At 60.0% G+C, this 111695-nt stretch carries 117 protein-coding genes and 1 tRNA gene (2 of these 118 running past the window's edge); 71 read left to right on the top strand and 47 right to left on the bottom strand.

Annotated elements, in window-relative coordinates:
- A protein-coding gene (locus tag AC2FD8_RS04380) for a DEAD/DEAH box helicase (RefSeq protein WP_496854214.1) crosses the window boundary here: on the bottom strand, positions 1-225 show its start. The gene continues 1032 nt to the left of window position 1, outside the view; 225 of the gene's 1257 nt are visible here — the first part of the coding sequence; its start codon is at positions 223-225; the stop codon falls past the left edge of the window.
- Positions 226-553: 328 nt separating this feature from the next.
- On the opposite strand from AC2FD8_RS04380, the gene AC2FD8_RS04375 reads away from it, so the two are divergent.
- From AC2FD8_RS04375 to cysE, 22 genes are all read left to right on the top strand, one after another.
- A complete protein-coding gene (locus AC2FD8_RS04375) occupies positions 554-1441 on the top strand; it encodes a DMT family transporter (protein ID WP_496854213.1) in 888 nt (295 codons plus the stop codon).
- Positions 1442-1622: 181 nt separating this feature from the next.
- Positions 1623-1967, top strand: a complete 345-nt coding sequence (locus AC2FD8_RS04370; RefSeq protein ID WP_496854212.1) for a hypothetical protein — start codon at positions 1623-1625, stop codon at positions 1965-1967.
- A complete protein-coding gene (locus AC2FD8_RS04365) occupies positions 1876-3246 on the top strand; it encodes a DNA-packaging protein (RefSeq protein WP_496854211.1) in 1371 nt (456 codons plus the stop codon). The genes AC2FD8_RS04370 and AC2FD8_RS04365 overlap by 92 nt, the downstream gene beginning before the upstream one ends.
- Before the next feature lie 84 nt (positions 3247-3330).
- On the top strand, positions 3331-3621 hold the full coding sequence (locus tag AC2FD8_RS04360; protein WP_496854210.1) for a DUF7684 family protein: 291 nt from the start codon (positions 3331-3333) through the stop codon (positions 3619-3621).
- Between the two features lie 39 nt (positions 3622-3660).
- A complete protein-coding gene (locus AC2FD8_RS04355; RefSeq protein ID WP_496854209.1) occupies positions 3661-3969 on the top strand; it encodes a hypothetical protein in 309 nt (102 codons plus the stop codon).
- Between the two features lie 154 nt (positions 3970-4123).
- Positions 4124-5284 (top strand): phage portal protein, encoded by a 1161-nt coding sequence (locus AC2FD8_RS04350; RefSeq protein WP_496854208.1) that lies wholly within the window; start codon positions 4124-4126, stop codon positions 5282-5284.
- A complete protein-coding gene (locus tag AC2FD8_RS04345; RefSeq protein WP_170489631.1) occupies positions 5277-5495 on the top strand; it encodes a GTA head formation protein, RCAP_rcc01685 family in 219 nt (72 codons plus the stop codon). Before AC2FD8_RS04350 ends, AC2FD8_RS04345 begins: the two co-directional genes overlap by 8 nt.
- Positions 5496-5509: 14 nt before the next feature.
- The gene (locus tag AC2FD8_RS04340; protein WP_496854412.1) at positions 5510-6067 is read left to right on the top strand and encodes an HK97 family phage prohead protease; all 558 of its coding nucleotides are present in this window, start codon (positions 5510-5512) and stop codon (positions 6065-6067) included.
- 36 nt (positions 6068-6103) lie between these two features.
- Positions 6104-7282: a phage major capsid protein gene (locus tag AC2FD8_RS04335; protein ID WP_496854207.1), complete on the top strand. Its 1179-nt coding sequence runs from the start codon at positions 6104-6106 to the stop codon at positions 7280-7282.
- A 171-nt stretch (positions 7283-7453) separates the two neighbouring features.
- Positions 7454-8053, top strand: coding sequence for a head-tail connector protein (locus tag AC2FD8_RS04330; protein WP_496854206.1), 600 nt, complete (start codon positions 7454-7456; stop codon positions 8051-8053).
- Positions 8050-8388 (top strand): phage head closure protein, encoded by a 339-nt coding sequence (locus tag AC2FD8_RS04325; RefSeq protein WP_496854205.1) that lies wholly within the window; start codon positions 8050-8052, stop codon positions 8386-8388. Before AC2FD8_RS04330 ends, AC2FD8_RS04325 begins: the two co-directional genes overlap by 4 nt.
- On the top strand, positions 8385-8798 hold the full coding sequence (locus AC2FD8_RS04320) for a DUF3168 domain-containing protein (RefSeq protein ID WP_496854204.1): 414 nt from the start codon (positions 8385-8387) through the stop codon (positions 8796-8798). The genes AC2FD8_RS04325 and AC2FD8_RS04320 overlap by 4 nt, the downstream gene beginning before the upstream one ends.
- A 20-nt stretch (positions 8799-8818) precedes the next feature.
- Positions 8819-9232 (top strand): phage major tail protein, TP901-1 family, encoded by a 414-nt coding sequence (locus tag AC2FD8_RS04315; RefSeq protein ID WP_496854203.1) that lies wholly within the window; start codon positions 8819-8821, stop codon positions 9230-9232.
- The gene (locus AC2FD8_RS04310; RefSeq protein ID WP_170553115.1) at positions 9232-9549 is read left to right on the top strand and encodes a gene transfer agent family protein; all 318 of its coding nucleotides are present in this window, start codon (positions 9232-9234) and stop codon (positions 9547-9549) included. The genes AC2FD8_RS04315 and AC2FD8_RS04310 overlap by 1 nt, the downstream gene beginning before the upstream one ends.
- Complete coding sequence (locus tag AC2FD8_RS04305) at positions 9546-9755, top strand: rcc01693 family protein (protein ID WP_170458818.1); 210 nt, start codon at positions 9546-9548, stop codon at positions 9753-9755. The genes AC2FD8_RS04310 and AC2FD8_RS04305 overlap by 4 nt, the downstream gene beginning before the upstream one ends.
- Positions 9742-10404 carry an RcGTA-type gene transfer agent tail tape measure protein gene (locus tag AC2FD8_RS04300; RefSeq protein ID WP_496854202.1) on the top strand — a complete coding sequence of 221 codons (663 nt, stop codon included), beginning with the start codon at positions 9742-9744 and terminating at the stop codon, positions 10402-10404. Before AC2FD8_RS04305 ends, AC2FD8_RS04300 begins: the two co-directional genes overlap by 14 nt.
- 12 nt (positions 10405-10416) lie before the next feature.
- Positions 10417-11049 carry a phage distal tail protein, Rcc01695 family gene (locus AC2FD8_RS04295; RefSeq protein WP_496854201.1) on the top strand — a complete coding sequence of 211 codons (633 nt, stop codon included), beginning with the start codon at positions 10417-10419 and terminating at the stop codon, positions 11047-11049.
- Positions 11049-11936, top strand: coding sequence for a phage/gene transfer agent baseplate hub protein (locus tag AC2FD8_RS04290; RefSeq protein ID WP_496854200.1), 888 nt, complete (start codon positions 11049-11051; stop codon positions 11934-11936). Before AC2FD8_RS04295 ends, AC2FD8_RS04290 begins: the two co-directional genes overlap by 1 nt.
- Complete coding sequence (locus AC2FD8_RS04285) at positions 11933-12379, top strand: NlpC/P60 family protein (protein ID WP_496854199.1); 447 nt, start codon at positions 11933-11935, stop codon at positions 12377-12379. Before AC2FD8_RS04290 ends, AC2FD8_RS04285 begins: the two co-directional genes overlap by 4 nt.
- On the top strand, positions 12379-16320 hold the full coding sequence (locus AC2FD8_RS04280; RefSeq protein ID WP_496854198.1) for a baseplate multidomain protein megatron: 3942 nt from the start codon (positions 12379-12381) through the stop codon (positions 16318-16320). The genes AC2FD8_RS04285 and AC2FD8_RS04280 overlap by 1 nt, the downstream gene beginning before the upstream one ends.
- Before the next feature lie 4 nt (positions 16321-16324).
- Entirely contained in the window at positions 16325-16621 is a 297-nt protein-coding gene (locus AC2FD8_RS04275) for a DUF7742 family protein (RefSeq protein WP_496854197.1), read from the top strand.
- Positions 16622-16753: 132 nt separating this feature from the next.
- On the top strand, positions 16754-17563 hold the full coding sequence (gene cysE, locus AC2FD8_RS04270) for a serine O-acetyltransferase (RefSeq protein WP_496854196.1): 810 nt from the start codon (positions 16754-16756) through the stop codon (positions 17561-17563).
- 3 nt (positions 17564-17566) lie between these two features.
- On the opposite strand, the gene AC2FD8_RS04265 is transcribed toward cysE, so the two are convergent.
- The 6 genes from AC2FD8_RS04265 to AC2FD8_RS04240 form a co-directional block, all read right to left on the bottom strand.
- Positions 17567-17806, bottom strand: a complete 240-nt coding sequence (locus AC2FD8_RS04265) for a hypothetical protein (RefSeq protein ID WP_496854195.1) — start codon at positions 17804-17806, stop codon at positions 17567-17569.
- A 148-nt stretch (positions 17807-17954) separates the two neighbouring features.
- On the bottom strand, positions 17955-19259 hold the full coding sequence (locus AC2FD8_RS04260; protein WP_496854194.1) for a pyruvate dehydrogenase complex dihydrolipoamide acetyltransferase: 1305 nt from the start codon (positions 19257-19259) through the stop codon (positions 17955-17957).
- A gap of 12 nt (positions 19260-19271) precedes the next feature.
- Positions 19272-20645: a pyruvate dehydrogenase complex E1 component subunit beta gene (locus tag AC2FD8_RS04255; protein WP_496854193.1), complete on the bottom strand. Its 1374-nt coding sequence runs from the start codon at positions 20643-20645 to the stop codon at positions 19272-19274.
- A gap of 15 nt (positions 20646-20660) precedes the next feature.
- Entirely contained in the window at positions 20661-21650 is a 990-nt protein-coding gene (gene pdhA, locus AC2FD8_RS04250; protein ID WP_496854192.1) for a pyruvate dehydrogenase (acetyl-transferring) E1 component subunit alpha, read from the bottom strand.
- A 130-nt stretch (positions 21651-21780) separates the two neighbouring features.
- Positions 21781-22080 carry an FtsB family cell division protein gene (locus tag AC2FD8_RS04245; protein ID WP_170374006.1) on the bottom strand — a complete coding sequence of 100 codons (300 nt, stop codon included), beginning with the start codon at positions 22078-22080 and terminating at the stop codon, positions 21781-21783.
- Between the two features lie 161 nt (positions 22081-22241).
- Positions 22242-23432 (bottom strand): phosphoglycerate kinase, encoded by a 1191-nt coding sequence (locus AC2FD8_RS04240; protein ID WP_496854191.1) that lies wholly within the window; start codon positions 23430-23432, stop codon positions 22242-22244.
- Positions 23433-23564: 132 nt separating this feature from the next.
- Here AC2FD8_RS04240 and AC2FD8_RS04235 point away from each other — a divergent pair, with 132 nt between their 5' ends.
- Positions 23565-24071, top strand: coding sequence for a peptidylprolyl isomerase (locus AC2FD8_RS04235; RefSeq protein WP_170374004.1), 507 nt, complete (start codon positions 23565-23567; stop codon positions 24069-24071).
- Positions 24064-24618 carry a peptidylprolyl isomerase gene (locus AC2FD8_RS04230; RefSeq protein ID WP_496854190.1) on the top strand — a complete coding sequence of 185 codons (555 nt, stop codon included), beginning with the start codon at positions 24064-24066 and terminating at the stop codon, positions 24616-24618. Before AC2FD8_RS04235 ends, AC2FD8_RS04230 begins: the two co-directional genes overlap by 8 nt.
- Before the next feature lie 57 nt (positions 24619-24675).
- Here the strand turns inward: AC2FD8_RS04230 and aqpZ are convergent, their stop codons facing one another.
- The 6 genes from aqpZ to AC2FD8_RS04200 form a co-directional block, all read right to left on the bottom strand.
- Positions 24676-25362 carry an aquaporin Z gene (gene aqpZ, locus AC2FD8_RS04225; protein WP_496854189.1) on the bottom strand — a complete coding sequence of 229 codons (687 nt, stop codon included), beginning with the start codon at positions 25360-25362 and terminating at the stop codon, positions 24676-24678.
- A 92-nt stretch (positions 25363-25454) separates the two neighbouring features.
- On the bottom strand, positions 25455-26270 hold the full coding sequence (locus AC2FD8_RS04220; protein WP_496854188.1) for a M90 family metallopeptidase: 816 nt from the start codon (positions 26268-26270) through the stop codon (positions 25455-25457).
- A 125-nt stretch (positions 26271-26395) separates the two neighbouring features.
- Complete coding sequence (locus tag AC2FD8_RS04215; protein ID WP_170676405.1) at positions 26396-26896, bottom strand: bactofilin family protein; 501 nt, start codon at positions 26894-26896, stop codon at positions 26396-26398.
- Complete coding sequence (locus AC2FD8_RS04210) at positions 26886-28217, bottom strand: DUF5930 domain-containing protein (protein WP_496854187.1); 1332 nt, start codon at positions 28215-28217, stop codon at positions 26886-26888. The genes AC2FD8_RS04215 and AC2FD8_RS04210 overlap by 11 nt, the downstream gene beginning before the upstream one ends.
- A gap of 174 nt (positions 28218-28391) precedes the next feature.
- Positions 28392-29210, bottom strand: coding sequence for a ferritin-like domain-containing protein (locus AC2FD8_RS04205; protein WP_496854411.1), 819 nt, complete (start codon positions 29208-29210; stop codon positions 28392-28394).
- An 87-nt stretch (positions 29211-29297) separates the two neighbouring features.
- Positions 29298-29759 (bottom strand): peroxiredoxin family protein, encoded by a 462-nt coding sequence (locus AC2FD8_RS04200; protein WP_170488993.1) that lies wholly within the window; start codon positions 29757-29759, stop codon positions 29298-29300.
- A 68-nt stretch (positions 29760-29827) separates the two neighbouring features.
- Here AC2FD8_RS04200 and AC2FD8_RS04195 point away from each other — a divergent pair, with 68 nt between their 5' ends.
- The 4 genes from AC2FD8_RS04195 (at position 29828) to AC2FD8_RS04180 (ending at position 36475) form a co-directional block, all read left to right on the top strand.
- Positions 29828-33211 (top strand): YhdP family protein, encoded by a 3384-nt coding sequence (locus AC2FD8_RS04195; RefSeq protein WP_496854186.1) that lies wholly within the window; start codon positions 29828-29830, stop codon positions 33209-33211.
- 145 nt (positions 33212-33356) lie between these two features.
- Positions 33357-34403, top strand: coding sequence for a tRNA preQ1(34) S-adenosylmethionine ribosyltransferase-isomerase QueA (queA, locus tag AC2FD8_RS04190; protein ID WP_496854410.1), 1047 nt, complete (start codon positions 33357-33359; stop codon positions 34401-34403).
- A 112-nt stretch (positions 34404-34515) separates the two neighbouring features.
- Positions 34516-35796: an MFS transporter gene (locus AC2FD8_RS04185; protein WP_496854185.1), complete on the top strand. Its 1281-nt coding sequence runs from the start codon at positions 34516-34518 to the stop codon at positions 35794-35796.
- Positions 35797-35896: 100 nt separating this feature from the next.
- The gene (locus tag AC2FD8_RS04180) at positions 35897-36475 is read left to right on the top strand and encodes a DUF924 family protein (RefSeq protein WP_496854184.1); all 579 of its coding nucleotides are present in this window, start codon (positions 35897-35899) and stop codon (positions 36473-36475) included.
- Here AC2FD8_RS04180 and AC2FD8_RS04175 read toward each other — a convergent pair.
- Entirely contained in the window at positions 36472-36906 is a 435-nt protein-coding gene (locus tag AC2FD8_RS04175; RefSeq protein WP_496854183.1) for a hypothetical protein, read from the bottom strand. The genes AC2FD8_RS04180 and AC2FD8_RS04175 overlap by 4 nt on opposite strands.
- A gap of 217 nt (positions 36907-37123) precedes the next feature.
- Between AC2FD8_RS04175 and lpdA the strand changes: the two genes are divergently transcribed.
- Complete coding sequence (gene lpdA, locus AC2FD8_RS04170) at positions 37124-38518, top strand: dihydrolipoyl dehydrogenase (RefSeq protein WP_496854182.1); 1395 nt, start codon at positions 37124-37126, stop codon at positions 38516-38518.
- Positions 38519-38654: 136 nt separating this feature from the next.
- Here lpdA and AC2FD8_RS04165 read toward each other — a convergent pair whose 3' ends face one another.
- Positions 38655-40040, bottom strand: coding sequence for a dipeptidase (locus tag AC2FD8_RS04165; RefSeq protein WP_496854181.1), 1386 nt, complete (start codon positions 40038-40040; stop codon positions 38655-38657).
- Between the two features lie 327 nt (positions 40041-40367).
- On the opposite strand from AC2FD8_RS04165, the gene hemA reads away from it, so the two are divergent.
- The 4 genes from hemA (at position 40368) to AC2FD8_RS04145 (ending at position 44770) form a co-directional block, all read left to right on the top strand.
- The gene (hemA, locus tag AC2FD8_RS04160; RefSeq protein ID WP_496854180.1) at positions 40368-41591 is read left to right on the top strand and encodes a 5-aminolevulinate synthase; all 1224 of its coding nucleotides are present in this window, start codon (positions 40368-40370) and stop codon (positions 41589-41591) included.
- A 130-nt stretch (positions 41592-41721) separates the two neighbouring features.
- The gene (locus tag AC2FD8_RS04155; protein WP_496854179.1) at positions 41722-42918 is read left to right on the top strand and encodes a helix-turn-helix domain-containing protein; all 1197 of its coding nucleotides are present in this window, start codon (positions 41722-41724) and stop codon (positions 42916-42918) included.
- A 70-nt stretch (positions 42919-42988) separates the two neighbouring features.
- On the top strand, positions 42989-44110 hold the full coding sequence (ispG, locus tag AC2FD8_RS04150; protein WP_496854178.1) for a flavodoxin-dependent (E)-4-hydroxy-3-methylbut-2-enyl-diphosphate synthase: 1122 nt from the start codon (positions 42989-42991) through the stop codon (positions 44108-44110).
- A gap of 90 nt (positions 44111-44200) precedes the next feature.
- Entirely contained in the window at positions 44201-44770 is a 570-nt protein-coding gene (locus AC2FD8_RS04145) for a hypothetical protein (RefSeq protein WP_496854177.1), read from the top strand.
- Between the two features lie 36 nt (positions 44771-44806).
- On the opposite strand, the gene AC2FD8_RS04140 is transcribed toward AC2FD8_RS04145, so the two are convergent.
- Together AC2FD8_RS04140 and AC2FD8_RS04135 are read right to left on the bottom strand one after the other, a co-directional pair.
- The gene (locus tag AC2FD8_RS04140) at positions 44807-45565 is read right to left on the bottom strand and encodes a DsbA family protein (protein ID WP_496854176.1); all 759 of its coding nucleotides are present in this window, start codon (positions 45563-45565) and stop codon (positions 44807-44809) included.
- Complete coding sequence (locus AC2FD8_RS04135; RefSeq protein WP_496854175.1) at positions 45562-46944, bottom strand: M48 family metalloprotease; 1383 nt, start codon at positions 46942-46944, stop codon at positions 45562-45564. Before AC2FD8_RS04135 ends, AC2FD8_RS04140 begins: the two co-directional genes overlap by 4 nt.
- Between AC2FD8_RS04135 and AC2FD8_RS04130 the strand changes: the two genes are divergently transcribed.
- The 6 genes from AC2FD8_RS04130 (at position 46943) to AC2FD8_RS04105 (ending at position 55599) form a co-directional block, all read left to right on the top strand.
- A complete protein-coding gene (locus tag AC2FD8_RS04130) occupies positions 46943-48103 on the top strand; it encodes a pyridoxal phosphate-dependent aminotransferase (protein ID WP_496854174.1) in 1161 nt (386 codons plus the stop codon). The genes AC2FD8_RS04135 and AC2FD8_RS04130 overlap by 2 nt on opposite strands.
- Positions 48104-48169: 66 nt before the next feature.
- Positions 48170-49390, top strand: coding sequence for an N-acetylmuramoyl-L-alanine amidase (locus AC2FD8_RS04125; protein ID WP_496854173.1), 1221 nt, complete (start codon positions 48170-48172; stop codon positions 49388-49390).
- A gap of 94 nt (positions 49391-49484) precedes the next feature.
- Positions 49485-51974, top strand: a complete 2490-nt coding sequence (locus tag AC2FD8_RS04120; RefSeq protein WP_496854172.1) for a penicillin-binding protein 1A — start codon at positions 49485-49487, stop codon at positions 51972-51974.
- Between the two features lie 112 nt (positions 51975-52086).
- Positions 52087-53211, top strand: a complete 1125-nt coding sequence (prfB, locus tag AC2FD8_RS04115) for a peptide chain release factor 2 (RefSeq protein ID WP_496854171.1) — start codon at positions 52087-52089, stop codon at positions 53209-53211.
- A 190-nt stretch (positions 53212-53401) separates the two neighbouring features.
- Positions 53402-54802, top strand: coding sequence for an amidase (locus tag AC2FD8_RS04110; RefSeq protein WP_496854170.1), 1401 nt, complete (start codon positions 53402-53404; stop codon positions 54800-54802).
- Positions 54803-54825: 23 nt separating this feature from the next.
- Positions 54826-55599 (top strand): DUF2189 domain-containing protein, encoded by a 774-nt coding sequence (locus tag AC2FD8_RS04105; RefSeq protein ID WP_496854169.1) that lies wholly within the window; start codon positions 54826-54828, stop codon positions 55597-55599.
- On the opposite strand, the gene AC2FD8_RS04100 is transcribed toward AC2FD8_RS04105, so the two are convergent.
- The 3 genes from AC2FD8_RS04100 to AC2FD8_RS04090 form a co-directional block, all read right to left on the bottom strand.
- Complete coding sequence (locus AC2FD8_RS04100; RefSeq protein ID WP_496854168.1) at positions 55596-56297, bottom strand: helix-turn-helix domain-containing protein; 702 nt, start codon at positions 56295-56297, stop codon at positions 55596-55598. The genes AC2FD8_RS04105 and AC2FD8_RS04100 overlap by 4 nt on opposite strands.
- 292 nt (positions 56298-56589) lie before the next feature.
- Positions 56590-57150 (bottom strand): acetolactate synthase small subunit, encoded by a 561-nt coding sequence (gene ilvN / locus AC2FD8_RS04095; RefSeq protein ID WP_496854167.1) that lies wholly within the window; start codon positions 57148-57150, stop codon positions 56590-56592.
- Positions 57151-57216: 66 nt separating this feature from the next.
- On the bottom strand, positions 57217-58968 hold the full coding sequence (locus AC2FD8_RS04090) for an acetolactate synthase 3 large subunit (protein WP_496854166.1): 1752 nt from the start codon (positions 58966-58968) through the stop codon (positions 57217-57219).
- A gap of 425 nt (positions 58969-59393) precedes the next feature.
- Here AC2FD8_RS04090 and AC2FD8_RS04085 point away from each other — a divergent pair, with 425 nt between their 5' ends.
- Together AC2FD8_RS04085 and AC2FD8_RS04080 are read left to right on the top strand one after the other, a co-directional pair.
- A complete protein-coding gene (locus AC2FD8_RS04085; RefSeq protein WP_496854165.1) occupies positions 59394-60239 on the top strand; it encodes a HalD/BesD family halogenase in 846 nt (281 codons plus the stop codon).
- A 285-nt stretch (positions 60240-60524) separates the two neighbouring features.
- Positions 60525-60773 (top strand): VOC family protein, encoded by a 249-nt coding sequence (locus tag AC2FD8_RS04080; RefSeq protein WP_496854164.1) that lies wholly within the window; start codon positions 60525-60527, stop codon positions 60771-60773.
- Between the two features lie 79 nt (positions 60774-60852).
- Here AC2FD8_RS04080 and AC2FD8_RS04075 read toward each other — a convergent pair whose 3' ends face one another.
- Together AC2FD8_RS04075 and AC2FD8_RS04070 are read right to left on the bottom strand one after the other, a co-directional pair.
- Positions 60853-61491, bottom strand: a complete 639-nt coding sequence (locus tag AC2FD8_RS04075; protein WP_496854163.1) for a response regulator transcription factor — start codon at positions 61489-61491, stop codon at positions 60853-60855.
- On the bottom strand, positions 61488-62921 hold the full coding sequence (locus AC2FD8_RS04070; protein ID WP_496854162.1) for a cache domain-containing protein: 1434 nt from the start codon (positions 62919-62921) through the stop codon (positions 61488-61490). The genes AC2FD8_RS04075 and AC2FD8_RS04070 overlap by 4 nt, the downstream gene beginning before the upstream one ends.
- Before the next feature lie 248 nt (positions 62922-63169).
- On the opposite strand from AC2FD8_RS04070, the gene AC2FD8_RS04065 reads away from it, so the two are divergent.
- The 3 genes from AC2FD8_RS04065 to AC2FD8_RS04055 all read left to right on the top strand — a co-directional run bounded on the left by AC2FD8_RS04065 (position 63170) and on the right by AC2FD8_RS04055 (position 67671).
- Complete coding sequence (locus AC2FD8_RS04065) at positions 63170-64252, top strand: TRAP transporter substrate-binding protein (protein ID WP_496854161.1); 1083 nt, start codon at positions 63170-63172, stop codon at positions 64250-64252.
- A gap of 120 nt (positions 64253-64372) precedes the next feature.
- Positions 64373-65299, top strand: coding sequence for a TRAP transporter small permease subunit (locus AC2FD8_RS04060; RefSeq protein WP_496854160.1), 927 nt, complete (start codon positions 64373-64375; stop codon positions 65297-65299).
- Positions 65300-65316: 17 nt separating this feature from the next.
- Positions 65317-67671 (top strand): TRAP transporter large permease, encoded by a 2355-nt coding sequence (locus tag AC2FD8_RS04055; protein ID WP_496854159.1) that lies wholly within the window; start codon positions 65317-65319, stop codon positions 67669-67671.
- 237 nt (positions 67672-67908) lie between these two features.
- On the opposite strand, the gene AC2FD8_RS04050 is transcribed toward AC2FD8_RS04055, so the two are convergent.
- The 3 genes from AC2FD8_RS04050 to AC2FD8_RS04040 form a co-directional block, all read right to left on the bottom strand.
- On the bottom strand, positions 67909-68733 hold the full coding sequence (locus tag AC2FD8_RS04050; protein ID WP_496854158.1) for an arginyltransferase: 825 nt from the start codon (positions 68731-68733) through the stop codon (positions 67909-67911).
- A 75-nt stretch (positions 68734-68808) separates the two neighbouring features.
- Complete coding sequence (locus tag AC2FD8_RS04045; RefSeq protein ID WP_496854157.1) at positions 68809-69240, bottom strand: RDD family protein; 432 nt, start codon at positions 69238-69240, stop codon at positions 68809-68811.
- A 66-nt stretch (positions 69241-69306) separates the two neighbouring features.
- Positions 69307-69729 carry a DUF2852 domain-containing protein gene (locus AC2FD8_RS04040; RefSeq protein ID WP_496854156.1) on the bottom strand — a complete coding sequence of 141 codons (423 nt, stop codon included), beginning with the start codon at positions 69727-69729 and terminating at the stop codon, positions 69307-69309.
- Positions 69730-69875: 146 nt separating this feature from the next.
- Here AC2FD8_RS04040 and AC2FD8_RS04035 point away from each other — a divergent pair, with 146 nt between their 5' ends.
- The 5 genes from AC2FD8_RS04035 to AC2FD8_RS04015 are packed head-to-tail and all read left to right on the top strand — an operon-like array spanning position 69876 to position 75141.
- Entirely contained in the window at positions 69876-70259 is a 384-nt protein-coding gene (locus AC2FD8_RS04035; protein ID WP_496854155.1) for a DUF4440 domain-containing protein, read from the top strand.
- A gap of 49 nt (positions 70260-70308) precedes the next feature.
- The gene (glnE, locus tag AC2FD8_RS04030) at positions 70309-73104 is read left to right on the top strand and encodes a bifunctional [glutamate--ammonia ligase]-adenylyl-L-tyrosine phosphorylase/[glutamate--ammonia-ligase] adenylyltransferase (protein WP_496854154.1); all 2796 of its coding nucleotides are present in this window, start codon (positions 70309-70311) and stop codon (positions 73102-73104) included.
- Positions 73088-73360: a hypothetical protein gene (locus AC2FD8_RS04025; protein WP_496854153.1), complete on the top strand. Its 273-nt coding sequence runs from the start codon at positions 73088-73090 to the stop codon at positions 73358-73360. The genes glnE and AC2FD8_RS04025 overlap by 17 nt, the downstream gene beginning before the upstream one ends.
- 39 nt (positions 73361-73399) lie before the next feature.
- Positions 73400-74602: an RSP_2647 family RNA methyltransferase gene (locus AC2FD8_RS04020; RefSeq protein ID WP_496854152.1), complete on the top strand. Its 1203-nt coding sequence runs from the start codon at positions 73400-73402 to the stop codon at positions 74600-74602.
- Positions 74599-75141, top strand: a complete 543-nt coding sequence (locus AC2FD8_RS04015; protein WP_496854151.1) for an RSP_2648 family PIN domain-containing protein — start codon at positions 74599-74601, stop codon at positions 75139-75141. The genes AC2FD8_RS04020 and AC2FD8_RS04015 overlap by 4 nt, the downstream gene beginning before the upstream one ends.
- Positions 75142-75211: 70 nt before the next feature.
- On the opposite strand, the gene AC2FD8_RS04010 is transcribed toward AC2FD8_RS04015, so the two are convergent.
- Positions 75212-75898, bottom strand: coding sequence for a M48 family metallopeptidase (locus AC2FD8_RS04010; protein WP_496854409.1), 687 nt, complete (start codon positions 75896-75898; stop codon positions 75212-75214).
- Between the two features lie 130 nt (positions 75899-76028).
- Between AC2FD8_RS04010 and AC2FD8_RS04005 the strand changes: the two genes are divergently transcribed.
- Positions 76029-76832, top strand: coding sequence for a methyltransferase domain-containing protein (locus tag AC2FD8_RS04005; protein WP_496854150.1), 804 nt, complete (start codon positions 76029-76031; stop codon positions 76830-76832).
- A gap of 13 nt (positions 76833-76845) precedes the next feature.
- Here the strand turns inward: AC2FD8_RS04005 and AC2FD8_RS04000 are convergent, their stop codons facing one another.
- The 5 genes from AC2FD8_RS04000 to AC2FD8_RS03980 form a co-directional block, all read right to left on the bottom strand.
- The gene (locus AC2FD8_RS04000; RefSeq protein ID WP_496854149.1) at positions 76846-78030 is read right to left on the bottom strand and encodes a vWA domain-containing protein; all 1185 of its coding nucleotides are present in this window, start codon (positions 78028-78030) and stop codon (positions 76846-76848) included.
- Positions 78031-78033: 3 nt separating this feature from the next.
- Positions 78034-78204 carry a hypothetical protein gene (locus tag AC2FD8_RS03995; RefSeq protein ID WP_496854148.1) on the bottom strand — a complete coding sequence of 57 codons (171 nt, stop codon included), beginning with the start codon at positions 78202-78204 and terminating at the stop codon, positions 78034-78036.
- Positions 78205-78211: 7 nt separating this feature from the next.
- A complete protein-coding gene (locus AC2FD8_RS03990) occupies positions 78212-79576 on the bottom strand; it encodes a DUF2927 domain-containing protein (RefSeq protein WP_496854147.1) in 1365 nt (454 codons plus the stop codon).
- The gene (locus tag AC2FD8_RS03985; protein WP_496854146.1) at positions 79573-80022 is read right to left on the bottom strand and encodes a GNAT family N-acetyltransferase; all 450 of its coding nucleotides are present in this window, start codon (positions 80020-80022) and stop codon (positions 79573-79575) included. The genes AC2FD8_RS03990 and AC2FD8_RS03985 overlap by 4 nt, the downstream gene beginning before the upstream one ends.
- 78 nt (positions 80023-80100) lie before the next feature.
- A complete protein-coding gene (locus AC2FD8_RS03980; RefSeq protein ID WP_496854145.1) occupies positions 80101-80946 on the bottom strand; it encodes an AAA family ATPase in 846 nt (281 codons plus the stop codon).
- Between the two features lie 371 nt (positions 80947-81317).
- Between AC2FD8_RS03980 and dksA the strand changes: the two genes are divergently transcribed.
- Together dksA and AC2FD8_RS03970 are read left to right on the top strand one after the other, a co-directional pair.
- Positions 81318-81740 carry an RNA polymerase-binding protein DksA gene (gene dksA, locus AC2FD8_RS03975; RefSeq protein ID WP_170374347.1) on the top strand — a complete coding sequence of 141 codons (423 nt, stop codon included), beginning with the start codon at positions 81318-81320 and terminating at the stop codon, positions 81738-81740.
- Between the two features lie 71 nt (positions 81741-81811).
- Entirely contained in the window at positions 81812-82963 is a 1152-nt protein-coding gene (locus tag AC2FD8_RS03970; protein ID WP_496854144.1) for an FAD-dependent oxidoreductase, read from the top strand.
- A 2-nt stretch (positions 82964-82965) separates the two neighbouring features.
- On the opposite strand, the gene xth is transcribed toward AC2FD8_RS03970, so the two are convergent.
- Positions 82966-83745, bottom strand: a complete 780-nt coding sequence (gene xth, locus AC2FD8_RS03965) for an exodeoxyribonuclease III (protein ID WP_496854143.1) — start codon at positions 83743-83745, stop codon at positions 82966-82968.
- 281 nt (positions 83746-84026) lie between these two features.
- The gene (locus AC2FD8_RS03960) at positions 84027-84350 is read right to left on the bottom strand and encodes a HesB/IscA family protein (protein ID WP_496854142.1); all 324 of its coding nucleotides are present in this window, start codon (positions 84348-84350) and stop codon (positions 84027-84029) included.
- Positions 84351-84426: 76 nt separating this feature from the next.
- Here AC2FD8_RS03960 and AC2FD8_RS03955 point away from each other — a divergent pair, with 76 nt between their 5' ends.
- Positions 84427-85569 carry a deoxyguanosinetriphosphate triphosphohydrolase gene (locus AC2FD8_RS03955; protein ID WP_496854141.1) on the top strand — a complete coding sequence of 381 codons (1143 nt, stop codon included), beginning with the start codon at positions 84427-84429 and terminating at the stop codon, positions 85567-85569.
- Here the strand turns inward: AC2FD8_RS03955 and AC2FD8_RS03950 are convergent, their stop codons facing one another.
- Positions 85570-86115 carry a putative pterin-binding protein gene (locus tag AC2FD8_RS03950; protein WP_496854140.1) on the bottom strand — a complete coding sequence of 182 codons (546 nt, stop codon included), beginning with the start codon at positions 86113-86115 and terminating at the stop codon, positions 85570-85572.
- A 131-nt stretch (positions 86116-86246) separates the two neighbouring features.
- Between AC2FD8_RS03950 and argS the strand changes: the two genes are divergently transcribed.
- The 6 genes from argS to AC2FD8_RS03920 all read left to right on the top strand — a co-directional run bounded on the left by argS (position 86247) and on the right by AC2FD8_RS03920 (position 91807).
- Positions 86247-87992 (top strand): arginine--tRNA ligase, encoded by a 1746-nt coding sequence (gene argS, locus AC2FD8_RS03945; protein WP_496854139.1) that lies wholly within the window; start codon positions 86247-86249, stop codon positions 87990-87992.
- Between the two features lie 87 nt (positions 87993-88079).
- Positions 88080-89135, top strand: a complete 1056-nt coding sequence (locus AC2FD8_RS03940; protein ID WP_496854138.1) for an SPOR domain-containing protein — start codon at positions 88080-88082, stop codon at positions 89133-89135.
- Entirely contained in the window at positions 89132-90139 is a 1008-nt protein-coding gene (gene nagZ, locus AC2FD8_RS03935) for a beta-N-acetylhexosaminidase (RefSeq protein ID WP_496854137.1), read from the top strand. Before AC2FD8_RS03940 ends, nagZ begins: the two co-directional genes overlap by 4 nt.
- A complete protein-coding gene (locus tag AC2FD8_RS03930) occupies positions 90129-90923 on the top strand; it encodes a segregation and condensation protein A (RefSeq protein WP_496854136.1) in 795 nt (264 codons plus the stop codon). Before nagZ ends, AC2FD8_RS03930 begins: the two co-directional genes overlap by 11 nt.
- Entirely contained in the window at positions 90916-91566 is a 651-nt protein-coding gene (gene scpB / locus AC2FD8_RS03925) for an SMC-Scp complex subunit ScpB (RefSeq protein ID WP_496854135.1), read from the top strand. Before AC2FD8_RS03930 ends, scpB begins: the two co-directional genes overlap by 8 nt.
- A gap of 64 nt (positions 91567-91630) precedes the next feature.
- On the top strand, positions 91631-91807 hold the full coding sequence (locus tag AC2FD8_RS03920; RefSeq protein ID WP_496854134.1) for a hypothetical protein: 177 nt from the start codon (positions 91631-91633) through the stop codon (positions 91805-91807).
- Between the two features lie 30 nt (positions 91808-91837).
- Here AC2FD8_RS03920 and AC2FD8_RS03915 read toward each other — a convergent pair whose 3' ends face one another.
- The 8 genes from AC2FD8_RS03915 to AC2FD8_RS03880 form a co-directional block, all read right to left on the bottom strand.
- Positions 91838-92917: a 2'-deoxycytidine 5'-triphosphate deaminase gene (locus tag AC2FD8_RS03915; protein WP_496854133.1), complete on the bottom strand. Its 1080-nt coding sequence runs from the start codon at positions 92915-92917 to the stop codon at positions 91838-91840.
- Positions 92918-92978: 61 nt separating this feature from the next.
- Positions 92979-93055 (bottom strand) — tRNA-Pro (locus AC2FD8_RS03910).
- A 60-nt stretch (positions 93056-93115) separates the two neighbouring features.
- Positions 93116-93676, bottom strand: coding sequence for a MerR family transcriptional regulator (locus tag AC2FD8_RS03905; RefSeq protein ID WP_496854132.1), 561 nt, complete (start codon positions 93674-93676; stop codon positions 93116-93118).
- Positions 93677-93694: 18 nt separating this feature from the next.
- Entirely contained in the window at positions 93695-93997 is a 303-nt protein-coding gene (ihfA, locus tag AC2FD8_RS03900; protein WP_037316145.1) for an integration host factor subunit alpha, read from the bottom strand.
- 96 nt (positions 93998-94093) lie between these two features.
- Complete coding sequence (locus tag AC2FD8_RS03895; protein ID WP_496854131.1) at positions 94094-95065, bottom strand: beta-ketoacyl-ACP synthase III; 972 nt, start codon at positions 95063-95065, stop codon at positions 94094-94096.
- A gap of 22 nt (positions 95066-95087) precedes the next feature.
- Positions 95088-96176, bottom strand: a complete 1089-nt coding sequence (gene plsX, locus AC2FD8_RS03890; RefSeq protein ID WP_496854130.1) for a phosphate acyltransferase PlsX — start codon at positions 96174-96176, stop codon at positions 95088-95090.
- Positions 96177-96200: 24 nt separating this feature from the next.
- On the bottom strand, positions 96201-96407 hold the full coding sequence (rpmF, locus tag AC2FD8_RS03885; RefSeq protein WP_008756996.1) for a 50S ribosomal protein L32: 207 nt from the start codon (positions 96405-96407) through the stop codon (positions 96201-96203).
- Between the two features lie 204 nt (positions 96408-96611).
- Entirely contained in the window at positions 96612-97148 is a 537-nt protein-coding gene (locus AC2FD8_RS03880) for a YceD family protein (RefSeq protein ID WP_496854129.1), read from the bottom strand.
- 84 nt (positions 97149-97232) lie between these two features.
- Here AC2FD8_RS03880 and AC2FD8_RS03875 point away from each other — a divergent pair, with 84 nt between their 5' ends.
- The 3 genes from AC2FD8_RS03875 to AC2FD8_RS03865 all read left to right on the top strand — a co-directional run bounded on the left by AC2FD8_RS03875 (position 97233) and on the right by AC2FD8_RS03865 (position 100421).
- Positions 97233-97709: an outer membrane protein assembly factor BamE gene (locus AC2FD8_RS03875; protein WP_496854128.1), complete on the top strand. Its 477-nt coding sequence runs from the start codon at positions 97233-97235 to the stop codon at positions 97707-97709.
- Positions 97710-97809: 100 nt separating this feature from the next.
- A complete protein-coding gene (locus tag AC2FD8_RS03870; RefSeq protein ID WP_496854127.1) occupies positions 97810-98544 on the top strand; it encodes a GNAT family N-acetyltransferase in 735 nt (244 codons plus the stop codon).
- Positions 98545-98612: 68 nt separating this feature from the next.
- Positions 98613-100421, top strand: coding sequence for an ABC-F family ATP-binding cassette domain-containing protein (locus tag AC2FD8_RS03865; protein ID WP_496854126.1), 1809 nt, complete (start codon positions 98613-98615; stop codon positions 100419-100421).
- A gap of 42 nt (positions 100422-100463) precedes the next feature.
- On the opposite strand, the gene AC2FD8_RS03860 is transcribed toward AC2FD8_RS03865, so the two are convergent.
- Positions 100464-100751, bottom strand: coding sequence for a putative quinol monooxygenase (locus AC2FD8_RS03860; protein WP_496854125.1), 288 nt, complete (start codon positions 100749-100751; stop codon positions 100464-100466).
- A 125-nt stretch (positions 100752-100876) separates the two neighbouring features.
- On the opposite strand from AC2FD8_RS03860, the gene AC2FD8_RS03855 reads away from it, so the two are divergent.
- Positions 100877-101203: a winged helix-turn-helix transcriptional regulator gene (locus tag AC2FD8_RS03855; protein WP_496874285.1), complete on the top strand. Its 327-nt coding sequence runs from the start codon at positions 100877-100879 to the stop codon at positions 101201-101203.
- On the opposite strand, the gene AC2FD8_RS03850 is transcribed toward AC2FD8_RS03855, so the two are convergent.
- Positions 101204-101959: a 3-hydroxyacyl-CoA dehydrogenase gene (locus AC2FD8_RS03850; RefSeq protein WP_496854123.1), complete on the bottom strand. Its 756-nt coding sequence runs from the start codon at positions 101957-101959 to the stop codon at positions 101204-101206.
- Positions 101960-102158: 199 nt separating this feature from the next.
- Here AC2FD8_RS03850 and AC2FD8_RS03845 point away from each other — a divergent pair, with 199 nt between their 5' ends.
- Positions 102159-102932 (top strand): hypothetical protein, encoded by a 774-nt coding sequence (locus AC2FD8_RS03845; protein ID WP_496854122.1) that lies wholly within the window; start codon positions 102159-102161, stop codon positions 102930-102932.
- A gap of 146 nt (positions 102933-103078) precedes the next feature.
- Here AC2FD8_RS03845 and tyrS read toward each other — a convergent pair whose 3' ends face one another.
- Entirely contained in the window at positions 103079-104329 is a 1251-nt protein-coding gene (gene tyrS, locus AC2FD8_RS03840; RefSeq protein ID WP_496854121.1) for a tyrosine--tRNA ligase, read from the bottom strand.
- A 293-nt stretch (positions 104330-104622) separates the two neighbouring features.
- On the opposite strand from tyrS, the gene AC2FD8_RS03835 reads away from it, so the two are divergent.
- The 3 genes from AC2FD8_RS03835 to AC2FD8_RS03825 all read left to right on the top strand — a co-directional run bounded on the left by AC2FD8_RS03835 (position 104623) and on the right by AC2FD8_RS03825 (position 106534).
- Positions 104623-105696, top strand: coding sequence for an anhydro-N-acetylmuramic acid kinase (locus AC2FD8_RS03835; RefSeq protein WP_496854408.1), 1074 nt, complete (start codon positions 104623-104625; stop codon positions 105694-105696).
- A gap of 84 nt (positions 105697-105780) precedes the next feature.
- The gene (locus tag AC2FD8_RS03830) at positions 105781-106062 is read left to right on the top strand and encodes a hypothetical protein (protein WP_496854120.1); all 282 of its coding nucleotides are present in this window, start codon (positions 105781-105783) and stop codon (positions 106060-106062) included.
- A gap of 10 nt (positions 106063-106072) precedes the next feature.
- On the top strand, positions 106073-106534 hold the full coding sequence (locus tag AC2FD8_RS03825) for a hypothetical protein (protein ID WP_496854119.1): 462 nt from the start codon (positions 106073-106075) through the stop codon (positions 106532-106534).
- A gap of 89 nt (positions 106535-106623) precedes the next feature.
- On the opposite strand, the gene AC2FD8_RS03820 is transcribed toward AC2FD8_RS03825, so the two are convergent.
- Complete coding sequence (locus AC2FD8_RS03820) at positions 106624-107046, bottom strand: cupin domain-containing protein (RefSeq protein ID WP_496854118.1); 423 nt, start codon at positions 107044-107046, stop codon at positions 106624-106626.
- A gap of 86 nt (positions 107047-107132) precedes the next feature.
- Here AC2FD8_RS03820 and AC2FD8_RS03815 point away from each other — a divergent pair, with 86 nt between their 5' ends.
- Complete coding sequence (locus tag AC2FD8_RS03815; RefSeq protein WP_496854117.1) at positions 107133-108551, top strand: protein adenylyltransferase SelO; 1419 nt, start codon at positions 107133-107135, stop codon at positions 108549-108551.
- Here AC2FD8_RS03815 and AC2FD8_RS03810 read toward each other — a convergent pair.
- Positions 108527-109444 carry an adenylate/guanylate cyclase domain-containing protein gene (locus AC2FD8_RS03810; protein ID WP_496854116.1) on the bottom strand — a complete coding sequence of 306 codons (918 nt, stop codon included), beginning with the start codon at positions 109442-109444 and terminating at the stop codon, positions 108527-108529. The genes AC2FD8_RS03815 and AC2FD8_RS03810 overlap by 25 nt on opposite strands.
- Positions 109445-109602: 158 nt before the next feature.
- Between AC2FD8_RS03810 and AC2FD8_RS03805 the strand changes: the two genes are divergently transcribed.
- From AC2FD8_RS03805 to AC2FD8_RS03795, 3 genes are all read left to right on the top strand, one after another.
- Positions 109603-110307 (top strand): endonuclease/exonuclease/phosphatase family protein, encoded by a 705-nt coding sequence (locus AC2FD8_RS03805; protein ID WP_496854115.1) that lies wholly within the window; start codon positions 109603-109605, stop codon positions 110305-110307.
- An 83-nt stretch (positions 110308-110390) separates the two neighbouring features.
- Entirely contained in the window at positions 110391-110804 is a 414-nt protein-coding gene (locus AC2FD8_RS03800; RefSeq protein WP_496854114.1) for a Fur family transcriptional regulator, read from the top strand.
- 135 nt (positions 110805-110939) lie between these two features.
- Positions 110940-111695, top strand: the 5' portion of a protein-coding gene (locus AC2FD8_RS03795) for a DMT family transporter (RefSeq protein ID WP_496854113.1). 123 nt of this gene lie beyond the right edge of the window; only the first 756 of its 879 coding nucleotides appear in the window; the start codon lies at positions 110940-110942; its stop codon lies beyond the right edge, outside the window.

The following is a 111695-nucleotide window of genomic DNA, read 5'->3' as shown; positions in this document are numbered from 1 at the left end:
TGTTTTGGGCGCAGGCTTGCCGGGCTGGTTCAGCAGGTGATCAATCAACGGCAGGCCAAAGGCCAGCGTTTTGCCGGTACCGGTCTGCGCCAGCCCAAGAATGTCGTGCCCGTCCAGAGCCAGCGGGATCGCCTGGTTCTGGATCGGAGTGGGCTGAGAGAAATTCGCACTTTTGAGTGCATCGTTGAGCGCTGGTGCGAGGCCCAGCATATCGAAGTCGAACAAATAACTATCCTTTGTCGCCCGCGGCATCGGCCAACGGACAAGTCATGATGGGCCGCATCCGCGACCTACAGGGGTTGTGCGAGACCTCGGGACACACAGGCGGTTCCTGCGGTGTCCGGTCGTCGCGTCAAGAACCCTGCGTGATGGGGAACTATGGGTGAATCGGGCGCTGTGGAGGGCGGAGAATGCCCACTAGTGCTCACGCGTCAGCGCTGTTTGAGGGGCACATGCGCCTTGTGGGCGCGATTGTCAAGCGCCGCGTCGGCGACAAGCTTGCAGATGACGCGCGTTTGCCAGATATGGTTTGGAAGGTTTTACAGGATAGGTCATGACGTTCAAAGCACGACAGGGGTCGGACCTAAGGACAGCCAGCATTGCCCTTGTCATCGGCGGGATGATGTGGGGGCTGTACTGGATTCCGGTTCGGTATTTCGTCGATCAGGGGCTGGATGGCCCATGGCCGGGGATCGTTATGTACACCTCGGCGCTGGTCGTGCTGACGCCTTTCCTGCTGCGCGAGCGGCAGGCGCTGTTGAAAGACTGGCGCGGTCTGATTTTCAGCGGCATGTTCACCGGCGCGGCCTTCAGCCTGTTTACCATCAGTCTGGTTTACACGGATGTCGTCCGATCAATCCTGCTGTTCTATCTGACGCCGGTTTGGGGAACGATCCTTGGCATGGTGTTTCTGGGCGAGCGTCTTGGTCCGGCGCGGGTGCTGGGGCTGATCTGCGGTCTGGGCGGCATGTTTATCGTGCTGGGCGGAGAGCAGGGGTTTCCCTGGCCGCGCAACACGGGGGATTGGCTGGCGCTGATCTCAGGTGTCACATGGGCGTTGGGGTCGCTGGGTCTTTATCGCGCGCGCGGCATTTCGGTTTCGGGGCAGGTTTTTGCCTTTGTTACAGGGGCCTTGATGCTGTCTTTACTGAGCCTGCCGTTTGGCGGCGGTCTGGTGTCGTCTGAGATGATCGGAGATATGGTCATGCGCATCGGTCCGATCGCGGTCTTGTCGGTGCTGTACACATTGCCGATGTTCTTTCTGACCATTTGGCCCGCGACCAAGCTGACCCCCGCACGCGTGGGCCTGTTGTTGATGAGCGAGGTTGTGGTGGGGCTGATATCGGCTGCGGCATTCTCGGGTGAGCCGTTCGGGATGCGCGAGTTTATTGGTGCAACGCTGATCGTCAGTGCGGCGTTTTTAGAGGTGATGCGGGGCTGATCGTTAACGAACCGCACGGTTCGTGTTGCATCCGCGTTGCGTAAATCATTGACTTTGCGTACTTTTATTGGTACGAACTATGTCATGCTAGAAGAAGTGGGCAACGGCCCCGGGGCGACCCGGTGGCCGTTTTTCGGTTCTCTCGTGCGGAGAAAACTCACGCATGAGGTCACAGGCAAACATGACTTTGATTACCCCGGAAGAGCGGATTTCTCAGACGGCTGATTTGTTGCAGTCGCTTGAGCGGTCCATTCGCGATCTGCGCCAAGCAGCGGAAGAACTGCGCCGGCAGATCGGTGCCGGGGAGGATGCAGACCTTGCCGGAACAGGCAAGCAACTCGGCCAGCTAGAGGGGCTGATCCGCAGTTGCCAGAAAGTGGAGACAAGCTTTGTCGAACAACATCACAGACAAGCCGGAATTGCCCAAGGGGGCTATGCGCTCGACCTTGACCGAGCTCGGTTTGAGGTCGGGTGCAGGCTGGCTCGCCTCCGCGCCTGTTGCGGTGCAGGACAGATTTCTGAGTGAGATCGGGGAGGGGGGGCTGTGTGCCCTCCCTTTCCTGTTCGAATTCTGGGCGCTGCCGCATCAATTGCCGCCCGAGGGGGACTGGCGGTCGTGGGTGATCATGGGCGGCCGGGGCGCAGGCAAGACGCGGGCCGGGGCCGAGTGGGTTCGGTCTGTGGTTGAGGGGTCTTTGCCGTTGGATCGTGGGGAGGCGTGTCGGGTGGCTCTGGTTGGTGAGACATTTGATCAGGTGCGCGATGTGATGATCTTTGGCGATAGCGGGATTTTGCAATGTTCGCCACCGGATCGTCGGCCCGTGTGGAAAGCCTCCGAGCGCAAGTTGATCTGGCCCAACGGCGCCGAGGCGCAGGCGTTTTCGGCGCATGATCCTGAGGGGCTGCGGGGACCGCAGTTTGATGCGGCCTGGGTGGATGAGCTGGCCAAATGGAAGAAGGCAGGCGAGACCTGGGATATGTTGCAATTTGCCTTGCGGCTGGGGGAGCGGCCCCGGGTCTGTGTGACCACGACGCCGCGCAATGTGAAGGTTCTGAAGGACTTGCTGGCGTCGCCGTCAACCGTGCAGACCCATGCGCCGACCGAGGCGAACCGGGCCAATCTGGCGGGTTCGTTTCTGGAAGAGGTGCGCGCGCGCTATGCGGGCACGCGGCTGGGGCGGCAGGAATTGGACGGGGTGCTGCTGTCGGATGCCGAGGGCGCGCTGTGGACGGGCTCGATGCTGGAGGCGGCGCGCTGTGCGCAAGTGCCGGAGTTGGATCGGATCGTGGTGGCGTTGGACCCGGCGGTGACGGCAGGGGCGGATGCGGACGCTTGCGGGATCGTCGTGGCGGGCGCGCAGCTACAGGGGCCGCCCGAGGAGTGGCGCGCCTATGTGCTGGCTGACCGGACGGTGCAGGGCGTCGGCCCGGCGGGCTGGGCGCAGGCGGCGATTGATGCGATGGATGAGTTCGGGGCCGAACGGCTGGTGGCCGAGGTCAATCAGGGCGGGCAACTGGTGGAAGAGGTCGTGCGGCAGGTGGACCCTCTGGTGCCGTATCGCGCGGTGCGGGCGTCTCGCGGTAAGGTGGCGCGGGCCGAGCCTGTGGCGGCGCTCTACGAGCAGGGGCGGGTGCGCCATGTAGCCGGGCTGGACGCGCTGGAGGAGCAGATGTGCCAGATGACCGCGCGCGGGTTCGAGGGGCAGGGCTCGCCCGACCGGGTCGACGCGCTGGTCTGGGCGCTGCATGAGTTGGTTGTGGGGCCTGCGGGGGTGTATCGAAGGCCAAGGGTGCGGAGTTTGTGAGGAACAGCCAAAGCAAGTAACTTAACTGCCGAGGTTCAACGCTATTGTATTGTTCATAAAAAAGAATTCAGTGTGATTTGAGGTATGGAAGGTCGTCCTAAATACATACTTCATAGCCCGGTTTCGGATAATTTTCGGCTTGAGCAATTTGTTGAGCGCTGTCTGAAGGAAAAAGCTTCTTTGATGGCAATCGTAGGCCCGGGTTGTTCAGAACTTGAAGATGCGGTTTACGAGATTGTCTTGGGAGGCGGTGGTGATGATGATCGCTTCTTGTGCACTACTTCCTATCCCGCTAAGTCATTTGAAGACGTATTCTCCTTCGTTCAGACATGGGAGCACGACGACGCAGGTGAGATACATCAAGTTCGTATTTGACTAAGGGAGTATGACTTTGTTGGAAATGAAAACGCTGAAATGAGTTTTTGGGACACCAAGCTGATCGGGCAGGCAGTCACTCGTGTTGTTTTTGTCCATGATTATCTGCAGATTTTCTTTGCTGGCGAAAGCAAAGTCCTCAACGTAAATAACGATTATGAGTTCTCCGGAGGCAAACTAACTGAGCTTTTGGGTGCTTACGTTGTCCGTACGATTGCCACAGAAAATGCGTTCCGCATCCGCTTTTCCGGTGATATGGAATTGAGCATAGGTTTGAGAGATCAAGATTACGCTTCACCTGAAGCAATTGTTTTTCAAGATGGTGACAGTACATTTGTTTGGCAATAGTAGGCGGTACAGTCTCTTGCCGTTACTATCTTAGATCCAGCTAGTTTCGCGCCCGTTGCCCATCCCCCGTACGCCCCATTCCCAAGGCTTAAACTTCTTTCCGTCATAACTCCTTTCAACAAGCCGGGCAGAGCGGCGGCAGAAAGGAGCACAGATGGTATTCGATTTCTTGCGTCGTGGATCGGCAGGCGAGGCGCCCGAGGCGAAGGCGAGCGCGGCGGGGCCTGTGGTGGCGTGGCAGACAGGCGGGCGCGTGGCGTGGAGCCCTCGGGATGCGGTGTCGCTGACGCGGACGGGGTTTTCGGGGAACCCGGTGGGGTTCCGTTCGGTCAAGCTGATTGCCGAGGCGGCGGCGGCTTTGCCTTTGGTGTTGCAGGATCAGACGCAGCGGTTTGATACCCACCCGATCCTGACGCTGATGCGCCGTCCAAATGCGGCGCAGGGGCGGGCGGAGTTGATGGAGGCTTTGTTCGGGCAGTTGCTGCTGTCGGGCAATGCCTATGTCGAGGCGGTTCAGGCCGAAGAAAGCCTGCCGGTTGAGCTGCATGTTTTGCGCTCGGACCGGATGAGCGTGGTGCCGGGCGCGGATGGATGGCCCAAGGCGTATGATTACGCGGTGGGTGGTAAGAAGCATCGGTTTGCGGCGGAAAACATCTGTCATATCAAGTCGTTCCACCCGCAGGATGACCATTACGGGTTCTCGCCGATGCAGGCGGCGGCGATGGCGATTGATGTGCATAACAGCGCGTCTCGGTGGTCGAAATCGTTGTTGGATAATGCGGCGCGGCCTTCCGGCGCTTTGGTTTGGAAAGGCGATGGCCATGGGGTGATGGCCGAGGATCAGTTCCGGCGTCTGTCCGATGAGATCGAGCAGAACTATCGCGGGGCGCGCAATGCGGGGCGACCGATGGTTCTGGAAGGGGGGCTGGATTGGAAGCCGATGGGTTTCTCGCCCTCGGACATGGAGTTTCAAAAGACCAAGGAAGCCGCCGCCCGCGAGATCGCGCTGGCCTTTGGGGTCCCGCCGATGCTGCTGGGGATCCAGGGCGACGCGACCTATTCGAACTATCAGGAGGCCAACCGGGCGTTTTATCGCTTGACCGTGCTGCCCCTGGTGACGCGGGTGGCGGCGGCGGTGTCGGAGTGGCTGGCGGGGTTCTCAGGTGAGGATTTGGTGCTGAAGCCTGATCTGGACCAGGTGCCGGCGCTGTCTGCGGAACGCGATGCGCAATGGGCGCGGGTCAATGGGGCGGATTTCCTGAGCGATGCCGAGAAACGCGCGCTGCTGGGGCTGCCGGAGCGTGCGGATGTCTGACGGGTATCCTCCGTTCGAATGCGCGCCGGGCCTGCGTCTGGCCGCGCATGAGCGGGTGGCCGAGATCCAGCATGCGCATCTGTGCAGGCGGCTGGATCAGATCGAAGAGATGATGGAGCGGCTGGAGAAGCGGTTGTGGCTGACGGTCTATGGCGTGGTGGCGGTGATCCTGGCGCAGGCGTTTCAATCCATCTTGGTGGTAACGCCATGAGTTCAGTGACTTACATGGAGAAGTTCATGGATTTGGAACATAAATTCGCACGGTTCGGCGATGGGTTGTCGGTGACCGATGACGCGGTGATCGAAGGTTATGCCAGCCTGTTCGGTCAGGTCGATCAGGGCAGTGATGTGGTGCAACGCGGAGCCTATCGCGGCTCGCTTGAGGGGCTCAGGGCCGCTGGGCAGCGGGTCAAGATGCTATGGCAGCATGATCCGGCGCAGCCTATCGGCGTGTGGGATGAGGTGCGCGAGGACGACCGGGGCCTGTGGGTCAAGGGGCGTCTGCTGGAGAGCACGCAAAAGGGTCGCGAGGCGGCGGAACTGATCCGGGCGGGCGCGATGGATGGCCTGTCGATTGGCTATCGCACCAAACGGGCTGTGAAGAATGACAAGGGCCAGCGGGTCCTGACCGAACTGGAGCTGTGGGAGGTGTCTTTGGTGACTTTCCCGATGCTGCCCAGTGCGCGGGTGGCGGCGAAAGGTTTTGAGCCTGACGTTGAAAACACCTGGCGCAGTATTGCTGAGGTGTTTAACGACGCCCGGCAGGAGCTGGCGCGGACGTAGCGCGCCTCAAACCCCACCGAAAAACAGGACATGCTGATGAGCAAGACCGAGAGCCCGGCCTTGACCGGAGAAGGTGCGCCCCTGGTTCAGGAGGTGAAGCAGGCGATGGCTGGCTTCGTGAATGAATTCAAGGGCCTCAAAGCCGAAGTTAAAACCAAACTGCAACAGACAGAAGAGCGACTGACCATGCTGGATCGTAAATCAACCATCGCGGCGCGCCCGCATCTTGCAGCCTCGATCGAGGACGGCGCACCGCATCAGAAAGCATTCGACGCCTATGTTCGTTCGGGCGAGGATGACGGGCTGCGCGGTCTGGAGATCGAAGCCAAATCGCTGTCGACTGCGGTCAACAGCGATGGCGGCTATCTGATCGACCCTCAGACCGCTGAAACGATCAAGTCGGTGCTTAATTCGACTGCCTCGATCCGGTCAATTGCGTCGGTGGTGAATGTCGAGGCGAATTCGTTTGATGTGCTGATCGACCATACCGATGTGGGCGCAGGCTGGGCGGATGAAAACGCGGCGACGGCGGAAACTGGCACTCCTTCGATTGATCGGATTTCGATTGCGTTGCACGAGCTGAGCGCATTGCCCAAAGCCTCGCAACGTCTGCTTGACGACAGCGCGTTTGATGTCGAGGGCTGGCTGGCCGGTCGTATCGCCGACAAGTTCGCGCGGGCCGAGGCCGCGGCGTTTATCGGCGGCGATGGGGTGGACAAGCCCAAGGGCATTCTGGACCATCCGGCCGTCGACAATGATGTCTGGGCCTGGGGCAATCTGGGTTATGTGCCGACCGGTACGGCGGGTAGTGTCGATGCGGACGCGATCGTGGATGTGGTCTATGCGCTGGGCGCGCAGTACCGGGTCAATGGCACCTTTGTGATGAACTCGAAAACCGCCGGTCTGATCCGCAAGCTGAAGGACAGCGATGGCCGCTTCCTGTGGTCGGATGGTCTGGCCGCTGGTGAGCCCGCGCGTCTGATGGGTTATCCGGTGCTGATCGCCGAGGACATGCCCGATGCGGCGACCGACAGTTTCTCGATTGCCTTTGGCGATTTCCAGTCGGGCTACACCATTGCCGAACGTCCCGATCTGCGCGTGCTGCGTGATCCGTTCAGCGCCAAGCCGCATGTTCTGTTCTACGCGACCAAGCGCGTGGGTGGCGACGTAAGCGACTTTGCTGCGATCAAGTTGGTGAAATTCGGCACCGCCTAACGCGGGCTGAATCCGAGGGGCCTATTGGCCCTTCGGGCGGCGGGCGCGGGCCGGGGTGAGATCCCCCGCGTTGTCTAGCTGCTCCCCTCCGTCCGAGCAACGTGGGGCGGCGCGTGCCCGTCATTTTCCTGAGAGAGGCCCCGGAGGGGTCCGAGATTGCGGAGTGAATGGATGATGTTGATCGAAGAAACCGCCATCGCGGATGCGGCGCTGCCGGTGGATCAGTTCAAGGCGCATCTGCGGCTGGGCACGGGCTTTGCCGAAGGTGCCGTGCAGGACGAGGTGCTGAAAAGCTTTCTGCGCGCGGCCCTCGCGGCGATTGAGGCGCGCACGGGCAAGGTGCTGATCGAACGGGATTTCTCGTGGAATTTAAGTGGTTGGCGAGACACGGCGGGCGAGGTGCTGCCGGTGGCCCCGGTTGGGGCGATTGGCGCGGTGACACTGACGGATGCAGCAGGTTCCGAGACCGTGGTGGACGCAGCGACGTACCGTTTGGAAGGCGACATGCAGCGCCCCCGGTTGCGCCCGGCGGGGTCGTGTTTGCCGACGGTGCAAACCGGCGGGTCGGTGAAGATTGCCTTCACGGCTGGGATGGCTGCGGATTGGGGCGCGCTGCCTGCTGATCTGGGGCAGGCGGTGCTGCTGCTGGCGGCTCATTACTATGAATACCGGGATGAGACGGCGCTGGGTGCGGGTTGCATGCCTTTTGGTGTGACCAGCCTGATCCAGCGCTATCGCACGGTGCGTTTCGGCGCAGGGGTGATGCAATGAACGCGCCGCGATTGAACCGCAAGCTGGTGCTGGAGGCTCCGGTCCGCAGCGCTGATGGCGCAGGGGGCTATACCGAGACTTGGGCCGCCCTGGGGTCGTTGTGGGCCGAGGTGAAGGCCCGCAACGGATCGGAACGTGCGGTGGGCGGGGCCTCGGTATCGCGGGTTGGCTATCGCATCGTGGTGCGCGGTGCGCCCGAAGGGTCGAGCATGCGCCCAGCGCCGGACCAGCGGTTCCGTGAAGGTGCCCGCCGGTTCGTGATCCGGGCGGTGGCCGAGCGGGACCCGCGTGGCCAGTACCTGACCTGTTTTGCAGATGAAGAGGTGGCGGCATGAGCTATGGCGTTTCAGCCGCTTTGCAGGCGGCGGTGTTTCAACAGCTGTTAGGCGACGCGCAGGTCAGCACGCTGTCGGGTGGTGCGATCTACGACGCGGTCCCAGCCGGGACCATGCCTCAGACCTACGTGACTTTGGGCCCGGAAGAGGTGCGAGAGGCCTCGGACCGCGCGAATGCGGGGGCTGTGCATCGGTTCACAGTTTCGGTGGTGTCCGAGGCGGCAGGCTTTGGCGCGGCGAAGACGCTGGCTGGTGCGGTTTGTGATGCGCTGGAAGGTGCGACGCTGAGTTTGGACCGGGGCCATCTGGTCGGCTTGTGGTTCGAACGCGCCAGCGCCCGACGCACGGGAACCGGCGGTGCGATCCGCCAGATCGACCTGAGATTCCGCGCCCGCGTGGAAGACGAATAAGCAATCAACGGAGAGAGCATATGGCTGCCCAGAACGGAAAAGACCTGTTGGTCAAAGTGGATATGAACGGCACGGGCCTGTTCGAGACCATCGCGGGCCTGCGCGCTACGCGGGTCAGTTTCAACGCGGAGAGCGTGGATGTCACCAGCCTTGAAAGTCAGGGTGGCTGGCGTGAGCTGCTGTCGGGGGCGGGAGTTAAGTCAGCCTCGATCTCGGGGTCCGGTGTGTTCAAGGACGAAGGTACGGATGAGCGGGCGCGTCAGCTGTTCTTTGATGGCGAGACGCCGGGGTTTCAGGTGATCATTCCCGATTTCGGTATTGTCGAAGGCCCGTTTCAGGTCAGCAGCATCGAATATGCGGGCTCGCATAACGGCGAGGCGACCTATGAGATGAGCATGGCAAGTGCCGGTGCGCTGAGCTTTACGGCGCTCTGATGGCCAATCCGTGGACGGGCGAGGTGGCGTTGACCATCGATGGGGAGCAGCGGGTGCTCAAGCTGACATTGGGTGCCTTGGCGGAATTGGAGCAAGAGTTGGGGGCCGGATCTCTGGTCGAATTGGTGCAGCGGTTTGAGGGCGGCGGGTATTCCAGCGGTGATGTGCTGGCGCTGTTGGTCGCTGGTTTGCGTGGTGGTGGCGCGCCGGTCACGCGAGATGATCTGCTGCATGCCGAAATCGCAGGTGGTCCGATGGCCGGGGCCAAAGCGGCGGCCGAATTGCTGGCCCGCGCCTTCATGGTGCCGGAGCAGTGAGCGGGTTCGACTGGCCCGCTCTGATGCGGGCCGGGATCCTCGGCCTGCGGCTGACGCCGGATCAGTTCTGGCGTCTGACCCCAGCTGAGTTGCGGCTGATGCTGGGACAGGGCGCGGGGATGCCTGCGATGAACCGGAAGGGTCTCGATGCTTTGCTGGCGGCCTATCCGGACAAGGAACAAGGAGAGCGTGATGACGGATCGTGAAGGTTTTGACGACCTGCAGGAACGGGGTGAGTCGCTGGGTGATGCTTTGGGCGACGCGGCGAGCATGGCGGCGGCGTTTGATGGTCACTTGCAGCGGATCAGGGCCGCCTTTGAAGAGACCGGAAAGGATGTTGCTACTCTGGAACGGGGCCTGTCCGGCGGTTTGCGTAAGGCGTTTGACGGCGTGGTGTTGGACGGAATGAACCTGTCGGATGCGCTGGATGTGCTGAAGAACTCGATGATCCGGACGGCCTATTCGGCGGCGATCAAGCCGGTGACGGATCATTTCGGCGGCATGCTGGCCAGTGGAGTTGGCAGTCTGGTGCAGGGCATTCTGCCTTTTGCGGATGGCGGCAGCTTCAGTCAGGGACGGGTGATGCCTTTTGCCAATGGCGGTGTGGTTAGCGGCCCGACGATGTTTCCGATGCGTGGGGGCACTGGCCTAATGGGCGAGGCTGGGCCTGAGGCGATTATGCCTCTGGCGCGCGGTGCCGACGGCAAGCTGGGTGTGCGCACGCAGGGCGGTGGGCGCGCTGTGAATGTGGTGATGAATATCTCCACGCCCGATGTGCAGGGGTTCCGCCGGTCGCAAGGCCAGATCGCCGCGCAGATGAGCCGTGCCTTGGGTCGCAGCAATCGCAACAGATAAGGGGAGCAGGTGATGAATTTCCACGAGGTGAGATTTCCCGCCAGCCTGAGCTTCGGCTCGGTCGGTGGACCGGAACGGCGTACGGATATCGTGACGCTGGCGAACGGGTTTGAGGAACGTAATACACCCTGGGCGCATTCGCGCAGGCGTTATGATGCCGGGCTGGGGATGCGGTCGCTGGACGATATCGAAACGATGATCTCATTTTTTGAGGCGCGTCAGGGCCAGATGTACGGGTTCCGCTGGAAAGATTGGTCGGACTACAAATCCGGCTCGGCCACCGCCGAGGTCGATCATGGCGATCAGGTCATCGCGCGCGGCGATGGAGAGCGTACCGAATTTCAACTGGTGAAAACCTACAGCTCGGGTGGGGTCAGCTATGTACGGCCGATCACCAAACCTGTCCTTGGTTCGGTGCGTCTGGGGCTGGATCAGGATGCCATGCGCGAAGGCGTCGACTATGAGGTTGATCTGACCCGTGGGGTGGTCTCATTCGTGGCCCCTCCGCCCGAACAGGTCGAGGTCACGGCGGGGTTCGAATTTGACGTGCCGGTGCGATTTGACACCGACAAGATCCAGACCAGCGTAGCCAGTTTTCAGGCCGGGGATGTGCCGAATGTCCCCGTGGTCGAGGTGCGCGTCTGATGGGGGGGGATACTCAGGCACTGCAGGCCCATTTGCAAAGCGGTCTGACCACTGTGTGCCGCTGCTGGGCGATCACCCGCAAGGATGGTCAGGTCTTTGGCTTCACCGACCACGATATGGAGCTGCGGTTTGACGAGCTGACCTTTCGGGCCAGCACAGGCCTGACCGCTGCCGCCATCGAGCAGGCCACCGGGCTGTCGATCGATAATTCCGAGGCGATGGGTGCGCTGTCCGATGCCTCGGTCCGAGAGGATGATATTGAGGCCGGTCGTTTCGACGGGGCCGAGGTGCGCGCCTGGCTGGTCAATTGGGCCATGCCAGGGCAGCGCGTACTGCAGTTTCGCGGCTCAATTGGTGAACTGCGCCGGGCAGGCGGAGCTTTTCATGCAGAACTGCGCGGACTGACTGACCTGCTGAACCGCCCGCTGGGGCGGATCTACCAAAAGCCCTGCACGGCCGTGCTTGGGGATTCCGCGTGCCGATTTGCCGTAAGCCAGCCCGGTTATCAGGTCGAGGCTGAGGTCTCCGGTTTTGACGGAGGCACGTCGCTTCGGCTGCTCGGCGGGACCTCCTCCGACGAAGCCTGGTTCGAACGGGGACGTTTGGATGTGATCTCGGGCACGGCGAATGGGCTGTGGGGGTCGATCAAGCAGGACCGCCGGACGGAAAACGGGCGCGAGATTACCCTTTGGGCCAGCATCGGTGGCGGATTGGCTGTTGGGGACCACGTGCGCCTGACCGCTGGCTGCGACAAGCGGATGGAGACCTGCCGGTTGAAATTCAACAATTTCCTCAACTTTCAGGGCTTTCCGGATCTTCCGGGCGAGGACTGGGTGATGGCGGTGCCCAAGAAGGGCAATGCGAATACAGGCGGTAGCAGACGATGACGAAACGCAAGCAAGATATCGTGGATACCGCACGCGCGTGGCTGGGCACGCCTTATGTGCATCAGGCTTCGGTTCGCGGGGCGGGGGCGGATTGTCTGGGTCTTCTTCGCGGCGTGTGGCGCGAGGTGATCGGGCACGAACCCGAGGCGGTTCCCGTCTACAGCATGGACTGGTCCGAGCCGCAGGGTGAAGAACGCATGTGGGCTGCTGCGCGCAGGCACCTGAGCGAAAAGCCCCCAACTGAAATGGTCGCCGGAGATGTGCTGCTGTTCCGGATGCGTGACAGCGGCGTTGCCAAACATCTGGGTATCGTCAGTAGCATCGGAGAGGTGCCGCGCTTCATCCACGCCTATTCCGGACATGGCGTAGTCGAAAACGCCCTGAGCGACCCTTGGCGCCGCCGGGTGGTCGCCTGTTTTGAATTCCCCTTGGAGGGTCGCTGATGGCTACTATTCTTCTTTCCGCAGCAGGGGCCGCGCTGGGCGGCTCGATCGGCGGCACGGTGGCCGGTCTGTCCACGGCTATTGTCGGCCGGGCGGTCGGAGCCACGCTGGGCCGCGTCATCGACCAGCGCATGATGAGCCAATCGGTCATGGGCAGCGGCAGCGAAGTGGTCGAGACCGGCCGCATGGACCGTTTCCGCCTGACCGAAACAGCCGAGGGTGCCCCCGTGGCCACCGTCTTTGGCCGTATGCGTGTGGGCGGTCAGGTTATCTGGGCCTCGGACTTTCTGGAGACCCGGACTACGAGTACGCAATCCTCGGGCGGGGGCGGCAAGGGTTCGCCGAAACCGCCCAAAGTGACGACGACCACCTACAGCTACTCGATCTCTTTGGCGATTGCGGTTGGCGCGGGTGAGATCGCCGATGTCACGCGCGTCTGGGCCGATGGTGAGGAGCAAGAGCGCGCGAGCCTGAACATCCGTGTCTATCACGGGACGCAGGATCAACTCCCCGATCCCCTGATCGAGGCCGTCGAGGGCACCGGCAATGTCCCGGCCTATCGCGGCACGGCTTATGTGGTGATCGAGGACTTCCAGCTGGCGTCCTTTGGCAACCGGGTGCCTCAGTTCTCGTTCGAAGTGGTGCGTCCTGCGCAGCCCGAGATGCCGGATCACGCGTCCGCGCTGGGCCAGATCGTCAAGGGCGTGGCGCTGATGCCCGGTACTGGCGAATATGCACTAGCCAGCACTCAGGTGAACTATTCCCAAGGGCGTGGGCGCAGTTGGGCGGCCAATGTCAATTCTGCCTCGGGCGAGCCGGATCTGATCACCTCGACCAAAGCGCTTGCACGAGAGCTGCCGGGCTGCGAGGCGGCGTCCCTGATCGTGTCGTGGTTCGGGAACGACCTGCGATGCGGTGAGTGTCAGATCATGCCCAAGGTGGTGCGCGATGATATAGATGGCGTGAACATGCCGTGGGTTGTGTCGGGCTTGCGCCGCAATACGGCCGAGGTGGTCCAGCATCAGGATGATCGACCGGTTTACGGTGGCACTCCGGCGGATGGCGCGGTTGTGCAGGCGATCCAGCATCTGAAGGACAGCGGCAAGGATGTGATGTTCTACCCGTTCATCCTGATGGATCAGTTGCAGCAGAACGGTTTGCCCGACCCATGGTCGGATGGAGAACAGCCGCATCTGCCGTGGCGCGGTCGGATCACGCTGGATGTGGCTCCGGGGCGCGACGGGTCGCCGGACCAGACAGCCGCCGCCGACGTACAGGTGGCCGCGTTTTTCGGGGCGGCTCAGGTCAGCGATTTTGGCATCAGCGCGGGGCAGGTGACCTATTCCGGCCCGCAGGAATGGGGGCTGCGGCGCTTTATTTTGCACTATGCCACCCTCTGCCAGATTGCAGGCGGCGTAAGTTCTTTCTGCATCAGTTCGGAAATGCGGGGCCTGACGCAAATTCGCGGAGAAAACGGCTTTCCTGCGGTCGAGCAGCTGCGCCAACTGGCAGCGGATGTGAGGCAGATTCTCGGGCCGGATACCAAGATCGGCTATGCAGCGGATTGGAGCGAATATTTTGGCTATCAACCCTCGGGGACTGGTGACCGTTTCTTTCACCTCGATCCCCTTTGGGCGGATGACAATATCGACTTTGTTGGGATCGACAACTACATGCCTCTGTCCGATTGGCGCGATGGTGAAGATCATCAGGATGCCGATGCCGGCTCGATCTACAATCTGGATTACCTGCGCGCCAATGTCGAAGGCGGCGAAGGTTATGACTGGTACTATGCCTCGCCAGAAGAAGCCGAGGCACAGATTCGCACTCCGATCGAAGACAGCACCCATGATGAGCCGTGGATCTGGCGCTACAAGGACCTGCGGAACTGGTGGTCGAACTGGCATCATGAACGGATTGGTGGCGTGCGGCAGAATGATCCGACCGATTGGGTTCCGGGGTCCAAGCCGATCTGGTTCACGGAACTGGGCTGTGCTGCCGTGGACAAAGGCACCAACCAGCCGAACAAGTTTCTCGATCCCAAATCCTCGGAATCGAGCCTGCCGCCGCATTCCAACGGCCTCAGGGACGACTTCATTCAGGTGCAGTATCTGACGGCAACGCTGGGCTACTGGTCCGAGCCGCAGAACAACCCGGTGTCGACGATCTATGGTGGCCCGATGCTGGACCTCTCCAATGCCTATGTCTGGGCCTGGGATGCGCGGCCCTATCCCACCTTTCCGAACCTGCGAAGCCAATGGGACGACGGCGAAAACTACGCCCGGGGGCATTGGCTGAACGGTCGATCCGGTGCGCGCACGCTGGCCTCGGTGGTGACCGAAATCTGCCACGGGGCAGGGGTCACGGATATCGATGTCTCGCAGCTTTATGGTGTGGTCCGGGGCTATGCGGTCGAGGATGTCTCGGACGCGCGTTCGGCTTTGCAGCCACTGATGCTGCGCTATGGGTTTGACGCGATTGAACGGGATGGTGTCTTGCGGTTCCAGACACGTGACGGCTTTGGCGCTGTGACACTGGACCCGGATCATCTGGCTGTCAGTTCCGATCTCGACGGAACCGTCGAATACCGTCGCGAGGCTGAGGCCGAGATGACCGGACGTGTCCGCCTGCGCTTTGTTCAATCGGATGCCGATCACGATCTGGTCGCGGAAGAGGCCGTGCTGCCCGACGCGCAGACCCATGCGGTTGCGGTCAATGAAATGCCTTTGTCCATGACCCGTGCTGAGGGTCGCCAGACCGCCGAGCGCTGGCTCAGCGAGGCCCGCGTTTCCCGTGACACCGCCCGGTTTGCCCTGCCTCCCTCCCTTTTGCATCTGGGGGCCGGAGACGTGGTGCGCCTATCTGAACAGGACGGAAGCGCGCTCTACCGTATCGACCGGTTGGAGAAAGCCGACCTGCAACTGGCCGAGGCGGTGCGGATCGAACGTGGCGTCTACACGGCCAACGGATTGCAGGATGACCCGGTCGCAATCCGGCCTTTCGTCGCCCCTGTGCCCGTCGTACCCGTGTTCATGGACTTGCCGCTTTTGACGGGGACAGAGGCCCCGCACGCGCCGTATCTGGCCGTCTCGGCTGATCCCTGGCCCGGCAGCGTCGCCGTCCATGCCTCAGCCAGGGATGAGGACTATGCACTGCGTGATGTTATTTCGGATCAGGCGGTGATGGGCTTCACCGAAACACCGCTGCATCGCGCCTCAGCCGGGATCTGGGATGAGGGTGCGCCGCTACGGGTCAGGCTGATTGACGGCATTCTGGAATCCCGTCCGCGCACATCCTTGTTGAACGGGGCCAATCTGGCGGCCATCGGCGACGGAACACCTGGCAATTGGGAGGTCTTCCAGTTCTCTGACGCCCGCCTGCAAGAACAGGGTGTCTACGCCTTGTCTGGTCGTCTGCGCGGCCAGTTGGGAACAGACGCCCTGATGCCCGAGGTTTGGCCCGAAGGGTCAACCTTTGTCTTGCTGGACGAGCGCGTGGCCCAGACCAGCCTGTTGCCAAGCGAACGACGCGTCGCCCGGCACTTTCGGATCGGTCCGGCCTCGCGCGGTTATGACGACCCGTCTTACGAGTATCTGGTCGAGACGTTCGACGGGAACGGCCTTCGCCCCTATGCGCCGGTGCATGTGACTGTGCAGGCGTTGATGGATGCAGACGAGTTCAGCTGGATCAGGCGTACGCGGATCGAAGGGGATGATTGGGCGGGACTGGATGTTCCGCTGGGCGAAGAAAGCGAATCCTACCTCATTCGAGTCCGGGCCAATGGCGCCTTGGTCCGCGAAGAGATCGTGCTTGAGCCGCGCTGGGCCTATACCGCATCCATGAAATCCGCCGATGGTCTGACAGGTGGATATGCGGTCGAGATCGCGCAGATTTCGGCCATATACGGTGCCGGTCCGGCGGCGCGCATTCAGGTCGCGTAGGGCCGTGCGCCCCGTCCTCCACGGAGATGTCAGCGCTGCGGCACGCGCCCTGTTGGCCGTGCCGCAGCGCAGCCGCCGAACGCTCTGCTTCAAGATGATGGTCGAGGCTGAACTGGCCGACCGCCATGTCCGGCGCACAGGGCGGCTGCATCCGCTCTATGGTAACGGATCCCTGATGACAGCCGCGCGCACGCGGGAACTGGCGGATGAACCGGGCTTTGACGATCCGGACTATTGCCAGTGTTTTGAGATGGTTTTGCGCCTGCTGATACGACGTCAGACCCGACAGATGCAGGGTTGACTTCTCGCTGGACCGAGAGGTGCCAGCACCCTCTTGGGACACATTCATTTTGGCTATGTTGCAGATCACGGGTTTGCGTTTGGCGTTTTTGTCACTAAATGGCATGCTAGGCGCAGCAAAGGATCAAAAGCCATGTTTGAAAAGCGCAGCCACGTGACCCCCGTTGACCCGGTCTGGAACCGGATCACGACCGAGGCCCATACCGCCGTTGAGCAAGAGCCCCTGATGGGCGGGTTGGTGCATGCCTGTATTCTGCATCACCGCAGTCTCGAACGGGCATTGTCGTACCGCGTGGCGGCCAAGCTGTGTTCGAACGAGATGTCGATGATGGTCCTGCGTGAGATCGTGGATGAGGCTTATGCCGATGACCCAAGCTTGTTGGAGGCCGCCCGCGCGGACCTGATGGCCGTCTATGAACGCGACCCAGCTTGCCATCGCCTGCTACAGCCGATCCTTTATTTCAAGGGCTATCAGGCGATGCAGGCCTATCGCGTGGCTCACTGGTTGTGGCGCACGGGACGGCATGATCTGGCCTATTTCTTCCAGATGCGCTCGTCCGAGATTTTCGGCATCGACATTCACCCCGCCGCCAAGATGGGCAAGGGGATCATGATCGACCACGCCCATTCCATCGTTATCGGTGAAACTGCGGTGGTCGGCGACAATGTCTCGATGTTGCATTCCGTGACACTGGGCGGGACGGGCAAAGAAGAAGAACAGCGCCATCCCACCATCGGTGATGGAGTTCTGATTGGTGCGGGCGCTAAAGTGCTTGGCAATATCCAGGTCGGTCACTGCAGCCGGATCGCCGCCGGATCGGTAGTGTTGCAAGAGGTTCCAGCCTGCACGACAGTTGCTGGCATTCCTGCAAAGATCGTGGGTGAGGCGGGCTGCGATCAGCCGTCGGTCTCGATGGACCACATGCTGGGCAAGGACCAGTAAACCTCAGTTCGAGCGGTTGTTCTTTCGGTTCAGCCGCTCTTGCCGTCTGCGCTCTCGTCGTTCCTTACGCTTTTCAATGCGCTTCTGGCGCTCGGCTTTTTGCTGGGCAATCACTTCTGGATCGCTGGATTTGAACCTGGAGTTCTCGCCCGGATAACTGTTGGGTTTTGCAACTGCCGTGTCAGCCGCAATCGCGGTCGCGGCAATGACGAGCAGGATCTTGGTCAGATCAGAAAAGCGCATAGGCCACCTTTGGGGTTCAAAACCATCAGTTTCAAAGGTGGGAAAGTGCGGTTGCGCGGGCAACCCTCAGGGCGATCACGCTTGCTCACATCGTGACTGTGATCGCGAGAGCACCCGCCGAGGTCGGCCCCCGGCGGGCAGAGTTTGATCAGGCCAGCATGACCATCGGGTTTTCCAGATTTTCGACGATGGCTTGCAGCAACTGTGCCCCAAGCGCACCGTCGATGACCCGGTGATCCACCGACATCGTGACGGACATCACGGTGGCGACCGTCAGCTCTCCGTCTTCGCCTACGACCGGCTTCTTTGCTCCGGTGCCAACAGCCAGAATACCGGCATGTGGCGGGTTCACGATGGCGTCGAAATTATCGATGCCGAACATGCCGAGGTTCGAAACCGCGAAGGTGCCGCCCTGGTACTCATGCGGGGCCAGCTTTCGTTCGCGGGCGCGACCGGCAAGGTCCTTCATCTCGGTCGACAGGGCAGACAGCGACTTGGTGTCGGCATCCTGCAGGACCGGGGTGAACAGACCGCCTTCGATCGCAACGGCAACGGCCACATCGGACGGTTTCAGTTGCAGAACCCGGTCGCCCGCCCATACGGCGTTGCATTCTGGAACTTGCTGCAGCGCGTTGGCGACGGCTTTGATGATGAAGTCATTGACGCTCAGCTTCACGCCACGACCTTCCAGCTGCTTGTTCAACTGGCTACGGAACGTGAGGAGCGCGTCCAGTTTGATATCGCGGCGCAGATAGAAATGCGGGATGGTCTGTTTGGCCTCGGACAGGCGCGCGGCGATGGTCTTGCGCATGCCGTCGAGCTTGATTTCCTCGTAGTCGCGAGTTTCGTACATCTTGGCCACAGCATCTGCTGATGGGCCAGCCGGTGCCGCCGCTGCGGGCGCGGCTGCTGCGGCAGGCGCCGGTGCGGCGGCTGCTGGTGCTGCGGTTGCACCTTCGACATCCGCCTTGACGATGCGACCATGCGGGCCTGAGCCAGTGATCTGTGCCAGATCGAGGCCCTTTTGTGCCGCGATGCGACGGGCCAGCGGTGAGGCGAAGATACGGCCACCATCGGCCTTTGCGGGTGCTGCCGGAGCAGGGGCAGGCGCCTCAGATGCCGCTGGCGCGGCGACCTCGTTGCCCGCGGTGGCTGCAGGTGCAGCCGCGGGCGCTGCGGCAGGCGTGGTGCCAATATCATCGGCGCTTTCGCCATCTTCCAGCAGAACCGCGATGGCGGTGTTGACCTTGACCCCCTCAGAACCTTCCGGGATCAGGATTTTGCCGATGGTACCCTCGTCAACGGCCTCGAACTCCATCGTGGCTTTGTCGGTTTCGATCTCGGCCAGAAGGTCGCCAGAGGAAACGGTATCACCCTCTTTGACCAGCCATTTGGCAAGGGTGCCTTCCTCCATCGTCGGTGAAAGGGCGGGCATCAGAATTTCTGTTGGCATCTGTCTCGCTCCTTACCGGTAGGTCACTTGTTTCACGGCGGCGATCACCTCATCCGTGGTGATCAGGGCCAGCTTTTCGAGGTTCGCGGCATAGGGCATCGGAACATCCTTGCCGGTGCAGTTGATGACCGGCGCGTCGAGATAGTCGAACGCTTCCTGCATCACGACCGAGCTGATGTAGCTGCCGACCGAACCTTGCGGCCAGCCTTCTTCGACCGTCACCAGGCGGTTGGTCTTCATCACCGAGTTGATGATCGCGCCTGTGTCCATCGGACGGATGGTGCGCAGGTCGATGACCTCGGCGCTGATGCCCTCTTCGGCCAGTTTGTCGGCGGCTTCTAGTGCATATTGCATGCCGATGCCGAAGCTGACGATGGTCACATCCGAGCCTTCGCGCCAGATGCGGGCCTTGCCCAGAGGAATGGCCAGGTCATCCACTTGTGGCACGTCGAAAGTGCGTCCGTAGAGGATTTCGTTTTCCAGGAAGATAACCGGGTTGGGGTCGCGGATCGCTGACTTCAGCAGGCCCTTGGCGTCGGCTGCCGAGTAGGGCATGACGACCTTCAGGCCGGGGATCTGCATGTACCATGCGGCGTAATCCTGAGAGTGCTGCGCGGCCACGCGGGCTGCGGCACCGTTGGGACCACGGAACACGATGGGGCAACCCATCTGACCGCCGGACATGTAGAGTGTCTTGGCGGCCGAGTTGATGATCTGGTCAATCGCCTGCATGGCGAAGTTGAAGGTCATGAACTCGACGATGGGTTTCAGGCCACCGAAGGCGGAACCGACCGCGATGCCGGCAAACCCATGCTCGGTAATCGGGGTATCGATCACGCGTTTGGGGCCGAACTCATCCAGCAGGCCCTGGCTGATTTTATACGCGCCCTGATACTCGGCGACTTCTTCGCCCATCAGGTAAACGTCTTCGTCTCCGCGCATTTCTTCGGCCATCGCGTCGCGCAGCGCTTCGCGGACGGTCTCGGTTTTCATTTCCGCGTCGGCTGGCCAATCGGGCGACAGGTCCACAACCGGAGCGGCCGGGGCGGCAGCTGCCGGAGCAGGGGCAGGGGCCGCCGCAGGGGCGGCCTCGGTCACCGCTGCGGCTGCGGGGGCAGCCGCGGGCAGGGCGGAGGCGTCTTCGCCTTCTTCTACAAGGATCGCGATGGGGGTATTGACCTTGACCCCCTCGGTGCCCTCGCTGATCAGGATTTTGCCGACGATACCTTCGTCAACGGCCTCGAACTCCATAGTGGCTTTGTCGGTTTCGATCTCGGCCATGATGTCGCCGGAAGATACGGTGTCGCCTTCCTTGACCAGCCACTTGGCCAGCGTGCCCTCTTCCATTGTGGGCGAAAGGGCGGGCATGAGAATTTCGGTTGCCATGTCTTATTCGTCCTCTCAGGCGTAAATATCTGTCCAGAGCTCGTCCAGCGACGGCTCGGGGCTTTCTTTCGAGAATTCGGCGGCCTGGTTGACGACCTCTTTGATCTCTTTGTCGATCGCTTTCAGGTCATCCTCGGTCGCGTGTTTGCCGGTCAGCAGCAGCTCACGCACATGTTCGATGGGGTCGCTTTGTTCGCGGACCTTCTGAACCTCTTCGCGGGTGCGGTACTTGGCCGGGTCGGACATCGAATGGCCACGATAGCGGTAGGTCTTTACCTCAAGGATGTAGGGGCCTTTGCCTGCGCGGCAGTGTGCGACGGCTTTCTCGCCTGCGGCTTTGACCGCGAGAACATCCATGCCGTTGACCATTTCTCCGGGAATCCCGAACGCCTGACCGCGGTGGTAGATATCTGCCGAGGAAGTCGAGCGTGCTTGCGCGGTGCCCATCGCATATTGGTTGTTTTCGATCACGAAGATGACCGGCAGGTCCCAAAGAGCGGCCATGTTGAATGTCTCGTAGACCTGACCCTGGTTGGCTGCACCATCGCCAAAATAGGTGAAGGTCACGCCGCCGTTTTCTTTATACTTATCGGCGAAGGCCAGACCCGCGCCCAGCGGGACCTGAGCACCAACGATACCGTGGCCGCCGTAGAAATGCTTCTCTTTCGAGAACATGTGCATCGAGCCGCCTTTGCCCTTGGACAGACCGCCCTCGCGCCCGGTCAGTTCGGCCATCACGCCGCCCGGATCCATGCCACAGGCCAGCATATGGCCGTGATCGCGATACGAAGTGATGCGTTTGTCGCCTTCTTTTGCTGCAGCCTCAAGGCCGACAACAACCGCCTCCTGTCCGATGTAGAGGTGGCAGAAACCACCAATCAGACCCATACCGTAAAGTTGCCCCGCCTTTTCTTCGAATCGACGGATCAACAGCATTTCGCGGTAGTAGGTTTTCAGCTCTTCCGCAGAAACGTTTGGTTTCTTTGTGGTTTTTCGCGCAGCCATTGTGGCGATCTCCCCCTTTCGGACAGATAGTTTAGCGTTAAACTATCTTTTAAAGCATTTCTTGCGATCTGGCGAGCGTAAATATGACGCAGCGTAGCTTCGCGCAATTGATGCAGAGAGGGAAAGGGGGTTAGCGGATGACGATTTCATCCGCGCGGATCATGCCCAGAACGGATCGGGCCTGTTGATCCAGCAGGTCGAGATCAAGGTAATTGTCCGAGAGGCGACGGGTGAGGTTTTCCATCTCGGAAATCTCAGCTTTGAGCGCCGCAAGGTCGCGTGACAGGGCGTCCCGTTCCGCCGAAATCTCGACCCGTCGGAACAGGCCATAGTCTCCTTGCACGGCGGCGAAGGTGAAATATACACCCAGCATAAAAGCCACCGAAAAGAAAAAAACTGCGCCCAAACCGGGCCGATGGGAACGGGACACTCTGTTGACCGCCGTATGAAGTCTGCCTCAATAACGGGCCCTTTGTGGGCCTCTGAATGCACTATGTCACAGGTGATTCGGGATGTGAATCCCCTGATTCGCAAAAATTGCGTGGATGAGTCAGATTGTCTTACGGCACGGGTTGAAGCGTGCCGTGATGATCACTGCTCCAGCGCTGCGACGCCGGGCAGGGTCTTGCCCTCCATCCATTCCAGGAAGGCTCCGCCAGCGGTCGAGATATACGAGAAATCCTTGGCCGCGCCCGATGCGTTCAGGGCGGCAACCGTATCCCCGCCACCCGCGACCGAGATCAACTGACCCGCGCGCGTCAGCGCAGCGGCTTTCAGGGCGGCGGCGTTGGTGGCGGCGTCAAACGGCTCCAACTCGAACGCGCCGAGCGGGCCATTCCAGATCAGGGTCTGGCTTTTGCCGAAGATCTCGGTGATTGCGGCGATGCTTTCGGGGCCTGCGTCCAGGATCATGCTGTCCGCGGGGCACTGATCGGCGGGCAGGACCTGATGCGGCGCGTTTGCCTCGAATTTCTCAGCGACCACTACATCAATGGGCAGCACGATGGTGCAGCCGGATGTTTCGGCCTTGGCCAGAATCTCTGCGGCGGTGTCCTTCATCGCGGTTTCGGCCAGCGATTTTCCGACATCAACGCCCTTGGCGACAAGGAACGTGTTCGCCATGCCGCCGCCGATGACCAGATAGTCGACCTTGTCGATCAGGTTGCCCAACAGCTCCAGCTTGGTTGAGACTTTCGCGCCGCCCACAACGGCGGTCACAGGGCGTTTAGGCGCGCCCAGAGCGCCCTCCAGTGCCTCAAGCTCGGCCTGCATCAGGCGACCGGCGCAGGCGGGCAGCAAACGGGCCAGCGCCTCGGTCGAGCTGTGGGCGCGGTGCGCGGCCGAGAACGCGTCGTTGCAGTAGACATCGCCCAGACGCGCCATGCCAGCGGCCAGATCGGGATCGTTCTTGGTCTCAGCCGCGTGGAAACGGGTGTTTTCCAGCAGCAGAACCTGACCGGGCTGCAAGGCGTCGGCAGCCAGGGCAGCCTCAGTGCCCACGCAATCGGCTGCAAACAGGACTTTCGCGCCGAAAGCAGACTCCAGAGTTGGGACAAGTTGGTTCAGCGACAGGTTTTCGCGACGTTCACCGCCGGGACGACCGAAATGGGCCAGCAGGATGGGTTTACCACCGGATGCCAGAATGTGCTGCACCGTGGGAACAATGCGCTGAATACGGGTGGCGTCGGTCACAACGCCGTCAACAACCGGCACGTTGATATCCACGCGCACCAGCACGCGTTTGCCGTTCAGGTCCATATCGTCCAGTGTTTTCCAGCCCATCGCGCAATCCTCGTGTTTTGATACCCTTTGGGCGGTTCTTTTCCTGCATTTTGCCCTCAGGTCAATGCGTCACTTGGCATTCAGGCGCTTGGCGCATAGGTATTTGCGCAAGACAAACGACAGGAGGGCCAGATGGCCGAGATCAAGGATCCCGAAAACACAATCATCATTGAGCTAAAAGACGGCAATGTCGTCATCGAGCTGTTGCCTGACGTGGCACCTCTGCACAGCGCTCGGATGAAGGAGCTGGCCCGTGGAGGCGAGTATGACAACGTGGCCTTCCACCGTGTGATTGACGGCTTCATGGCTCAGACCGGCGACGTCCAGCACGGCGACATGGAAGACGGGTTCAACATCCGCATGGCAGGCACCGGCGGGTCGTCGCTGCCCAACGTTCCGGCGGAATTCTCGAAACTGCCGCATGACCGTGGAACGCTGGGCGCGGCGCGCTCGCAGAACCCGGACTCGGCCAACTCGCAGTTCTTCATCAACTTCAAGGACAACCACTTCCTGAACGGTCAGTACACTGTCTATGGCCGCGTGATCGACGGGATGGAGCATGTGGACGCTATTGTACGGGGCGAGCCGCCTGCGAGCCCGGACCGCATGATCAGCGTCAAGGTTGCGGCAGATGCATAAGCTCGCCGCCGCTTTTGTCCTTTTGGCCAGCCCCGCGCTGGCCACTGGGCTGCAGATCGAGGTTGAGGGAGAGGCCAATGGCACCATCACCGTCGACTTGTTCGAAGACGTCGCGCCCAAGCACGTGGAACAGATCACCGCGCTCGCCAACGCGGGTGAATATGACGGGGTCGTCTTCCACCGCGTGATCGAAGGGTTCATGGCCCAGACCGGAGACGTTCAGTTCGGCAACCAGACCAAGGACAGCTTCAACGCTGCCAATGCGGGTCGTGGTGGCTCGGACCGTCCTGACCTGCCGGCCGAGTTCTCGGACATCACCTTTGATCGCGGTGTGGTCGGCATGGCGCGGTCTCAGAACCCCAACAGCGCGAACTCGCAATTCTTCATCATGTTCGAGCCGGGACCATTTTTGGATGGCCAGTACACCGTTGTCGGTCAGGTCACGGACGGAATGGACGTTGTTGATGCCATCAAACGCGGTGCGGGCCAGAACGGTGCCGTTGTCGGCCAGCCTGACGCGATGAAAAAGGTCACGGTGACCGAGTAACGAAAAACCCCGGCGCGGTGCATGCGCCGGGGTTTTCCAAGGGGATTGAGACTGGGGTCAGTCGTCGCCCATTGCTTTCCAGATCAATGCACCGATTGCACCCCCGATCAGCGGGGCGACCCAGAACAGCCACAGTTGTGCAAGGGCAGGGCCATCCGCAAACAGGGCCACGCCCGTGGACCGCGCCGGGTTGACCGACGTGTTTGTGACCGGGATTGAGATCAGGTGGATCAGGGTCAGGGCCAGACCGATCGCGATCGGTGCAAAGCCTGCAGGCGCTCCGCTAGAGGTCGCGCCCAGAATGATGACGATGAAGAACGCGGTCAGTACGATCTCGATCACCAGCGCGGACATCATGGAATACCCTTCGGGCGACGCCTCGCCATACCCGTTCGAGGCAAATCCACCGACACCTTCAAAACCGGGCGCACCGCTGACGATCACATACAGCACTACCGCCGCTACAATTGCGCCCAGCACCTGAGCGACCCAATAAGGTAGCAGGTCTTTGGCGGGGAAGCGCCCTCCGATCATCAGGCCGAGGCTGACCGCGGGGTTGAAATGCCCGCCCGAGATATGGCCAACCGTGTAGGCCATGGTCAAAACGGTCAGGCCGAAGGCGAAGGAGACACCAAGCCATCCGATGCCGACATCAGCGACCCCTGCTGCCAGAACCGCGCTACCGCAGCCGCCCAGAACCAGCCAGAACGTGCCGAAGAATTCGGCCATGAGTTTTGATGACATGAATAGTCCTCCGTTAATCAATGAGGACCAGAGTAATTCAAAAACTGTGATTTGTGAAACCTGCGTTTGGGGGAATTTTCACGGCCTGCGCATCAGTTAGGCCTTTCACCCCATGTCGCGGGATCGAGATTGAACAGCGCGGACAGCTGTTCGTAGACCTGCGGCACTGCCTTTTGCAGCGCGTGAGGGCGCTCAAAAAACACCTCGACCGAGACGGCAAAAAACTCCTCATGGCCCTCAGTGCCGTAAGGGTCGATGACAGTGCGATGTCCGGCCTCTACCGCCGCGACATGGTCGGAATAGGCTGTCAGAAAAACCTGTTCCCACTCAGCATAGCTTTGCCCCTTCGCTAGGACCGGAACCCCGTTGGTGCCGCCTGACAGGTCGTCGATCTGGTGCGCGAACTCATGGAACACCACGTTGTGCCCGTCATGGTCATTCATCGCGCCCTGCTTGCTATGTGCCCATGACAGGATCACCGGCCCACGGTCCCAGCTTTCACCGGTTCGGATGATCTCTTTCTCGGTCACGACATAGCCGCTGCGCCTCTGCTGCCGAGACTTGAAGGCGCTAGGGTAGATCAGAACGGTCGTCAGATTGTCGTACCAGGTGTTGGTGTTCACCACGAGCAGACAGGCTTGCGCGGCGATAGAGAGTTGCATCTCATCGGTGACTTCCAGCCCGTCGCAGCCATAAAAGCTCACCTGTTCCAGAAACAGGTTGATCTTGCCGTCCAGTTTCTCACGCAGGTCGGCGGGAACACGTTGGAGGATGGGGACCTGCACCGCGATGATGCGCCGGTCATCTTCGCTGAGCGGCTCGGCCAACAGCGCTGCGCGTGCCTTTTTCCGGGACCACGACCAATACAGAAACGCGCCTGCGACGGCTGCGACAAGAGCAAAAAACATCCACATGGGTGGAGTTTAGCCGCATCAGTTCAGGCTTGGAACTGGATTCAGAGCAAGGTCTGCCGTTGAATCGAAAACGCCGCAGGATGGCCTGCGGCGTTTCAAAAATCCGGGTTGGATTTGTTTTACTGTTTGACTTCCGCGGCCGGGTTGGCACCCGGTTTTGCGCCGCGGCCAGGGTTCAGGGGATCGTCCTGACGCTGAACCGAACCTTCGAAATGCGCGCCGCTTTCGATGGCGATTGTCTTGTGGATGATGTCGCCTTCGACACGTGCGGTCGAGGTCAGGCGGACCTTCAGGCCACGCACGCGGCCCACGATGCGGCCGTTGACCACAACGTCGTCTGCGGTGACTTCGCCCTTGATCGTCGCGGTTTCGCCAATGGTCAGCAGATGCGCGCGGATGTCGCCTTCGACAGTGCCCTCAACCTGAATGTCACCGGTTGTCTTGATATTGCCGGTGATATGCAGGTCCGAAGACAGGACCGATGCGGGCGGCTTGGGCTTGGGCGCAGTGCTTGCCTTGGGCTCAGAAGGGGCAGGGGCCGCCGGAGTCGCCGGAGCGGCAGGTTTCGCCGCCTCAGATTCCTTGGATGCGGGCTCGTTGATTTTGCTCTTAGAAAACATTTCTCGCAGCCTTGATGTAAGTCATTGGGTTTACAGGTTTTCCGTTCACGCGCACCTCATAGTGCAAATGCGTGCCGGTGGACCGTCCGGTGCTACCCATATCAGCAATATGATCCCCGCGCGAGACCCTTTGGCCGACCTTGACGTTGATCTTGGTGTTATGAGCGTAAAGTGTCTCAATCCCGAAGGCGTGTTTGATCTTTACAAGGCGTCCAAAGCCGGATTGCCAACCGGCATGGGTGACCACGCCATCTGCGGTTGCAAAGATATCGGTGCCTTGAGGACCCGCGAAATCAACGCCGTTATGCATCCGGCGTCCGCCCGTTTTGGGGTCGCGGCGAGTGCCGTAGCCGCTGGTAAACCGCACAGCGGAATGAACCGGATTCGCAAAGGGCGCTTTTTCGGCCGCCAGACGATACAGGTTCAGTTGATCCATTTGTTGCAAAAGCTGGTTTGCGCGCACCTCGTCGGCAGAGATGTCACTCTCCTCGCCGCGGGTGCTCAGGGATAAAGGGGTCAGCGGACCGCCCATACCGCTATATCCGCGCCGCACCTCTTCGATGATGCGATCGGTGGGCATGCCCGCCTGACGGAACATCTTGTCCAGAGGTTCGACCGAGATCACCATCGCCTCTTCCAGCTGGCGGAAAATCTCGTCGCTGCGTTCCTGCATCAGCCGGATTTCCAGCTCCAGATTGTCGCGCTGGTCCAGAGCATCACGCGCGTCGGCTGCGATCTGATCACGTTCTTCCGCGGTGCGGGTCAGCGCGTCGGTCATAAACTCCATCTGCGCCGGGGCCGAGGCGGCTACGACATAGGTGTCGGTTGTATCCGCATCCTGCTGGACTTTGGCTAATTCGCCACGGGCCTCTTCGCGTTGCTTCATCGTGGCGCGCAGGGTGGTCTGGATCACCTCGATCCCGGTCTCCAACTCGCGCCGACGGTTTTCCGAGGCCAAAAGCTCGGACTGCATCGCGGACACTTGTGCCAGAGCCGCGTTGAACCTGTCCTGCGCCGCCAAGGCTTCTTGCGCGCGGGCGTCGCGTTCGGCGGACAGGATGTTGAGGCGTTCTTGATAGGTGGCCTGATCGCGTTTGGCTTGCTCGCGGAAGTTGCCAGATCCGATGCTATCCATAAGAAGAATCGCAGTGGCGACGGCGGTCCAGCCAACCATGACCGCAACACCGGCCACCGCAGCGATCTGCGTTTCCGAGCTGAGCCGGATGTACCGTGTGTCTTTGTCAGACTTCAGAAAAACCCGGCGTTCCGGGAAATGCCGTTCGAGCAGCGAGTGAAATTTAATTGCCAGACGTGTTCTCACGCGTCTTACCTCTCATCCCCAAGATCGGGACCGGTCGTGGTGCAATAGCCGTCCCTTGGACGGGATGCTTAATGGGGTCTCAGCTTTCGGGCAAGTTTGTTGACCAATTTGTCGTCGAAGGTGCAGTTTTCCCCCTACGGATCGGCGAAAACCTGCCGAAATTAACCTTTAACCTCAGTCTGAGACCTGACCCGGCGCGGGCATATCCTCGGTTAGCGGCCAGTAGAAGTCCGGCGGCAATCCTGCCTCGGCGCGTTTCTCTTCGTTAAAGGGCGGTTTTAGGGCACCGTGGAAATAGCGCCGAACCAATTTGTGGAAGACGTCCTTGGGGTCAGCGTTTTCGCGTCCGCACAAAAAATGGAACCATTTGGAACCATAGGCGACGTGGCCGACCTCTTCCGCATAGATCACTTCAAGCGCGGCGATTGCCTGTTCGGCCTTTGCCTTGCGAAAGATGTCGATCATGCCGGGGGTGACGTCCAACCCGCGAGCCTCTAGCACCATGGGAACCACGGCTAGGCGGCCCATCAGATCCTCGGCAGTGTCTTCGGCGGCGCGCCACATGCCTGCATGGGCGGGCAGCGCGCCGTAGAAGCTGCCCATCTGTTCAAGACAGTCGCAGACCATCTCGAAGTGGCGCGATTCCTCTTCGGCGCATTTGACCCAGTCATCATAAAAACCGATCGGCATGGGCACGTGACCGAAGCGGGCGATGATGTCCCAATGCAAATCCACCGCGTTCAGTTCGATATGCGCAACGGCGTGCAAAAGCGCGATGCGTCCGGCCTCGGACCCCGGTTTGCGCTTTGGCACTTCGCGCGGTGAGAGCAGCTCGGGCTTTTCAGGGCGTGCAGGGTTCAAAGGCGGGGTGGCGGTGCCGATTTCTATCGCGTCATCCTCGCCCTTGCGCGATGCGAGCCACGCGGCGGCATGGCGTTTGGACAGGGCGGTTTTCTCCCGCCCGTCCGCTGTTGTCAGAACCTCGGTTGCCATCTGGGTCAGTGTTTTTGGCACTGGTACGCTCCGCCTTGTCGTGTCTGGGCCGGGGATAGACCGGATGGCGCGCGGGGTCGAGGGGGGCTACATTGCCTTAACGGCTTCAAGCACTGCATCCACGTGGCCCGGCACTTTGACCTTGCGCCAGACCTGCGCGATGCGGCCCTCGGCGTCGATCAGGAAGGTCGAGCGTTCGATGCCCATGGATTTGCGCCCATACATGTTCTTTTCGACCCAGACGCCGTAATCCTCACAGACGGTCGAGTTTTCATCCGACAGCAACGGTGTGGTCAGATCGTGCTTGGCGACAAACTTGTCATGCTTGGCCACGCTATCGCGCGAGATGCCGAAGACCTGAGCGCCCGCATCAGCAAAGGCCTGAAGCTGTTCCGAAAAACCAATGGATTCCTTGGTGCAGCCCGGCGTATCATCACGAGGATAAAAGAATAAAACGACGGCATTGCCGCGCAGATCCGCGAGGGACACCTCACCGCCGCCATCTCGGGGCAGGGTGAAATCAGGGGCCATGTCTGAAATTTCGGGCATTGGAAACTCCGCTAAAGGTTTTTAAACGCTGCCCGATATCATAGGGCAACGCGGACGGGTTGAAAGGCGTGGAACGCAAATTGGTGCAGCAGGATCAGGACAATAGCGAAGCGGTCAGCAAGCCGAAACCTCGCCGCTCGCGCCGTCGGACGGCGGGCATCTGGACGTTGCGGGGCGTTGTTTTGCTGGTCGTTCTGGCTGCGGTCACGGGCTTCATGGTGCTGGGCCAACGCATGCACGCCCCGGCCTGGCTGCGCAATCACGTTGAGGCGCGGTTGGAGGAGAATCTGGGCGGCCTCCAGATCCGCTTTGGCGATGTCAGTTTTATCATTCACGAAGGCTGGCGGCCCCGTTTGCGTTTAACGGATGTGTCCATCAGTGATCAGGCCGGACAACAGATCGCCCAAGTTTCGGATATGCGGGCCAGCCTGGCGATGCGGCCCTTGCTGCGCGGTCATGTGCGGCCCAAGCGGATCATACTCAGCGGGGCGCAGATCGCCCTGACCCGGGGTGAGGACGGCGCGCTGACCCTGACAGTGGGCACCGGCAGCGCGCCGGTGCAAAGCGCATCGAACCTGGCCGAATTGATCGAGGCGGGGGATGAGGTGTTTCTGTCTCCCGCCCTGTCGGCGCTGACCTCGGTGCAGTTGGATGCGATCACGCTGGATTACCGCGATCTGCGGCTGGGACGGTCCTGGATTTTGGACGGGGGCCATATTCAGCTGACCCGCAATGACGATGACATGCGGCTGGCGACCGGGTTCTCGGTTCTGTCCGGGCGTGACTATGTCAGCCAGATCGAGGCCAACTACACCAGCATTCTTGGCACGCCCGAAGCGCGTTTTGGCGTAACGATCACCGACCTCCCGGCCGAAGATATCTACGGCCAAAGCCCGGCGCTGGCGTGGTTGCAGGTTCTGAAAACGCCGATCTCGGGCGCGGTGCGGGGCAGTGTGGATGGTTCAGGCGCTTTCGGCCCTGTTTTTGCGACGCTCAATCTGGGGGCCGGGGCGGTGCAGCCGAATCCCGAGACACGCGCCATCCCGTTCGACTCTGCACGCACTTACTTCACCTATGATCCCATCCAGCAAGAGCTGGACTTCAACGAGGTCTCGATTGATTCTGCCTGGGGATCGGTTCAGGCAGTGGGCAAAGCCTATCTGCAAGGGGTCGAGAACGGCACGCTCGACAGTCTGGATGCGCAGCTGCGCCTGTCGGGGATCAACGTGAACCCAGCCAACCTGTTCCCCGAGCCGTTGAACCTGACACGGGCCGATCTGGACGTTCAGATGAAATTCGCCCCGTTCCGGCTGCGCGTTGGTCAGATGACGATCGAGGATGGAGGCCATCGCGTGCGGGCCTCGGGCCTGTTGGTCGGGTTGGCCGACGGTTGGTCAGCTGATCTGGATGCACATCTGAATCACATGAACTCGGAAGAGGTTCTGAACTACTGGCCACAGCGTCTGGCGCCGAAACCGAGGGAATGGGTGACCAAGAATCTCTCCAAAGGGGCCTTGTCGGACATGGATTTCGCGCTGCGTTTGCGCCCCGGCAATAAACCCGACATCTATCTGGATTTCGGGTTCGAGGATGCCACCGTCCGTTTTGCCAAGACACTGCCACCGGTTGAGGGCGCGCAGGGGCAGGCCAGCCTGATCGAGGATCGCTTTACCGCAACCGCGCAGCAGGGGGTGGTGATGGCCGATCAGGGCGGTGCGGTGGATGCCTCGGGGACGTCCTTCATCATTCCCGATACGGAAATCAAAAAGTCGGCTCCGGGGATTGCGCGGATCAGTGCAAAGGGCAGTGTCACCGCCGCGTTGTCTCTGTTGGATCGTGCGCCGCTCAGCCTGCTCAGCAAAGCAGGTTTGCCGGTCGATTTGGCCGACGGAACTGTGGCATTGACGGGTACGCTGTCCTTGCCGCTGATCAAGGGGCTCAAGTTTCAGGACACGCAGTTTCACTTTGCGGGCACGCTCGGGGATCTGAGCAGCGAACGTCTGGTGCCAGGATTTTCCGTCAGCGCGCCGATGCTGGAGTTGACCGGAGATCAGACCGGCGTGCAGGTCGAAGGGCAGGGTCTGTTCGGCGATGTGCCGTTGCAGGCCAAATGGCAGCAGCCCATAGATGGCAAGACCGCACAGCGCAGCACCGTGACGGGTAAGATCGAGTTGTCTCAGAGACTGATGGCCGAATTGAAGGCCGGGCTGCCGCAAAGCTTCCTCAGCGGGTCCGGTACGGCTGATTTTACGCTGGGCATCGGCGCAGGCGCGCCGCCTCAATTGTCGGCCTCATCCGATCTGGTGGGTGTCACGCTGGCCATCCCCGAGCTTGGATGGCGCAAACCGGCGTCAACCAGCGGTACGCTGACCGCTGATGCAACACTGGGTGACGGGCTGAAGGTCGACGCCCTGAACCTGCAGGCAGACGGGTTGCGGACCGCGGCGTCAATCACCTTCCGAGAGGGGGAGTTTGACCGCGTAACCTTCAGCTCGTTCGATCTGGGCGATTGGCTGGCAGTTCCGGCCGAGCTGATCGGGCGGGGCAACGCCGCGCCCGACATTCGCGTTCTGGGCGGGGTGCTGAACCTGGGCCGCGCCACATTCGGCGGGTCCGAGGGTGGCGGCAGCGGGGAAGGTGCCGGTCCGAAACTGGATGTGACGCTCGACCGCCTGCAAGTCACCGAGAGCGTGGCCCTGACCGGCTTCAAAGGCGAATTTCAAACGACCGGAGGGGTCAACGGCGCGTTCAATGCCCGCGTCAACGGTGGGGCTGACGTGCAGGGCCAGCTCAGCCCGCGGGGCGCGCGCAGTGCGGTTTCGCTGACCTCGAATGATGCGGGGGCCGTCCTGCGCTCGGCGGGTTTGTTGACGCAGGCACGGGGCGGAACGCTGGACGTGCAGCTAGAGCCGGTCGCCGCCGCTGGTAGCTATGACGTGATCCTGCGCATCGTCAGCACCCGCATTCAGGACGCGCCCGCGATGGCCGCGCTGCTGAATGGGATCAGCCTGGTCGGGCTGCTGGATGAGATGGCGGGGCAGGGCATCTTTTTCTCGTCCATCGACAGCCGGATGCGGATCACTCCGACCGAGGTCAAGATCCTCAGCGGCAGTGCGGTTGGCCCGTCGATGGGCCTGTCTTTTGACGGCACAGTGGACACGGTGGCCGGAATGCTGAACCTGCGAGGCGCGATATCGCCGATCTACCTGCTGAATGCCGTGGGCAGCGTCTTTACCAAGAAGGGCGAGGGGATCATCGGGTTCAACTATACCCTTACAGGGCCGTTGACGGATCCGAAGGTCTCGGTCAACCCGCTGTCGGGCCTCGCGCCACTGTTCCTGCGCAACCTTCTGCGTCCTGCGGCCCCGACGGTTTCTGACGGGCCCAATGCCCAACCGCGCAAACCGGATGAGCCCAAACGAACCTATGGCGCACCCAAAAGCGACCGTTAGATCGCTTCGGATTAAACCCGAGGCATGAATACCCAGCCATGCTTTCTGCGTTCTCGGGGCATTCGTGTCACCCAGTGATTCAGGCAAAACCCGAAACGCTTTAGGGGATATGGCCGAATCTCTTGCGGGCTTGTATGGCGCGGCCATGAAACTCAGCGATTTTGATTTCCACCTGCCCGAAGACCTGATTGCCACCCGGCCCGCCAACCCGCGCTCGTCCGCGCGTTTGCTGGTGGCCGAGGGTAAGGTGATCTCGGACAGCCATGTTTTTGATCTGCCCAACTGGCTGCGCCCCGGCGACCGGCTTGTGTTGAACGATACGCGCGTGATTCCTGCAAGGCTCAGCGGGCGAAGGCATCGCGACAGCGCGCAGGGGCCGGTTTCGGCAGCAATCGAGGCGACATTGCTGGAGCCTCAGGCAGACGGCTCCTGGACCGCGCTGATCAAGCCGCTGAAAAAGGTCAAACCGGGCGAGACGATCGTGTTCTCGGATGATCTCAGCGCGACGCTGGACCGGGTTGAAGATGGGCAGGCCTATCTGCAGTTCAACCTTAGTGGTGAGGATTTTGACATCGCATTGGAACAGGCCGGTGCGATGCCCTTGCCGCCCTATATCGCCGCCAAACGCCCGGCGGATGAGCAGGACAAGACGGATTACCAAACCATCTGGGCGCGCAACTCGGGCGCTGTGGCCGCGCCGACCGCGTCGCTGCATTTCGATGATGCGTTGATGGCGGCACTGGCCGGGCGCGGAGTGGATTTCAGCCACGTGACCCTGCATGTGGGCGCGGGAACCTTTCTGCCGGTCAAGGTCGAGGATGTGACGACCCACAAGATGCATGCAGAATGGGGCCGGGTCAGCCAGCAGGCTGCGGATGAGATCCGCGCCACCAAAGCGGCAGGGGGCCGGGTGATCCCCGTTGGCACGACAGCGCTGCGCCTGATCGAAAGCGCCGCGCGCGGTGGGCAGATTGCGCCTTGGGAAGGTGAAACCGACATCTTCATCTATCCGGGCTTCCAGTTCCACGTGACAGACGCGCTGATGACCAACTTCCATCTACCCAAATCGACCCTGCTGATGCTGGTTTCGGCCCTGATGGGGCAAGAGCGTATGCGTTCGGTCTATGCCCATGCAATTGAACACAAATATCGGTTCTTCTCATATGGGGATTCATCCCTGTTGATCCCCTGAAGTGCGCAGCGACGACATTGTTGGTAGTGGAATGTCGTAGACAGGCGCGATCCGTACTGGTTTTGATCACATAACGACTCGCAACTCAGCTAGGCACACCCCGGAGGCCCAAATGATTCAGGTTCTGTCCACCGCTTGGGCGCTTCTTCTCGGCATGGGCTTGCTGATGGTCGGCAACGGCCTGCAAGGCACCATTCTGGGTGTTCGCGGTGAGATCGAAGGCTTCTCGACCCTTGAGATGTCCTTTGTGATGTCGGCCTATTTCATGGGGTTTCTGGGCGGGTCGCGCCTTGCGCCCGAGATGATCCGCAGGGTCGGCCATGTGCGCGTGTTTGCGGCGCTGGCCTCGTTCATTTCCGCCGTCATGATCATGTACCCGATGCTGACCGAACCGGTCGCATGGTTCCTGGGGCGCATCGTGATCGGCTTCTGCTTCTCGGGCGTGTATGTGACCGCTGAAAGCTGGCTCAACAACGCGGCCAGTAACGAGAACCGGGGGCAGGCCCTGTCTCTCTATATGATTGTGCAGATGCTGGGGATCATCTCGGCACAGGGTTTGGTTCTGCTGGGTGACCCTGCCGGGTATGAGACATTCGTGATCGCGTCGGTGGTGGTTTCCGTTTCATTCGCGCCGATCCTTTTGTCAATTTCTCCGACACCGGCGTTTGACACCACCAAACCCATGACCCTGCGCGAGTTGATGGGCAAATCCCCTTTGGGCTGCGTGGGTATGTTCCTGCTGGGTGGCGTGTTCTCGGCGCAGTTCGGCATGGCCGCGGTTTATGGCGCGCGCGCCGGGCTGAGCCTGATCGAGATTTCGACCTTCGTGGCCGCGTTCTACATCGGCGCTATCGTGCTGCAATACCCGCTGGGATGGTTCTCGGACCGGATGGATCGGCGTTTCCTGATCCTGCTGGCGGCAGCCATAGGTGGTGCCAGTGCCATAGCTGGGATGGTGCTCGGGGCGAGTTTCCCGATCCTTCTGGTCACCGCTTTCTTTATTGGTGGTATGTCAAACCCTCTCTATTCCCTGCTGATCGCTCATACGAACGATTTTCTGGACCGCGAGGACATGGCCGCTGCATCTGGTGGTTTGCTTTTCATCAACGGTTTGGGCGCGATTGCAGGCCCGCTGACTACAGGTTGGTTGATGGGGGACGAGATCTTTGGACCTCCGGGCTTTTTTCTGCTCATCGCGGCGTTGCTGCTGATGTTGGCAGGCTACTCAATGTATCGCATGACCCAGCGCGCAGCGATCCCTGTCGACGAAACCGGCACCATGTCGCCCCTGTACCCGTCCGCATCCCCTGTTGCGCTTGAGCTAGCCCAGGAAGTGGCCATCGAAGCCGCCGAGGCCGAAGAAGAGGCACAAGATGTTTCCGCTAACGCATAAATATGTCCGAAATGTAGTAATATTTTACTGTTACAATTCTGTAAAACAGCCTTAAATAACTTTAGGTCCCTGGGGAGGGCAAAACACGGAGTTAAGGGCAATGGTTGGTCCTGAAGACGTACTGAGTTTTTGGTTGGATGAGGTCGGCCCCAAGGGGTGGTACATACAGGATGACGCGCTGGATCAGCAGATCCGCGACAGGTTCCTGACCGCTTGGGAAGCCGCGACAGAGGGCAAGTTTTCGCTCTGGCTTACTTATCCCAGCGGGGCGCTGGCATACATCATTCTCACAGATCAGTTCCCGCGCAACATGTTCCGGGGTAAAGCACGGGCCTTTGCGTCGGATCGGGCAGCTCTCGCCGCTGCGAAATGCGCGGTGGACAAGGGCTGGGATCTGAAAATCGACGAACCCGCACGGCAGTTCTTTTATCTGCCGATGATGCACTCCGAGAACCTGTGTGATCAGGAACGCTGTGTGCGTCTGATTTGCCAGAACCTCAGCAGCGAAGATTCCAGCAACCTGTTGCACGCCCGCGCGCATCGTGAGGTGATCCGGAAATTCGGCCGCTTTCCATATCGGAATGAGGCGCTGTCACGCACCCCTACCGTGCATGAGGCTGCCTATGTCAACATGGGCGGCTATGGCGCCACTGTGCGTGAGTTGCAATCAGCCGGTTAACTTTCGGACCCACATCCACGGATTGCAATGACCCGGTCGGCTACCACGTCGGCCGAGGTCTCAATTGCATGATCAATCAGCTGGTCGGGCGATTCAGCTAGTTGGGTAAAACCTGCCTGAAGGGTTTGCAGCTTGGTTTCCATCGCATCCAGCTTGTCCAGCGCTGCCGACAGGCGCAGGGCAGCTGCACTGCCGCCGCCCTGATTATCCTCTTGAATGCGGGCCAAATCACTGCGCAGCCCGGACAGTTGCTCGCGGATACCCTGCGCCTCATCCCGCAACGGGGTAACAACTTGCATCTTTTCCGACAGGCCCGAGGTGACATCCTCTACGGTCGAGGCCAGTTTCCACCCCAAAAACAGACAAAGTGCGACAAGGATCAGCGTTGCATTCAGAAGTGCAAGGAGAAGGTCTTTGAAGGTCTTGGCCATGATTAAGTCTTTCGAATGCTTTGTGAATATAAGGCGGGCGAAAACCCTGGGTGTTCTTTTCTAGCCTTTGAAAAAGCTTGGGTATAGGCTGAAAACTGCACGTATCGACAATAACATACCGGCGTCGCTTTTGTCGCGGTATGACTATATTGATGCGTCATGAGAAATAGTTTAATGCTAAACTAAATTTCCAACCGACCTGGGCCGAGAGGGACACATGGCTGAAAAATCTTTTGATCTGATCGTAATCGGTGCTGGTCCGGGCGGCTATGTGGCCGCAATCCGCGCGGCGCAGTTGGGCCTCAAGACCGTCGTGGTCGAGCGAGAGCATCTGGGCGGCATCTGCCTGAACTGGGGCTGCATTCCGACAAAGGCAATGTTGCGATCCTCGGAAGTCTTCCACCTGATGGAGCGCGCGAAAGACTTCGGCCTGACGGCGGACAAGATCGGCTACGATCTGGACGCAGTGGTCAAACGCTCACGCGGGGTTGCGGGCCAATTGTCAGGCGGGATCGGCCACCTGCTGAAGAAGAACAAAGTCAGCGTTGTTATGGGCGCGGCGACGATTGCCGCAAAAGGCAAAGTTTCGGTCAAAACCGAAAAGGGCACCGAAGAGCTGACCGCCAAGAACATCGTGCTTGCCACTGGCGCACGTGCGCGTGAGCTGCCGGGGCTCGAGGCGGATGGCGACCTGGTCTGGACCTATAAACACGCACTGCAGCCGCCGCGGATGCCGAAGAAACTGCTCGTCATTGGCTCGGGCGCGATCGGGATCGAATTCGCCAGCTTCTACAACACGCTGGGCGCGGATACGACCGTGGTTGAAGTGATGGACCGGGTGCTTCCGGTGGAAGACGCCGAGATCAGCGCATTTGCGAAGAAAGCCTTCACCAAGCAGGGCATGACCATCATGGAAAAAGCCATGGTCAAGCAACTTGACCGCGGCAAAGGCAAAGTCACGGCGCATATCGAGGTCAAAGGGAAGGTCGAGAAGCACGAGTTCGACACCGTGATCTCGGCTGTTGGCATCGTCGGCAATGTCGAGAATCTGGGCCTTGAGGCACTGGGCGTGAAAATCGACCGCACGCATGTTGTGACTGATGAGTACTGCCGCACCGGTGTGGATGGCCTCTATGCGATTGGCGACATCGCCGGCGCGCCTTGGTTGGCGCACAAGGCGAGCCACGAAGGCGTCATGGTGGCCGACCTGATTGCAGGCAAACACGCGCATCCGGTCAAACCCGAAAGCATTGCAGGCTGCACCTATTGTCACCCGCAAGTGGCCTCGGTCGGCTATTCTGAAGCCAAAGCCAAAGAGCTGGGCCACGACATCAAGGTCGGCCGTTTCCCCTTCATCGGGAACGGTAAGGCGATTGCGCTAGGAGAGCCTGAGGGCATGATCAAGACGATCTTTGACGCAAAAACCGGTGAGTTGCTGGGCGCGCATATGATCGGCGCGGAAGTGACCGAGATGATTCAGGGCTACGTTGTAGGTCGTCAGTTGGAGACGACGGAAGAAGACCTGATGAACACTGTCTTCCCGCACCCGACGCTGTCAGAAATGATGCATGAGAGCGTTCTGGATGCGTATGATCGCGTAATCCATATGTAAGGGGTTAGGGGGCGCTGCCCCCGCCGCGGCAAGCCGCGACTCCCCCGAGGTATTTATAGCCAGATGAAGCATGGGATCCGTCCTTCATCTGGCCGAAAATACCTCGGAGCGCGAGGCAGAGCCTCGCAAAAGACTTCTACGAATTCAAAGCATCGAGAATGCGGACCCAAGAGCGGATGCCCTTGTGGAAGCTTTTGACATCGTATTTCTCATTCGGCGAGTGGATGGCATCGTCGTCATTGGCATAGCCGACCAGCATCGAATCCAGTCCCAGAACAGTGTCGAAATAACCAACGACCGGGATTGAGCCGCCCATTCCGGTGAATACGGCCTCGCGGCCCCATTCGTCAGACAGTGCTGCGCGGGCGGCTTCGAATTCAGGGCGGTCCAGATTCATGACCGATGCTGGAGACCCTTCCAGGTCATTGTCCCAGACAACTTTGGCGTCCGGGGACAGGCGCTCTTGCACATGGTTGCGGATTTTTTCGCGCAGGGCATCGGGGTCCATGTCGCCGACTAGACGGCAGGTGATTTTGCAATGGGCTTCCGACGGGATCACCGTTTTTGATCCGGCGCCGTTGTAGCCGCCCCACAGACCATTGACCTCAAGCGTGGGGCGGGCCCATTGCTGTTCCAGCGTGGAATAGCCTTTCTCACCGTGCGGTTCGCTGTAGCCCACCGAGTTCAGGTATTCGGCTTCGTCGAAGCCGCAGTTTTCCCACTGGCGCAACTGATCTGCCGGGACCTCGTGAACGCCCTCGTAGAAACCTTCGACAGCGACGCGTCCGGTTTCATGGTCATAGAACGAGGCCACGATCCGGGACAATTCGCGCAGAGGGTTCAGGCCGGGGCCGCCGTAGTGGCCGGAATGCAGGTCGATGCGGGGGCCGACGATGGTGAACTCATCCTTCAGCATTCCGCGCAATTGCGAAGCAATCGAGGGCACTCCGCGGGACACCATCGAGGTGTCGCAAACCAGGGCCAGATCGGCCTGCAATTCGTCTTTGTTCGCTTCAAGGAATGGCACCAGCGAGGGCGAGCCTGATTCCTCTTCACCTTCGAAGAAAAAGGTGATGCGGCAGGGCAGGGTGCCGTGGACAGCTTTCCAGGCGCGGCAGGCCTCGACAAAGGTCATCAACTGGCCCTTGTCATCGGACGAACCACGGCCGCGAATGACGGGTCCGTTCTCGGTCTCTTCTATCGCAGGGTCGAACGGATCGCGGTTCCACAGGTTCAGCGGGTCGACGGGTTGCACGTCATAGTGCCCATAGAACAACACATGCGGACCTTCACGGCCTTCGCCTACATGCCCCACGACCATCGGATGGCCAGGTGTTTCACGTTTTTCTGCTGCGATCCCAATGCTCTGCAGGTCCGATACCAACCAATCTGCGGCTTTGTCGACCTCTGCTTTGTAGGCGGGATCCGTTGAGATGGACTGGATGCGCAACAGCTCCATCAGGCGGTCGATCGAGGTTTGCAGATCAGAATCGATCCGGCTCAGCACGGCGTCTAGCGACATAACAGGGCTCCTGCATGGGAATGGATTTGTGCGAACCCTACCAGTGTTGGCGCTGCCGTCCAGAGAAGAGTGTACAGCCGTGCCCCCTTGTAACTGACCGGAATATAGCTTTGTACCTGCGTCGTTTCCCCGCGTCTATTAGACGTAAGTTTACTTGCTGCGTGGCTATGAAACTTATATTTGATACAAATCAAAGTTGGGTTCAGACGTATGGCTATAGAAAGGTCCGACGTGGGAACGCAAAGTCGCTTGAAAGCTACGGCTCTGAGGGTGGCAGAATACAAGCTTCGGGTAAGGGGTTTGCCCGAGGCGATCAAGGAGGGTCCGTTGGACTATACTGCTCAGCTCGATTCAGCGATTGCCAGGCTGCATGACGAAGGACGTTACCGGACCTTTATCGACATCGAACGCCGCAACGGGCACTTCCCGCATGCCGTTCGGACCCGTCCCGATGGAACGCGACAAAACATTACCGTGTGGTGCGGCAATGACTATCTGGGCATGGGCCAGCACCCGGTTGTCCTGGACGCAATGCACGAGGCCGTCGATGCGGCTGGTGCAGGGTCGGGCGGGACGCGCAACATCTCGGGTACGACTGTATATCACAAGCGTCTTGAGACTGAGCTGGCCGATCTGCATGGCAAAGAGTCCGCTCTGCTGTTCACCAGCGCTTATATCGCCAATGACGCGACGCTTTCGACCTTGCCCAAGCTGTTCCCCGGTCTGATCATCTATTCGGACGCGCTGAACCATGCCTCGATGATCGAAGGCGTGCGGCGCAATGGCGGCGCCAAGCGCATCTTCCGCCACAACGACGTCGCCCATCTGCGTGAACTGCTTGAAGCTGACGACCCCAAAGCCCCCAAGTTGATCGCCTTCGAATCTGTCTACTCCATGGATGGTGACTTTGGTCCGATCGAAGAGATTTGCGATCTGGCCGATGAATTCGGTGCGCTCACCTATATTGACGAGGTCCATGCAGTTGGCATGTACGGCCCGCGCGGTGGTGGTGTGACCGAGCGTGACCGTCTGGCGCATCGCATTGACATCATCAATGGCACCCTCGCCAAAGCCTATGGCGTGATGGGGGGCTATATCGCTGCCAGCGAAAAGATGTGCGACGCCGTCCGCTCATACGCGCCGGGGTTCATCTTTACCACGTCTCTGCCGCCTGCCGTTGCGGCGGGTGCTGCGGCCTCGGTCGCGCATCTGAAGGTGGCTCAGGAACTGCGTGAGCAACATCAGACTCAGGCCAAGATTCTGAAGCTGCGCCTGAAAGGTCTGGGCCTGCCGCTGATTGACCATGGCAGCCACATCGTACCGGTCATCGTTGGCAACCCGGTCCATACCAAAATCCTGAGCGACCGGTTGCTGGATGATCACGGTATCTATGTGCAGCCGATCAACTTCCCGACCGTCCCACGTGGTACGGAACGCCTGCGCTTTACCCCATCTCCGGTCCATGGCCCGGGTGAGGTGAACCGTCTGGTTCAGGCGATGGACGAACTTTGGTCACATTGTGCGCTAAATCGCGCCGAACTTGCCGGATAACCTCACGCTAAAGTGTGCAACCTGTTTGCCGCGTGTTAAGCTTACGCTAACAAAATAAGTGGACGAATCGTTATGGGGACGATTCGCCACTAGCGTGAAACACGCGACGGGCAAAAATGGGGCGGCAGGAATGATAGGGCGCAGATCACAGCGCAATTCCGAAGAAGGTGTAGAGGTCAGACCAAAGGGGTTTGACGACTACGAAGTACGGCTTGGCGATCAGATGCGCGGCGAACGCGCCACTATGGGCAAATCCCTTTTGGATGTTCAGCGCGAACTGCGGATCAAAGCCAACTACATCGCTGCCATAGAAAACGCCGATCCCGATGCGTTTGACACACCCGGCTTCATCGCCGGGTATGTGCGTTCTTACGCCCGGTATCTGGGCATGAACCCGGATGAGACCTTTGCCATCTTCTGCAAGGAAAGCGGCTTTGAGGTCGCGCATGGCATGTCTGCCGAGGCGTCGGTTGTCCGCAAACCGACCGGAGGTCTTCCAGCCCGTGGCCCGATGGGGCGGGATCCGTTCATGTCTCCGAACACGCCTTATATTCCGGGCAAGGAATCCTTTGTCAGTCAGGTCGAACCACGCGCCATTGGCTCGTCGCTGGTGTTGCTGGCCGTCATTGGCGGTATTGGCTATGGCGGCTGGGCCGTGCTGAACAAGATTCAGCAGGTGCAGGTCAGCCCGGTTGAGCAAGCGCCGGTGGTTCTGTCGGACCTCGACCCCCTTGATGCGGCGCGTAGCACAGACACGGTCGAGACAGCCTCTGCCGAAGCACTGGATCGCCTCTATCGTCCGCAAGCGCTGGATGTTCCGGTGATGGTTGCGCGGGATGCTCCGATTTCCACGCTTGACCCACGGACCGTCGGCACGTTCCGCGCACCGGAACTGCCCGAGGTTCAGGTCGCCGAGTTGCACACAGTTGAACGCCCGGCCTTGCCACAGGTGGTCGAGCAATTGGATACAACGTTGAAGATCGTGGCCGTGAACCCCGCGTGGATGCGCGTAACGGCCGCCGATGGCAGCGTGATCTTCGAAGGCACGCTGGGCACGGTTGAACAGGGCAACGTATTCGAAGTGCCGCTGACCGAAGAACCCCCGCTGTTGCGGGCTGGCGCGTCGGGTTCGGTGTTCTTTTCGATGAATGGTGAGCATTTCGGGCCGGTCGGTGCGCCGGGTACTGTGGCGAAAGGGGTTGTCCTGTCCAAGGACGCGGTGGCTGAGACCTATGCCGTCGCCGATCTCGAGGCCGAGCAGAACAGTGCCCTCAAGCAATTGGTGGCCGAGCTTCGGACGCAAACCACGGACGCACCTACCGAGTAGTCTTGCCATTGCTCTACCCCGGTTGCCGAACTATCTATGAGGCAACCTAGGCAGATGCGGACCTCTCTTCATGTCGCTCAACCACGTACGTCCCTGGCGCGATATCTACCGCCGCAAATCCCGTCAGATCATGGTCGGCACCGTGCCGGTCGGAGGTGATGCTCCGATCGCAGTGCAAACCATGACCAACACCCTGACCACTGATGTGGCGGCAACGGTCGCGCAGGTTCAGGCTGCGGCTGAGGCCGGAGCTGATATCGTGCGGGTTTCCGTTCCGGATGAGGACTCGGCCAAGGCGCTGAAAGAGATCGTGCGCGAAAGCCCGGTGCCCATCGTGGCTGACATTCATTTTCACTATCGTCGTGGAATCGAAGCGGCAGAGGCCGGCGCGGCCTGTCTGCGGATCAATCCGGGTAATATCGGCAACGAACAACGCGTGAAAGAGGTCATCAAGGCCGCGCGCGACCACAATTGCTCGATTCGGATCGGTGTGAATGCAGGCTCGCTAGAGCGGCACCTGCTTGAGAAATACGGCGAACCCTGTCCCGAGGCGATGGTCGAAAGCGGGTTGGAACATATCCGCATTCTTCAGGACAATGATTTCCACGAATTCAAGATCAGCGTGAAAGCCAGCGACGTGTTCCTGTCGGCGGCGGCCTATCAGGGTATTGCCGAGGCCACCGATGCCCCCATTCACCTTGGGATCACCGAGGCCGGAGGGCTGGTTAGCGGCACCATCAAATCCGCCATCGGGCTGGGCAACCTGCTGTGGATGGGGATCGGCGACACGATCCGCGTCAGCCTGTCCGCCGACCCGGTCGAAGAGGTCAAGGTTGGTTTTGAAATCCTGAAATCGCTGGGCCTGCGCCATCGCGGGGTCAACATCATCTCCTGCCCCTCCTGCGCGCGTCAGGGATTTGACGTGATCAAAACCGTCGAGGCGCTGGAGCACCGCCTGGAACACATCAAGACGCCGATGTCATTGTCGATCATTGGTTGCGTCGTAAATGGTCCGGGCGAGGCGCTAATGACCGATGTCGGCTTCACCGGCGGCGGAGCAGGGGCGGGCATGGTCTATCTGGCAGGCAAGGCTAGCCACAAGATGTCGAACGACCAGATGATCGACCACATCGTGGAAGAGGTCGAGAAGAAGGCAGCCGAATTAGATGCAACGGCTGAGGCCGCTGAGTAGTTTCAGAGTTTCATAGTATGATGCCATGTTCTGGCCTGATTTGCCGCTACTAGTAGCGGCAAAGGAATGAATTTTCAGGAGCAGTGAGTATTGAAACTCAAAGCGATTTGCGCGGGGCTTTTGGCCACCGCTTTGACTGCATGTAGCAGCCCTTCAAGCGACTATAACAAGCAGCCGGGCGCCTTTCATGTCCCGGTTCCGCCAACGCAGGGAACGCAGCTTGGGTACTTGTCCGTCAACGTATCAGGGTCCAATGAGAACGGAACCACGACGCGCACCGATGTGCGTATCAGCCCGGGCGGGAGGGGCAAACCAAAGGGCAGCCTCACGCCGATCATGACAGTTGATCCGCGGTTGACGTCTAGGGTTGCGTTGTCGTTGCGCGATGGTCGCGATGCAAAAGCGGCGTTTACGTTTGCGCAACAGATTGCTCGGGGCACCTATTGCCCGTCTGGGCCGATCACTGAAAATACCGGAATCCGAAAATACACCAATCCGCAGGACTTGCAGGCAATCCTGACGGAAAGCCAAAGGCAGGGACGCGATGTTATTCCCGCCGGTATCAAGGGTGAAGCAGTTCCGGCGACTGATTTCAGGTCGAACGGCACGCCGACTTGGGTCGTGTCCATGAAATGCGACGCGCCATATCCCTTCGACTAGTATAGAGAAAGGGGCGGTCATGCCGCCCCTGAGGTGTCAACCCTGTTCAGCCCGCACGCCGTCTGCGATCTGCTTCATCTGATCTGCGGGCAGGAAGCCGCGCAGCATTTCGGTGCCCAGAACGAACGAGGGCGTGCCGGTGATCTGCATGCGTTGTGCCAGCTCTCGGGTGCGGGTGATCTCTTCTGTGACCTGATTGCTGTCCATCGCGGCGATGATGGCGTCGCTGTCCAGCCCAAGCCCGTCCGAGATGCGGCGCAGTGTCACTTCGCTGGGCTCACCACTGAATTCCAGCAGGGCGTCGTGGACCTGTTTATAGGCGTCACCCCCGGCGACATGTTTGGTCGCCACGGCAAAGCGCGAGGACAAAACCGAGGCATCGCCCAGAATCGGGAACTCTTTGATCACCAGACGGATATTGCCATCTGAGGCCAACAGGCTGGCCATCTCGGGCACGGCACGGCGGCAATAGCCGCAGCGGTAGTCCATGAACTCGACCAGAGTGATGTCGCCATCCGGGTTGCCACCAACCCAGCTGTAACCGTCATTGAACAACTCATCCGCGTTCGAAGCGACCAGATCGCGATCAGTCTGTTCCTGGCTGGCTGCGTTGCGCTCCTCCAGAATGGTGATCGCTTCGATGATCACTTCGGGGTTTTCCAGCAGATACGCGCGCACTTGCGCTCCGAACTCGGCTTTTTCCGCATCGCTGAGCGCGTTGAGGTCCAGTGCCTGCGCCGATGTCGATATCAGGGAAAGCCCCAAAAGGGCGGGGGCTGCATATTTCAGGATCATTTGCGTTTCCTTTTCGCTTTCTCTGCGCGTTTTGAGGCAATCAACACATCTTGTGCCCTTTGCCAACCCGGTGAGCCTTCGGGAAGTTGCCCGATGGCCCGTCTTGCGTGAATGCCTGCATCGACCAGCCGGCCTTGCAAGGCGTATCGTTCTGCGGTGACGGTCGAAGCCATCCCGTTGTTGCCGACCTTGGAATAGGCGACGCCCAGATCCCGCATCAGCCGTGCATTGCGGTAGTCGCGGGCGCGGGCTTTTTCGAGTGCTTGCAACGCCTTGTCGGTCTGCCCCTGCAGCAGCAGCGCCCGCCCGTATCCGGCAAGGATCAACGCATCGTGGGGCGCCATTTCAACCGCTTGAGTATATGCATCAACCGCCTCGGACATTTGCCTGTTTTCCAGAAGGATTTGGCCTTTCAGTTCATAGTAGAACGGATCCTCGGGCCGGGTTTTCAAGGCTTCATCTATCGCCGCGCGCGCACGGGCCAGATCGCGGTTCTGATGATGGGCCGACGCCTCGCGCATCATTTGGATGTCGTAAGCCGTTTCCTCTTTCGCGCGGCGCATTGTCCAACTCGGAGAGCGCAGAAAGGCCGAGAGCTTACCCTTCACCCTGGCAAACCAGTAGTCGGCGGTTTCATTGGGTTGGCTTTGATCGCCGAACTCGTCCAGAAACGCCTCGGCCGCGCGCAGACGATCCCTGCCTGTGGGGTGCGAGCGCATATAGGGATCTTGGTTGGCTGTACTCAGCAATTCCTGCCCGGCGAATTTACGGTGGATCGCGACCATCCCACGGGGTGAGATTCCGGCCCACCGCAGATAGCTGGCCGCGCTGCGATCGGCCGAGGCTTCCTCGGCCCGCGTGTGCCCCAGAAAGCTGCGAATGGCCGCGCTTTGCGTGCCGGCTGCTATCCCGGCAGCGGCTTCCCCTCCGCCCGCCGCGGCTGCGATCAGGGCAAGCGCCGTGCCAAGGCTTGCCTTGCGTTGCGCGTCCTGCAGGTTCTGGTGACGGCGGGCCAGATGACCGTTGGCGATATGGGCGGCCTCGTGGGCGATGACGGCTTGCAGCATTTCGGGGCTGTCGACCGACAGGATCAGGCCGTAGTTCAGGTAGATCGCGTTGTAGTCGATCACGAAGGCGTTGAAGGTGTTGTCGTTGACCACCAGAATACGCACCTGATTGGTGCTTAGTCCGGCTGCGCGCAGCACCGGAAAGGCCAGTTCGCGCAGGCCGAACTCGATATCGGGATCGCGGATCAGGCTTTGGGCGTGGCTCTGCGCTGCCGCCGTCAGCCAGAGGACAGCCGCAAGTATCAGGGCCGGGATTGACGCCAGCCGGGATACGCGTTCAAAAGCCATGGCTGCAACATGGGAGATGGGCATGAGAAACTCAACCCGGTCCGGGGTCGATCCGTTTATTGTGATGGACGTGATGGAGGCCGCGCGCAAAGCCGAAGAAGCCGGACGCCACATCATTCATATGGAGGTCGGCCAGCCCGGAACCGGCGCCCCGAAAGCCGCGACTGCGGCCCTTGCCAAAGCAATGGAGCAAGGCCCGTTGGGTTATACCGTCGCGCTTGGGCTGCCCGCTTTGCGCCAGCGGATCGCCCAGATGTATGGCGAGTGGTACAATGTCGATCTGAACCCCGAACGGGTGGTGGTAACGCCGGGGTCTTCCGGCGGGTTCTTGCTGGCCTTTACCGCACTGTTCGACAGCGGGGATCGTGTGGGGATCGGCGCACCGGGATATCCGTCCTATCGTCAGATCCTCAAAGCGCTTGGGCTGGTGCCCGTCGACCTGCCGACCTTGCCCGAGAACCGGTTGCAACCAGTGCCTTCGGATTTTGCCGGACTTGATCTTCAGGGCCTGATGGTCGCGTCCCCCGCCAATCCGACCGGTACAATGCTGGATCACACGTCGATGGGCGCGTTGATTGACGCTGCGCGGGGGCAGGGTGCCTCGTTCATCAGTGACGAGATTTACCACGGGCTGGAATATGAGGCCAAAGCCGTCACCGCGCTGGAGCTGACGGATGAATGCTATGTGATCAATTCCTTCTCGAAGTATTTCTCGATGACCGGTTGGCGTGTTGGCTGGATGGTCGTGCCCGAGGATCAGGTCCGCGTGGTCGAACGGATCGCCCAGAACATGTTCATCTGCGCGCCCCATGCCAGCCAGGTGGCCGCCTTGGCCGCGATGGATTGCGAGGAAGAGCTGCAGGCCAATCTCGACGTCTACCGTCGCAACCGCGCGCTGATGCTCGAAGGGCTGCCCAAGGCCGGTTTCACGAATATCGCGCCACCTGACGGGGCGTTCTACGTTTATGCCGATGTCTCTGACCTGACCGATGACAGCCGCGCCTTTGCTGCCGAGATTCTGGAGCAGGCCGGAGTGGCCGTCACGCCCGGTTTGGATTTCGATCCCGAGCGTGGGCATACGACCCTGCGGTTCTCCTACGCAAGGGCCACTGCCGATATCCAGGACGGGTTAGAGCGTCTGCGCAGCTTCATGGTCGAACGCGGCGCGTTGCAGCCGGTGTAAAGCGTTCACAAGAGGAGGCGGATGCGCTAGGGTCACGCTCAAACGATCTCGGGAAAACTTGAGGCCATGAGCAGGATTTTCTATTGCATCGCGCTGATCTGGGCGCTGTCCGGTGCCGCATTGGCACAGGACTTTACCGCATTGGCGCGCGTGCAGCCGGACCAAAGCCGCATCATCGATTCTGGTCGCACGGCGGTTCAGGTCGATCTTGGCGTCAGCCAGGGTGTGCCTTACCGCATCTTCACGCTGCGCGATCCCTACCGCATGGTTCTCGACTTTCAGGAGGTCGACTGGACCGGCCTCAACGCCGAGGATTTCCTGCAAACCGACCGGATCACCGGTGTGCAATTCGGGGCCTATGTTCCCGGCTGGTCCCGCATGGTGCTGGAACTGGGCGCGCCAATGGAGGTGGACACTGCCGAGCTGCGGTTGGATGAGGCCTCGGGCGCGGCGCTGTTGACCCTGCATTTGGTCGGCACCGATTTTGACAGGTTCAACGCATCGGCGGGCGTGCCGCAGAACCACGGCTGGGATCTTCCCGAACCCGCCGTCACCACATCCGAGGTCCCGCGCAACGGGACGCAGGTCTTGCGGGTGATGCTGGACCCCGGCCATGGCGGTATTGATCCGGGGGCTGAGTTCGGCGGCATTGACGAGAAGACCATGATGCTGACCTTCGCGCGCGAGATACGCGAATTGCTTTTGCGGTCAGGTGGTTACGAGGTTGTTCTGACACGGGTTGACGATCAGTTTGTCTCGCTTGAGCGTCGTATCGCATTGGCGCACCGGGCGGGTGCGGATGTGTTTATCTCGCTGCATGCCGATTCCCTTTCCGAAGGTCAGGCCCATGGCGCGGCGGTCTATACCTTGTCCGAGGATGCCTCGGACGTGGCCAGCGTCAAACTGGCCGAACGTCATGATCGGAGCGATCTTCTGTCCGGCGTTGATCTGAACGGGGCCGATGATCAGGTCACCGATGTGCTGCTGGACATGGCGCGGCAGGAAACCAAACCCCGTACCACGTCGCTTGCGGATGCGATTGCCAATGGCATGGCGCAACAGGGCGGGCCGATGAACCGCAAACCGCTGCGCACAGCCTCATTTTCGGTACTGAAGGCGGCGGATATCCCGTCTGTCCTGGTCGAGCTTGGGTTTCTTTCCAGCCCCAGAGACCTGAAAAACATCAAAAACCCCGAATGGCGCGCCAAAATGGCGCTGGGGATTTATCAGGGTTTGGAGGACTGGCGGCAGCAAGATGTGATCAGACGGTCCCTGATTGGACAGTGACCTGACGGCGCAAAACGGCTAGAATGCGCTTGTGGTTTTGACCCTTGGGCGCAGCATCCCTATATAGGCGGCAGCGCGAAAAAAAGGCAGTGACGTGATCCGGTTCATTCTATCGATTTTCGGGGCAGTTTTCAGCCTCGTGACTTTGGGTATCTTCATGGTTGCGCTGGTGATCGGCGCGGTCTTCTGGATGTATGGCCGCGACCTGCCCAGCCACGAGTCGCTGGCCCAATACAAGCCGCCCACGATCAGCCGGATCTATTCCGGCGAGGGGCAGTTGATCGACGAGTTTGCACAGGAACGCCGTCTGTTCACCCCGTCCGAGGAAATTCCCGACCTGGTGAAACAGGCCTTCATTTCTGCGGAAGACAAGAATTTCTACACCCATCAGGGCTATGACCCGCGCGGCATCATCGCTGCTGGTGTCGAAGCTGTACGCACCAAAGGTGAAACTGTTCGCGGTGCCTCGACCATCACGCAGCAGGTGATGAAGAACTTCCTGCTGTCGGGCGACCGTCGGGCCGAGCGCAAGATCAAGGAAATCATCCTCGCTACCCGGCTTGAGGATACGCTCGACAAGGAACAGATCCTCGAGCTTTATATGAACGAGATCTTTCTGGGTCAGAACTCCTACGGTGTGACCGCTGCGGCGCAGACCTATTTCAACAAAACCCTGCAGGAACTGGCCCCGCATGAGGCCGCGATGCTGGCCGCGATGCCCAAAGCACCATCGGACTACCATCCGGTCCGCCAGAAAGAACGCCTGCTGGCCCGCCGCAACTACGTCCTGCGCGAGATGAACCAGAACGGGTACATTGATCAGGCCACCTATGAAACCGAGGTCGAGATGCCTCTGCGGTCGGTCCAGAACGGGGATTTCGAAAGCTTCCGCACCGCGCTGCCGCCGCGTGACTATTTCACCGACGAAATCCGACGTCAGCTGAGCGAAGACTTCGGTGAGGGTGAGTTCTTTACGGGCGGCTTCACCGTGCGCGCTTCGGTTGACGAGGAAATGCAGGTCGAGGCCGCGCTTGCGCTGCGTGAGGCGTTGCAGAAATACGATCTGTCGCGCGGCAAGTGGCGTGGCACGGGCGAGGTGATTGCCGAAGAACAGCTGGCGGAGGAAGCCCAATGGCGCGATGCACTGGCCCAGCTGGAAATTCCCCGCGACGTCGTGCTGCCGACCCAGTGGTACCCGGCCGTTGTACTGGACGTGGCCGAGCAACAATTGACCGTGGGCATCGAGGACGGCCCCGCTGACGGCACCATTCCGCGCTCTGACATCAAATGGATGCAGGGCAACTTTTTCGACAATTTCAAACGTGGTGACGTGATCCTTGTCATGGCCGGAGAAGAGGGCCAGTGGTCCGCCCGTCAGGTGCCCGAAGTGCAGGGTGGCTTTGTCGCGATGGACGTGAACTCGGGTCGCGTTCTGGCGATGCAGGGCGGGTTCTCGTATCAGGATACCGTGTTCAACCGCGCCACGCAGGCGCAACGCCAGCCGGGATCCTCGTTCAAGCCGTTCGTCTATGCCGCTGCGCTCGACAGTGGTTACAGCCCTGCGACGATCGTTGTGGACGCCCCGATTGAGGTGAATACCCCGCAGGGCCTGTGGCGGCCCAAGAATTCGTCGAACAAGTTCTACGGCCCGACGCCGCTGCGCACAGGGATCGAACAGTCGCGGAACCTGATGACCATCCGTCTGGCGCAAGAGGTCACGATGCCCGTCGTTGCGGGCTATGCGGAACGCTTTGGTGTGTATGACCGGATGGGCGCGTTCCTGGCCAACTCGCTGGGGTCCGAGGAAACCACGCTGTATAAAATGGTTGCGGCTTATGCGATGTTCGCCAATGGCGGTGAGCGGGTCGAGCCTACACTGGTTGACCGGATTCAGGACCGCTTTGGCAAGACGATCTATCGCCATGACGATCGCCAGTGCCTCGATTGCAACTCGACCTGGTTGGAGCCGAACGAGTCTCCGACCATTGAAACCAACCGTTCTCAGGTGATGGATGCGATTACCGCGTATCAGCTGACCTCGATGATGACAGGCGTTGTGGATCGCGGAACGGCGTCACGGCATATCAATCTACCGGTGCCCACGGCGGGCAAGACCGGTACGACCAACGAATCCAAGGATGCGTGGTTCATCGGCTTTACCTCGAACATCGTGGCCGGTTGCTATATCGGCTATGACCGCCCGCGCCCGATGGGCCGGGGGGCCTATGGCGGCACCATGTGCGGCCCGGTGTTCCAGAGTTTCATGGAAAAAGCGGTCGAGAAATACGGCGGCGGCCCGTTCGAAGTGCCCGAGGGTGGTCACTTCATCAAGATCGACCGTTTCAGCGGTGCACGTCTGCCTGCGGACGCATCCGGCGACTATGTCGTGGCCGAGTTCTTCCGGGATGGTGTGGATGGGTTTATCGACCGTATCTATGACGGTGGCTTTGCCATCGGATCGGACCTTCCGCTGTTTGAAGAGGCACAACGCGCAGGCGTTCAGGTGCAGACTTCGACCGGCAGCACTGTCACCGTCGGCCCCAAAGCCTCGCAAGGGGATTTGAGTACCGGCGGCCTTTACTGATCGCTTTGCGAATTCTCTGACGGCCAGACTTGCAATCCGGTCTGGCCTGTCTTGTGGTGGCCTTCGGCTCTTGCTATCACGCAGGCCTGATTGAGCAAGTTGGGACAACACCATGCGCGCCGAAACCCAGAATATCGTGGCGGAAATCGAAAAGTCGCTGGAGCTGCTGGCCCAGCGTATGGATTATGAAACCGCGCCCCATCGGCTTGAGGAATTCAACGCGCGGGTCGAGGATCCGAACCTGTGGGACAGCCCCGAGAACGCGCAAAAACTGATGCGCGAACGGCAGATGCTGGTCGACGCGATCGAGACCTACGAGTCCATCAAAACCGATCTTAGTGACAATATCGAGCTGATCGAACTGGGCGAGATGGAAGAGGACGCCGAGGTTGTTCAGGACGCCGAAGCCTCGATCAAGTCTCTGAAAGACAAGGCCGCCAAGAAAGAGCTGGAGGCACTGCTGGATGGCGAGGCCGACAGCAACGATACCTTCCTCGAGATCAACTCGGGCGCAGGCGGGACCGAGAGCTGCGACTGGGCCTCGATGCTGGCGCGGATGTATGTGCGTTGGGCGGAAAAGAAGGGCTATACGGTCGAGCTGCAATCCGAGACCGCGGGTGAAGAAGCCGGGATCAAGTCGGCGGCCTACAAGATTTCCGGTCACAATGCCTATGGCTGGCTGAAATCGGAAAGCGGTGTGCATCGGTTGGTGCGTATTTCGCCTTATGACTCGGCGGCCAAGCGGCATACTTCGTTCAGTTCGGTCTGGGTTTATCCCGTGGTCGATGACAATATCGAGATTGAGGTAAACCCGGCCGATATTCGGATTGATACCTATCGGTCCTCGGGCGCGGGTGGTCAGCACGTGAATACCACGGACTCGGCGGTGCGGATCACGCACATCCCGACCGGGATCGTTGTGACCTCGTCCGAGAAGTCGCAGCACCAGAACCGCGATATTGCCATGAAGGCGTTGAAATCGCGCCTCTACCAGCAAGAGCTGGACCGCCGGAACGCCGATATCAACGCGGCGCATGAAGCCAAGGGAGATGCGGGCTGGGGCAACCAGATCCGATCTTACGTTTTGCAGCCCTATCAGATGGTGAAGGATTTGCGGACCAATCACGAGACCTCGGACACCAAAGGTGTATTGGACGGGGATCTGGATGGGTTCATGGCGGCGACACTGGCGTTGAATGTGGCGGGCAAGAGCCGGTCTGAGGCGCAGGGCGACTAAGGCTGGGCAGGGGGCGCTGCCCCCGCCGCGGCAAGCCGCGACTCCCCCGAGATATTTTTAGCCAGATGAAGGGGATCCGGGTGGTGCTTGGCCATTTGGGAAAAGATGTATTTAAACAATGGGTTTTATTGGTCGGGGTGCGCGGCTAGGCTGGATTTGAATTTAACAGATCGAGGCGGTTGAAACCCGGATGGATGTCACTCAGCTTTCTGCAATGGCGTTGGCCGGTAAATTGTCATCTGGCGCTGTTTCAGCGGTCGAGGTGATGGCTGCGACGCTAGAGCGGATCGAGGCCGTGAATGGTGCGGTCAATGCGATAGTGGCCCTGCGCGAAGGGGATGATCTGCTGGCCGAGGCGGCGGCGCTGGATGCGGGGCCTCATCGGGGGCCACTGCACGGGCTGCCGATCGCGGTGAAGGATCTGGTCAATGTCGCCGGGATAGTGTCGTCGCAGGGATCGCCCTTGTTTCGCGATTTTGTGCCTGATCAGGATGATCTGATCGCGGCGCGGATGCGCGCGGCGGGGGCGATTTTGATCGGCAAGACGAACTCGCCCGAGTTCGGGCTTGGTTCACACACGTTCAACCCGGTCTATGGCGCGACCCGGAACCCCTATGATGGGGCGCGTACCTGTGGCGGTTCATCCGGCGGCGCGGCGGTTGCGTTGGCGACCGGGATGGTCGCGTTGGCCGATGGTTCGGACATGATGGGAAGTCTGCGCAATCCGGCCGCGTGGAATAACGTCTACGGATTTCGCCCCAGCTGGGGGCGGGTACCTTCGGAACCTGTCGGGGATGGCTTTCTGCATCAGTTGTCGACTCTGGGGCCGATGGCGCGCTGCCCTGAGGATTTGGGGCTGTTGCTCGACGTGATCTCGGGCGTTGAACCGCGGGCACCTTTGGTTGCGGATACCGGTTCTGTGGGTCCTGTTGAGGCTGCTGATCTGAAGGGCTTGCGGATTGGCTGGTTGGGAGACTGGGGCGGCGCGTTTCCGGTTGAGGACGGCATTCTGGGCCTTTGCCGCGACGCCTTGTGTGTTTTTGAAGAGCAAGGCGCAGTGGTCGAAAGCCTGGCTCCGCCTTTCGATGCAGAAAGGATGTGGGACAGTTGGGTCACCCTGCGGTCCTGGGCGGTGGCAGCAGGATTGCAACCGCTGCAGGGCAAATCAGAGGCCTTTAAAGACAGCGCGCAGTGGGAATTGGAGCGTGGCCTGTCGCTCTCCGCGATGCAGGTGCACGCGGCCAGTGTGACCCGGTCGGACTGGTTCCGGCGGGCGGCGAGGCTGTTTCAGGACTATGATGCATTGGTTCTGCCGGCTGCGCAGGTCTGGCCTTTCGATATCGAGACGCCGTATCCGCGCGAGATCAAGGGACGAGCGATGGACACCTATCATCGCTGGATGCAGGTGACCGTGCCGGTCAGCCTGATTGGTTTGCCCTGCCTGGCAGCGCCTGCCGGGTTCGGAGCCGAAGGGGTGCCCATGGGCTTTCAGCTATTTGGTCCCAAAGGCTCGGACGCGCGGCTGCTGTCCTTGGGGGCGGCGTATCATGAGGCAACGACATGGCCGCAAAAAAGGCCTGCGATGAGATAGGGCCAGAGGTGGAGGAGAAACAGATGGAAAGACCTTTCGGTGCGCCTCAGATGCGCCCTGTTGACAGTGGGATGTTGAAACAGGCGATGCGGCGGGCGTGGGTTGATCTACGCAGGGCACCGCAGTTTGGTTTGGTTTTTGCGGGCTTCTATGTGCTGGCGGGCTGGGCCATCGCCTGGGTGACCATTCAGACAGGAACAAGTTATTGGCTGGTCCTTGCCGCGATCGGCTTCCCTCTGATCGGGCCATTTGCGGCGGTCGGTCTCTATGAAGTCTCTCGCCGTCTGGAGAGGGGGCAAGACCTGGATTTCAAGGCAATTTTCGGGGTTGTACTGCATCAGAGCCGCCGCCAGTTGCCCTCAATCTGCGCGATCATCGTGGTGATGTTTCTGTTCTGGTTCTTTCTGGGGCACATGATCTTTGCCCTGTTCATGGGGCTGTCGACGCTGACGAACGTGTCCTCGTCGCTTGAGGTGTACCTCACGTCAAACGGATTGACGATGCTGACCGTAGGGTCCGCTGTCGGGGCAGTTTTTGCCACCATTCTGTACATGATCACCGTGCTGTCGATCCCGATGCTGCTGGATCGCGAACTGGATTTCGTGTCTGCAATGATCGCGAGCTTCTCTTATGTGCGGGACAACTTTCCGGTCATGATCGGCTGGGGCATTTTCATCGCCGTGCTGACATTCGTTGCGATGATGCCGTGGTTCCTGGGGTTGCTGCTGGTGCTGCCGCTTTTAGGCCATGCAAGCTGGCACCTGTATCGCCTGATCTGCGAGGATGACCCGAGCTAGCGCTGTTCTTCGGGCCTGTAGGCCCTTGTCAGCTTACGTGCGGCACCAAGCGCATCTATTGCATCCTGCCCCAGACGGATCAGGGTCACGGGGCGCGCGTCGTCTTTTTCTGGGCGGGTGTAGCTTGTGCCTTGCCAGACGGTATCTTTCTTGCTGACCACATAGACCCGGCTGTTCTGGCCGTTTCGACCGGAAATCAGCATGTAGACATAATCGCCGGAACAGCTCGCTATACCGCGCACCTCTCGTGCCCTGGATGAGCTGCCGGGCATGGCGCTGCGCGGTGTGAAGCCGCGGATCAAAGTGCATTGCGGCAGCCGTTTGGCGTGCAAAACGATGGACGTCCGAGTGTCCGATGCCGCATAAAACCCTGGCGGAAAGGTACAGTCGTGGGTGGCCTGAGCGCCCGAGCCGAGGAATTGCGTCAGAGTTGCGTTCACATGATGCGTATTGGCATCGGGGATGTCGTCAAGCGGGGTCAGAACGATGCGGGCATCCACATCAAAGAAGCGACACATCCGGTCCAGAATATCCGCGCGGGGAAAGCTTTCGCCGGCAAGGTATCTGTTGAATTGCGTTCGGTTGATGCCCAGATCGCGGCACAATGCCGAAATCGATGGGTAGTTTCGCGCCAACCGTCTGAGGTTTGCCCCGAACATGGCGCGAAGTTCGGCAGGGCTGCGCGTGTCGTTTGGCATCGATTCCCCATGCATCGGCAGTTTCAGTCGAAAAACAGCGGTGCAGCCCGGAGGACCGGTTGTGTGACCGAAATCGTAAAGATGACCCCAAAGCAACGTTTCCCCACGCCGCGTTGCGCCTGCGATGCTAGTCAGGTGCAGAGCAAAGGCAATAGGTTTTGTCTGTTGTGAGTAATCTTTATGGGTAATTTGCAGGCTTTTTTGCGCAGTTTATCTCAAAATGAGACAAGATTCACCTCAATGCATCCCACGTGGAAGGTCCCGGCGATGCCCGGCCGGGACCAATCTGTTGTCAGTCGCCGCGCAAAAGGGCAGCCACACCGGTTCTGGCGATCTCGATCAGCCCAAGCGGGCGCATGAGATCGGCAAAAGCGTCAATTTTGTCAGGCGCGCCCGTGATCTCGAAAATGAACGAGTTCAACGTGCTGTCGACCACATTGGCGCGGAAAATATCGGCCAGACGCAGGGCCTCGACCCGCTTATCGCCGTCGCCAACGACCTTGATAATCGCCAGTTCCCGCTCGACCGAGGGGCCTTCGACCGTCAGGTCATGGACGTCATGAACTGGCACGATACGACCCAGCTGTGTCTTGATCTGTTCGATCACCTGCGGGGTGCCGGTGGTGACGATGGTGATGCGGCTGAGGTGTCCCGTGTGGTCGACCTCGGCCACAGTCAGGCTTTCGATGTTATAGCCACGGCCCGAGAACAGGCCGATCACGCGGGCCAGAACGCCCGGCTCGTTCTCGACCAAAACCGCGATGGTGTGGCGCTCCTGCACGTCCGAAAAGGTGGGGCGTAGGTTATAGGCCGAATGGCGGCTAGAGCCTTTTTTGATATGTAGGGCAGACATTTATGTCCCTTTCATCATCTTGCGAAAACCGGGCGTTGGACGCCCGGTCAATTCCGACGAATGTTGTTAAACCAGAACCGAACCTTTGGAATCGATCACGCCCTGCGTCTCGGCCTCGCCCAGCAGCATCTCGTTATGGGCTTTGCCCGACGGGATCATGGGGAAGCAGTTCTCGTGCTTTTCAACAAGGCAGTCAAAGATCACCGGGCCGTCATAGTTGATCATCTCCATGATCGCGTCGTCCAGATCAGCGGGATCGGAACACAGGATGCCCTTGGCGCCGAAGGCTTCGGCGAGTTTGACGAAATCGGGCAGGGCCTCGGACCACGAATGCGAGTACCGCTCACCATGCAGCAGCTCTTGCCATTGCCGGACCATGCCGAGGCGTTCGTTGTTCAGGATGAACTGTTTGACCGGCAGGCGGTACTGAACGGCGGTGCCCATTTCCTGCATGTTCATCAGCCACGAGGCCTCACCCGCGACGTTGATCACCAGCGCATCCGGATGCGCCATCTGCACACCGATCGAGGCCGGGGTGCCATAGCCCATCGTGCCCAGACCGCCCGATGTCATCCAGCGGTTGGGGTCTTCGAACCCAAGGTATTGCGCGGCCCACATCTGGTGCTGGCCAACCTCGGTGGTGATGTAGCGGTCGTGGTTTTTGGTCAGCTCTTCAAGGCGTTGCAGCGCGTATTGCGGTTTGATCGTCTTTTCGCTGTTGGTGTAAGCAAGGCAGTTGACCTTGCGCCAGTCGGCGATCTGCTCTTGCCATTTGGCGACTGAGGCCGCATCGGTCTTGCGGCCGCGCGATTTCCAGACCTTCAGGATGTCTTCCAGAACATGGGCCACGTCGCCGACGATCGGGATGTCAACGCGGATCACCTTGTTGATCGAGGACGGATCAATGTCGATATGCGCCTTTTTCGAATTCGGCGAGAAGGCGTCAATGAGGCCGGTAATCCGGTCGTCGAACCGCGCGCCGATGTTAATCATCAGGTCGCAATCATGCATCGCCAGGTTGGCCTCATAGAGACCATGCATCCCCAGCATGCCCAGCCAGTTCTCACCCGAGGCCGGGTAAGCGCCAAGTCCCATCAGGGTCGAAGTGATCGGGAAACCAGTCGCATCCACCAGTTCACGCAGCAATTGGCTGGCTGCGGGGCCCGAGTTGATGACGCCGCCGCCGGTGTAGAACACGGGTTTCTTGGCGGTCTCCATCGCGGCCACCAGTTCGGTGATCTCTTCCAGATCGCCCTTCACAACAGGCTGATAGTGCGAGGTCGAGGCTTTGGGGACGGTATAGTCACCCGTTGCAAACTGCACGTCCTTGGGAATGTCGATCAGCACCGGACCCGGACGACCCGAGGTGGCAACATGGAACGCCTCGTGCATGGTTTCAGCCAGCGAATCCGTCTCCTTCACCAGCCAATTGTGCTTGGTGCAGGGGCGGGTGATGCCAACGGTGTCGGCCTCTTGAAACGCATCCGAGCCGATCATGAAGGTCGGGACCTGACCGGTCAGAACAACAATCGGGATCGAGTCCAGCAGCGCATCCGTCAGACCGGTGACCGCGTTGGTCGCGCCAGGGCCGGATGTCACCAGCGCAACGCCAGGTTTGCCCGTCGACCGGGCATAGCCTTCGGCGGCGTGAACCGCGCCTTGCTCATGCCGCACCAGGACATGGCGGATGTCGTTTTGCAGAAAGATCTCATCATAGATCGGTAGGACGGCGCCACCGGGGTATCCGAATACTGTGTCCACACCCTGATCCTTGAGGGCCTGAACCACCATCTTTGCGCCGGTCATCTCACGTGTCATCTGCTTTGCTCCGTTCGCGACATGTGTCTTGCGTTTGCCAAAAAAAAGCCCCCGAGATTTTCGGAGGCGCATGGGTTCGATTGTGGTTTTCCGTTACCGGCCCATACGCGTGTTTCCTACGATTACGACTAGCGTGTTCATCGCCAGAGGCTCCTTATCAGCTTGCAGGGGACATTATGTTCGGCGCGACGGAGCGTCAACAGTCAATCGTATGAATTTCATGACCGGATTGATGAATTTTCCGACATTTTGTTGCGCAAAATGACGCACGTTGGGAATTTCCGGCAAAATAGAGGGGGTCGTGCGGTGCTTCGACGGATTTCCGACTTGTCCAAAACCGCCAACGCGATGTCTGAAATGAACCAGAAGCATGTCATTTGCTGCGGCAGGCTGTCTTGTATGAGGAACAGACGCGGAGGTCGGCCTTGCTGCAGGAACTCGTGGATTTGGGGCGCTATCCGATTGATCGCCCAGACTCGGCTGCGTATCGTCAGTTGATCGGAGATCTGCACCGAGAGCTTGAGCACGATGGCTGCGCGGTTTTGCCGGGGTTTGTGCATGAGGCCGGGCTGGTTCGGTTGCTGGAAGAGGCCGAGACGGTTTCGCCCAGGGCGCATCGGTCCTTCAATCGCACGAATGTCTATTTCACCAAGGATAATCCCAGCTTTGGGATCGGGCATCCGGTGCGCCGCTTCTATGACCGGTCGAATGCGTTTGTGCCTGCGGACAATTTCCCCAAATCAGGTCCTCTGCGGCGCATCTACGAGTCCGACGGTTTTCTGCCCTTCATCCGCGATGCGCTGGATGAGCCTGAGGATCGGTTCTTTCGCTATGATGATCCGCTGGCGGATGTCATCATCAATGTCCTGGAAGAGGGGCAGGGGTTTCCCTGGCATTTCGACACCAACAACTACACGGTGACCTTGGCCATTCAGAACGCCGAGGCAGGCGGCGCGTTTGAATATGCTCCGAATCTGCGCAGTTCTGAGGATGAGAATTTTTCGGCGGTAAGAAGAGTTCTGGATGGCGATATGCAGGCCGTTCACAGGATAGACTTGCAGCCCGGTGATCTGCAGATATTCAAGGGTCGCTATGCCCTGCACCGGGTTGCGCCGGTTGAAGGCGCGCGCAAGCGCTATGTGGGCATCTTCTCGTTTGTGGATACCGAAGGCATGTGTGGCGGGGTTGAAAGGACGCGGCAGCTTTATGGTCGGGTTCTACCGCATCACCATGCGCGCGAGGGCCGCCGGGCGGATGAATTGTTGGACTGAGTTGCCGGTGCCGATAGGCTGACGTCAATTCAGGAAAGGTCTTGGCATGGCACGTGTATTGCAACTCACCCCGTTTGTTTTGTGTTCGTCGTTGCAAAACCAGATTGATTTCTATTGTGAGCGGCTGGGATTCAGCTGTGGGTTTATAGCGTTTCGGGTTAAACCCGTGACACGAATACCCTGTCACGCTTTCAGCGTTCTCGGGACATTCGTGTCGCTTGATGTTTCAGATAAAACCCGAAACGCTTTAGGCAAGACAACTATGCGTTTCTGTCACGCGGGCCTGTGGCCATTCGATTGCTGGAATGCCCGCCACGCGCTGATGGTAGGCCATTGGGGGATGAGCAGTCTTTTTATATAGATGTCGAGGGGATTGATGCGCTGTATGAAAGCCTCAAGCCGGGTCTGGAAGATTTGCCCGACGGGCGAGTGCGCGCGCCTTTTGATCAGCCGTACCAGCAACGCGAATTTCACGTCATTGACGAGGATGGGACGTTGATTTTTTTCGGTGAGGATATAAGGCCACGCGGGTAGCCCTCCCGCCCATCGTCAACGCGCCTGCGGCGCGCCTCCTCTGGTTGGGCCGGGCAGCGCGTGCCGCGCTGCGGTGGGCTCAGAACCCGACGCCGGTACCCTGCAATACGCCATGTTCCAGCGCATAGCGGGTCAGGCCTGCTGTTGAGGAGATGCCCAGTTTGCGTTTGATGTTTTTGCGATGGGTCTCGACCGTTCGGACCGAGATATCGAGCGCTTGTGCGACTTCCTTGTTGGATTTACCCTGCGCCAGTTCCAGAAGGATGGTCTGTTCGCGTCCGGTCAGGGCTTCGCGGGTACTGTCGCCTTTGGGTTTCAAGGACCCGCTGGCGCCGGTGCACAGATATTGCTCGCCCTTCATCACGGCATCAATTGCTTCCTTGATCTCATCCGTGGGCACGTCTTTCAGCACATAGCCTTTGGCCCCGTGGCTGAGCGCGGTCGAGATATATTCGGGGCTGTCATGCATCGACAGGATCAGGATGCGTGTTTCGGGCAGGCGTTCGAGGATCAGCTCGGTCGCGCTGAGGCCGCCGAGGCCGGGCATGTTCAGATCCATCAGGATCACGTCGGGGGCCAATTCGACCGCGTGATCAACGGCGGCCTGACCGCTGCCCAGAGTACCGACCACTTCGATCTCATCATAGCTTTCTAGGATGGATTGGATGCCTTCGGCCACCATGGGGTGATCGTCGACAATGAGGACTCGGATGGTCATGTCCCGGCCTTTCGGTTCGGCGTTGCGTCTTCCTGCGGTGGCAGCAGGTGGCTGAGGGGCAGGCTGACTTCGATCACAGTGCCGCCTTGCGGGCCGCGTGATGACAGAATTCGCAGCGTGCCGTCAAGCTGTTCGATCCGCTCCTGCATGTTGCGCAGCCCGATCCCGGTTGCGGCCTTGTCCGGCTCGGACCGCAGCCCGCGCCCGTTATCGGTGATCCGCATGGTCGCGCCTTTCTTATGCCCACGCAGGTCTATCGTAACACGCGAAGCGTCTGCGTGGCGCTCAATATTGGTCAAGGCTTCCTGCGCGATGCGGTAAAGGGCGATCTTGCTGTCCTGATCCAGCCGGTTGCGGAAGACAACGGTCGAAAACTCGGTTTCGATCCCGGTGCGTTCGCGGAAGTCATCGGTCAGCGCCTTGAGGGCCGGGCCCAGGCCCAGATCATCCAGTACGCCGGGGCGCAGGTCTCGGCTGATGCGGCGCACTTCGGTGATCGCCGCCCCCAGATGATCAATTCCCTTGTCCAATGGGGCCTGCGCGCCTGTGTCGTCACCACGAGACAAGCGCCGCCGGGCATTGTCCAGCGCATATCGGACACCGACAAGGATCTGACTGATGCCATCATGCAGCTCGCGCGCGACGCGGCCGCGTTCTTCTTCTTGGGCGTCGAACACCCGTTGGGTCAATTCTTTCAGCTTGGCATCCGCCAGACGTCGTTCGCGTATATTCAGCAACATGCCCGAGGCGAAGACGATCAAAACAGCGGCCAGAACGATGGCACCGATATAGAGGAATGTGCGCTGCACACGCGCCTCGACCTCGGCGCGGGCATTGGCGACGGTTGCCAGCACATCGTCGATGAAAACGCCGGTGCCCACGGCCCAGCGCCAATCCTGCAGGCCCACGACATAGGCGATCATCTGTGCCTCTTCCCCGGTCGAGGGCTTTTCCCACATGAAACTGTGCCAGCCTGCACCCTGGCGTGCCAGACGGATGAACTCATCCACGACCGGAGTACCGTCGCTGTCGGTCAGACCGTCCCAATTGCGGTTGATGAACTGGGTCTGGCGGGGGCTGACCAGGTTCGTACCGTCGTAGTCATAGACAAAGAAGAACCCGTCCTGCCCGTAGATCATCGCCGACAGGATCTGGGTGACCAGCGTTTTGGCGATATCATCATCGGGTTCGGCGCGCCCGTAGATATAAGCAAACCCATTGCGCGCCTGCGTGACATAGTTCTTCAGCTCTTCCTTCTTGGCCTCTATCAGGCGCTGCTCCAACGCCTGTATTTCGCGTTCAGCCGTTGCACGGGCCTGATAGGCGACCAGAAAGGCAATGGCCGCAACGGCAACGACCAGAGGGATGGCCGCAACCAAAGACAGTTTCTGCGCATAGGTCAGCGAAACCAGATGTCGGAGTCTTTGCATGGTCGAATCGATACGCAAGCAGCCGATAAAATGCAAAAAGATTGAGCGTTTCTGGGGATAAATGCCCTGGGGAATGTTGAATGGCTGGCTTTTTCGCCGACTTTTTCGGCGAAAGTCGGTCAGAAACCCGGGTTTCTACGCAGTAGTAGGTATTCCCTTTCACATCCTTGTGCTTACGCTCCGATCCATTGAAAACGACAGGCCCGGAGGTTTCCGGGTACAGACTTATGAAGGGGAGGAACACTCATATGGATCGTCGTTCATTTCTGAAGAAATCTGCTCTGGGCGGCTCGGCTGCTGCGGCAACTGCACTGGCGGCACCGGCCTATGCGCAGGGTCAGCGGACCCTGACCATGGTGACCTCGTGGGGTCGTGGTCTGGCCGGCGTGTTCGACAGCGCACAGCGCTGCGCCGACAGCATCAACGCGATGTCCGATGGCAGCCTGAATGTTGAAATCAAAGCAGCAGGCGAACTGGTCGGCGCGTTCGAAGTGTTCGACGCCGTTTCGTCCGGTCAGGCCGACATGTACCACGCGGCTGACTACTATTTTGTGGGTCAGCACCCAGGCTATGCCTTCTTTACTGCTGTTCCGTTCGGCATGACCGCGCAGGAACTGGTGAACTGGTACTACCACGACGGTGGTATGGAGCTGCATGACGAGCTGGGCTCGATCTTCGGCCTGAAATCCTTCCTGGCGGGTAACACTGGCGCGCAGGCAGGCGGCTGGTACTCGAAAGAGATCAATGGCCCCGAGGATTTCCAGGGTCTGAAGTTCCGCATGCCGGGTCTGGGTGGTCAAGCGCTGGGCAAGCTGGGCGCATCGGTTCAGAACATTCCGGGTTCGGAAGTGTATCAGGCGCTGTCCTCGGGTGCGATCGACGGCACCGAGTGGATCGGCCCCTGGGCGGACGAAAAAGCGGGCTTCCAGGAAATCACCAAGACCTACTACACTGCGGGCTTCCACGAGCCGGGCGCGGGTCTGTCGCTGGCGACGAACCGCGACGTGTTCGACGAACTGACACCGGCCCAGCAGAAGATCATCGAGATCGCAGCTGCCGAAGCGCACCAGTGGAACCTGGCGCAGTTCCTGGCCAACAACGGTGCAGCTCTGCAGCGTCTGCAGTCGGGTGGCGTGAAGGTCATGGAATTCCCAGACAGCGTATGGGATGCGTTCGGCAAGGCTTCGCAAGAGGTTCTGGACGAGAACATGGGTGACGAGCTGTTCAAGAAAATCCACGACAGCGCCATGACTTCGATGGCTGCTTCGTCGGGCTGGAACAACTTGTCGTCGGGTGTTTACACAGCTCAGCGCGACCGCGTTCGCGGCTAATCCCAAGTGAACTGACCAAACGGTTTCCCTGCATGCGCGGGGGAACCTTTCTTGTTGCATATGCGCGGACCCATCATGCCGCTATAGTCAGCAATGCAACTGACGTGACCCGGGGACAACATGCAGGACGATAACGGTATCTCGTTTTTCGGCGCCCTGTGGAATGGACTGATCTGGTTCATTCAGAGCATTGCCGAAGCCTTCTATAATTTTGGATATGCGATCACGCACCCTCAGCTGTGGCTGGACTGGTCCGACAAAGAATCCATCATGCGCTTTGTCTACTACGGAGGCTCGGTCGAGTTCTTCTTCGTGGTTTTCACGCTGTTTCTGGTGCTGACGGCCATCGGCCTGTATTACCGGAACTTCATGTGGGGCATGGTGCGCGGGCTCGAGGCGTTCGCCAATACGACCGGGCGTTTCTTTGCCTGGGCGGGTTTGCTGATGGTGATCCAGCAGATCGTCATCGTCTTCATGCAGCGGGTCTTTGCCCGGCCTGATATGTCCTTTGGTCTGGGTATCCCCTTCAATCAGGACATCAGCTGGTTTGCCGAAGAACTGAAGCTCTATAACGCGATGGTCGTGTGCCTGTGCTGCACCTACACCTTCGTACAGGGCGGGCACGTGCGGGTTGACCTGATCTATGCCGGTATCAGCCACCGCGCCAAGCGGGTGGTCGATATGTGCGGTTCGGTGTTGTTCATGATGCCGATGGCCGTGCTGACCTGGATGTATGGCTGGTACTTCATGTGGCGGCACCTGATCGTGCCGAAACCCTCGGCGAGCGACGCGTTGGACCGGTTGCTCGCGAAGTCGCGCGCTTTGCGCTGGAACGTGGAAACCATCGGGTTCAGCCCGAACGGGTTCAACGCGTATTTCCTGTTCAAAATCCTGCTCGTGATCTTTGCGGGCATGGTGTTCCTGCATGCGATTGCCTTTCTGTGGCGGTCGTATCTGGAATACGTGGAAGGGCCGGAAAGCGCCGGAAAATACCTCGACAAGGATAGCCTTGGTGAGGGTGAAGAAGCCTACGAAGGCGCACATTAAGGACGGAGACCAAGACAATGCTATTCGGACTTGATGGCGTCGAGATAGGCCTCATTATTGTATTCTTTTGCCTTTTCGGAGGCATCCTCTCAGGCTTCCCGGTGGCCTTCGCCATCGGTGGGGCAGGTGTGATTTCCTTTGGAATCATCGCCGCGTTGGACAGCGCCGGATTGCTGATCCACCAGGCGATTGACACAAGCTCACAAGCCTACCGTGATCTGGTGAACTCCGGGGTCAAAGCGGACACAGTCTCGGTCTTTCGATACCCGGACTTGCCAAGGATAGGCGAGGCGGTCTTCCCCTCCGGGTGGGAAACCGCGCTGGACCGCAACGTCTCGTTCATCGTCAACCGCATGAACGAACGGGTTCTGGCCGGTCAGTCGATTGAGACCCTTCTGGCCGTGTTGATGTTCGTTTTGATGGGCATCACGCTGGAGCGTTCCAAGATCGCCAACGATCTGCTGACAACGATGGCACGAGTCTTTGGTCCGCTGCCCGGTGGTCTGGCCGTGTCGATTGTTGTTGTGGGCGCGTTTCTGGCCGCCTCGACCGGGATCGTTGGTGCGACCGTGGTTACCATGGGCCTTCTGGCCTTGCCGACCATGCTGCGGAACAATTACTCGCCCGAGCTGGCGACAGGCGTGATCGCGGCCTCGGGGACGCTGGGACAGATCATCCCGCCATCCATCGTGATCGTTCTGCTGGGCACTTTGGCAGGTGACTTGTATTCGACCGCGCAGGAAACGCGCGCCGTCGAGGCCGGGTGTACTGATGCGCTGACCTATCTGGGTGAACCGGCCGTGGTCTCGGTCGGGACGCTGTTTCAGGCGGCCTTGCTGCCGGGCATCATGTTGGCGCTGCTCTATGCGCTTTATGCCTTTGGCTATGCCCTGCTGAACCCCGACAAAGCTCCGGCTGTCGAAATGTCGGGCGGTTCTGGTGAGGCGATCACCCGCTCTGAGGGTCTGACCTGGCTGCTGGGTGCGCCGGTTGCGATCATCGTCGGTGCGGTGCTTCTGGGCAGCGCGGGTGTGATCGGCAGCCAGAACATTTCGGTCTCGGCTTTCTCGGATGTGGGGCAGGGTGCGTCCTTGCGCACGAATGTCTCGGTTGAGTGTCAGGCCTCGATGATCGAGCTGCATGGTCAATCCGCCTGGGATCAGGCTGTGGCCGAGCAAGAGGCAATCGACGCCGCCGGTGGCGTGGCCAGCGCCGAGCGCCTGACCGAAGAGGAGCTGGTCGCCGCTCGTGACGCCAAAATCGCCAGTGCGGCTCCGATCGGAACCGGTGTTTCGATTGTGGTGGTGCTGCTGGCGCTGACCTTGGTTCTGGGTCGTGGCATCGCGCCGTCGCGCTCGCCGCAACCTCTGATCGTTGGGGCGATTGGCCTGTTGTTGATGTTGTTGGTGGATATTCTCTTTGTCCAGCCGACGACCTCATCCGGGGGGACATTCCTGTTGCTTGCGATCCCGTTCGCCATTGCGATCTACGGCTGTAAGGAGGCCGCCGCCCGCTGTGCCACCAATGATCTGATCCGCGTGGTGTTCCCGCCGCTGGTTCTGATCATCGCGGTGCTGGGTTCGATTCTCGGCGGTGTCACCAACCCGACACCCGCTGCGGCGCTGGGGGCAGGTGGTGCGATCATGCTGGCCGCATATCGCAAGCTGCAGGATCAGGGTCGGTCCGGGATGGTGATTATCTGGTCGACCTTTGCGGTCATCATCTGTCTGCTGCTGGGCGTGAATTTTGACCTGCGGATCAATCAGGGCAATGTCCCGGTCGAGACCTGGATCGCTTTCATTATGGCCTATGCGACGTATCTCTATGCTCTGTTTGGTCTGCTGTTCGGGTGCTGGGTCCTGTTCACGAGCGGGGTTCTGACCCCGGTGGTGCGTGAGACGGCCAAGGTGACATCGATGGTGTTTACCATCCTGATCGGGTCGCAGCTGCTGAACCTTGTGGTGATTTCCTTCGGCGGCGAGCACTATATCCAGCAGTTCTTGAAGAGCTTCGACAACGAGTTCACGGTCTTCCTGATCGTGATGCTGGTGCTGTTCATTCTGGGCTTTGTGCTGGATTTCCTCGAGATCATCTACATCGTAATCCCGATTGTTGGGCCGGTAATCTATGGCGGATCCTTCGATCCGAAATGGGTGACGATCATGGTGGCGGTGAACCTGCAGACCTCGTTCCTGACGCCGCCCTTCGGATTTGCCCTGTTCTATCTGCGAGGTGTCGCGCCGAAAGAGGTGACGACGGGCCATATCTATCGCGGTGTCGTCCCGTTTGTGATCATTCAGGTCGTTGGCATTGCGATCCTGTGGTTCTTCCCGTCCATTGTGACCATCGTGCCGGATCTGATCCCGAATTGATGGTTCGGCATTTAGTCAATTGAAAAAGGGGGCCTGCGGGCCCCCTTTTACTGTGTTGGATTTGGTCAAAGCGTTTTGCGTTTTAACTTAGGCAAAACCATCGAAATGCGCGTTCGAGCGTAGGGAGAGGCAGCGTATTTCGATTCAAATCAAACGCAAAGCGATCTAAGGGGCCAGCCCCTTCTTGGCCTGCGGCCAATTCATCCCCGAGGTATTTCCAGCCAGATGAAGAGCGGATCAGGGTTTGGTGGGGTGGCGATCGGGCAGTTGGATGTTTGCCACCTGCTCGGCTATGGGAGCCGAGGCGAGAGGATGGTGCGAGGCATCTGCAAAGGTCTCGGGTTTGCTGATCTTTTGCCATTGACCTTGGACATAGGCCTCTAGCCCTGAAAACTTGGCCTTGTAGCCCATTTTCGGACTGCCGGGGACCCAGTAGCCCAGGTAGACATATGGCAAACCGGCCTCGCGCGCGATCTCGATATGGTCGAGGATCATGTACGTACCCAAGGAGTTTTGGGGTTGGTTTGGATCGTAGAACGAATACACCATGCTAAGCCCGTCATCCAGAACATCGGTCAGGCTGACGGCGATCAGGTTTCCGGTTTCGGGGTCAGCATATTCCACAACGCGGCTGCGGATCGGGGTTTCCTCGATCATCGCGGCGAATTCGAAAACGTCCATATCGGCCATGCCGCCATCGGCGTGGCGGGTATCCAGATAGTGGCGGAACAGCTCGTACTGGTCGTCGGTGGCCCAGGGCGAGGTTGCGCGGCGTTCCAGATATCCATTGCGTTTGGCCGCACGTTTCTGGCTTTTGGTCGGGCGGAAGGCCGAGACGTCGATCCGGGCGGAAAGGCACGCGGCGCAATCGCTGCAGGATGGGCGATAGAGGACGTTCTGTGACCGGCGAAACCCTTGCTGGGACAGTGAATTGTTCAACTGATCCGCGCCTGAGCCTTGCAGGGCGGTGAAGAGTTTGCGCTCCATCCTGCCCTCAAGGTAAGGGCAGGGTTGGGGGGCCGTCACATAGAATTGTGGTGCAATTGGCAGCGTATGTCGCATGAAGGTCCCGTGTAGCCTCGGACCGGATGATAGCAACGGTTTTTCAAGCCGCCAAGTGATTCAAGTGTGTTGCGTTCAGGCCCGCTGATTGATCATGACTGTGCCAAGGAAAGCATCCGTCAGACCCTGGCAGCGCGCACTGGTCAGCATCATGATCACAGACACGATCTGGACCACGAAAAACGCCATGCTGATGAAGTATCCAGCCGTATGGGCCACGGCTTTGCCCATATCCATGCGTTCGCCGAACGCGTCGCGCAGCTCGATCCCCATGAAGCGCATGCCCAGCGTGGCAGACCCGTTCGAGATCGTAATGACCCGGTAGACAAAGCTGATCACGGCGTAGATCAGTGGCAGAAAGAACAGTCCCACACCGACCGTCAGGAAGACGGGGACGATGCACAGAAGTGAGATCAAGGCGATGTCGAACAGCCATGCGACAAAGCGCTTGCTTGCGACGGACTGGTAGAATTCGGGTTGCGTATCAGGATCGGGCAGGTGGTTCATGGTCAGGTATCCGAAAGGGAGGGTGGTGTTACCCTGTCCCGAATGGTCGGGGCAGGGCAAGTCAAATCAGGCCGGTTCGCCTTTGCCGTCGTCTTCGTGGTTTTCACGAGCGCGTTCGTCCATGAACTGGTCGAACTCGGCTTTGTCCTTGGCTTCGCGCAGGCGGCGCAGGAAGGATTCGAAATCCTGCTGTTCACGCTCCAGACGGGCCAGGGTGTCGGCCTTGTAGGCGTCGAAGGCGCTGTTGCCTGATGGTTTCATTGCGCTCATGTGACTGCGCATGGATTTGTGGCGACTGCAGGACTTGCTGAACATGCGTTTGCTCCAGATCATGTAGGCCAGAAGGGCGAGGCCCAAGGGCCAGAAGAAGATGAACCCAAGAACCATGGCAGCGATCCAGGCGCCTTTGCCTTTGTCGTCCATCCAGGCCTCGGCACGATAGAGCCACCCCGGATTAGCGGGTGCGGCGGGTTCGGACAATGCGGTCATGTGATCTCTCCTGGGGTTGATGTAAATTCCTTTCACATGATCTAGATGGGGAGCGTTTGCGGGGTTGCAAGGGCTCTATGTGAAAAAGATTTACATTTTCGGATTTGGTTGACGGTGCAGGCTTCGAGCAGCACGGTGCAAGCATGATGACTGAGAACACAACCGCACCGGCTCTTGCAGAGATATTGGAATTGGAAAAGCAGGTATGGTCTGCCTTGGTAAGTGGTGACGCCGACGCTGACCGGGTGCTTCTGAGCGCCGATTTCCTGGGTGTCTATCCGTCGGGTTTTGCAAACCGGGACGACCATGTCGGGCAATTCGCTGAGGCTCCGACAATGGCCGATTTCAAGTTGAGCGAGGAGCGCCTGCGGATTTTGACCCCGGATATCGTGTTGTTGTCCTATCGGGCAGATTATGTGCGACCGGGCGCGCAGGAGTGGGAAGCGATGCTCATATCCTCGCTCTGGGAACGCCGGGCGGGGGCTTGGATCAACAGTTTCAGTCAGGACACCACGGTCGAGCTGGATTGAAGCGTTTGCCGCATTGACCTTGCCACCCAGCGGTGCGCAGGCTCCGGATATGAGTGAAAGTCTGACCATCAACCGTCTGCCGCGCGCGTTCGACCAGTCTTTGGGCGATGAAACCCGCGCGTTGCTTGCCGATCTGACGCCTGAACAAGGCGATCTGGTCGCCGGAACCGCAGGGTCCAGCCCGTATCTGAAGGGCCTGATCGAGCAAGAAAGAGAGTGGCTACCACAGGCATTGCACCAGCCCGACCACGCCTTGGCAGAGGTCATGGAGGCTGCGCGCGCCCTGGCGCCGGATCAGCTCAAGCCGGGTCTAAGGTTGGCCAAGCGACGTATGGCAGTTCTGACCGCTTTGGCCGATATCGCAGGCGCTTGGCCGCTGGAAAAGGTCACGGCAGCGCTGACCGATTTTGGCGCACTGACGGCGGATGTGGCCGCAAAGGCCGAGATTGCCGCCTTGGTCCGCCGCAAGAAGCTGCCCGGGATGACCGAGGATGATGTCGAAACCGCTGCCGGGATGGTCATTCTGGCGATGGGGAAGATGGGCGCGCATGAGCTGAACTACAGCTCGGATATCGACCTGATCGTTCTGTTTGACGAGACGCGCTTTGACCCGGATGATTTCTACGAAGCGCGTCACGGAATGGTACGGGCAACGCGCAATTTCTGCGCCACGCTCAGCGACAAAACCGCTGATGGCTATGTGTTCCGCACCGATCTGCGCCTGCGCCCCGACCCGGCGGTGACGCCGGTCTGCATGGCGACAGAGGCGGCCGAGCGGTACTATGAAAGCCTCGGCCGCACATGGGAGAGGGCCGCCTATATCAAAGCGCGCGCCTGTGCGGGCGATCTTGCGGCCGGAGAGCGTTTTCTGGATACTCTGAAACCCTTTGTCTGGCGTCGGCATCTGGACTTTGCCGCCATTCAGGACGCCCATGACATGCGCCTGCGCATACGTGAAAACAAAGGCACGGGCGGCAGCCTCTCGATCCCCGGCCATGATATGAAACTGGGGCAGGGCGGCATTCGCGAGATCGAGTTTTTCACCCAAACCCGACAGTTGATTGCGGGGGGGCGTGACCCCGATCTGCGCGTTCGCGGTACGGTGCCCGGGCTGGCGGCTCTGGCGCAGAAGGGCTGGGTGCCGGAAGAGGTTGCGGAAAAGCTGACCGATCACTATCGCGCGCATCGCGAGGTCGAACATCGCATTCAGATGATCCACGACGCCCAGACTCACAAGGTTCCGCAATCAGACGATGGGATCGAACGGGTCGCCTGCCTGATGGGTCTCAGCAGTGCTGATCTGACCAACGATCTGACCCGTCGCCTGACCGAGGTGCATGAACTGACCGAGGGCTTTTTTGCGCCGGGCACAGGCCCTGCACCCGCGCCTACGCCCGAGGTGAGGTTTGACAAGAATGTCCTCGCCCGCTGGGCCACCTATCCGGCCCTGAGGTCGCAGCGCGGACGGCGCATTTTCGACCGCCTCAAACCCGAGATCCTCTCGCGTCTTGCCAAAACCGCGCAACCCGAAGAGGCCCTGCTGGCGCTTGACGGGTTTCTGGCGGGGCTGCCAGCGGGCGTTCAGCTGTTCTCGCTCTTTGAGGCCAATCCGCATCTGATCGACCTGTTGATCGACATCGTCGGAACCTCTCATGCGCTGGCGTCACATTTGTCGCGCAACGCCTCGGTGTTTGACGCGGTGATCGGAGGCAGTTTCTTCAGCGATTGGCCCGGTTTGCAGGCTTTGCAGGCCGAGTTGGTGGAAGAACTGGCGCAGGAAGCCGACTATGAAACACAGCTGGATCTGGCGCGGCGCTGGTGCAAGGAATGGCATTTCCGCATTGGTGTTCACCATCTACGCGGACTGATCGACGGGGCGCAGGCCGGACGACAATATGCCGAGCTTGCGCAAGCCGTGATCGCCGCGATTCTGCCCTATGTGACGGAAACCTTCGCTCGCAAACACGGCCCCGGACCGGGGCGCGGAGCGGCCATACTGGGCATGGGGTCACTGGGGGCAGGGCGGATCAACTCGCAATCCGACTTGGATATGATCGTGATCTACGATCCGCTTGATCAGGACATGTCCGACGGTCCACGCCCGCTGGCAACGCGAACCTACTACGCACGGTTCACTCAGGCGCTGATCACGGCGCTTTCGGCTCCGATGTCTCAGGGGCGGCTTTACGAGGTCGACATGCGCCTGCGCCCCTCGGGCAATCAAGGGCCCGTTGCCACCAGTTGGGCCAGCTTCACGCATTACCAGCAGGAAGAGGCCTGGGTGTGGGAACATCTCGCCCTGACCCGCGCGCATATCGTCGCCGGGGATGCCGGGCTGGCGCAGGACATCGAAACCTTCAGAACTAAGCTTTTGTCGCGCCGCAGGGAGGCAGACAAAGTCCTGCATGAAGTGTCCGAAATGCGGACGCGTCTGGCGGCGGCCAAGGCCCCGGCGGGCGTTTGGGATGCCAAGAACGGCCCGGGCCGGATGATGGATATCGAGTTGATGGCCGAGACCGGCGCGCTGATGGCGGGTATCGCGGACCGGGATGTGGCCTCTGGCCTGAACGGGGCGGTCGCTGTCGGTTTGTTGGATGTCGCGCAGGCGCAAACATTGCAAGACAGCTACGATCTATGCTGGTCGGTACAATGCGCGGCGCGGCTGCTTTCGGGCAAGGTGATCGAGGCGGACAAGATTGGTGAGGGCGGGGCGGCCTTCCTGTGCCGCGCCACCGGGTTCGAGCAGGTCGAAGCGCTGCAATCCGCATTGCAGGACAGCTACTCCACCGCCGCCGCAATCATCGGCAGCGCAATCAAAGAGGATGAAGATGGCGCGCAGCACTGATCCAAACGACCCCAAGGGCCTGATCCGCGAGGCGTATAACATCGAAGGCATCGCCATGCCCGAATGCCGCAGTATCTTTCTGGACTGGGCGCTTAGCCTGCCCGATGGCGTAGATCAGAAACAGGCTCTGGCCGATCTGCACGCGGCCTATTCTGCGCAGGAACCCGATCATCCCATGACACAGGTGATGACCGAAGGGCTGCAGGCCGCACAAGCGCCCAAACGGCGCGGCGGCTGGCGCTCTCGCCAGCGCTAGGGGGTTTTCCTTCGGGCTGTTCACGACTATGAGGCGGTCATGACCCAAGCCGCTGACCGCCCCCGTATCCGCCTGAAACCCAAAGCCAATGCGCGCGGGCTGCGCCATGGGTTCCCATGGGTCTATGCCAACGACATTGTCGCCGACCGGCGCACGCGAAAAATCGCCGCCGGGGCGCTGGCCGTGCTTGAGGATGAAAACCGCGCGCCGATCGCTCTGGTCGCCGTGAACCCCGAGTCGAAAATCATGTGTCGCGTGCTGGATCGCGATATTGACGCCGATCTGAACGCGGACTGGTTCGAGACCCGCCTGCGCCGCGCGCTTGAGATGCGCGAATGCCTGTTTGACGCGCCATACTACCGTCTGATCCACGCCGAGGCCGATGGCTTTCCCGGCGTGATCATTGACCGTTTCGGCGATGCCTGCGTGATCCAGCCCAACGCCGCCTGGGCTGAGGCGCATCTGGAGGTGCTAACCGACGCGCTGGTCAAGGTGACTGGCGTGACAACCGTTCTGAAAAACGCCTCGGGCCGGACTCGCGGGTTGGAGGGGTTGGACGACGTCAACCAAACCCTGCGCGGAACCGCACCCGACGCGCCTCTGCCCGTTCCCATGAACGGCGCGACCTACATGGCCGACCTGACAGGCGGTCAGAAAACCGGCCTGTTCTACGATCAACGTCCCAACCATGCTTTTGCGGCGCGTTTGGTGCATCCCGAAGCTCAGGTGCTGGACGTGTTCAGCCATGTGGGCGGCTTCGGCCTCGCCATGTTGGCGGGTGGGGCGGCACGGGCGCTATCCGTCGACGGGTCTGCCGCCGCGTTGGATCTTGCCGCCAAAGGGGCCGAGGCAAGCGGATGTGCTGGCCGGTTCCAGACCCGCCAAGGCGACGCTTTCGATGTGCTGGCACAACTGGGCGAAGAGGGCGCGCAGTTCGATGTCGTCATCTGTGACCCGCCCGCCTTTGCACCATCAAAACAGGCCCTCGACGCTGGGCTGCGCGCCTACGAACGCATCGCCCGCCTTGCCGCGCCGCTGGTTAAACCCGGCGGCTACCTGGGCCTCTGCTCCTGCTCGCACGCTGCCGATCTGGGCCGCTTCCGCGATGCCTCATCTCGTGGGATCGGACGGGCCGGGCGGCAGGCGCAACTGATCCACACGGGCTTTGCCGGACCGGATCATCCGCAACTGCCGCAACTGGCTGAAAGCGGCTACCTCAAAGCCGTATTCTACCGGCTGTGAAGGCGGTTCTGGATACCTGCGTCATCTACCCGACGGTGATGCGAGAGATGCTGCTGCGCGCGGCAAAACTCGGCCATTTCACTCCCATCTGGTCCGCGCGTATCCTTGAAGAATGGGCTCGCGCCGCCCGTAAACTCGGCCCCGAGGGCGAGACACAGGCCCGCGCCGAGATCGCCCTGACCCAAGCGCAATGGCCCAAAGCCGAACGCGCGGCCCAAAAAGGCATCGAACAGCGCCTCTGGCTGCCCGACAAGGCCGATATCCACGTTTTGGCAACAGCCATTGAGGCCTCGGCAGATATCATCGTCACCGTCAACGCCAAAGACTTCCCCAGAAACATCCTGTCCGAAGAAGGGCTTGAGCGCCGCGACCCGGATGGCCTGCTCCACAGATTCTGGCAAACCGACCCCACAGGCATGACGGAAGCCGCCAACGCGGTCCTATCGGAAGCCAATCGTCTGTCCGGCGATCAATGGACCCTGCGCCCGCTCATGAAAAAGGCCCGCCTGCCGCGTCTTGGCAAAGCCCTGACCACCTAAGCGCGATCCCCCTTCATCTGGCTAAAAATACCTCGGAGAGCGCGAGAGGCTGGCCTCTCGCTGCGCAACCTCAGCCACGCGCCCAACGCTGCTCCAAAGCCTCCAACGCCGCAATCCGCTCATCCGTCTTCGGGTGGCTCATCAACCACGCAGGTGCCATGCCCGCGCGCTGCTGCGTCAGGTCTTCCAGCTTATGAAACAAAGATTTCTGCGGCGCGATCCCGATCCCGGCCTTGGTCAGCAAGGCGGCGGCATATTCGTCCGCCTCATACTCATCCTGCCGGGACAAACGCGAGGCCAGCAGCGAGGTCAGCGCATTCGCGATCATCGCCCCGATGAAAGGAATGAACCGGTTCAACACCATGATCAACGCGGTCCGCATCGCGTTCTGACCCGAGAAATCAATCATCCGCCGCTTCGCATGCCCCAGGGCCACATGACCCAGCTCATGGGCAATCACGCTCGTCATCTCCTCGGCCGAGACCTCACCGTTGCGAAACTTGCGATAAAACCCGCGCGTAATGAAAATCCGCCCGTCCGGCGCGGCCAGCCCGTTCACCGGATCGATCTCGTAGATATAAACCGGCACCCGCTCGATTTCCAAAGCGGCGGCCAGCCGGTCCGTCATCCGTTTGAGGGCAGGGTCCGCCAGTTCAGTCGATTTCTGATCCAATTCACGATGGGTGCGCCAGATGGAAATCCGGTACATCGCAAGGCCATAGGCAATCGCCAGAAGGATCGGGGTTAAGCGAAGCATGTCATAGATATGGGATTTGGTACGCATCTGGACAACCAAATTCTTTGTCATACACGCCAAAGATACCCTCATGGATGATTTCTGAGCGCTTTTAATGTAAACTCCATCGGATGTTGCAGAAGGTGGTGTTGTGTCCGACCCGTATTCCGATCTCGCCTCAATGGATGAAACGCTTCAGACTCGTATCGCGGATGCGATAGATGCGCGCTGCGTGGATCCCGCGCAGATAGACATCAGGCGGTCCTACCTGTCCGATATCGAATTGCCACCGAATGCCAGCGCGGTCGAACTTGGATCGGGGACCGGACATGTTACCCGGGATTTGATCACCATGGCGGGCGCCGAGAGCGCCTTGGGGCTCGAGCCCTCTCCGGTTATGGTAGAGCGGGCCAAAACCCACTTCGCGGATATCCGCAACCTGACATTTTCCATAGGAGACGCAAGGCGAACGGGTTTACCCGAACAGAGTTTTGACCTTGTTGTGATGCACACGCTGCTATGTCATGTGCCCGAACCTGAAACCGTGATCCTAGAAGCTCATAGGCTTTTGAAACCGGGTGGCGTGCTGGCGATCTGCGACGGGGATTACAGTACGGCGACCGCCCGGATCGCGGATTACGACCCGCTGGACGAACTGGTGCGCTTCATGATCAATCAGAATGTGACCAACTTGTGGATCATGCGTCAGATTTCGGGATTGCTGAGCGATGCGGGCTTCTCTCTGGGGGCGCAAAAAGGACATGGCTATGTTGCAGAAGGTGAGGCAGCATATTTCCTGACCGTGATCGACCGGGGTGCAGATCGTATGGTCGAGGAGGGGATATTGCAACCCGCCACGGCCGAGGCCCTCCGGCAGGAGGCCCGCGAACGCGTCGCAAACAACACCTTTTTTGGCTATATGTCCTATGTCAGCCAGATCGCCTACAAACAGTAGCGACGAGATGACCCTACCGCGTCAGTTCCCGCATGCCCTGTTCCAGTCCGGCCAGTGTCATCGGAACCATGCGGTTCTCGAAAATCTCCTGGATCATGCCGATGGACTGGGTGTAGCCCCAGTATTTCTCGGGCACCGGGTTGATCCACAGGTTTGACGTCCACTGCTCGCGCGCGCGTTGTAGCCAGACCTGGCCTGCCTCCTGGTTCCAATGCTCGTTGGCGCCGCCGGGATAGGCGATTTCGTAGGGGCTCATCGAGGCGTCGCCGACGAAGATGCATTTGTAGTCGCCGCCATAGGTGCGCAGTACTTCGTGGGTGGGGGTCTGCTCGTGGTCTCGGCGGATGTTGTCGCGCCAGACGCCTTCGTACAGGCAATTGTGGAAGTAGTAGTATTCCAGATGCTTGAACTCGGTCCGTGCGGCCGAGAACAGCTCCTCAACCACCTTGATATGCGGGTCCATGGAGCCGCCAACGTCGAGAAACAGCAGGACCTTGACCGCATTGTGCCGCTCAGGCCGGGTTTTGACGTCGAGATAGCCATGTTCGGCGGTGGCGCGGATGGTGCCGTCCAGATCCAGCTCCTCTGCCGCGCCCTCGCGGGCCCAGCGGCGCAGGCGCTTCAGGGCGACCTTGATGTTGCGCGTTCCCAGTTCAACAGTGTCGTCCAGGTTCTTGAATTCGCGCTTGTCCCAGACCTTCACCGCGCGCTGGTGACGGCTTTCCTTCTGGCCGATCCGCACGCCTTCGGGGTTGTAGCCATAGGCCCCGAACGGAGAGGTCCCTGCCGTGCCGATCCACTTATTCCCTCCCTGATGACGGCCTTGCTGCTCTTTCAGGCGTTCGCGTAAAGTGTCCATCAGTTTGTCAAAGCCGCCAAGGGCTTCGATCTCGGCCTTTTCCTCGTCCGAGAGGTGTTTTTCGGCCATCTTGGCCAGCCAATCCGCGGGGATGTCGACCGCCTCTAGCACCTGATCGAAACTGATCTCGCCCAGCCCTTCAAAACTGGCGGCAAAGGCGCGGTCGAACTTGTCGATATTGCGCTCGTCCTTCACCATCGAGACACGGGCGAGATAGTAGAACGCCTCGACATCATAGGTGGCCAGACCCTTTTTCGTCCCCTCAAGAAAGGTCAGATACTCTCGCAGAGAGACGGGAATGCCTGCTTTTCTGAGATTCTCGAAAAAGGGCAGGAACATGGGCTACACCACGAACCGCACAAGGATCAGAGACAGGATCAGGCCCAAAAGCGCAAAGGCAATACCATAACCTGCCGCGTATTGCGCCATGTCGGCCCGGTTGCCGTTGCGCTTGCGTGCGGCCATTGCGCCCAGGATCGCACCCAAAGCAGCCATTCCCAGTACTACGAGCATTCGTCTGTCATCCGCCTGTGTTGTTTTCCGAAGATCCGACGTCGCCCTCGGCCAGAGACCGGGCCACCAAATCCGAGCCAAATCCGTATCGTGCCCATCCGATACTGTCCAGCCTGACCGCGCGCGCCTGCTGATCCTGTCCGGCCTGTTTCAGCGCCTCGGATTTCAGCAGCAGCAGCGTGGCCAGAAGTGAGGCGTTTTCCGCCCGTGTCATCACATCTATTGCAGAGTTCAGATCGGGTAGAATCTCAGGCCCTCTGTCCTGTGCCAGCGCAAAAGAGGCCGTTTGCGCCGTGACATGGGCGCGGTGAACCTCGGTTCCGGGGGTGGCGTTCAGGAATTGCAGGGCGATCTGGTAGTTCTGCAAGGCGACTGCGGGATCGCGGAACTGGATCATGCGGCCCATCAGATAGTGCGGATAGGCACGGCGATGGTCGGTCCAGCCCAGTTGCTGTCCGATCTCGGCCGCGCGTTTTGCGGCGCGCAGCTGTCGGGGCGAGCCGGGACCGGGACCCAGAGCTTTGTTGATCGCGTCGATCCATTCGCGCGGGGTTTCGGTCAGCGGTTGAACCGTCAGCCTGTCGCCACGCGGATTGAGACGGCTGAGCAGGCCGGGGATCACGGCCTCAACCTGTTCGCGGGTCATCCCCGAACGCAGCTCAGGCGAATAGGCCGCCCGCAGGATCAGCATGTCGAACCCGGTCAGAACGGTGTGGATATTGTCATCGTTGAACACGGAATCGGGCAGGTGATAGAGGTCGTTGAGCGGCCCCAGCGCCTGTGCCAGTTCCTCATGCAGGCAGTCGCGGATTTCCTGCGGGCTGACATCTGCGGGGATGAAAATGCCCAGACGCTCGCGCCGTTGCAGCTCGGTCCAGCTGCTTTTGGCCTTGCGGCGGTCGCGGCGGTATTCCTCAAGGCTGGATGAATTGGGGACCACGAAACAGGCGGCATTGGGCAGGATGCGTTGAATGTCGCGCTGGGTGACGGCCTCGATGGTGATGTTGGCCTGACCTTCGGGTATCTGCCGGATGTCGATCCCGGCCTCGCGCCGAATGCGGGTCAACAGGCTGGTCAGGTCACGCTGCATGCTGGCCGTTGGCATGCCGGTCAGGCGCACGGTGACGGGCGTTTCAAACCGGGTGAAAACCGGCAGTTCCACGCCGCTTTCCAGCGCAAAATGCAGGTCGACGAAATCGGCAGCGATGTTGGTATTGGACCGTGCCGGGGGCGTAGGGCGCGCCACCGAGAACGACTTGGCGGGGGGCAGGGATTGCTCTACGACCTTGACGTTATCCGGCAGTTCGATCCGTTCGATCGTGGTACAGGCCGACAGCGCCAGCACTGCGACGAGGGCGCTTAGCCGCCTCATGCGCGGTTGTACTTTATGAACGGGGTCAGAGTGCCAATGCGGTCATAAAGCTTGCGTGCGGTGTGATTGAAATCCTGCGTCAGCCAGTAAACTGACGGAGCGCCCTGGCGGTCAGCCTCATCATAGACCGCCTGAATCAGGGCGCGCCCTACGCCGGTTCCACGCGCCTCGGGACGGGCGAACAGGTCCTGTAGATAGCAGACATTTTCCACCTTCCACCCATGACGGTGAAACAGGAAATGCGTCAATCCAACCAGCCTGCCGTCCTGTTCCGCAACAAAGCCCGAGAAATCCTGTGGGTCATCCCCCAACAGACGTGCAAATGTCGTCTCATAGATCGAGTCGGGCAGGGTCGTTTCGTAGAACGCAAGGTAGTCACGCCACATCTCGGCCCATTGGGCCTTGTCCTCGGCGGTCAGCGGGCGGATGTTCAGATCTTTGGCCAAGCGATGCGTCCTGTCGATTTTTGGTTTCTCGATGCTGACACCCGGCTTGCCCGTTAGCAAGCCGCGCTCACATCCTGTTTAACGCCGACTGCGCGCCATGAAGGCCAGGCGCTCAAACAAATGCACGTCCTGTTCGTTTTTCAGCAATGCACCATGCAGCTTGGGCAGCGCATTAGCCCCGTCACGTTTGAGGTCCTCGGCGCTCAGATCTTCGGCCAGCAATAGTTTCAGCCAGTCCAGAACCTCGGAGGTCGAGGGTTTCTTTTTCAGTCCCTGCGTGTCGCGAATTTCGTAGAATTGCGTCAGTGCGGTGGTCAGCAGCGCATCCTTGATACCGGGATGATGGACCTCGACAATGCGGCGCATCGTGGCCTCGTCCGGGAAGCGGATATAGTGAAAGAAGCAGCGGCGCAGGAAGGCGTCGGGCAGCTCTTTTTCGTTGTTCGAGGTGATGATCACGATCGGGCGGTTCCTGGCCTTGATCGTTTCACCGGTCTCGTAGACATGGAACTCCATCTTGTCGAGTTCCTGCAGCAGGTCGTTGGGAAACTCGATATCGGCCTTGTCGATCTCATCAATCAGCAGCACGACCTTTTCATCGGCGTCGAACGCCTGCCAGAGCTTGCCCTTGCGGATGTAGTTGGCGACATCATGCACCCGTTCTTCGCCCAACTGGCTGTCCCGCAACCGGCTGACGGCGTCGTACTCGTAAAGGCCCTGTTGCGCGCGGGTGGTGGATTTCACATTCCACTCGATCATCCGCAAACCCAAAGCACCGGCGACCTGCTTTGCCAATTCGGTCTTGCCAGTACCGGGTTCCCCTTTGACCAGCAAAGGACGTTCCAGCGTGACGGCGGCGTTCACGGCAATAGTCAGATCATCGGTAGCGACATATTCGGCTGTGCCTTGAAAACGTGCGGTCATCGGGTCCTCGTGCTGTTTCGGGCGAAACTGTGGTGCCCGGGTTACAGAGCGGCGGCGAATTTGACAAGCCGGGCCGCTGCGTCGGCGCGTTGAAATTGCCAGAGACTTCAACTGCTTTTGCATGATTCGCTGGCAGACGCCTTTTCCGCAGGTTGAATAATGCCCTGAAATTGCCTGCCGATTTTCACAGAAAAACAAGGATTTCTTGTTCTTTGTCTCATATTTAGACGAAGGCTTGCGACGGGGCGGTGGTTCTACGTTTGTGTAGTGACATTCCATCGCCTGTCGGCTAAACGCTGCGCAGAAGGGAGAGCCAAATGTCTGGTGAAACAACCGTGACCGACGTTACAGGCCATACCGAGGGAGCAAATATGAAGCAGGAAGTTTTTCTGCCGGAAGATTACCGTCCGGCCGAAGATGAGCCTTTCATGAATGATCTGCAGCTTGAGTATTTTCGTCGCAAGCTGCTGGACTGGAAGACAGAACTACTCGCAGGCAGCCGCGACACGATCGAAGGGCTGCAGGATAACACCCGCAACATTCCGGATGTCGCTGACCGCGCCAGTGAGGAAACCGATCGCGCGCTGGAATTGCGCACGCGGGATCGTCAGCGCAAACTGGTGGCGAAAATCGACTCGGCTCTGCGCCGGATCGACGAAGGCGAATACGGGTATTGCGAAAAAACCGGCGACCCGATCTCGCTGAAGCGTCTGGATGCGCGCCCGATCGCAACCATGACGCTTGAGGCGCAGGAACGGCATGAGCGTCGCGAAAAGGTCCACCGCGACGATTGATCATCCAAGAAATGCTGAGAATTCAAACGCCGGGGCCTGTCGCTCTGGCGTTTTTGCGTTAAGGCAAGGCCATGAAGATCAACGGATTGAAGTTTTGCGTGGTTGGCGGCGGCATTGGCGGCCTTGCGGCGGCGTTGGCGCTGCGCCAGCGCGGGGCGCAGGTGACTGTGCTAGAGCAGGCCCCTGCGCTGACCGAGGTCGGGGCAGGCCTTCAGATCAGCGCAAACGGGATGTGCGTTCTGCGTGCCTTGGGGGTTGCCGGGGACCAGCCCGAGGCCGCACAGCTTTCTCACGGAACAGTCCTGCGCGACTATCGCAAGGGTCGGGTGATCAGCCGTATCCCGCCCCCGGCGGCAGGCCCGACATTCTACTATCACCGCGCGGATTTGCTGGAGTTGTTGCGTCAAGCTGCCGAAGGCGTGGGCGTCGAAATACATCTTGGCGCTCGTGTTCAGACGGTTCGCAAACACCCGTCCGAGGCCGAGCTTGTGCTGGAAGACGGTACGCGCTTGCGGGCCGAATGTGTCATTGCGGCTGATGGCGGGCGCAGTGCCCTTCGCCCGATCCTGAACGGCCCCGAAGCCCCGGCTTTTACCCACCAGATCGCCTGGCGCGCCACGGTGCCGTGGGAGGGTAGGGTTGAGAAACCGCAAGCCTCGCTAACGATGGGGCCGGGACGCCATGTGGTTACCTATCCGTTGCGTGATCAACGTCTGATGAACATTGTCGCGATTGAAGAGCGTTCAGACTGGCAGCAGGAAGGCTGGCGCGTAAAGGGCGATCCCGATGACTTGCGCGCTCGGTTTGCCGATTTTGGCGGGCCGGTGAGGGACATTCTGACAAAGATCGAGGAACCGCATCTATGGGCCCTGTTCCTGCGCCCGGTGGCCGAGAAATGGCAGAACGGACGCTTGGCCCTATTGGGTGATGCAGCTCATCCGACATTGCCCTTCATGGCGCAGGGGGCGTGTCTGGCGCTTGAGGATGCTTGGGTTCTCGCCAGATCTTTCGACAGCCAATCGGGTGTAAGGCAGGCCCTTGCAGCCTTTGAGGTCGCGCGACAGCGCCGCGCGCAACACGTGGTCGCAGCGGCATCCGCAAATGCGCGCAACTTCCACTTGCGTGGCCCTATGCGTTTGGCAGCGCAAGCTGTTCTGACGGCTATAGGTCCGCGCCTGACGCGGAAATATGACTGGATCTACAACTACGACCCGACTGTCTGACCTCAGATATCCAGATCAACCCAGACCGGCACGTGATCCGAGGGTTTTTCGTGCCCACGCACCTCTTTGTCGATCTGACAATCCCGCATCAGATCGGCAGCCTGCGGGGTCAGTAGAAAATGGTCGATACGAATGCCGTCATCCTTGTTCCAGGCTCCGGCCTGATAGTCCCAAAAGGAATAATGACCTGCACCTTGCACGCGGGCACGGAACGCCTCGGTGAACCCAAGGTTCAGGATCTTGCGGAACGCGGCCCGGCTTTCGGGCCGGAACAAGGCGTCCTCGCGCCATGCATCGGGGCGTTTTGCATCTTCTGCCTGCGGAATGATGTTATAGTCGCCCGCCATTAACGCAGGCTCTTCGCTGGCCAACAGGTCACGGGCACGATCGTAAAGACGCTCCATCCACGCCAGTTTGTAGTCGTATTTTGGCCCGGGCGTTGGATTTCCGTTCGGCAGGTAGAGGCCACAGACCCGTAGCGCCTGCTTGCCGACAACCGTTGCCTCGATCCAGCGCGCTTGTTCGTCCTCATCGCCACCGGGCAAGCCGCGCGCTACATCCTCTAAAGGTAACTTCGAGAGGATGGCGACACCGTTAAAGCCTTTCTGACCATGTGTTTCGACATTGTACCCGCGGTCTTCGAAGATTTCTCGGGGGAAGTTTTCGTCGACGGATTTGATTTCCTGCAAAAGAACCACGTCTGGCTGGGCGTCATCCAACCAACGTGGCAAGGCCTCGGCCCGCGCCTTGATGCCATTGATGTTGAACGTGGCGATTTTCATGCGCGATCCTCCGAAGCTGTTGGCAACCTATCGCCCAGAATGACCCCAGCGGCAAGGTGGTGGGTGGGTTTGCGAGGCTCTGCCTCGCGCTCCGAGGTATTTTGGGCCAGATGAAGAAACGGATCCTTAACCAATTTGGTTGTAGCAAAGAGATGCGGTACAGGCGGAGGCGCCGATGACCGCGCCAGGTGAAGCTCTCCGGCGTTCAGGTCGGAGAGCGGATCCCTGCTTCATCTGGCTGAAAATACCTTGGGGGTGTGGGGGCAAAGCCCCCATGTGGTTTACATCGAAAACGACGTGCCACATCCGCAGGAAGACGTCGCGTTGGGGTTTTCGATCACAAATCGCGCGCCGATCAGTTCTTGGGTGAAATCAATGACCGCATTCTCCAGAAAGGGCAACGAGATCGAGTCGACAATCACCTTTTGTCCTTTGCCTTCCAAGACAAGGTCGTCTTCCTTTGGTTCGTCCAGCGCGATTTCGTATTGAAAACCGGAACATCCGCCGCCTTCGACGGCGACACGCAGGGCCTGACCCTGATTGGCAGCGCCGATTTCAGCAAGGCGATCAAACGCGCGTTCTGTTACTGTCGGAGGCAGATTCATGCCGGACTCCAAAGGTTTATTTCCCAACCAACGTACAATATATGAAACCTATCGACAGGCGACAAGGACCAGACTTTTGAACAGAGCGGGTTTTGCATCAGACCCAGTCCGCGCACGCGGCCGGTTGGTGCCTGAGGAGGAAAGCAGTTTCCGGTCATGTTTTCAGCGTGATCGCGATCGCATCATTCACGCCAGCGCGTTCCGACGGCTTAAGCACAAAACGCAGGTTTTTGTCGAACATGAGGGCGATAGCTATCGCACCCGCCTTACACATTCGATTGAGGTGGCTCAAGTTGCGCGGACCATTGCGGGTGCGTTAGACCTGAACCCGGAACTGACCGAGGCCATCGCGCTTGCGCATGATTTGGGTCACACGCCTTTTGGTCACACGGGTGAGGACGCGCTGCATGCGTTGATGGCTCCTTACGGTGGTTTCGATCACAACGCGCAAGCCATCCGCATCGTCACCAAGCTGGAACGCCACTATGCTGAGTTCGACGGTTGCAATCTGACATGGGAATGTCTTGAGGGAATTGCGAAACATAACGGACCGGTGACAGGCGACTTGCCTTGGGCTCTGGCCGAATGCAACGGCGGATTTGATCTGGAACTTCATACGCACGCCAGCGCCGAGGCGCAGGTGGCGGCCCTGTCCGACGATATTGCCTATAACAACCACGATCTGCTGGATGGGCTTCGGGCCGACCTGTTCTCTGACGAGGAAATCCGGCAGCTTCCGATTGTAGGAGAGTGCTATGCGGCAGTTGATCGGACCTATCCCGGACTGGATCCGTATCGCCGCCGGCATGAGGCGTTGCGACGGGTTTTTGGGGTCATGGTTTCGGATGTGATTGATACCTCGCGAGAGCTTATTGCCAGATCGGGCGCGCAGTCGGTTGAGGATATTCGGCACTATGGTGCTCCGGTCATTCAGTTTTCTGCCGGGCTTTGGGGGCAACTCAAGGAAATCCGCGCTTTCCTGTTCGCGCGGATGTATCGCGCGTCCAGTGTGATGGAGGTTCGGGCAAAAATGGCTCGTGTGGTCGAAGACCTGTTCCCGATCTACCTGAATGACCCCAAGCAGATGCCAGCCCGCTGGCATGACGATATCGAAGCGGCGCAGGATGAGACCGCGCTGGCGCGGATTGTTTCAGATTACATTGCGGGCATGACCGATCGGTTTGCGCTGCAGGATCACAAGCGCCTGACCGGCCAGTAGCTATTCGATCCCGATATAGGCCAACGCCCACACCTGCTGACCAGCTTGTTCCTGTGCTAGATCGGGATCGCTGGTTGGCGGAAAGACGATCATGGTGGGGCCGTAGCCGCCGATGCCCATCGGGCTTCCATCCGCATGGGTCGCGACAATGGGGCTGTGGGCCTCGATACTGCTCCAAGGAATTTCGGCCTGATAGCCGTCCAGCGCCATGGGTTTGGCGGTTTTTCCCTCAGCTCCGGCCATTGACATCACATCCGACAGAAGGGGGCCAGAGAACGTGATCTCGCGTTTGTTGCCTTCGGGGCCGTAGGGGATCGTGATTTCACTCTGATCAAGCGCGTCCAGCATCGCGGTGTCGAAACCGGCAGCTCCGCTATGCGTGACTTCCAGATATCCAAGCAGACCGCCGTCGTTGTCTCCGCGCGCTGACAGATTGGTCTCGGACACTGCGCCGCCCAATGTTAGCAGAACATGCCCTTGGGGTGCAGGCATCTCGGCCCATACGGGCGTTGCTAGGGCAAGGACAAGGGGCAGGGCTAGGCGCATGGGTTGTCTCCGGTTTTGCAGTCCTGCCTAAATTAGCCTTGTTCGTGGACAATCCAAGCCCAAACCGATGCCTTCCATTGACCTTGACGCTTTGCGTGGTAAACCGCCGAGCAAGCAAAAGGACATCCGAAATGAACCTGTTTTCCGAGATCCGCGGTCTTGTACTGGACGCGTTGGCGCAGATGCAGTCCGAAGGCGCTCTGCCCGAGGGGTTGAGCTTTGACAATGTGGCGGTCGAACCGCCGCGTGATGCCGCGCATGGCGATATGGCGACCAATGCGGCGATGGTGCTGGCAAAGCCCGCCAAGATGAAGCCGCGCGACATTGCGGATGCTTTGGCGGTCAAGCTGGCCGCCGATGATCGGATCACCAGCGCCGAGGTTGCGGGGCCCGGGTTCCTGAACCTGCGTCTGTCGGCGACGGTCTGGCAGGGTGTTCTCGCGCGGGTGTTGGAGATGGGCACGGAATATGGCCGCTCGACCATGGGGCAGGGGCAGAAGGTCAACGTGGAATATGTCTCGGCAAACCCGACCGGCCCGCTGCATGTGGGCCATACGCGGGGTGCTGTGTTCGGGGACGCTCTGGCAAGTCTGCTGGCTTATTCCGGCCATGACGTGACCCGGGAATATTACATCAACGATGGCGGGGCGCAGGTGGATGTTCTGGCGCGCTCAGCCTATGAACGCTACCGCGAAGCCAACGGTTTGAGCCCCGAGATCGCTGAAGGTCTCTATCCCGGTGACTACCTGATCCCGATCGGCGAGGCGCTGAAAGAGAAATATGGCGACAGCCTGATCGACAAGCCCGAAGGCGAATGGCTGGAAGATCTGCGCAACTTCGCCACCGACGCGATGATGGACCTGATCCGCGCCGACCTGAAGGCGCTGGGCGTCGAGATGGACGTATTCTTCTCCGAGAAATCCCTCTATGGCACGGGCCGGATTGAGGCTGCGTTGCAGTCTCTGACAGACAAGGGCCTGATCTATGAGGGCGTGCTGGAGCCACCCAAAGGCAAGAAGCCCGAGGATTGGGAACCGCGTGAGCAGACGCTGTTCAAATCCACCGAGCATGGCGACGACGTCGACCGCCCGGTCAAGAAATCGGATGGTTCGTGGACTTATTTCGCGCCGGATATCGCCTATCACTATGACAAAGTAACTCGTGGGTTTGACGCGCTGATCGACGTGTTTGGCGCGGACCATGGTGGCTATGTCAAACGGATGAAGGCCGCTGTTTCGGCGTTGTCCGATGGCAAGGTGTCGCTTGATATCAAGCTGACGCAGCTGGTGAAGCTGTGGAAGAATGGCGAGCCATTCAAGATGTCCAAGCGGGCAGGGAACTTTGTCACCCTGCGCGATGTGGTCGATCAGGTGGGGCCGGATGTGACCCGGTTTGTCATGCTGACACGCAAGAACGACGCGTCTCTGGATTTCGATTTCGACAAGGTGCTTGAGCAGAGCCGTGAGAACCCTGTGTTCTACGTGCAATACGCCCATGCCCGCGTCATGAGCGTGCTGCGCCGCGCCGCCGAGGCCGAGATTACCGCCGACGATGCGACCCTTATGGGTGCGGATCTGGGCAAGATCGACCATGCGTCCGAGCTGGCTGTGGCCAAGAAACTGGCCGAATGGCCACGCTTGGTCGAGATCGCGGCCCGCACCAACGAACCGCATCGCGTCGCCTTCTATCTGTATGAATTGGCTGGGGATTTTCACGCCCTGTGGAATAAGGGCAACGAAGAAACTCAGCTGCGCTTCATCCAGGATGGCGATGTTGCCACAAGCCAGTCGAAAATCGCATTGGCGCGTGCCGTTTCTGTTGTGATTTCAGCAGGCTTGGGTATTCTTGGCGTTACTCCGGCGCAGGAGATGCGGTAACCAATGCCGCCCGAACCGCCGATCTGAGGCAGACAAGAAATGACCCGCGCGCCTTAATTTCAGGCGCAATCGGGCGGTGAGGCGGACATGACGAGTTACGATTACTCGGGGCATCAAAGCCCCGGGCAGATGCATTACCCGAATCAATCCTATGCCGATGATGGGTATGACTACCCCGACGAGATGGCCGACCATGCCGCGCCGCGCAGCGGTTTTGGCGTTGGAAAGGCGATGAATGTGCTGGGGGCGGTTGCCTCACTGGCGCTGGTCGCCGGGATCGGGATTTGGAGCTACAAGCTGGTGATGCGCGATGTCAGCGGCGTGCCTGTTGTCCGTGCCGCTGAAGGTCCGATGCGCATTCAGCCCGAAAACCCGGGTGGACGCCCCGCAGATCATCAGGGTCTGGCCGTGAATGCCGTTGCTGCCGAAGGCTCGGCTGCGGCCCCTGCTGATCGTCTGATCCTGGCACCGCGTCCGGTCTCGCTGACGGATGAGGACCTGCCCGCTGGTGAATTGAAGCCGACCAAAGCTGTTCATGTGGTTGAAGAGCCGATCTCGAACAAAGAGGCTGCGGCCCTGCGGCAGAATGCAGTGGATGCTCTGGTTGCCGAACTCGCGGGCGAGGCGGCTCGTTCTGACGGCGTACAGACTGAGGATGGCGTGCAACTGGCGTCTTTGGTGACACCCGAGGAAGAGCCGGCGATTGACCCCGCGGATTTTGCCGCAGCCCTGCCAGACCCGGCCATTGCCGAGCTTCCGGGCGTGCGCCGCTCGTTGCGCCCGCAAACCCGCCCGGCCCGCCGTGCAGTGGTCACCGATACGTCTGAGGCAGCGATCAACGCGGCCGTCAAAACCGCCGTCGGGCTGGATGTGGACCCGAACACGTTGAGCAAAGGCACCCGTCTGGCACAACTTGGCGCGTTCGAGAGCGCGGATGTCGCCGAGTCCGAATGGGCGCGTCTGAACGGTCAGTTCGGTGAGTATATGGATGGAAAACAACGCGTTATCCAGAAAACCTCAAGTGGCGGTCGGACCTTCTACCGGTTGCGCGCGCTTGGCTTTGATGATCTTAGCGACTCGCGCCAGTTCTGTGCCGCGCTGGTGGCGCAAGGGGCCGACTGTATCCCGGTGGCCGTCAGGTGACGTTCGGAGCCGCGATCTCTGACGCGGAAGCGCTGCGGCTGACCGATGACGAAAGGGCCCTGTTCCGCGAGATGAACCCGTTCGGGTTCATCCTGTTCGCCCGCAATATCGAAAGTGCCGATCAGGTCCGCGCCCTGTGCGACGACTTTCGTGAGGCTGTAGGGCGGAACTGCCCGATCACGATTGATCAAGAAGGTGGTCGTGTTCAACGCCTGCGTGCCCCTCTGGCGCGCGAATGGATGCCGCCGCTCGATCATGCCGAACGGGCCGGAGGCCAGGCCGAACGCGCTATGTACCTGCGTTATCGCCTGATTGCGCATGAGCTGTTTGAACTGGGAATCGACAGCAACTGCGCCCCGATGGTGGATGTTGCGCGCCCGGAAACCCATGCCTTTCTACGAAACCGGTGCTACGGCAATGATGCAGAGAGCATCGCTCAGCTGGGGCGCGCCGTTGCGCAGGGGCATCTGGATGGAGGCGTGTTGCCCGTCGTCAAGCACATGCCCGGCCACGGTCGGGCCACGCTGGATACGCATTTCGACCTGCCGCGCGTCGACCTGCCGCTCGAAGAGCTGACACAGACCGATTTCGCCCCCTTCAAGGCACTGAACGACCTGCCGATGGCGATGACCGCTCATTTGGTGTTCGAACAGATCGATCCTACCCCCGCCACGATCTCGGCCCCGATGATGAAGGTCATTCGCGAGGTAATCGGCTTTGACGGGCTGGTCATGACGGATGACATCACCATGAAGGCGCTCAGCGGGTCGGTGCCCGAGCGCGCGGTACAGGCCTTGCAGGCGGGCTGCGATGTCGTATTGCACTGCAACGGCAGCTTTACCGAGCGTCGTGAAGTGCTTGAAGCCGCAGGCCAGATGACCGAGGCGGCGCAGGCCCGCGCAGATCGGGCCTTGGCCATGCGCAAAACGCCCGCCGAACTTGACATCGAGGCCACGGAGGCTGAACTATCTGCCCTAATGGGCGGGCAGGTATATGAACGATAGTCTTTTCAGCGAAGATCCGGTTTCGGTCGCCGACCGGCTGGCAGCCGAAGCGCTGATCGTTGACGTTGACGGGTTTGAGGGCCCGCTGGACGTGCTCCTGACCCTGTCGCGGACGCAAAAGGTCGACCTGCGCAAGATTTCGGTTCTGGCGCTGGCGCAGCAATATCTGGCTTTTGTCGAAAAGGCGCGTGCGCTGCGGATCGAACTGGCTGCCGACTATCTGGTGATGGCTGCGTGGCTGGCCTTTCTCAAATCCCGTCTTCTGCTGCCGCCTGACCCGGATGACGAAGGGCCCTCGGGCGAAGAACTTGCCGCCCATCTGGCGTTTCAGCTGGAACGCCTGCAGGCCATGCGCGATGCCGCCGCCCGGCTGATGGCACGCGATCAGCTGGGGCGTGATTTCTTCAAGCGCGGGCAGGCCGAAGACGTCACCCGCATACGCACAGTAACCTATTCCGCCACGCTGCTGGACCTGATGCAGGGTTATGCGCGCATCCGTACCCGCGACGAATTCCGCCCCTTTGTGATGGACCGCGACTCGGTGTTCACGATGGAGCAGGCCTTGGAACGTATGCGCCCCCTGATTGGGTTTGCCGGCGCCTGGACCGATATGGAGACCTATCTGCCTGACGGATGGGATGGTGATCCGGTGCGGAGACGCTCGGCCACGGCGGCGACCTTTGCCGCCTCGCTGGAGCTGGTGAAAGAAGGACATATGGAGATCAAGCAAACCGACACCTTTGCCCCGATCCATCTGCGCAAGAGGACCGAGACCCGTGACTGAAGCCACCGAAGAAACCGGCACACTGTTCGAAGCGCCCCCTCTGGCCGAGCAGGAGCGGATGGTCGAGGCAGTGCTGTTCGCCAGCGCCGCACCAGTTACGATTGCCGATCTTGAGGCGCGGATGCCGCATGGAAGTAGTGCCGCGCAAGCCGTTGAATTGCTTCAGAAACGCTATGAAGGGCGCGGTGTGCGCGTGGTCAAGGTGGGTGAGGCCTGGGCGATCCGGACTGCCCCTGATCTTGGCTTCCTGATGCAGAAAGAAACGGTCGAGACCCGCAAGCTGAGCCGCGCGGCGATCGAAACGCTGGCTATCGTGGCCTATCACCAGCCCTGCACGCGGGCAGAGATCGAAGAGATACGCGGTGTCTCTGTTTCGCGCGGGACAATCGACCAACTGCTTGAGATGGAGTGGATCCGGCTGGGCCGCCGCCGCATGACGCCGGGTCGCCCGGTGACCTTTGTCGTCACGTCCGAGTTTCTGGATCATTTCGGGCTGGAAAACGCCCGCGACCTGCCGGGCCTCAAGGAATTGCGCGCTGCTGGCTTGTTGGAAAACCGCCCGCCGCCGGGTGCAATCCCGTTGGGTGAGGGGCGTGAAGACGAAGTTGACGAAGATCAGACCGAACTCTTCGAGGAAGAGTGATCAAACAGCCCTTTTGTCGCCGCATAGATACCCTATGTTGAGGCGCAAGAAACGGAGTTGAGCAATGAATGCAAATCGGATCATCGACATGATCGTCCGCCAAGTCATGCGCCGCCTTGTCAATACAGGTGTGAACAAGGGGTTTGACGTGGCCAGCCAGATGGGGCGCAAAATGAAACCTCCTGCGCGTCGTCAGGATGACTCGGATCCGAGTCGCGAAAACACCGACAACCGGGGTTGAGGTGAGGGCGGGTAAGGCGGAAGTTTGACCTTACCCGACTGCCTTAAAGTGTTTGGACAGTTTTAGTCCCTGTCCCTGATAGTTCGAGGCAATGCCTGCGCCATATAGCTGCGTAGGCATTTCGGCCATCTTCTCATACACCAAACGTCCGACGACCTGACCGTGTTCCAGCACGAATGGGGCCTCATGGCAGCGGACCTCAAGCACACCGCGCGATCCGGCACCACCTGCGGCGGCGTGGCCAAAGCCGGGATCGAAGAAGCCCGCGTAATGCACCCGGAACTCACCCACCATGGCCAGATAGGGGGCCATTTCCGCCGCGTACATGGGCGGGATATGCACCGCCTCGCGGCTGACAAGGATATAGAACGCGCCGGGGTCGAGGATGATGCAGCCATCACTCGTGCGCACCTCTTCCCAGTAGTCCTGCGGGTCGTATGCGCCGATCCGGTCCAGATCAATCACGCCGGTATGAGGCTTTGCGCGGTAGCCGACCAGATCGGTATCCGGCAATTGCAGATCGACCGAAAAGCCCAGCCCGTCCTGAATGACGGCGGGCCCATCGACCAGAGGGGATTCGGCGTGCAGGGCGGTCAGCTCCGTATCGGTCAAAACGGCTTGCCCCTGACGGAACCGGATCTGGTTCAGCCGCATGCCCGGCCGCACAAGAACCGAGAAAGACCGCGGGCAGATTTCGGCGTAAAGTGGTCCGGTATAGCCTGCGGGCACCCGGTCGAACTCGGCCCCGCCATCGGTGATGGTGCGGGTCAGCAAGTCCAGTCGCCCGGTCGAGCTTTTGGCATTCGCCACTGCGCTGGTATCAGCGGGCAGGGCGAGCGATTCCATCAATGGCACCAGATAGACGCAGCCTTTCTCAAGCACGGCCCCGTCGGTGATGTCGATCCGGTGCATCTCAAACTCGGCCAGGCGGTCGACGACCGATCGCCCTTCGCCTGCCAGAAACGAGGCGCGGACGCGGTAAGCGACTGTTCCCAAACGCAGATCAAGGCTGGCAGGTTGCACCTGCGCCGGGATCACATCCGGGCTGGCATTGATCTCACCACGCGCAATCATCGCTTCGATCTGCTGGTTCGGGCATACACCTGTCATTTCGATCCCCCCTGATGCCAGAGCGGGATCTGGCCTGTCTGCCATAAACGTCGGTGTGATTTGGTCGGGCTAGCAGGACTCGAACCTGCGACCTTCCGTCCCCCAGACGGACGCGCTACCAGGCTGCGCCATAGCCCGACGTTGGAGTGTTCATAACGGTTTTCCCGGCAGGGGCAAGAGGAAAACATTGCCTTTTTTCTAACCTGCCGCCTGTGTTTCCACCCGGTTCAACCATGCGCGCAAATCCTTGGCCAAGGGCGCGATACGGCTGAGTAGTTCTGCGTCGAATTCCGACCGGTTCCAAGCCAGAGAAGCGATGCCACGACCCAAAGGCGCGGCATCCAGTTCGGGCAGGTCCGGGCTTGTGTCTGGTGCCTTGGCCTCTTGCGGTGCGTCCAGATCCATGTGGATCTGTTCTGTCTGAGGGGTAGGTTTGGCGGAAAAGGGCACAACTGTGGTGTCCACTTCCTCAGCCACAGGTTCATCCAGAGAGGGGGACTGGGCGGACACATGGGCAACACCCTGTTCGCGCAAAATCCGCTGTACGCCCTTGATGGTGATTCCGTCCTCATGCAGCAGCTTTTTGATACCGCCCAGCAAACGCATGTCGTTGGGGCGATAGTAGCGGCGCCCTCCGGCCCGTTTCACGGGTTTGACCTGGCTAAAACGACTTTCCCAAAAGCGCAGGACATGGGCCTGTACTCCGAGCCAATCCGCAACTTCACTTATGGTGCGAAATGCGTCAGGAGATTTGCTCATGTCTGAGGGGTCCTAGGGTTACTTGCGATTCCCGGCGGCGACGCGATCCTTCATCAGGTGCGACGGGCGGAAAGTCAGCACGCGGCGCGGTTGAATTGGAACCTCTTCGCCGGTTTTGGGGTTGCGACCGATACGAGCGGTCTTGTCCCGAACGCTGAACGTACCAAACGAGGAAATCTTCACCTGTTCGCCGCGTACAAGCGCATCGGACATGTGGTTCAGAACGCTCTCAACCAGCTGTGCGCTTTCGTTGCGTGATAGGCCAACTTCACGAAAGACGGCTTCGCTCAGATCCATTCGAGTCAGTGTTTTGTCGCTCATACCTTTTCCCCTGTTGCTGTCAAAGCATAAGGCTGGGGCAAATTCACTGTCAATATCAATGAATTGCAGGTGGGAGTGTAAGCTGAATTGCGCCGGTTACCAGCGCAGAACAACGGCGCCCCATGCCAACCCGCCGCCGATGGCTTCGGTTACGATCAGATCGCCTTGTTTGATTTGCCCGCGCTGTTTGCCAACCGACAGGGCCAAAGGGATGGATGCGGCCGAGGTGTTGCCATGATCCTGAACGGTGACCACGACATTTTCCATCGGCAGGCCCATCTTCTTGGCTGTGCCCTGAATGATGCGAATATTGGCCTGATGCGGCACGATCCAATCCACGTCCGAGGCGCCCAACCCGGCGCGGTCCAGCGCTATATTGGCGGTTTTGGTAAGTTTTTCAACGGCATGCCGGAAGACCTGATTGCCTTGCATCCGCAAATGACCGGTGGATTTCGTGGACACACCACCATCCACATAAAGCAGGTCCTGATAGCGCCCGTCCGAGTTCAGATCGGTCGCCAGAATTCCTCGGTCGGTCGCGCTACCTGTGCTGTCCTGTTCCTCAAGGATCAGGGCGCCTGCGCCGTCGCCGAACAACACGCAGGTCGAGCGGTCAGTCCAGTCCATGATTCGGGAAAACGTCTCGGCGCCGATGACCAGAACGCGTTTGGCCTGACCAGAGAGGATCAGCGCGTTGGCATTGCTCAGCGCGAAAACGAATCCGGCGCAGACGGCCTGCACATCGAAGGCGAATCCGCGTGTCATGCCAAGGCGGGCCTGAACCATGGTCGCCGCTGATGGAAAGGTCAGATCAGCGGTTGAGGTCGCAAGGACGATGGCGTCAATGTCGTCAGCCTCCAGCCCGGCATCTGCAAGGGCGGCATTTGCGGCATTGGCTGCAAGATCCGAGGTTGTTTCGCCCTCGGCAGCAAAATGGCGGCGTTCGATCCCCGACCGGGTTCGAATCCATTCGTCCGTTGTATCCAAAGTCTGTTCAAACTCGGAGTTCAGGACAACACGTTCGGGCAAATAATGTCCGACACCTACAACGACTGAACGGCCTGCCATGTTTGAGGTACTGCCTTCTTTGTTATTTTTCCGCCTGCGGCGCGGCATGCGCGGCATCTTGTGCAAGCTGGGCCGTTGATGCAACCCGTGCTGCCAACTTTTCGGCAAAACCTGATTGGGCCAGCGTGAAGGCCAGCTTGACTGCGGCTGACACTCCGGTCGCGTCTGCCCCGCCGTGGGATTTCACCACGGTTCCGTTCAACCCCAGAAAGACGCCCCCGTTCACGCGGCGCGGGTCAATACGCTTTTTCAGGCGATTCAGCGAGGTGATCGCCAGCACCGACGCAAGTCGCGAGAGGGGCGTGTACTTGAACGCTTCGCGCAGAAGATCGCCGATCAGACTGGCCGTGCCTTCGCCGGTCTTGATCGCGACGTTGCCGGTAAACCCATCGGTGACAATGACATCTGCTTTGTCGCCTGGAATATCGCTACCTTCGACAAAGCCCACGAAATCGAAATTCGCGGATTCGGCGAAGTCGGTGATCATGGCATGGGCTTCTTTCAGCTCTGCCCGACCTTTGTGTTCCTCGGTGCCAACATTCAACAACCCGATCCGGGGGCGTTGTAGCGCCATGCCGTTGCGCGCGTAAGAGGCACCCATCAGCGCATATTGCAGCAGATCCTTGGCATCGGCCCGCACATCAGCGCCGACATCCAGCATCACGTTGAACCCCTGAGGGTTGCGCGAGGGCCACAGAATCGCAATTGCCGGACGATTGACACCGGGCAGCTTGCGCAGACGCATCATCGAAAGCGCCATCAGCGCGCCCGTGTTGCCACAGGATACAGCACCGTGGGCTTCGCCCTGACGTACGGCTTCAAGCGTGGACCACATCGAGGTCTGCTTGCCATTGCGCACAACCTGGCTGGGCTTGTCCTCCATCGTGACGACGTCGGGACAATCACGAAAATCGACGCGCCCATCAAGGACGCGCCGTTTCGCTACGAGCTTGCGCAGCTTGTCTTCAGGACCGTGCAGCAGAAACCCGATATCGGGGTTCTTCTTCGCCGATTGCGCCAAGCCTGCAACAACGACTGCGGGACCATCGTCCCCCCCCATGGCATCAACGGAAATGATGATCCGTCCGGCGTGCGTGGGTTGTTCCGTCATGCGAAGGCTAGCGCTCGATCAGGCTTATGCTGCGTCTTCGTCCAGGTCGATTTCGTCGGCCTGAGCGACGACTTCGCGGTCATCATAGTGGCCGCAGGATGCGCAGACGTGGTGCGGGCGTTTCAGCTCGCCACAGTTCGGGCATTCGTTCGGGTTTGCAGCAACCAGAGCGTCGTGTGCGCGGCGGTTGTTGCGACGCGACTTGGAAACTTTGTTCTGTTGGACGGCCATGGTCTCAACCTTTGTCTACTGAGGGTCAGCAGAATCGCCGCCGACCGGGTTTCATATTTCGTTTATCGTGGTTTGACGCGCGTTTAGGGTACATGCCCCACGTTGTCCAACCTTAAATCCGATGAGCGCGCGAAAATACTGCGATTCTCGACATGTTCAAGCGATTTTTCTGACCGCCTGCTATGACAGGAAATCTCTGCCCTGTCACTCGTCTTTTTTCAGTGCATCGCGCAGGCTGGCCAGCCCGGCAAAGGGTTTCGCGTCCTCGTCCGTCATGGCCTGTTTGCCCGGTTCGGTATAGTCGGCCTGCGCCAGCTCGACCCCTTCTTTGCGTGGATAAAGGGGGAGGGCAAGCGAAAGCGCTTCGATCATCACTTGGGCGGGGTCAATCTCGGCGCCCAAAGCTTCGGTTTCGTCGCCTTCGGGGATTTCGAACTCTTCATCTTCGGGGTCTGCCCATTCGGCCAGAAAGGTGCGGGTGACGGGAGTGTCGATGCGCGTGGTCACCGGTTCCAGTGTCACGACGCAGGGTTGCACAACCGTTGCGCCCAGTTTGGCGGTCAGTACCCAGTCCTTCTTTCCTTCAGCTTTGAGTGTGCCAACAAAGCTGAGCTTGCGCAGGCCCAGCAGGTCAAGCTCGGATTTGATAGCATCCAGTTGCGTGGCGCTTGGGCGCAATTCGAAAGATGTCGGCGCGTTTTGGGGCAGGTCGGCCACCCGCAGAGATGTCGTGTTGCTCATTCGTGACCCTTTACTGTGTTGAACCGGGGCATCGGTTTCTGTAAGCGGATAGGGGCCGATACGGATCAAGGCAAGAGGGTGTATATGGTGATGGGTGCAAACACGGTGAAACGAGCAACGAAATCGCTCGTCTTTATTGCCTGTCTGGCTGTGGTTGCGGCCTGTTCGCCGACATTCAAGAATCACGGCTATATACCGCCGCCCGAAGATCTGGCCGAGATCAAAGTAGGTGTCGATACCCGCGAAACCGTGGCCGAAGCCATCGGCGCGCCGGGCACTTCGGGCGTGGTGCAGGATTCGGGCTATTACTATGTCGCGTCGCGGGTGCGGTTTTATGGCCCCAAACGCCCCGAGGTCATCTCGCGCGAGTTGCTTGCCATCAGCTTCGATCAGCGCGGCGTCGTCCGCAATATCGAAAGGTTCGGTCTGGAGGACGGAGCAGTCGTGACCCTTGAACGGCGCGTGACCGAATCCAGCATCCAGAACAAAGGCTTCCTGCGTCAGCTGCTGGGCAATATCGGCACCTTTAATCCGGCCAACATTCCGGGCGCCACAAACTAAGTCACAGGATTGTCGTGCCGTCTTCACAAGGCGGTCAAATCTGCTGTGATAGCAAAGCCATGAGGTTGAATTCCGGTCAGCAAGGACGGAGGATGCGATCATGGCTGTGTTGTTGAGCAAAGGGCGCTACCACGCGCGACTGGCGCAGAGTGACGAAGATCTGGCCGCGGCGCAGACGCTGCGAACGCGGGCCTTTGGCACCGGTGCATTGGACGCGGACGCCTTTGACCCGGTTTGTGCCCATGTTCTGGTGGAAGACCTGCAGGACGGGGGCGCTCTGGTCTGTTGTTTCCGCATGCTGACTATGGGCAACGGGGCTGAGGTTGGACAAAGTTACTCGGCACAGTTTTATGATCTGTCCAGTCTCGAAGGGTTCTTAGGCCCAATGGTCGAGATGGGGCGGTTCTGTATCCACCCCGACCGGACAGACCCGGACATCCTGCGGGTCGCGTGGGGGGCAATGACGGCCTATGTGGACCGCAACGGGATCGAGATGCTGTTTGGGTGTTCCTCGTTTGCAGGGACCGAGACAGCCGAATATCTGGACGCCTTCGCGATGCTCAAACACCGCCATCTGGCGCCGAAACGTTGGTTGCCGCGGGTGAAAGCGCCTGATGTGTTTCGATTTGCGTCCAAGCTGCGGCGCAGGCCGGATGTCAAAAAAGCGATGTTGCGGATGCCACCATTGCTGCGCACCTATCTGATGATGGGCGGCTGGGTCAGCGATCATGCGGTGGTGGATCGGCATATGAACACGTTGCATGTTTTCACCGGGTTGGAGATTGGGGCGATTCCCCCGGCCCGCAAACGGTTGCTGCGGGCGGTGGCTCGGTAACTCCGGATTTTCGACGAGAAGAAGGTGTGGGCGTTGACGCGCCAGCCCTGCCGGTTTAGCTGGCTGGCATGGCGAGAATTCCTTTGTTGCAGATGTCCGGCATTTCCCTGACCTTCGGGGGTGATCCGGTGTTTTCCGGTTTGGATCTGGTGGTCCAGCCGGGTGATCGAGTTGCGCTTGTAGGGCGCAATGGCTCGGGTAAGTCCACTTTGATGAAGGTGATGGCGGGGCTGGTTGAGGCGGATCAGGGTGAAATCGTTGTGCCTCCGGGTAAGTCCGTCGGGTATATGGAGCAGGACCCGGGGATGGAGGGGTTCGCGACGCTGGGCGATTATGCCTCAAGCGGGTTGGAGCCGGGCGAGCTGTACAAGGTCGAACGCGCAGGCGAGGGCCTGAAATTTGATCCGTCGCGCGCAGTTGAGACCGCCTCGGGCGGGGAACGGCGGCGGGCGGCTTTGGCCAAGCTGATGGCCGAAGCGCCGGACCTGATGTTGCTGGACGAGCCGACCAACCATCTGGATATCGAAGCCATTGCGTGGTTGGAGCGTGAATTGGGCGCGACGCGAACCGCCTATGTGCTGATCTCGCACGACCGCGCATTCCTGCGGGCACTGACCCGTGCGACCCTGTGGATTGATCGGGGCATGGTACGGCGGCAAGAGCAGGGGTTTGAGGCGTTCGAGACTTGGCGCGACAAGGTCTGGGAAGAGGAAGATCAGCAGCGCCACAAGTTGAATCGCCTGATCAAGTCCGAGGCGAAATGGGCGGTCGAGGGGATCAGCGCGCGGCGCAAACGCAATCAGGGTCGCGTGCGGGCGTTGCAGGCCTTGAGGGCCGAGAAGTCGGCACAGATCAAACGTCAGGGCTCAGCCGCTATGTCGCTTGAGGCCGGGCCGAAATCCGGGCGCAAGGTGATCGAGGCCAAAGCTCTGTCGAAAGCCTATGGTGATCAGCAGATCGTGCGCGGCTTTGATCTGTTGGCGCAGCGCGGCGACCGGGTTGCTTTTGTTGGGCCGAACGGGGTGGGCAAAACCACTCTGTTGAAGATGCTGCTGGGGCAGGAGACCCCGGATGAAGGCACCGTGACGCTGGGCACCAACCTGGAGATCGCGGTGTTCGATCAGACCCGTGCGCAGTTGGACCCCGAGATGACCCTGTGGGACAGCCTGACCGGCGACCCCGAGATGCGAGTGTCGGGCAAGGCCGATCAGGTCATGGTCGGCGGGCAGCCCAAGCATGTTGTGGGCTATCTCAAAGAGTTCCTGTTCGATGAACGGCAGGCAAGAGCGGCTGTCAAATCCTTGTCAGGCGGGGAAAAAGCGCGTTTGCTGCTGGCAAAGCTGATGGCGAAACCGTCGAACCTGTTGGTGCTGGACGAACCGACCAACGATCTGGATGTGGAAACTCTGGACCTGTTGCAAGAGCTTTTAGACGATTATGACGGCACGGTTCTGCTGGTCAGTCACGACCGCGATTTTCTGGACCGCATTGCCACCACGACCATCGCGATGGAGGGCAATGGCCGCGCGACCGTCTATGCGGGCGGGTGGTCGGACTATATCGCTCAGCGGGGTGACTTGACCCCCAAGAAAGAAGACAAAACAAAAGCTTCCAAGCCAAAGGTGAAGCAGGAGGTCAAGCCGAAATCGGGGCTGTCCTTCTCGGAAAAGCACCGGTTGGAGAAGCTCCCGGCCGAGATCGCGCGGCTTGAGGCCGAGATTGCCAAGCTGGAAGAGCTGATGGCCGACCCCGACCTGTTCACGCGCGAGCCGGTCAAGTTCCAGAAAGCCACCGAGGCGTTGGTCGAACGGCAGGAGAAACTGTCGGCGGCCGAGGAAGAGTGGCTATTGCTGGAAGAAAAGGCTGAAGGAGCCTGATGGAGGTCGGGGTCACGCCGGTGAGCCCCGACACATTGAGCCCTAGCCGACCCGGCTGAGTTCAAAAAGCGTAAAATCGGCCACCGCTCCATCTGTCGCCTGCATGTAAGCTGCCAAATGGGGCGCGTTCATGTGCTTTTGCCACAGATCCCTGCTGTCCCAGTTTTCATAAAAAACAAAGAAACCGGGATTGGAGTTGTCCACGTGCAGGTCATATTGGATACATCCTTCTTCAGCACGCGTGATCGGGATCAGTTTTTCCAGTTCGGTGCGCACAAGTTCTTCTTTGCCGGGTTGTGCGGTGATCTGGGCGAGAATGGTCAATGCCATGGTGTCTCCATCAGCTTTGAGTTGAGATACCAAAGGGTATGTGGCTTAAATATCTAATGCGCAAGTACGCACTATTTGTGATGGTAGGTACCAAAAGTATACCGAAATTAAAGTGGTGAGGGTTGATGGACCGGTTCGAGAGATATGATTGCAGCGGGGGATGTCCCGTCGAGGCCTCTTTGGAACAGATATCGGGTAAGTGGAAAGGTTTGGTGATCTATCACTTGCTGGGTGGGACGATGCGATTCAATGCCTTGTCCCGTGCTTTGGGCACCGTCACGCAGCGCAGCCTGACCAAACAGCTGCGTGAACTTGAAGCTGACGGGATCGTGCATCGGGAAATATACGCCGAAGTCCCACCAAAAGTAGAATATAGCCTGACCGACAAGGGGCAGGCTCTGCGCCCCGTGATCGAAGCGCTTGCCAATTGGGGTCAGAGCCGTGTCTTATGATCACCGCATCCTCAGCGCGCCGTCGATGCGGATGACCTCTCCGTTCAGATAGCCCATCTCGACGATGAAGGCGGCGAGGCGTCCGTATTCCTTCGGGTCGCCTAAGCGGGGTGGGTTCGGGACGTCGGCGGCCAATTGGGCCTGCACCTCTTCCGGCAGACCGGCCAGCATCGGTGTCATGAAGATACCGGGCGCGATGGTCATCACGCGGATACCGGTTGAGGCCAGATCGCGCGCCATGGGCAGCGTCATGCCGACGACGCCGCCTTTTGACGCCGCATAGGCTGCCTGACCCTTTTGCCCGTCGAACGCCGCGATCGAGGCGGTGTTGATGATGACACCTCGGGCGCCTTCTGCGTCGGGCTCATTCAAGGCCATCTGGGCCGCGGCCAGACGAGCGACATTGAAACTGCCCACCAGATTGATGTCTATGGTGCGCTGGAACGCGTCCAGAGGGTGCGGGCCGTCGCGCCCAACGGTTTTGATACCGTCCGCAATACCGGCGCAATTCACGGCAGCGGTGATCTTGCCCATTTTGTCGGTGGCCAGCTCGACCGCCGCTTTAACCGAGGCTTCTTGGGTTACGTCGGTCTCAGTGAAATACCCTCCGATCTCGGCGGCGACCTTCGCGCCTCGGTCTGCATCGCGATCCAGCAGCGTGACCTGAGCGCCCTGCGCGGCAAAGTGCCGGGCGGTGGCTTCGCCCAAACCGGACGCGCCGCCGGTGATGATGGCTGCGGTGTCGGACAGGATCATGGTGGGCCTCCTCGCGGGTTAATGAACATATGTTCAATAAACAGTTTAGCCGCGCCCTGTCTATAGGTTTGCCTTTGGACCCTGCGTTGGGTTCTGAAGAAATCCTCAGAAACCTTTCAGATCTACTTCACGGAAGATCGCCAACTCGTGAATGAACAACCTGACGCGGTCGGGTGTTTTTTCGTCAGGAGGTGCTGAAATGTTAAAGAGTACGAAGCAAAAACTTGGCGCGCTTGCGATTGCGCCGTTTGTCGGGGTGTTCATGGTCGGAAGCGCAGCAGCCGCGCCAGAAACCTGCAATTGGAAAACAGCGCGTGATCTCGCCAATGCCGGAGATTACGCGGGTTTGTGCGATTGCGCGCAGGTTACACCGAGTTTTCTGGAACGTCTGCAAAGGCGTGCGGATTTCGAAACCACTTTACGCGTGACGGGTGCGCAATGCCCGGGATTGACCACGTTGCTGACCGATTTGCCCACGGCGAGTGTGCAAGTGACCTCGAACCGGGGCGAGGACAAATCGTCTGATGGTCCAGGCAATGGCGGCGGAGGTGGTCCGTCAGGCGGCGGTGACACAGGTGGTGGTGAAGGCCCCGGTGACGGTGGTGGTGACGGTCCCGGTGACGGTGGTGGTGACGGTCCCGGTGACGGTGTTGGTGACGGCCCCGGTGATGGTGGTGGAGATGGCCCCGGTGATGGCGGTGGTGACGGCCCCGGTGATGGCGACGGCAAAGGCGGTGGCGGCAAGGGCGGCGACGGTAAAGGTGGCGGCAAGGGCGGCGACGGTAAAGGTGGCGGCAAGGGCGGCGACGGTAAAGGTGGCGGCAAAGGCGGCGACGGTAAAGGTGGCGGCAAAGGCGGCGATGGCAAAGGTGGCGGCAAGGGCGGCGACGGCAAAGGCGGCGGCAAGGGCGGCGACGGTAAAGGCGGCGGCAAGGGCGGCGACGGTAAAGGCGGCGGCAAGGGCAAAAAATAGCAAGCCGTTTAGCCGGTCCGAGACGCGACCAGTTACTGTGGTGGCCAATTTATGCTGCTAGATCAGACCGGCAGTCTTCGCATTGGCGAGGTTGCCAAGCAAAGCCCCGGGCGCATGTAATCTTTGCGCCCGGGGTTGATAAGGGATCAGCCCAGTTGAACCAGCGCGTGGCGCTTCTTACCCGCGCTCAGTTTGATCGGCGAAGACAGCGCGCCCGCGTCTATCATCAGGCCTGCATCGGTCAGCGGCGCATCGTCTAGCTTGGCCCCGTTTTCCGAGATCAGGCGCTTTGCCTCCTTCCCGGACTTGGCCAGACCGGATTTCACGATCAACTGCACGATGGACATGCCATCGCCCAGCTCATCCGCGCTGAGTGTGAGGGTCGGAAGGTCTCCTCCCACGCCGCCTTTTTCGAACACTTCGCGGGCCGTGGCCTCGGCTGTGGCAGCGGCTTCTGCCCCATGCAGAAGGGTTGTGACCTCATTGGCGAGGCGGATTTTGGCCTCGTTGATCTCGGACCCCTGCAACGCGCCCATGCGGTCGCACTCATCGACCGGAAGCTCGGTGAAGATCTTCAGGAAGCGGCCCACATCGGCGTCGGTGGTGTTGCGCCAGAACTGCCAGAACTCATAGGGCGACAGCATATCGCCGTTCAGCCAGATCGCACCGCCCTGTGATTTACCCATCTTGCGGCCGTCGCTGGTGGTCAGCAGAGGCGTTGTCAGGCCGTAAATCTCGTGATCCAATACGCGGCGCGTCAGGTCGATACCGTTGACGATATTGCCCCACTGATCTGAGCCACCCATCTGCAAAACGCAGCCATAGCGGCGGTTCAGCTCAAGGAAGTCATAGGCCTGCAGGATCATGTAGTTGAATTCGAGGAAGCTCAGCGATTGTTCGCGGTCCAGCCGGGATTTCACGGACTCGAAAGACAGCATCCGGTTGACCGAGAAATGCCGCCCGATGTCGCGCAGGAAATCGAGGTAATTCAGGCTGTCCAGCCATTCGGCATTGTTCAGCATCAGCGCGCCAGTGTCGCTGTCATCGTAAGACAGGTACTTGGCGAAGACCTTCTGCATCCCCGCGATATTGGCGTCGATCTGTTCAGGGCCCAGCAGGGGGCGTTCGTCCGAGCGGAACGAGGGGTCGCCCACCTTGGTGGTGCCGCCGCCCATCAGGGTGATCGGCTTGTGACCGGTCTTTTGCAGCCAGCGCAGGACCATGATGTTCATCAGGTGACCCACATGCAGCGACTGGGCAGTGGCGTCATAGCCGATATAAGCCGTCTGCACCCCGTCAATCAGCGCGTCGTCAAGGCCCTGATAATCGGTGCAGTCGGCGAGAAAGCCGCGCTCGATCATCGTGGCGATGAAATCCGATTTGGGGTGGTAGGTCATATCGTGCCCTCGGGGTTACTGTTGCGGGGCACTGTATAGGCGGCGGCGTGGGGAAGGGGAAGGTGCCTTTTGCGCCGAAAAACACGTCTGGCCAGCGTCGCATGTAGGGCGCGCAAGGCAGAATTCTTTGCATCTCGGGTGCAAGGCGCTTGCCTTGTCTGCCATAGGCGGGGCAGGTTGGCGCCGTTGCACGCTCTGATTGTTCAGAGGGTATGTGCGGCGTCTGATACTGGCAGGAGGCAACCGTGCGGCAGTCCAGCAAAATACAAGGGCCGATCCGTGCGCTTGGGGCGATGTCCGGAACGTCGATGGATGGCGTGGATGCGGCCGTGGTCGAAACCGATGGTCACCGGATCTTCAGCTTTGGTGAAACCGGCTACCGCGCCTATTCCGAGGCCGAACGCGCGGTGATCCGGGCCGCCTTGGGGCAATGGCAAGGCCCCGATGTCGAGGTTGCGGGCGAGTTGGTGACGGTCGCCCATGCCGAGGCCCTGTCGGAATTCGAAGAGGTGGATTTGATCGGCTTTCACGGCCAGACCCTTTCACATGAACCGCGCGGGCGCGGCACCTTGCAGGTGGGCGATGGCGTCGGGCTGGCGCAGGCGCTGGGTTTGCCGGTTGTCTGGGATTTCCGCAGTGATGATGTGGCTTTGGGCGGCGAGGGCGCGCCTCTGGCCCCGTTTTTCCATTTCGCCTGTGCCAAATGGATCGATGCGCAGCAGCCGCTGTGTTTCCTGAACCTCGGCGGTGTCGGCAATCTGACCTATGTAGACCCGTCCTTTGATGGCCCCGAAGCGCCCGGAGCGTTGCTGGCTTTTGACACCGGCCCGGCAAATGCGCCTGTGGATGATCTGATGCAGGCCCGCTTGGGCCAGCCGATGGATCGCGACGGTGCAGTGGCCCGCGGCGGCACTGTGGAAACCGGTGCGCTTGAGCTGTTTCTGGCCGAGCCATTCTTTGCGCGCATACCGCCCAAATCCCTGGACCGAAACGACTTTGCCGAGATGGTGCGTCTGGTGCAGGCGTTGAGCGACGCAGATGCAGTTGCGACCCTGACCGCGATGTGCGCGGCGGGTGTGGCGCAGGGTATGCAGCATTGCCCTAAGCCCCCCGCGCGCGTGCTGGTGACCGGCGGAGGGCGGCAAAACCCCGTTTTGATGGAGATGTTGCGCGTTTCGTTGGATTGCCCGGTCGAGCCGGTTGAGGCCGTAGGGTTGGACGGCGACATGCTCGAAGCTCAGGCCTTCGCCTACCTCGCGGTCCGCGTGGCGCGAGGTTTGCCGACCTCATGCCCTGGAACGACGGGGGTGCAGGCTTTGGTGGGCGGTGGCATTGTCAGTCGGGTCTCGGTGGATCAGGCCAGCTAAGCTGGAAACTTGGGACAAGTGGTTCAAGAGCGGGTCTAAATGTGCAACGCTTGTGTAAAATTGTTTCAACAAAGGTCTTGTTTCATGGCGACAAAAGCGGAACTGGAAGCCGAACTTGAGGCGTTGCGCGCGCGCAACGCGAAGTTGGAGAAGAGCGCCGAGGCGGATGCCGAAGAAAAGGTCCCGACCAAAACGAGCGATGAGATTCGCCGATTGCTGAAAGAGCATGGCGTTGATCTATCCGGTGTCGAGGCCATGGGTGAGGACGTCGTTGCCGAGTTCGGGCGCTTGCAGAAGGACTATCCGATTACGGTTCTGCTGATTGCGTTCTCGCTTGGCTATATGGTCGGTCGGGCCAGCAGGTAGAGAGGGTGAGATGAGCAGACTTAGCAGAAATCTTGTAACGATCTATCGCACGGAACGCCTGATCGCGCGTCGGCGTCTTGCGGTGATGCAGCAGCAGACGATTCTGATGGTGCTGGCGGGTATCGCGGCGCTGGCCGGTTTGGTTGCCTTGAATGTTGCCATCTTTTTCGCGCTGGATGCCTGGATGTCATCTGCTGGCGCGGCTGGCCTACTGGCGGCCGGGAACATGGTTTTAGCGGCGCTGCTGGTTCTGTTTGCGCGGCGGATCAGTGTCGAGGGTGAAATCGCCCCGGCGGTAGAGGTGCGTGACATGGCGATCGCGGACGTTGAAGGCGAGATGGAAGAGATGGCCACTGAGGCGCGTGAGGTGGTACAGGCGGTCAAGAGTATCGGCGCAAATCCGTTGGGCTCGCTGCCAGCGTTGCTGGTACCTTTGTTGACGGCGCTTTTGAAGAACCGGGCTGAGAAATAACTGGGAGGGGGGTGGGGGCGCTGCCCCCGCCGCGCTTTGCGCGACTCCCCCGAGGTATTTTTAGCCAGATGAAGTCTGGATCCCTTGGGCTATCGGTTTCGCGGGATGTCGAAATCGGGGGCGGCGAGGTCGAAACCTTCGAATTCGAAACCGGGGGAGACGGTGCAGCTGACCAGCGTGTATTCTCCGGTCGTTCGGGCCGCTTGCCAGTGGTTTTCAGGGACAACCAGTTGCGGCGCGCCTTCGGACAGGTTGGGGCTGAGAAGGTGGTCAGTTGCGGGGCCTTGGTCGGTTTCACTGATCGACAGGATCAGAGGTGCGCCTGAGTGGTAGAGCCAGATCTCGGTCGCATCGACGCGGTGCCAGTGGCTGGCTTCTTTGGCCTCTAGCAGGAAGTAGATGCAGGTGCCCGTGGCGCGGCCTTCGTTTTGTGCGCGCCAGGTCTCGCGGTACCAGCCGCCTTCGGGATGTTTTTGCAGGTTCAGGTGGTCGATGATCTCTTGCGCGGTCATGTTTGGCCCTTTGGTTTTTGCGCGATTATGCATGGGTTCACACGATCCGCTATGGCAATCATCGCCTGAGGTCATATGTTTGCGCCATGACCCTTATGATCCCTTTTGATAACTCCTATGCCCGTTTGCCAGATGCCTTTTTCACGCGGCAGTCTCCGGTCCCTGTGAAAGAGCCGCAGTTGATTGCGTTCAACGAAGGGTTGGCGCGTATTTTGCGCGTCACGCCCGGAGATGTGACGGAGATGGCGCGGGTTTTTGCAGGGAATACCGTGCCCGACGGGGCAGAGCCTTTGGCGCAGCTGTATTCGGGGCACCAGTTCGGGACCTATAATCCTCAGCTTGGGGATGGCCGTGCGGTTTTGCTGGGTGAGACTGTGGGCGAAGACGGGATACGCCGTGACATTCAGCTCAAGGGTTCGGGCCGGACGCCTTATTCGCGGCAAGGCGATGGGCGGGCATGGTTGGGGCCGGTGCTGCGGGAATACGTTGTTTCAGAAGCGATGCATGCGCTGGGCATTCCAACCACGCGCGCTTTAGCAGCGGTTGAGACGGGTGAAGCGGTTTACCGTGAAGGGCTGATGCCCGGGGCGGTTCTGACCCGTGTGGCGCAGAGCCATCTGCGCGTAGGCACGTTTCAGGTCTTTGCCGGACGCAGGCAGGTCGAAAGCCTGAAACAGCTGACCGACTATGCCATTCAGCGCCACTACCCCGAGGCCCAGGGGCCAATGGGCCTGTTGCGGGCCGTTCGCGATGCGCAGGTGAAGTTGATCGCGGCGTGGATGAGCGTTGGGTTCATTCATGGGGTGATGAATACAGACAATTCCTCGGTCGCGGGGGAGACTATCGACTATGGTCCCTGCGCCTTCATGGACAGCTACCACCCCAATACGGTCTACAGCTCGATCGACCGGATGGGGCGCTATGCCTATTCGAACCAGCCTGAAATCGCGGTGTGGAATCTGGCGCAACTGGCGACGTCTTTGATCCAGCAATATGATGACCCTCAGGACGGTGTAGAAGAGGCGACCGAGATCGTACACGCCATGCCTGATCTGTTGCAGCAGGCGTGGTTGGGTCGCTTCCGTGCCAAACTGGGTTTGACGCAGGAGGAGGAGGGCGATCTTGAGCTGATCACCGACCTGTTGAAGCGTATGGCCGAAGAGCAGGCGGATTTCACCAACATGTTCCGGGCGCTGGGCGGAGAGACCGCGCGGGACCAGTTCACGAACCCCGAGGCGTTTGACAACTGGGCTGAGGGTTGGCAGGCGCGTATATCGCGTGAGGCGGACCCGCAAGGGGTGATGGCCGCCACAAACCCGGCCTTCATTCCACGCAACCACCGTGTTGAGCAGATGATCGAAGCGGCTGTAAAGGGGGACTATGCGCCGTTCCACCGTTTGAACGATGTGTTGTCACGCCCGTTTGAGGATCAGCCCGAGAATGCCGACCTAACACGGCCCCCAAACGACAATGAGGTGGTTCAGGCCACGTTCTGCGGAACCTGATTGCGGCCAAGAAGCTCGAATTGCAGACAGGTCTCGGACATGTCGATGGGCAGGGTGGGTGAGATCAGGCCGCTATCGGCCAGCATGACCGATTCGCGCTTTAGCTGGATTTCCCGCCCGGATTCCGATTTCACGTAGGTGCCCGAAGTGCTGCGGTCTGTCAGGATCAGCTTGCCGGCCTTCATGGACAGAACCGCATGCAGGCGCGAGATCCAGGACTGCGGCAGCACCACATCACAATCGGGCGCACGGCCGATCTTGAACTCTCCGTTCCCAAGACAGCGCCAGACGCGGTCTTCGTGGCGCAGGATCAGGGTCAGACCTTCGCGGGGCTGCCAGTTCTCTTCGGTGCGGCCAAAACTCTGCGGCAGACGCGTCTGCGAGATCGAATCGGATTCGGGGTGGATCAGGGAATAGGCCGTCTGCGGCTCGGACAGCCCTTTCAGGCTGAGCTGGCCCAGAGGTGTCAGCGTGCGCCGAAGATCGGCGGGTAACAAGACGGCGATGCCCTGGCTGAAACAGGCCTCGCCCGGATTGGCGGCGGTCGCAAAGCGGGCGGTCACGTTGACGGCCTCGCCATAGATGCCGCGCTTGCCGATCACGATGGGGCCGCAATGCACGCCGACATGGACCGACAGCGGTGTATGGGTCGAAGGCTCAATCAGTTTCAGGGCTGCATTGTAGGCCGAGCTTGGATTCTCGAAATAGCTGAGAACGTCGTCGCCCTTTTGCCCGACCGGAATGCCGCCGAACTCCTGCAGGACCGAGCGCAGGCGGTCGATCTCAAGCTGGATCAGGCGCTGGGCTTCGTCATCACCCACCGCCTTGTATAGCGGCGTACTGCCCACGATATCGGCAATGATCATCGTGGCGAATGTGGATTCAACGTCCAAGGGCGGGTTTCCTTTTTGCGGCAGTTTAACCCCGCGTCATTTCGTGTAAACTTATTTAGTGTAATGCTCATAGACCTTTGAGGGAACGCGCGTGGTATTGCAATACCGCGCCCGTTCAAAAAGGTTCCAGATTGGTGCCGTTGACCTTGAAAAGCGACATGAAAACACCCTTTGTTCTGCGGCTTGCCAGCTACAATATTCAGAAATGTGTCGGCCTTGATCTTCGGCGTCAACCACAGCGCATCCTCCAGGTTCTCGAAGGTATGCGTGCCGATATCGTCGTGCTGCAGGAGGCTGACAAGCGGCTGCCGCCACGGCCTGCCGCGCTGCCGCAGTTCATGTTGGATGAAGCTGGATGGCAGATCGTCGATCTGGGCGGGGCCGGTAGCCTGGGATGGCACGGGAATGCGGTGATCTGGCGGGGCGATGCGATCTCGGTCCGTCAGACCGGCCATCACGACTTGCCGGGGTTCGAGCCCCGCGGCGCAGTACGGGTCGAGTTCGATACCCCCATAGGGCCGCTCAGGGTCATGGGCATGCATCTGGGGCTGTTGTCCGCGTCCCGCCGTCGGCAGATCACCCATATCCGCCAGTTCGGCTCGAAACTCGAGGATATGCCTACAGTCTGGGCCGGGGATTTCAACGAATGGTCGCGCTCACCTGTGCTGGACAACCTCGTGCCCGAGATGCGGTTTTTGCCGCCGATCCCCAGCTTTCCCGCCGCGCAACCTTTGGGCGCCTTGGATCGGATCGCTCTGGGGCAAGGGGTCGAGGTGCAGGCCCATGGCGTGCATGAAGATCGTCCGGCCCATATCGCATCGGACCACTTGCCGATCTGGGCCGATCTGCGCCGGGCGGGATGATCTGCACCGGTATGTCGAATTCTTGTGGCGCGGCGCGGGCGGACATACTAAGACAGAAACCCGAGCAGTTTCTGAGGGGCATCATGCCGGATACGATCATTTCGCGTTGTGAAGCCAAGGGCCTTCGCATGACCGGCCAGCGGCGCACCATTGCGCAGGTTCTGGAGCAGAACGCGGACCACCCGGATGTCGAGGAACTCTATGCCCGTGCGTCGGCCCTGGATTCGGGCATCTCGATTGCCACCGTCTACCGCACGGTAAAACTGTTCGAAGAGGCCGGCATTCTGGAGCGGCTGGAGTTTGGCGACGGCCGCGCGCGCTATGAGGATGCCGAGCGCGACCACCATGATCACCTGATCGACATGCAATCGGGCGAAGTGATCGAATTCGTCGACCCCGAGATCGAGGCGCTGCAGGAAAAGATCGCGGCCAAGCTGGGCTACAAGCTCAAGGGTCATCGGCTGGAGCTGTATGGCGTGCCGCTGGACAAGGACTGAACCATCAGCAACCGCGATTGACCGCATCACGGCACTTCATCGAAGCTGTCGGAATCAGGCTTGCGATGTCGGGAAAGATGTTGTTCTGCTGATAAAAGGGCCTGACGTCACCGGCCTGTCCCAACGGAAACGCGCATGAACAACGTAAACGGCATTCTGCTGCTTGTCGGCTCGATGGCAGCTTTTGCAGTCGAAGATATGTTTATCAAGCACCTGTCGGTCGCGGTATCGACCGGGCAGATTCTGATTGTGCTGGGCGTATTCTGCGGTTTGGCCTTTGCGCTGTTGTCCGTGGTGACGCGCAAGCGGATCTTTGACCCCGCAGCATGGACCCTCTTGCCGATCGCGCGCGCAGCGTGCGAGGGGCTGGGCGCGGTGTTGTTCGTGACCGCGCTGTCGCTGATCGATCTGTCCACGGTTGCGGCGGTATTTCAGGTTCTGCCGCTGGTGGTGACCATGGGGGCTGCGCTGTTTCTGGGCGAACAGGTCGGCTGGCGGCGGTGGAGCGCCATTGGGGTCGGTTTCATCGGCGTGCTTTTGATCATTCGCCCGGGCCTTGAGGGGTTTCAGCCCGAAACGCTGCTGGTTGTGGCGACCGTCGTCTTCATTGCGGCGCGGGATCTGATCACGCGCAGGTTGGATGCGCGGATTGCGTCTACGGTTGTCGCGTTGCAGGCCTATATCGCCGCTACGCTGGCGGGGCTGGTGTTAATGCTGTCGACGGGTCAGTCTTACGCCACGGTGCAGGCGGCGCAGGTTGGTCCTTATCTGGCCGCTGTGATTTTCAGCATGTTGGGTTACTACGGCATTGTGTCAGCCATGCGGGTGGGCGAGGCCTCGGCCATGATGCCGTTCCGTTATACGCGACTGGTGTTTTCGATGATTGCAGGC

Source organism: Ruegeria sp. YTSC192 (assembly GCF_059609705.1).
This window is presented reverse-complemented; position numbering and strand designations above follow the sequence as displayed.

Bases quoted from the DNA above. Each gene is read 5' to 3' on its own strand.
- AC2FD8_RS04070 (WP_496854162.1), bottom strand. From the start codon at position 62,921: ATGCAAAGACTCCGACATCTGGTTTCGCTGACCTATGCGCAGAAACTG.
- aqpZ (WP_496854189.1), bottom strand. From the start codon at position 25,362: ATGTCATCAAAACTCATGGCCGAATTCTTCGGCACGTTCTGGCTGGTT.
- AC2FD8_RS04000 (WP_496854149.1), bottom strand. From the start codon at position 78,030: ATGTTCCTGCCCTTTTTCGAGAATCTCAGAAAAGCAGGCATTCCCGTC.
- AC2FD8_RS04265 (WP_496854195.1), bottom strand. From the start codon at position 17,806: ATGCGCTTTTCTGATCTGACCAAGATCCTGCTCGTCATTGCCGCGACC.
- AC2FD8_RS03870 (WP_496854127.1), top strand. From the start codon at position 97,810: ATGGCTGTGTTGTTGAGCAAAGGGCGCTACCACGCGCGACTGGCGCAG.
- AC2FD8_RS03815 (WP_496854117.1), top strand. From the start codon at position 107,133: ATGACCCTTATGATCCCTTTTGATAACTCCTATGCCCGTTTGCCAGAT.
- AC2FD8_RS04090 (WP_496854166.1), bottom strand. From the start codon at position 58,968: ATGACACGTGAGATGACCGGCGCAAAGATGGTGGTTCAGGCCCTCAAG.
- AC2FD8_RS03940 (WP_496854138.1), top strand. From the start codon at position 88,080: ATGACGAGTTACGATTACTCGGGGCATCAAAGCCCCGGGCAGATGCAT.
- AC2FD8_RS04215 (WP_170676405.1), bottom strand. From the start codon at position 26,896: ATGTTTTCTAAGAGCAAAATCAACGAGCCCGCATCCAAGGAATCTGAG.
- AC2FD8_RS04110 (WP_496854170.1), top strand. From the start codon at position 53,402: ATGGATGTCACTCAGCTTTCTGCAATGGCGTTGGCCGGTAAATTGTCA.
- AC2FD8_RS03960 (WP_496854142.1), bottom strand. From the start codon at position 84,350: ATGAATCTGCCTCCGACAGTAACAGAACGCGCGTTTGATCGCCTTGCT.
- AC2FD8_RS04375 (WP_496854213.1), top strand. From the start codon at position 554: ATGACGTTCAAAGCACGACAGGGGTCGGACCTAAGGACAGCCAGCATT.
- queA (WP_496854410.1), top strand. From the start codon at position 33,357: ATGAAACTCAGCGATTTTGATTTCCACCTGCCCGAAGACCTGATTGCC.
- AC2FD8_RS04105 (WP_496854169.1), top strand. From the start codon at position 54,826: ATGGAAAGACCTTTCGGTGCGCCTCAGATGCGCCCTGTTGACAGTGGG.
- AC2FD8_RS04075 (WP_496854163.1), bottom strand. From the start codon at position 61,491: ATGACCATCCGAGTCCTCATTGTCGACGATCACCCCATGGTGGCCGAA.
- AC2FD8_RS04235 (WP_170374004.1), top strand. From the start codon at position 23,565: ATGGCCGAGATCAAGGATCCCGAAAACACAATCATCATTGAGCTAAAA.
- AC2FD8_RS04360 (WP_496854210.1), top strand. From the start codon at position 3,331: ATGGAAGGTCGTCCTAAATACATACTTCATAGCCCGGTTTCGGATAAT.
- AC2FD8_RS04255 (WP_496854193.1), bottom strand. From the start codon at position 20,645: ATGGCAACCGAAATTCTCATGCCCGCCCTTTCGCCCACAATGGAAGAG.
- AC2FD8_RS04130 (WP_496854174.1), top strand. From the start codon at position 46,943: ATGAGAAACTCAACCCGGTCCGGGGTCGATCCGTTTATTGTGATGGAC.
- AC2FD8_RS03875 (WP_496854128.1), top strand. From the start codon at position 97,233: ATGGTGATGGGTGCAAACACGGTGAAACGAGCAACGAAATCGCTCGTC.
- AC2FD8_RS03950 (WP_496854140.1), bottom strand. From the start codon at position 86,115: ATGCGCCTAGCCCTGCCCCTTGTCCTTGCCCTAGCAACGCCCGTATGG.
- AC2FD8_RS04285 (WP_496854199.1), top strand. From the start codon at position 11,933: ATGACGAAACGCAAGCAAGATATCGTGGATACCGCACGCGCGTGGCTG.
- AC2FD8_RS04050 (WP_496854158.1), bottom strand. From the start codon at position 68,733: ATGCGACATACGCTGCCAATTGCACCACAATTCTATGTGACGGCCCCC.
- ilvN (WP_496854167.1), bottom strand. From the start codon at position 57,150: ATGTCTGCCCTACATATCAAAAAAGGCTCTAGCCGCCATTCGGCCTAT.
- AC2FD8_RS04175 (WP_496854183.1), bottom strand. From the start codon at position 36,906: ATGGCCAAGACCTTCAAAGACCTTCTCCTTGCACTTCTGAATGCAACG.
- AC2FD8_RS04240 (WP_496854191.1), bottom strand. From the start codon at position 23,432: ATGGGCTGGAAAACACTGGACGATATGGACCTGAACGGCAAACGCGTG.
- ihfA (WP_037316145.1), bottom strand. From the start codon at position 93,997: ATGAGCGACAAAACACTGACTCGAATGGATCTGAGCGAAGCCGTCTTT.
- AC2FD8_RS04340 (WP_496854412.1), top strand. From the start codon at position 5,510: ATGGAGAAGTTCATGGATTTGGAACATAAATTCGCACGGTTCGGCGAT.
- AC2FD8_RS03970 (WP_496854144.1), top strand. From the start codon at position 81,812: ATGAAGATCAACGGATTGAAGTTTTGCGTGGTTGGCGGCGGCATTGGC.
- AC2FD8_RS04205 (WP_496854411.1), bottom strand. From the start codon at position 29,210: ATGGCAACCGAGGTTCTGACAACAGCGGACGGGCGGGAGAAAACCGCC.
- AC2FD8_RS04140 (WP_496854176.1), bottom strand. From the start codon at position 45,565: ATGATCCTGAAATATGCAGCCCCCGCCCTTTTGGGGCTTTCCCTGATA.
- AC2FD8_RS03850 (WP_496854123.1), bottom strand. From the start codon at position 101,959: ATGATCCTGTCCGACACCGCAGCCATCATCACCGGCGGCGCGTCCGGT.
- AC2FD8_RS04185 (WP_496854185.1), top strand. From the start codon at position 34,516: ATGATTCAGGTTCTGTCCACCGCTTGGGCGCTTCTTCTCGGCATGGGC.
- AC2FD8_RS03830 (WP_496854120.1), top strand. From the start codon at position 105,781: ATGGCGACAAAAGCGGAACTGGAAGCCGAACTTGAGGCGTTGCGCGCG.
- AC2FD8_RS04260 (WP_496854194.1), bottom strand. From the start codon at position 19,259: ATGCCAACAGAAATTCTGATGCCCGCCCTTTCACCGACGATGGAGGAA.
- AC2FD8_RS03860 (WP_496854125.1), bottom strand. From the start codon at position 100,751: ATGGCATTGACCATTCTCGCCCAGATCACCGCACAACCCGGCAAAGAA.
- AC2FD8_RS03820 (WP_496854118.1), bottom strand. From the start codon at position 107,046: ATGACCGCGCAAGAGATCATCGACCACCTGAACCTGCAAAAACATCCC.
- AC2FD8_RS04040 (WP_496854156.1), bottom strand. From the start codon at position 69,729: ATGACCGCATTGTCCGAACCCGCCGCACCCGCTAATCCGGGGTGGCTC.
- argS (WP_496854139.1), top strand. From the start codon at position 86,247: ATGAACCTGTTTTCCGAGATCCGCGGTCTTGTACTGGACGCGTTGGCG.
- AC2FD8_RS04100 (WP_496854168.1), bottom strand. From the start codon at position 56,297: ATGCCAAACGACACGCGCAGCCCTGCCGAACTTCGCGCCATGTTCGGG.
- prfB (WP_496854171.1), top strand. From the start codon at position 52,087: ATGCGCGCCGAAACCCAGAATATCGTGGCGGAAATCGAAAAGTCGCTG.
- AC2FD8_RS04165 (WP_496854181.1), bottom strand. From the start codon at position 40,040: ATGTCGCTAGACGCCGTGCTGAGCCGGATCGATTCTGATCTGCAAACC.
- AC2FD8_RS03920 (WP_496854134.1), top strand. From the start codon at position 91,631: ATGAATGCAAATCGGATCATCGACATGATCGTCCGCCAAGTCATGCGC.
- tyrS (WP_496854121.1), bottom strand. From the start codon at position 104,329: ATGACCTACCACCCCAAATCGGATTTCATCGCCACGATGATCGAGCGC.
- AC2FD8_RS04310 (WP_170553115.1), top strand. From the start codon at position 9,232: ATGGCCAATCCGTGGACGGGCGAGGTGGCGTTGACCATCGATGGGGAG.
- AC2FD8_RS04295 (WP_496854201.1), top strand. From the start codon at position 10,417: ATGAATTTCCACGAGGTGAGATTTCCCGCCAGCCTGAGCTTCGGCTCG.
- AC2FD8_RS04055 (WP_496854159.1), top strand. From the start codon at position 65,317: ATGCTATTCGGACTTGATGGCGTCGAGATAGGCCTCATTATTGTATTC.
- AC2FD8_RS04035 (WP_496854155.1), top strand. From the start codon at position 69,876: ATGACTGAGAACACAACCGCACCGGCTCTTGCAGAGATATTGGAATTG.
- AC2FD8_RS04345 (WP_170489631.1), top strand. From the start codon at position 5,277: ATGTCTGACGGGTATCCTCCGTTCGAATGCGCGCCGGGCCTGCGTCTG.
- ispG (WP_496854178.1), top strand. From the start codon at position 42,989: ATGTCGCTCAACCACGTACGTCCCTGGCGCGATATCTACCGCCGCAAA.
- AC2FD8_RS04180 (WP_496854184.1), top strand. From the start codon at position 35,897: ATGGTTGGTCCTGAAGACGTACTGAGTTTTTGGTTGGATGAGGTCGGC.
- AC2FD8_RS03980 (WP_496854145.1), bottom strand. From the start codon at position 80,946: ATGACCGCACGTTTTCAAGGCACAGCCGAATATGTCGCTACCGATGAT.
- AC2FD8_RS03825 (WP_496854119.1), top strand. From the start codon at position 106,073: ATGAGCAGACTTAGCAGAAATCTTGTAACGATCTATCGCACGGAACGC.
- AC2FD8_RS04135 (WP_496854175.1), bottom strand. From the start codon at position 46,944: ATGCCCATCTCCCATGTTGCAGCCATGGCTTTTGAACGCGTATCCCGG.
- AC2FD8_RS03865 (WP_496854126.1), top strand. From the start codon at position 98,613: ATGGCGAGAATTCCTTTGTTGCAGATGTCCGGCATTTCCCTGACCTTC.
- AC2FD8_RS04125 (WP_496854173.1), top strand. From the start codon at position 48,170: ATGAGCAGGATTTTCTATTGCATCGCGCTGATCTGGGCGCTGTCCGGT.
- lpdA (WP_496854182.1), top strand. From the start codon at position 37,124: ATGGCTGAAAAATCTTTTGATCTGATCGTAATCGGTGCTGGTCCGGGC.
- AC2FD8_RS04300 (WP_496854202.1), top strand. From the start codon at position 9,742: ATGACGGATCGTGAAGGTTTTGACGACCTGCAGGAACGGGGTGAGTCG.
- AC2FD8_RS03845 (WP_496854122.1), top strand. From the start codon at position 102,159: ATGTTAAAGAGTACGAAGCAAAAACTTGGCGCGCTTGCGATTGCGCCG.
- AC2FD8_RS03805 (WP_496854115.1), top strand. From the start codon at position 109,603: ATGAAAACACCCTTTGTTCTGCGGCTTGCCAGCTACAATATTCAGAAA.
- AC2FD8_RS04370 (WP_496854212.1), top strand. From the start codon at position 1,623: ATGACTTTGATTACCCCGGAAGAGCGGATTTCTCAGACGGCTGATTTG.
- AC2FD8_RS04025 (WP_496854153.1), top strand. From the start codon at position 73,088: ATGGCGCGCAGCACTGATCCAAACGACCCCAAGGGCCTGATCCGCGAG.
- AC2FD8_RS04200 (WP_170488993.1), bottom strand. From the start codon at position 29,759: ATGCCCGAAATTTCAGACATGGCCCCTGATTTCACCCTGCCCCGAGAT.
- AC2FD8_RS04325 (WP_496854205.1), top strand. From the start codon at position 8,050: ATGAACGCGCCGCGATTGAACCGCAAGCTGGTGCTGGAGGCTCCGGTC.
- AC2FD8_RS04355 (WP_496854209.1), top strand. From the start codon at position 3,661: ATGAGTTTTTGGGACACCAAGCTGATCGGGCAGGCAGTCACTCGTGTT.
- AC2FD8_RS04335 (WP_496854207.1), top strand. From the start codon at position 6,104: ATGAGCAAGACCGAGAGCCCGGCCTTGACCGGAGAAGGTGCGCCCCTG.
- AC2FD8_RS03855 (WP_496874285.1), top strand. From the start codon at position 100,877: ATGGACCGGTTCGAGAGATATGATTGCAGCGGGGGATGTCCCGTCGAG.
- cysE (WP_496854196.1), top strand. From the start codon at position 16,754: ATGTTTGAAAAGCGCAGCCACGTGACCCCCGTTGACCCGGTCTGGAAC.
- AC2FD8_RS04320 (WP_496854204.1), top strand. From the start codon at position 8,385: ATGAGCTATGGCGTTTCAGCCGCTTTGCAGGCGGCGGTGTTTCAACAG.
- AC2FD8_RS04220 (WP_496854188.1), bottom strand. From the start codon at position 26,270: ATGTTTTTTGCTCTTGTCGCAGCCGTCGCAGGCGCGTTTCTGTATTGG.
- AC2FD8_RS04365 (WP_496854211.1), top strand. From the start codon at position 1,876: ATGCGCTCGACCTTGACCGAGCTCGGTTTGAGGTCGGGTGCAGGCTGG.
- AC2FD8_RS03835 (WP_496854408.1), top strand. From the start codon at position 104,623: ATGTCCGGAACGTCGATGGATGGCGTGGATGCGGCCGTGGTCGAAACC.
- AC2FD8_RS03895 (WP_496854131.1), bottom strand. From the start codon at position 95,065: ATGGCAGGCCGTTCAGTCGTTGTAGGTGTCGGACATTATTTGCCCGAA.
- dksA (WP_170374347.1), top strand. From the start codon at position 81,318: ATGAAGCAGGAAGTTTTTCTGCCGGAAGATTACCGTCCGGCCGAAGAT.
- AC2FD8_RS03880 (WP_496854129.1), bottom strand. From the start codon at position 97,148: ATGAGCAACACGACATCTCTGCGGGTGGCCGACCTGCCCCAAAACGCG.
- AC2FD8_RS03915 (WP_496854133.1), bottom strand. From the start codon at position 92,917: ATGACAGGTGTATGCCCGAACCAGCAGATCGAAGCGATGATTGCGCGT.
- rpmF (WP_008756996.1), bottom strand. From the start codon at position 96,407: ATGGCCGTCCAACAGAACAAAGTTTCCAAGTCGCGTCGCAACAACCGC.
- AC2FD8_RS04315 (WP_496854203.1), top strand. From the start codon at position 8,819: ATGGCTGCCCAGAACGGAAAAGACCTGTTGGTCAAAGTGGATATGAAC.
- glnE (WP_496854154.1), top strand. From the start codon at position 70,309: ATGAGTGAAAGTCTGACCATCAACCGTCTGCCGCGCGCGTTCGACCAG.
- AC2FD8_RS04020 (WP_496854152.1), top strand. From the start codon at position 73,400: ATGACCCAAGCCGCTGACCGCCCCCGTATCCGCCTGAAACCCAAAGCC.
- AC2FD8_RS04155 (WP_496854179.1), top strand. From the start codon at position 41,722: ATGATAGGGCGCAGATCACAGCGCAATTCCGAAGAAGGTGTAGAGGTC.
- AC2FD8_RS03995 (WP_496854148.1), bottom strand. From the start codon at position 78,204: ATGCTCGTAGTACTGGGAATGGCTGCTTTGGGTGCGATCCTGGGCGCA.
- AC2FD8_RS04060 (WP_496854160.1), top strand. From the start codon at position 64,373: ATGCAGGACGATAACGGTATCTCGTTTTTCGGCGCCCTGTGGAATGGA.
- AC2FD8_RS04290 (WP_496854200.1), top strand. From the start codon at position 11,049: ATGGGGGGGGATACTCAGGCACTGCAGGCCCATTTGCAAAGCGGTCTG.
- AC2FD8_RS04010 (WP_496854409.1), bottom strand. From the start codon at position 75,898: ATGCTTCGCTTAACCCCGATCCTTCTGGCGATTGCCTATGGCCTTGCG.
- AC2FD8_RS04330 (WP_496854206.1), top strand. From the start codon at position 7,454: ATGATGTTGATCGAAGAAACCGCCATCGCGGATGCGGCGCTGCCGGTG.
- AC2FD8_RS04280 (WP_496854198.1), top strand. From the start codon at position 12,379: ATGGCTACTATTCTTCTTTCCGCAGCAGGGGCCGCGCTGGGCGGCTCG.
- AC2FD8_RS04230 (WP_496854190.1), top strand. From the start codon at position 24,064: ATGCATAAGCTCGCCGCCGCTTTTGTCCTTTTGGCCAGCCCCGCGCTG.
- AC2FD8_RS03800 (WP_496854114.1), top strand. From the start codon at position 110,391: ATGCCGGATACGATCATTTCGCGTTGTGAAGCCAAGGGCCTTCGCATG.
- plsX (WP_496854130.1), bottom strand. From the start codon at position 96,176: ATGACGGAACAACCCACGCACGCCGGACGGATCATCATTTCCGTTGAT.
- pdhA (WP_496854192.1), bottom strand. From the start codon at position 21,650: ATGGCTGCGCGAAAAACCACAAAGAAACCAAACGTTTCTGCGGAAGAG.
- AC2FD8_RS03905 (WP_496854132.1), bottom strand. From the start codon at position 93,676: ATGAGCAAATCTCCTGACGCATTTCGCACCATAAGTGAAGTTGCGGAT.
- AC2FD8_RS03990 (WP_496854147.1), bottom strand. From the start codon at position 79,576: ATGAGGCGGCTAAGCGCCCTCGTCGCAGTGCTGGCGCTGTCGGCCTGT.
- xth (WP_496854143.1), bottom strand. From the start codon at position 83,745: ATGAAAATCGCCACGTTCAACATCAATGGCATCAAGGCGCGGGCCGAG.
- AC2FD8_RS04065 (WP_496854161.1), top strand. From the start codon at position 63,170: ATGGATCGTCGTTCATTTCTGAAGAAATCTGCTCTGGGCGGCTCGGCT.
- AC2FD8_RS04045 (WP_496854157.1), bottom strand. From the start codon at position 69,240: ATGAACCACCTGCCCGATCCTGATACGCAACCCGAATTCTACCAGTCC.
- AC2FD8_RS04350 (WP_496854208.1), top strand. From the start codon at position 4,124: ATGGTATTCGATTTCTTGCGTCGTGGATCGGCAGGCGAGGCGCCCGAG.
- AC2FD8_RS03930 (WP_496854136.1), top strand. From the start codon at position 90,129: ATGAACGATAGTCTTTTCAGCGAAGATCCGGTTTCGGTCGCCGACCGG.